At 68.5% G+C, this 110,117-nt stretch carries 105 protein-coding genes, 1 tRNA gene, 1 other RNA gene and 3 pseudogenes (2 of these 110 cut by a window edge); 42 read left to right on the forward strand and 68 right to left on the reverse strand.

What is annotated here, in order from left to right; translation table 11 throughout:
• Positions 1–214, reverse strand: the start of a protein-coding gene (greA, locus tag C1I89_RS15290; RefSeq protein WP_102773568.1) for a transcription elongation factor GreA. Its footprint begins 263 nt before the window's first position; only the first 214 of its 477 coding nucleotides appear in the window; the start codon lies at positions 212–214; its stop codon lies off the left edge, out of view.
• Between the two features lie 573 nt (positions 215–787).
• Between greA and C1I89_RS15295 the strand changes: the two genes are divergently transcribed.
• Positions 788–2,383: a methyl-accepting chemotaxis protein gene (locus tag C1I89_RS15295; protein WP_102773569.1), complete on the forward strand. Its 1,596-nt coding sequence runs from the start codon at positions 788–790 to the stop codon at positions 2,381–2,383.
• On the opposite strand, the gene C1I89_RS15300 is transcribed toward C1I89_RS15295, so the two are convergent.
• A complete protein-coding gene (locus C1I89_RS15300) occupies positions 2,380–3,690 on the reverse strand; it encodes a solute carrier family 23 protein (RefSeq protein WP_102773570.1) in 1,311 nt (436 codons plus the stop codon). The two genes, C1I89_RS15295 and C1I89_RS15300, sit on opposite strands and share 4 nt — an antisense overlap.
• A 153-nt stretch (positions 3,691–3,843) precedes the next feature.
• Between C1I89_RS15300 and C1I89_RS15305 the strand changes: the two genes are divergently transcribed.
• From C1I89_RS15305 to C1I89_RS15330, 6 genes are all read left to right on the forward strand, one after another.
• A complete protein-coding gene (locus tag C1I89_RS15305) occupies positions 3,844–4,254 on the forward strand; it encodes a FlxA-like family protein (protein WP_102773571.1) in 411 nt (136 codons plus the stop codon).
• 115 nt (positions 4,255–4,369) lie between these two features.
• A complete protein-coding gene (locus C1I89_RS15310; RefSeq protein ID WP_102773572.1) occupies positions 4,370–5,695 on the forward strand; it encodes an ABC transporter substrate-binding protein in 1,326 nt (441 codons plus the stop codon).
• Between the two features lie 111 nt (positions 5,696–5,806).
• A complete protein-coding gene (locus C1I89_RS15315) occupies positions 5,807–7,519 on the forward strand; it encodes an ABC transporter permease (RefSeq protein ID WP_102773573.1) in 1,713 nt (570 codons plus the stop codon).
• Entirely contained in the window at positions 7,516–8,601 is a 1,086-nt protein-coding gene (locus C1I89_RS15320) for an ABC transporter ATP-binding protein (protein WP_102773574.1), read from the forward strand. The genes C1I89_RS15315 and C1I89_RS15320 overlap by 4 nt, the downstream gene beginning before the upstream one ends.
• A 10-nt stretch (positions 8,602–8,611) precedes the next feature.
• Positions 8,612–9,553 carry a LysR family transcriptional regulator gene (locus C1I89_RS15325; RefSeq protein ID WP_102773575.1) on the forward strand — a complete coding sequence of 314 codons (942 nt, stop codon included), beginning with the start codon at positions 8,612–8,614 and terminating at the stop codon, positions 9,551–9,553.
• The gene (locus C1I89_RS15330) at positions 9,546–10,190 is read left to right on the forward strand and encodes a histidine phosphatase family protein (RefSeq protein WP_102773576.1); all 645 of its coding nucleotides are present in this window, start codon (positions 9,546–9,548) and stop codon (positions 10,188–10,190) included. Before C1I89_RS15325 ends, C1I89_RS15330 begins: the two co-directional genes overlap by 8 nt.
• Before the next feature lie 7 nt (positions 10,191–10,197).
• Here the strand turns inward: C1I89_RS15330 and C1I89_RS15335 are convergent, their stop codons facing one another.
• From C1I89_RS15335 to carA, 4 genes are read right to left on the reverse strand one after another with little or no spacing between them, the layout of a single operon-like run.
• Complete coding sequence (locus tag C1I89_RS15335) at positions 10,198–10,962, reverse strand: SDR family oxidoreductase (RefSeq protein ID WP_102773577.1); 765 nt, start codon at positions 10,960–10,962, stop codon at positions 10,198–10,200.
• 50 nt (positions 10,963–11,012) lie between these two features.
• A complete protein-coding gene (gene lpxO, locus C1I89_RS15340; protein ID WP_102773578.1) occupies positions 11,013–11,909 on the reverse strand; it encodes a lipid A hydroxylase LpxO in 897 nt (298 codons plus the stop codon).
• 59 nt (positions 11,910–11,968) lie between these two features.
• Positions 11,969–15,211, reverse strand: coding sequence for a carbamoyl-phosphate synthase large subunit (gene carB, locus C1I89_RS15345; RefSeq protein WP_102773579.1), 3,243 nt, complete (start codon positions 15,209–15,211; stop codon positions 11,969–11,971).
• Positions 15,212–15,221: 10 nt separating this feature from the next.
• Positions 15,222–16,376: a glutamine-hydrolyzing carbamoyl-phosphate synthase small subunit gene (gene carA / locus C1I89_RS15350; protein ID WP_168202160.1), complete on the reverse strand. Its 1,155-nt coding sequence runs from the start codon at positions 16,374–16,376 to the stop codon at positions 15,222–15,224.
• A 201-nt stretch (positions 16,377–16,577) separates the two neighbouring features.
• Between carA and tal the strand changes: the two genes are divergently transcribed.
• Positions 16,578–17,531: a transaldolase gene (gene tal, locus C1I89_RS15355; RefSeq protein ID WP_102773580.1), complete on the forward strand. Its 954-nt coding sequence runs from the start codon at positions 16,578–16,580 to the stop codon at positions 17,529–17,531.
• Positions 17,532–17,648: 117 nt separating this feature from the next.
• On the opposite strand, the gene C1I89_RS15360 is transcribed toward tal, so the two are convergent.
• The 18 genes from C1I89_RS15360 to C1I89_RS15440 all read right to left on the reverse strand — a co-directional run bounded on the left by C1I89_RS15360 (position 17,649) and on the right by C1I89_RS15440 (position 37,670).
• Positions 17,649–18,176: a carboxymuconolactone decarboxylase family protein gene (locus C1I89_RS15360; protein ID WP_102773581.1), complete on the reverse strand. Its 528-nt coding sequence runs from the start codon at positions 18,174–18,176 to the stop codon at positions 17,649–17,651.
• Positions 18,177–18,205: 29 nt separating this feature from the next.
• A complete protein-coding gene (locus C1I89_RS15365) occupies positions 18,206–19,003 on the reverse strand; it encodes an ABC transporter permease (RefSeq protein ID WP_102773582.1) in 798 nt (265 codons plus the stop codon).
• 3 nt (positions 19,004–19,006) lie between these two features.
• Positions 19,007–19,816, reverse strand: coding sequence for an ABC transporter ATP-binding protein (locus C1I89_RS15370; RefSeq protein ID WP_102773583.1), 810 nt, complete (start codon positions 19,814–19,816; stop codon positions 19,007–19,009).
• Positions 19,809–20,849, reverse strand: a complete 1,041-nt coding sequence (locus C1I89_RS15375; RefSeq protein ID WP_102773584.1) for an ABC transporter substrate-binding protein — start codon at positions 20,847–20,849, stop codon at positions 19,809–19,811. Before C1I89_RS15375 ends, C1I89_RS15370 begins: the two co-directional genes overlap by 8 nt.
• Positions 20,830–22,119, reverse strand: a complete 1,290-nt coding sequence (locus C1I89_RS15380) for a CaiB/BaiF CoA transferase family protein (RefSeq protein ID WP_102773585.1) — start codon at positions 22,117–22,119, stop codon at positions 20,830–20,832. Before C1I89_RS15380 ends, C1I89_RS15375 begins: the two co-directional genes overlap by 20 nt.
• 117 nt (positions 22,120–22,236) lie before the next feature.
• The gene (gene recR, locus C1I89_RS15385; RefSeq protein ID WP_102773586.1) at positions 22,237–22,845 is read right to left on the reverse strand and encodes a recombination mediator RecR; all 609 of its coding nucleotides are present in this window, start codon (positions 22,843–22,845) and stop codon (positions 22,237–22,239) included.
• Positions 22,846–22,882: 37 nt separating this feature from the next.
• Positions 22,883–23,209, reverse strand: coding sequence for a YbaB/EbfC family nucleoid-associated protein (locus C1I89_RS15390; RefSeq protein ID WP_102773587.1), 327 nt, complete (start codon positions 23,207–23,209; stop codon positions 22,883–22,885).
• 45 nt (positions 23,210–23,254) lie between these two features.
• On the reverse strand, positions 23,255–24,811 hold the full coding sequence (locus tag C1I89_RS15395; RefSeq protein WP_258231454.1) for a DNA polymerase III subunit gamma/tau: 1,557 nt from the start codon (positions 24,809–24,811) through the stop codon (positions 23,255–23,257).
• Entirely contained in the window at positions 24,808–26,145 is a 1,338-nt protein-coding gene (locus C1I89_RS15400; protein WP_258231455.1) for a hypothetical protein, read from the reverse strand. Before C1I89_RS15400 ends, C1I89_RS15395 begins: the two co-directional genes overlap by 4 nt.
• A 45-nt stretch (positions 26,146–26,190) precedes the next feature.
• Positions 26,191–28,236, reverse strand: coding sequence for a DNA polymerase III subunit gamma/tau (dnaX, locus tag C1I89_RS15405; protein WP_102773588.1), 2,046 nt, complete (start codon positions 28,234–28,236; stop codon positions 26,191–26,193).
• 217 nt (positions 28,237–28,453) lie between these two features.
• Positions 28,454–28,551: signal recognition particle sRNA small type (gene ffs, locus C1I89_RS15410), an RNA gene on the reverse strand.
• A 608-nt stretch (positions 28,552–29,159) separates the two neighbouring features.
• Positions 29,160–32,609, reverse strand: coding sequence for a UvrD-helicase domain-containing protein (locus C1I89_RS15415; protein ID WP_102773589.1), 3,450 nt, complete (start codon positions 32,607–32,609; stop codon positions 29,160–29,162).
• A gap of 3 nt (positions 32,610–32,612) precedes the next feature.
• Complete coding sequence (locus C1I89_RS15420) at positions 32,613–35,276, reverse strand: PD-(D/E)XK nuclease family protein (protein ID WP_102773590.1); 2,664 nt, start codon at positions 35,274–35,276, stop codon at positions 32,613–32,615.
• A 106-nt stretch (positions 35,277–35,382) separates the two neighbouring features.
• Positions 35,383–35,544, reverse strand: a complete 162-nt coding sequence (locus C1I89_RS34530; RefSeq protein WP_168202161.1) for a hypothetical protein — start codon at positions 35,542–35,544, stop codon at positions 35,383–35,385.
• A gap of 12 nt (positions 35,545–35,556) precedes the next feature.
• Entirely contained in the window at positions 35,557–36,756 is a 1,200-nt protein-coding gene (locus C1I89_RS15425; RefSeq protein ID WP_102773591.1) for an MFS transporter, read from the reverse strand.
• Positions 36,757–36,931: 175 nt separating this feature from the next.
• Positions 36,932–37,006: transfer RNA gene (locus tag C1I89_RS15430), tRNA-Arg, on the reverse strand.
• Positions 37,007–37,065: 59 nt separating this feature from the next.
• A complete protein-coding gene (locus C1I89_RS15435; protein ID WP_102773592.1) occupies positions 37,066–37,392 on the reverse strand; it encodes a type II toxin-antitoxin system RelE/ParE family toxin in 327 nt (108 codons plus the stop codon).
• Entirely contained in the window at positions 37,389–37,670 is a 282-nt protein-coding gene (locus C1I89_RS15440) for a type II toxin-antitoxin system Phd/YefM family antitoxin (RefSeq protein WP_102773593.1), read from the reverse strand. The genes C1I89_RS15435 and C1I89_RS15440 overlap by 4 nt, the downstream gene beginning before the upstream one ends.
• A gap of 336 nt (positions 37,671–38,006) precedes the next feature.
• On the opposite strand from C1I89_RS15440, the gene pbpG reads away from it, so the two are divergent.
• On the forward strand, positions 38,007–39,173 hold the full coding sequence (gene pbpG / locus C1I89_RS15450) for a D-alanyl-D-alanine endopeptidase (RefSeq protein ID WP_168202162.1): 1,167 nt from the start codon (positions 38,007–38,009) through the stop codon (positions 39,171–39,173).
• Positions 39,174–39,240: 67 nt separating this feature from the next.
• On the opposite strand, the gene C1I89_RS15455 is transcribed toward pbpG, so the two are convergent.
• Complete coding sequence (locus C1I89_RS15455; RefSeq protein WP_102773594.1) at positions 39,241–39,582, reverse strand: ribbon-helix-helix domain-containing protein; 342 nt, start codon at positions 39,580–39,582, stop codon at positions 39,241–39,243.
• Between the two features lie 155 nt (positions 39,583–39,737).
• Here C1I89_RS15455 and adhP point away from each other — a divergent pair, with 155 nt between their 5' ends.
• Positions 39,738–40,763, forward strand: coding sequence for an alcohol dehydrogenase AdhP (gene adhP, locus C1I89_RS15460; protein WP_102773595.1), 1,026 nt, complete (start codon positions 39,738–39,740; stop codon positions 40,761–40,763).
• 54 nt (positions 40,764–40,817) lie between these two features.
• Here the strand turns inward: adhP and C1I89_RS15465 are convergent, their stop codons facing one another.
• The 4 genes from C1I89_RS15465 to C1I89_RS15480 form a co-directional block, all read right to left on the reverse strand.
• Entirely contained in the window at positions 40,818–41,396 is a 579-nt protein-coding gene (locus C1I89_RS15465; protein ID WP_102773596.1) for a DJ-1/PfpI family protein, read from the reverse strand.
• 120 nt (positions 41,397–41,516) lie between these two features.
• A complete protein-coding gene (ybaK, locus tag C1I89_RS15470; RefSeq protein ID WP_102773597.1) occupies positions 41,517–42,008 on the reverse strand; it encodes a Cys-tRNA(Pro) deacylase in 492 nt (163 codons plus the stop codon).
• Positions 42,009–42,042: 34 nt separating this feature from the next.
• Positions 42,043–43,026: a site-specific tyrosine recombinase XerD gene (gene xerD, locus C1I89_RS15475; protein ID WP_102773598.1), complete on the reverse strand. Its 984-nt coding sequence runs from the start codon at positions 43,024–43,026 to the stop codon at positions 42,043–42,045.
• A gap of 19 nt (positions 43,027–43,045) precedes the next feature.
• Positions 43,046–43,945, reverse strand: a complete 900-nt coding sequence (locus C1I89_RS15480) for a LysR substrate-binding domain-containing protein (RefSeq protein WP_102773599.1) — start codon at positions 43,943–43,945, stop codon at positions 43,046–43,048.
• 143 nt (positions 43,946–44,088) lie between these two features.
• Between C1I89_RS15480 and C1I89_RS15485 the strand changes: the two genes are divergently transcribed.
• The 3 genes from C1I89_RS15485 to C1I89_RS15495 all read left to right on the forward strand — a co-directional run bounded on the left by C1I89_RS15485 (position 44,089) and on the right by C1I89_RS15495 (position 48,239).
• Positions 44,089–45,771, forward strand: coding sequence for a thiamine pyrophosphate-binding protein (locus C1I89_RS15485; protein ID WP_102773600.1), 1,683 nt, complete (start codon positions 44,089–44,091; stop codon positions 45,769–45,771).
• A 134-nt stretch (positions 45,772–45,905) separates the two neighbouring features.
• Positions 45,906–47,099, forward strand: coding sequence for an acyl-CoA dehydrogenase (locus C1I89_RS15490; protein WP_102773601.1), 1,194 nt, complete (start codon positions 45,906–45,908; stop codon positions 47,097–47,099).
• 150 nt (positions 47,100–47,249) lie between these two features.
• On the forward strand, positions 47,250–48,239 hold the full coding sequence (locus C1I89_RS15495; RefSeq protein WP_102773602.1) for a TRAP transporter substrate-binding protein: 990 nt from the start codon (positions 47,250–47,252) through the stop codon (positions 48,237–48,239).
• Here the strand turns inward: C1I89_RS15495 and C1I89_RS15500 are convergent.
• The 5 genes from C1I89_RS15500 to C1I89_RS15520 form a co-directional block, all read right to left on the reverse strand.
• The gene (locus C1I89_RS15500) at positions 48,236–48,679 is read right to left on the reverse strand and encodes a MaoC family dehydratase (protein WP_102773603.1); all 444 of its coding nucleotides are present in this window, start codon (positions 48,677–48,679) and stop codon (positions 48,236–48,238) included. The two genes, C1I89_RS15495 and C1I89_RS15500, sit on opposite strands and share 4 nt — an antisense overlap.
• A 99-nt stretch (positions 48,680–48,778) precedes the next feature.
• Positions 48,779–50,023, reverse strand: coding sequence for a benzoyl-CoA 2,3-epoxidase subunit BoxA (boxA, locus tag C1I89_RS15505; RefSeq protein ID WP_102773604.1), 1,245 nt, complete (start codon positions 50,021–50,023; stop codon positions 48,779–48,781).
• 54 nt (positions 50,024–50,077) lie between these two features.
• Positions 50,078–51,505 (reverse strand): benzoyl-CoA 2,3-epoxidase subunit BoxB, encoded by a 1,428-nt coding sequence (gene boxB, locus C1I89_RS15510; protein ID WP_102773605.1) that lies wholly within the window; start codon positions 51,503–51,505, stop codon positions 50,078–50,080.
• 54 nt (positions 51,506–51,559) lie between these two features.
• Complete coding sequence (gene boxC, locus C1I89_RS15515; protein ID WP_102773606.1) at positions 51,560–53,218, reverse strand: 2,3-epoxybenzoyl-CoA dihydrolase; 1,659 nt, start codon at positions 53,216–53,218, stop codon at positions 51,560–51,562.
• Positions 53,219–53,358: 140 nt separating this feature from the next.
• A complete protein-coding gene (locus tag C1I89_RS15520; RefSeq protein ID WP_102773607.1) occupies positions 53,359–54,267 on the reverse strand; it encodes a helix-turn-helix transcriptional regulator in 909 nt (302 codons plus the stop codon).
• 181 nt (positions 54,268–54,448) lie between these two features.
• Between C1I89_RS15520 and C1I89_RS15525 the strand changes: the two genes are divergently transcribed.
• The 8 genes from C1I89_RS15525 to C1I89_RS15560 all read left to right on the forward strand — a co-directional run bounded on the left by C1I89_RS15525 (position 54,449) and on the right by C1I89_RS15560 (position 61,998).
• Positions 54,449–54,919 (forward strand): 4-hydroxylaminobenzoate lyase, encoded by a 471-nt coding sequence (locus tag C1I89_RS15525; protein WP_102773608.1) that lies wholly within the window; start codon positions 54,449–54,451, stop codon positions 54,917–54,919.
• Between the two features lie 69 nt (positions 54,920–54,988).
• Positions 54,989–56,548, forward strand: coding sequence for a benzoate-CoA ligase family protein (locus tag C1I89_RS15530; RefSeq protein WP_102773609.1), 1,560 nt, complete (start codon positions 54,989–54,991; stop codon positions 56,546–56,548).
• A complete protein-coding gene (locus C1I89_RS15535) occupies positions 56,545–57,360 on the forward strand; it encodes an alpha/beta fold hydrolase (protein ID WP_102773610.1) in 816 nt (271 codons plus the stop codon). Before C1I89_RS15530 ends, C1I89_RS15535 begins: the two co-directional genes overlap by 4 nt.
• A gap of 37 nt (positions 57,361–57,397) precedes the next feature.
• Entirely contained in the window at positions 57,398–58,558 is a 1,161-nt protein-coding gene (locus tag C1I89_RS15540) for an ABC transporter substrate-binding protein (protein WP_102773611.1), read from the forward strand.
• Positions 58,559–58,591: 33 nt separating this feature from the next.
• On the forward strand, positions 58,592–59,473 hold the full coding sequence (locus C1I89_RS15545) for a branched-chain amino acid ABC transporter permease (RefSeq protein ID WP_102773612.1): 882 nt from the start codon (positions 58,592–58,594) through the stop codon (positions 59,471–59,473).
• A 2-nt stretch (positions 59,474–59,475) separates the two neighbouring features.
• Positions 59,476–60,531: a branched-chain amino acid ABC transporter permease gene (locus C1I89_RS15550; RefSeq protein WP_102773613.1), complete on the forward strand. Its 1,056-nt coding sequence runs from the start codon at positions 59,476–59,478 to the stop codon at positions 60,529–60,531.
• On the forward strand, positions 60,524–61,291 hold the full coding sequence (locus C1I89_RS15555; protein ID WP_102773614.1) for an ABC transporter ATP-binding protein: 768 nt from the start codon (positions 60,524–60,526) through the stop codon (positions 61,289–61,291). Before C1I89_RS15550 ends, C1I89_RS15555 begins: the two co-directional genes overlap by 8 nt.
• Positions 61,288–61,998 (forward strand): ABC transporter ATP-binding protein, encoded by a 711-nt coding sequence (locus tag C1I89_RS15560; protein ID WP_102773615.1) that lies wholly within the window; start codon positions 61,288–61,290, stop codon positions 61,996–61,998. Before C1I89_RS15555 ends, C1I89_RS15560 begins: the two co-directional genes overlap by 4 nt.
• Here C1I89_RS15560 and C1I89_RS15565 read toward each other — a convergent pair.
• The gene (locus C1I89_RS15565) at positions 61,995–63,551 is read right to left on the reverse strand and encodes an acetolactate synthase large subunit (protein WP_102773616.1); all 1,557 of its coding nucleotides are present in this window, start codon (positions 63,549–63,551) and stop codon (positions 61,995–61,997) included. The genes C1I89_RS15560 and C1I89_RS15565 overlap by 4 nt on opposite strands.
• A gap of 152 nt (positions 63,552–63,703) precedes the next feature.
• Positions 63,704–64,282: a TetR/AcrR family transcriptional regulator gene (locus tag C1I89_RS15570; protein WP_102773617.1), complete on the reverse strand. Its 579-nt coding sequence runs from the start codon at positions 64,280–64,282 to the stop codon at positions 63,704–63,706.
• Positions 64,283–64,403: 121 nt separating this feature from the next.
• On the opposite strand from C1I89_RS15570, the gene C1I89_RS15575 reads away from it, so the two are divergent.
• From C1I89_RS15575 to C1I89_RS15595, 5 genes are all read left to right on the forward strand, one after another.
• Entirely contained in the window at positions 64,404–65,369 is a 966-nt protein-coding gene (locus C1I89_RS15575) for an IS5 family transposase (protein WP_102770808.1), read from the forward strand.
• Positions 65,370–65,651: 282 nt separating this feature from the next.
• Positions 65,652–67,208: an AMP-binding protein gene (locus C1I89_RS15580; RefSeq protein WP_102773618.1), complete on the forward strand. Its 1,557-nt coding sequence runs from the start codon at positions 65,652–65,654 to the stop codon at positions 67,206–67,208.
• A gap of 53 nt (positions 67,209–67,261) precedes the next feature.
• Positions 67,262–68,242, forward strand: coding sequence for a Bug family tripartite tricarboxylate transporter substrate binding protein (locus C1I89_RS15585; protein WP_102773619.1), 981 nt, complete (start codon positions 67,262–67,264; stop codon positions 68,240–68,242).
• Positions 68,243–68,256: 14 nt separating this feature from the next.
• Positions 68,257–69,426, forward strand: coding sequence for a thiolase domain-containing protein (locus C1I89_RS15590; protein ID WP_102773620.1), 1,170 nt, complete (start codon positions 68,257–68,259; stop codon positions 69,424–69,426).
• 3 nt (positions 69,427–69,429) lie between these two features.
• Entirely contained in the window at positions 69,430–69,840 is a 411-nt protein-coding gene (locus tag C1I89_RS15595) for a Zn-ribbon domain-containing OB-fold protein (protein ID WP_102773621.1), read from the forward strand.
• A 37-nt stretch (positions 69,841–69,877) separates the two neighbouring features.
• On the opposite strand, the gene C1I89_RS15600 is transcribed toward C1I89_RS15595, so the two are convergent.
• Complete coding sequence (locus C1I89_RS15600; protein WP_102773622.1) at positions 69,878–70,900, reverse strand: amino acid ABC transporter substrate-binding protein; 1,023 nt, start codon at positions 70,898–70,900, stop codon at positions 69,878–69,880.
• A gap of 313 nt (positions 70,901–71,213) precedes the next feature.
• Here C1I89_RS15600 and C1I89_RS15605 point away from each other — a divergent pair, with 313 nt between their 5' ends.
• From C1I89_RS15605 to C1I89_RS15620, 4 genes are read left to right on the forward strand one after another with little or no spacing between them, the layout of a single operon-like run.
• Entirely contained in the window at positions 71,214–72,212 is a 999-nt protein-coding gene (locus C1I89_RS15605; RefSeq protein ID WP_102773623.1) for a Bug family tripartite tricarboxylate transporter substrate binding protein, read from the forward strand.
• Positions 72,213–72,258: 46 nt separating this feature from the next.
• Positions 72,259–72,939 carry a 3-oxoacid CoA-transferase subunit A gene (locus C1I89_RS15610; RefSeq protein ID WP_102773624.1) on the forward strand — a complete coding sequence of 227 codons (681 nt, stop codon included), beginning with the start codon at positions 72,259–72,261 and terminating at the stop codon, positions 72,937–72,939.
• A 10-nt stretch (positions 72,940–72,949) separates the two neighbouring features.
• A complete protein-coding gene (locus C1I89_RS15615) occupies positions 72,950–73,591 on the forward strand; it encodes a 3-oxoacid CoA-transferase subunit B (RefSeq protein ID WP_102773625.1) in 642 nt (213 codons plus the stop codon).
• Complete coding sequence (locus C1I89_RS15620; RefSeq protein WP_102773626.1) at positions 73,591–74,418, forward strand: IclR family transcriptional regulator domain-containing protein; 828 nt, start codon at positions 73,591–73,593, stop codon at positions 74,416–74,418. Before C1I89_RS15615 ends, C1I89_RS15620 begins: the two co-directional genes overlap by 1 nt.
• A gap of 182 nt (positions 74,419–74,600) precedes the next feature.
• On the opposite strand, the gene C1I89_RS15625 is transcribed toward C1I89_RS15620, so the two are convergent.
• The 16 genes from C1I89_RS15625 to C1I89_RS15695 form a co-directional block, all read right to left on the reverse strand.
• Positions 74,601–75,650 (reverse strand): L-threonylcarbamoyladenylate synthase, encoded by a 1,050-nt coding sequence (locus tag C1I89_RS15625; protein WP_102773627.1) that lies wholly within the window; start codon positions 75,648–75,650, stop codon positions 74,601–74,603.
• 8 nt (positions 75,651–75,658) lie between these two features.
• On the reverse strand, positions 75,659–76,849 hold the full coding sequence (locus tag C1I89_RS15630) for a 5-(carboxyamino)imidazole ribonucleotide synthase (RefSeq protein ID WP_102773628.1): 1,191 nt from the start codon (positions 76,847–76,849) through the stop codon (positions 75,659–75,661).
• Between the two features lie 5 nt (positions 76,850–76,854).
• A complete protein-coding gene (gene purE / locus C1I89_RS15635; protein ID WP_168202163.1) occupies positions 76,855–77,370 on the reverse strand; it encodes a 5-(carboxyamino)imidazole ribonucleotide mutase in 516 nt (171 codons plus the stop codon).
• 106 nt (positions 77,371–77,476) lie between these two features.
• Entirely contained in the window at positions 77,477–78,049 is a 573-nt protein-coding gene (locus tag C1I89_RS15640) for a disulfide bond formation protein B (protein ID WP_102773629.1), read from the reverse strand.
• 10 nt (positions 78,050–78,059) lie between these two features.
• Positions 78,060–78,218, reverse strand: a complete 159-nt coding sequence (locus C1I89_RS34535; RefSeq protein ID WP_219929589.1) for a DUF5993 family protein — start codon at positions 78,216–78,218, stop codon at positions 78,060–78,062.
• 67 nt (positions 78,219–78,285) lie between these two features.
• The gene (gene hpaR, locus C1I89_RS15645) at positions 78,286–78,774 is read right to left on the reverse strand and encodes a homoprotocatechuate degradation operon regulator HpaR (RefSeq protein WP_102773630.1); all 489 of its coding nucleotides are present in this window, start codon (positions 78,772–78,774) and stop codon (positions 78,286–78,288) included.
• An 80-nt stretch (positions 78,775–78,854) separates the two neighbouring features.
• Entirely contained in the window at positions 78,855–79,685 is an 831-nt protein-coding gene (locus C1I89_RS15650; RefSeq protein WP_102773631.1) for an aldolase/citrate lyase family protein, read from the reverse strand.
• Positions 79,686–79,687: 2 nt separating this feature from the next.
• Positions 79,688–80,524, reverse strand: coding sequence for a 2-oxo-hept-4-ene-1,7-dioate hydratase (gene hpaH / locus C1I89_RS15655; RefSeq protein ID WP_102773632.1), 837 nt, complete (start codon positions 80,522–80,524; stop codon positions 79,688–79,690).
• 3 nt (positions 80,525–80,527) lie between these two features.
• Positions 80,528–80,968: a 5-carboxymethyl-2-hydroxymuconate Delta-isomerase gene (locus C1I89_RS15660; RefSeq protein ID WP_102773633.1), complete on the reverse strand. Its 441-nt coding sequence runs from the start codon at positions 80,966–80,968 to the stop codon at positions 80,528–80,530.
• A gap of 4 nt (positions 80,969–80,972) precedes the next feature.
• The gene (hpaD, locus tag C1I89_RS15665; protein ID WP_102773634.1) at positions 80,973–81,890 is read right to left on the reverse strand and encodes a 3,4-dihydroxyphenylacetate 2,3-dioxygenase; all 918 of its coding nucleotides are present in this window, start codon (positions 81,888–81,890) and stop codon (positions 80,973–80,975) included.
• A gap of 27 nt (positions 81,891–81,917) precedes the next feature.
• Entirely contained in the window at positions 81,918–82,892 is a 975-nt protein-coding gene (locus C1I89_RS15670) for a tripartite tricarboxylate transporter substrate binding protein (RefSeq protein ID WP_102773635.1), read from the reverse strand.
• A 38-nt stretch (positions 82,893–82,930) separates the two neighbouring features.
• Complete coding sequence (gene hpaE / locus C1I89_RS15675) at positions 82,931–84,388, reverse strand: 5-carboxymethyl-2-hydroxymuconate semialdehyde dehydrogenase (protein ID WP_102773636.1); 1,458 nt, start codon at positions 84,386–84,388, stop codon at positions 82,931–82,933.
• A gap of 28 nt (positions 84,389–84,416) precedes the next feature.
• On the reverse strand, positions 84,417–85,394 hold the full coding sequence (locus C1I89_RS15680) for a Bug family tripartite tricarboxylate transporter substrate binding protein (RefSeq protein WP_102773637.1): 978 nt from the start codon (positions 85,392–85,394) through the stop codon (positions 84,417–84,419).
• 44 nt (positions 85,395–85,438) lie between these two features.
• The gene (locus tag C1I89_RS15685) at positions 85,439–86,194 is read right to left on the reverse strand and encodes a fumarylacetoacetate hydrolase family protein (protein ID WP_102773638.1); all 756 of its coding nucleotides are present in this window, start codon (positions 86,192–86,194) and stop codon (positions 85,439–85,441) included.
• A complete protein-coding gene (locus C1I89_RS15690) occupies positions 86,191–86,856 on the reverse strand; it encodes a fumarylacetoacetate hydrolase family protein (protein ID WP_102773639.1) in 666 nt (221 codons plus the stop codon). Before C1I89_RS15690 ends, C1I89_RS15685 begins: the two co-directional genes overlap by 4 nt.
• Positions 86,857–86,985: 129 nt before the next feature.
• Positions 86,986–87,867, reverse strand: a complete 882-nt coding sequence (locus C1I89_RS15695; RefSeq protein ID WP_102773640.1) for a phosphoribosylaminoimidazolesuccinocarboxamide synthase — start codon at positions 87,865–87,867, stop codon at positions 86,986–86,988.
• 232 nt (positions 87,868–88,099) lie between these two features.
• Here C1I89_RS15695 and C1I89_RS15700 point away from each other — a divergent pair, with 232 nt between their 5' ends.
• Entirely contained in the window at positions 88,100–88,555 is a 456-nt protein-coding gene (locus C1I89_RS15700) for a GFA family protein (protein WP_102773641.1), read from the forward strand.
• 60 nt (positions 88,556–88,615) lie between these two features.
• Here the strand turns inward: C1I89_RS15700 and fba are convergent, their stop codons facing one another.
• Positions 88,616–89,680: a class II fructose-bisphosphate aldolase gene (gene fba, locus C1I89_RS15705; protein ID WP_102773642.1), complete on the reverse strand. Its 1,065-nt coding sequence runs from the start codon at positions 89,678–89,680 to the stop codon at positions 88,616–88,618.
• 184 nt (positions 89,681–89,864) lie between these two features.
• Positions 89,865–90,764 (reverse strand): SMP-30/gluconolactonase/LRE family protein, encoded by a 900-nt coding sequence (locus C1I89_RS15710; protein ID WP_102773643.1) that lies wholly within the window; start codon positions 90,762–90,764, stop codon positions 89,865–89,867.
• Positions 90,765–91,049: 285 nt separating this feature from the next.
• On the opposite strand from C1I89_RS15710, the gene C1I89_RS15715 reads away from it, so the two are divergent.
• Complete coding sequence (locus tag C1I89_RS15715; protein WP_102774136.1) at positions 91,050–92,330, forward strand: dicarboxylate/amino acid:cation symporter; 1,281 nt, start codon at positions 91,050–91,052, stop codon at positions 92,328–92,330.
• A gap of 58 nt (positions 92,331–92,388) precedes the next feature.
• Positions 92,389–92,766 (forward strand): hypothetical protein, encoded by a 378-nt coding sequence (locus tag C1I89_RS15720; protein WP_102773644.1) that lies wholly within the window; start codon positions 92,389–92,391, stop codon positions 92,764–92,766.
• 11 nt (positions 92,767–92,777) lie between these two features.
• Here C1I89_RS15720 and C1I89_RS15725 read toward each other — a convergent pair whose 3' ends face one another.
• From C1I89_RS15725 to phnG, 9 genes are all read right to left on the reverse strand, one after another.
• A complete protein-coding gene (locus C1I89_RS15725) occupies positions 92,778–93,212 on the reverse strand; it encodes a hypothetical protein (protein ID WP_102773645.1) in 435 nt (144 codons plus the stop codon).
• A 105-nt stretch (positions 93,213–93,317) separates the two neighbouring features.
• Complete coding sequence (locus tag C1I89_RS15730; protein WP_102773646.1) at positions 93,318–93,860, reverse strand: MOSC domain-containing protein; 543 nt, start codon at positions 93,858–93,860, stop codon at positions 93,318–93,320.
• A gap of 18 nt (positions 93,861–93,878) precedes the next feature.
• Complete coding sequence (locus C1I89_RS15735; RefSeq protein ID WP_102773647.1) at positions 93,879–95,078, reverse strand: alpha-D-ribose 1-methylphosphonate 5-triphosphate diphosphatase; 1,200 nt, start codon at positions 95,076–95,078, stop codon at positions 93,879–93,881.
• A 2-nt stretch (positions 95,079–95,080) separates the two neighbouring features.
• Positions 95,081–95,800 (reverse strand): phosphonate C-P lyase system protein PhnL, encoded by a 720-nt coding sequence (phnL, locus tag C1I89_RS15740; RefSeq protein ID WP_102773648.1) that lies wholly within the window; start codon positions 95,798–95,800, stop codon positions 95,081–95,083.
• Between the two features lie 2 nt (positions 95,801–95,802).
• Entirely contained in the window at positions 95,803–96,585 is a 783-nt protein-coding gene (phnK, locus tag C1I89_RS15745) for a phosphonate C-P lyase system protein PhnK (protein ID WP_102773649.1), read from the reverse strand.
• A complete protein-coding gene (locus C1I89_RS15750; protein WP_102773650.1) occupies positions 96,582–97,478 on the reverse strand; it encodes an alpha-D-ribose 1-methylphosphonate 5-phosphate C-P-lyase PhnJ in 897 nt (298 codons plus the stop codon). Before C1I89_RS15750 ends, phnK begins: the two co-directional genes overlap by 4 nt.
• The gene (locus tag C1I89_RS15755) at positions 97,475–98,590 is read right to left on the reverse strand and encodes a carbon-phosphorus lyase complex subunit PhnI (RefSeq protein ID WP_102773651.1); all 1,116 of its coding nucleotides are present in this window, start codon (positions 98,588–98,590) and stop codon (positions 97,475–97,477) included. The genes C1I89_RS15750 and C1I89_RS15755 overlap by 4 nt, the downstream gene beginning before the upstream one ends.
• 1 nt (position 98,591) lies before the next feature.
• The gene (gene phnH, locus C1I89_RS15760) at positions 98,592–99,212 is read right to left on the reverse strand and encodes a phosphonate C-P lyase system protein PhnH (RefSeq protein ID WP_102773652.1); all 621 of its coding nucleotides are present in this window, start codon (positions 99,210–99,212) and stop codon (positions 98,592–98,594) included.
• Between the two features lies 1 nt (position 99,213).
• Positions 99,214–99,684 (reverse strand): phosphonate C-P lyase system protein PhnG, encoded by a 471-nt coding sequence (phnG, locus tag C1I89_RS15765; protein ID WP_102773653.1) that lies wholly within the window; start codon positions 99,682–99,684, stop codon positions 99,214–99,216.
• 171 nt (positions 99,685–99,855) lie between these two features.
• Between phnG and phnF the strand changes: the two genes are divergently transcribed.
• The 5 genes and pseudogenes from phnF to phnN all read left to right on the forward strand — a co-directional run bounded on the left by phnF (position 99,856) and on the right by phnN (position 103,311).
• Entirely contained in the window at positions 99,856–100,578 is a 723-nt protein-coding gene (phnF, locus tag C1I89_RS15770) for a phosphonate metabolism transcriptional regulator PhnF (RefSeq protein WP_102773654.1), read from the forward strand.
• Between the two features lie 88 nt (positions 100,579–100,666).
• On the forward strand, positions 100,667–101,866 hold the full coding sequence (locus tag C1I89_RS15775) for an alpha-D-ribose 1-methylphosphonate 5-triphosphate diphosphatase (protein ID WP_102773655.1): 1,200 nt from the start codon (positions 100,667–100,669) through the stop codon (positions 101,864–101,866).
• A gap of 2 nt (positions 101,867–101,868) precedes the next feature.
• A pseudogene (locus tag C1I89_RS35285) lies at positions 101,869–102,093 on the forward strand (DUF1045 domain-containing protein); the annotation flags it as partial.
• A 214-nt stretch (positions 102,094–102,307) separates the two neighbouring features.
• Positions 102,308–102,733: a DUF1045 domain-containing protein gene (locus C1I89_RS15785; protein ID WP_258231476.1), complete on the forward strand. Its 426-nt coding sequence runs from the start codon at positions 102,308–102,310 to the stop codon at positions 102,731–102,733.
• A complete protein-coding gene (gene phnN, locus C1I89_RS15790; protein ID WP_102774137.1) occupies positions 102,730–103,311 on the forward strand; it encodes a phosphonate metabolism protein/1,5-bisphosphokinase (PRPP-forming) PhnN in 582 nt (193 codons plus the stop codon). Before C1I89_RS15785 ends, phnN begins: the two co-directional genes overlap by 4 nt.
• Position 103,312: 1 nt before the next feature.
• Here phnN and C1I89_RS15795 read toward each other — a convergent pair whose 3' ends face one another.
• Positions 103,313–104,254: a LysR family transcriptional regulator gene (locus C1I89_RS15795; protein WP_102773656.1), complete on the reverse strand. Its 942-nt coding sequence runs from the start codon at positions 104,252–104,254 to the stop codon at positions 103,313–103,315.
• A 102-nt stretch (positions 104,255–104,356) separates the two neighbouring features.
• Here C1I89_RS15795 and C1I89_RS15800 point away from each other — a divergent pair, with 102 nt between their 5' ends.
• The 4 genes and pseudogenes from C1I89_RS15800 (at position 104,357) to C1I89_RS15810 (ending at position 107,848) form a co-directional block, all read left to right on the forward strand.
• On the forward strand, positions 104,357–106,192 hold the full coding sequence (locus C1I89_RS15800; protein ID WP_102773657.1) for a gamma-glutamyltransferase family protein: 1,836 nt from the start codon (positions 104,357–104,359) through the stop codon (positions 106,190–106,192).
• Positions 106,193–106,397: 205 nt separating this feature from the next.
• Positions 106,398–106,505: pseudogene (locus tag C1I89_RS35885) on the forward strand (tripartite tricarboxylate transporter substrate-binding protein); the annotation flags it as partial.
• 6 nt (positions 106,506–106,511) lie between these two features.
• Positions 106,512–107,357: pseudogene (locus C1I89_RS15805) on the forward strand (Bug family tripartite tricarboxylate transporter substrate binding protein); the annotation flags it as partial.
• Entirely contained in the window at positions 107,354–107,848 is a 495-nt protein-coding gene (locus C1I89_RS15810; RefSeq protein ID WP_102773658.1) for a GAF domain-containing protein, read from the forward strand. The pseudogene C1I89_RS15805 and the gene C1I89_RS15810, both read left to right, overlap by 4 nt.
• A gap of 25 nt (positions 107,849–107,873) precedes the next feature.
• Here the strand turns inward: C1I89_RS15810 and phnE are convergent, their stop codons facing one another.
• The 3 genes from phnE to phnC all read right to left on the reverse strand — a co-directional run.
• Positions 107,874–108,668, reverse strand: coding sequence for a phosphonate ABC transporter, permease protein PhnE (phnE, locus tag C1I89_RS15815; protein WP_102773659.1), 795 nt, complete (start codon positions 108,666–108,668; stop codon positions 107,874–107,876).
• A gap of 84 nt (positions 108,669–108,752) precedes the next feature.
• Positions 108,753–109,733: a phosphonate ABC transporter substrate-binding protein gene (gene phnD, locus C1I89_RS15820; protein WP_102773660.1), complete on the reverse strand. Its 981-nt coding sequence runs from the start codon at positions 109,731–109,733 to the stop codon at positions 108,753–108,755.
• Positions 109,734–109,786: 53 nt separating this feature from the next.
• Positions 109,787–110,117 carry the final stretch of a phosphonate ABC transporter ATP-binding protein gene (phnC, locus tag C1I89_RS15825; RefSeq protein ID WP_102773661.1) on the reverse strand. Its footprint extends 491 nt past the window's final position, so only the last 331 of its 822 coding nucleotides appear in the window; its start codon lies off the right edge, out of view; it ends in the stop codon at positions 109,787–109,789.

Raw genomic sequence — 110,117 nt, forward strand, 5'->3', positions numbered from 1 at the left:
CATTGGAAAGCGTGCCTTCAAGCTCAGCAATCCGGCCCTCGATAAAGCCTTGGCGCTCGCGAGCTGCGTCGTACTCGGCGTTTTCCGACAGATCGCCCTGGGCACGCGCCTCGGCGATAGCGTTAATCACGGCGGGACGTTCCACGGTTTTCAGCCGCTGGAGCTCTTCTTGCAAGCGCTCGGCCCCGCGCACGGTCAAAGGAATGGCAGACATGTCGTTTCCCAAACAAAAGAAGAAAACGCCCCGAAGGAGCGTTCTCGGTGAAGGCCGCAAAACGCGCGCCCGTGCCGTCGGGACTTCTTGACGGCGGCGCGGCAAACGACCAAAACAAAACCCCGGCTCGGGTCGGAACCGGGGCAATCAAGGTCATATTGTGGGCAAAGTCCACCGGAATTGCAAGCCACCGGAGAAACCGTCGTTTTCGGCGGATTTCGATGCCGTAACCGTCCGAAAACGTGATTTTTTTCCAATGTCCTTGCGCAAACGCAAACCGGCCGCGCATGCCGGCCCAAAACATGGCGGATGCGGCGGCCGACGGGAAAAACGACTGGAAAAAGACAGCTGAATCGGTTTAAAAATACAAATTGTCGAATTATTAACAAATCCATACATATGGGTCCGGATCGGTTCTTTTTCTGTGCGCCCGCCTCGGCCGGCCGCAGCCATCCCTGTCACTTCCGATGTAGGTAGCGGCGGGCGCCATGCGCGGCCCGCCCGCCCCGCCGTCGCGGACGGCCCGGCCCGCTGCCGGGTGCCGCGCAATGCACTGAGGAAGGAGAAACACCCATGCTTGAAAATTTGACGGTCCGCACCGGAATGCTGCTGGTGCTGGGCAGCTTCGTGATCGTCCTGACCCTGGCCAATGGCCTGGGCTGGACCAACGCCCAGCGCAGCGTCGCCGAGATCCGGGACTTGAACCATGTCGCGGTCGACCAGGTCGACCCGTTGTATCAGGCCGAAGCCGCCCTGCTGCGCACGCGGCTGGCGCTGAGCAGCGCCATGACAGCCCAACGGGTAGGCGCCGAGGACCAGGCCGGGCAGGCCGAGCAGCAGGCCATGGAGCACCTGGCGCTGGCGCGCGAGCGCTTCGCCCGCTATATCGACGTGCCCAGGAGCGGGCGCGACCAGGCCCTGGCGCAGGCGGTGCAGGGCAGCTTCTCGGAGTACGGCGCGGCGCTCGACGCGCTGAGGGCGGACGTGCGCGAACGCCTGCCCGCCAAGTACCAGGAAGACAAGGCATGGGCGCAGCGGGCCGACACCGGCTTCGCCCAGGACATGCAGGCGTTCCTGGCATGGACCGCCGAACGCAGCGGCGGCGTGCTGGCCAGTTCCCAGCGCACCTACTCCACCGCGCAGATATCGGCCACCGCGCTGGTCGCCATCGGGGTGCTGCTGACGGTGCTGTGCTGGCTCTTCATCCGCTTTTCGGTGCTGCGGCCGCTGCGGCAGGCCAGCGGCTATTTCGACCGCATCGCGGCCGGCGACCTGACGACGCGCGTGCATAGCCGTTCCGACAACGAGATCGGTTGCCTCTACGCCGCGCTCAGGCGCATGCAGGAAGGCCTGACCCGCACGGTGACCGCGGTGCGCAAGGGAGTCGAGGAAATCAACGCGCGCGCCGCCGAGATCGCGGCCGGCAATGCCCACCTGTCGGTGCGCACCGAGCAGCAGGCGTCGGCGCTGCAGGAAACCGCCACCACCATGGAAGAGCTGGCGGCGACCGTCAAGCAGAACGCGCAGAGCGCCGCCCAGGCCAACCAGCTGGTGATGGACAGCATGGACGTGGCCGAACGCGGCGGCCAGAGCGTGGACCGAGTGGTATCCACCATGCAGGACATCTCGGCCAGCTCGCGCAAGATCTCCGACATCGTCTCGGTGATAGACGGCATCGCGTTCCAGACCAACATCCTGGCGCTGAACGCGGCGGTGGAGGCGGCCCGCGCCGGCGAGCAGGGCAAGGGTTTCGCGGTGGTCGCCGGCGAGGTCCGCACGCTGGCCCAGCGCGCCGCGCTGGCGGCCAAGGAGATCAAGGCCCTGATCGAGGCCTCGGTGGCCACGGTGACCGCCGGCTCGGCCCAGGTCGAGGCCGCCGGACGGACCATGCAGGAAATCGTGGGTTCGGTGCAGCGGGTGGCCTGCCTCATGGGCGAGATCTCCGCCGCCTCGGCCCAGCAGGCCAGCGGCATCGACCAGGTCGGCCTGGCGATCGCGCAGATGGACGAGGTCACCCACCAGAACGCGGCGCTGGTGCAGGAAGCCTCCGCCGCCGCCGCGGCGATGGAGGACCAGGCGCGGCGCCTGGCCGAGGCCACCGCGGTGTTCAAGACATTGTCGGGCCAGGCGATCGACGTGACGCCGACCGCCCGGCTGGTGCCCGTCTAGTTCCGGCGGCGCAGCAGCGCGTACAGGATGATGGCGCCGAAGGTGGCGGTGCCGATGCCGCCCAGGGTGAAGGTGCCCAGCTTGACGGTGAAGTCGCCCGCCCCCAGCACCAGCGTGACCGCGGCCACGATGAGGTTGCGGTTGTCGCTGAAGTCCACCTGGTTGACCACCCAGATGCGGGCGCCGGCGATCGCGATCAGGCCGAACACCACCACCGACATGCCGCCCAGCACCGGCGCGGGGATGGTCTGGATCAGCGCGCCGAACTTGGGCGAGAAGCCCAGCACGATGGCGATCAGGGCGGCCACCACGAAGACCAGGGTGGAATAGATGCGGGTCACGGCCATGACGCCGATGTTCTCGGCGTAGGTGGTGACGCCGGTGCCGCCCACCGCGCCCGACACCATGGTGGCGACCCCGTCGCCCACGAAGGCGCGGCCTAGGTAGCGGTCCAGGTCCTGTCCGGTCATGGCGCTGACCGCCTTCACGTGGCCGAGGTTTTCCGCCACCAGGATGATGGCGACCGGCACGATCAGGCCCATGGCCTCGGCCTTGAACACGGGCGCGGCGAACTGCGGCAGGCCGAACCAGGCGGCCGCGGACACCGCCGAAAAGTCTATCGGCTTGCCCAGGCCCAGGCCGTTGGCGAAGACACCGTACACCACGCAGGCCAGGATCATGCCCACCAGGATGAGCAGGCGCTGCACCATGCCCTTGGTATAGACCGCGATGCCGCCGACGCAGAGGACGGTGACCAGCGCCATCGCGGTGTCGAAGCCCGAGGCCCCCATCGCGCCCTTGGCGGCGATGGGCGCCAGGTTCAGGCCGATCACGGCGACCACCGCGCCCGTGACCACCGGCGGCATCAGCGTGTCGATCCAGTTCGCGCCCGCGCCCGCGCGCGAGTTGGCGATCCAGACCAGCAGGCCGATCAGCGTATAGGCCAGGCCGCAGGCGATGATGGCGCCCAGCGCCACGCCGATATTGGCGTTGGGGCCGGCCCCGGCGTAGCCGGTGACCGCGATCACGCCGCCGATGAAGGCGAAGCTGGAACCCAGGTAGCTCGGCACCCGGCCGCCGACGAACAGGAAGAAGATCAGCGTTCCGATGCCCGACATCAGGATGGCGACGTTGGGATCGAAGCCCATCAGCAGCGGCGCCAGCACGGTGGACCCGAACATGGCGACGACGTGCTGGGCGCCCATGGCCACGTTCTTGGGCCAGGACAGCCTTTCGTCGGGCGCGATGATGACGCCGGGCTCGGCGTCGTCGGCCAGGCGCCAGCGCGGAAAGTAGGAATTGGACATGGATGCCCCGGGAAAGTGGTTCGAAGGGAGGATGGAGACTGCGAGCGGGCGCCAGTGTAAATGGGGCCGCGAACCACCCGCAACGTTTAAGTTCCGCGCGGCGATGCCGTACTGGTGGAAACCCCCAAATCCCGACTGGCGACAGGAGCAATCATGGCGATCGATTCCATCCAAGGCACCTCCCGGCTCAAGAGCCTGACCGACCTGTGGGCCGAGCGCATCCAGGCCAGCCGGGCCCGCCAGGACGCGCCGGCCGCGGTGTCGGCGCAGGACGGCAAGATCCGCGTCAGCCAGCCGGGCGCGATGGCGGTGGGCGGCGCGCAGGCCTCCGAGGAAACCGACAACGAGGACGAATACACCCGTCAGATCAAGGAATTGCAGAAACAGCTGCAGCGCGTCATGGAGCAGATCGCCCGGGTCAAGGCCAGCGCCATGTCGGCCGAAATGAAGGCAAGCCAGGTGCAGGCGCTCAACGCGCAGGCGCTGCAGATCCAGGCGCAGATCTCGCAGGTGATGACGCAGCAGGCCCGCGCGATGCAGGGCGGCGTGTCGGCCACCGCATAATCCGCAAGCGGGCGCGGCCGCCCGCGCTGATGGGCCGCATCAAAATTTCTGATTGGACTCGCCGCAGGGCTGACATTACTGTCTCCGGACAAATCTAAAACCACGGAGACAAACCATGCACGCAATGCGCACAGCCCTCGCAGGGGCGCTGCTGGCCGCCTGTGCCGCGCCGGCCCTGGCCGGCACGGTGACGGTGATCACTTCGTTCCCCAAGGACCTGACCCAGGCCTACAAGGCGGCGTTCGAGAAGGCCAACCCCGGCATCACGCTGGAAATCCTGAACAAGAACACGGTATCGGGCATCGCCTACGTGCGCGAAACGCCCGCGGGCCAGCGCCCCGAAGTGTTCTGGGCCAGCGCGCCCGACGCGTTCGAAGTGCTGGGGCGCGACAAGCTGCTGGCCAAGTCGTCCGACGTGGCGAACAAGGATGTGCCGGACAAGATCGGCAGCTACCCCATCAACGATCCCGCCGGCATGTACCTGGGCCAGGCGCTGGCCGGCTACGGCATCATCTACAACACGCGCTACATCGCCGCGCACAAGCTGCCCGCGCCGGTCGAATGGAAGGACCTGCTCGCGCCGCAGTGGTTCGGCCACGTCGGCATCACCTCGCCGTCGCGCTCGGGCACCATGCACCTGACGGTCGAGACCATTCTGCAGGGCGAAGGCTGGGACGAAGGCTGGCGCACGCTGCTGCGCATGTCGGGCAACAGCAGCGCCATCACCGAGCGCTCGTTCGGCGTGCCCGACGGCGTGAACAACGGGCAGTTCGGCGCCGGCCCGGTGATCGACTTCTTCGGACTGTCCAGCAAGTACTCCAAGTTCCCGGTCGACTTCGTCTACCCGTCGGAGACCGCCATCGTGCCGGCCAACATCGCCTTGATCGAGGGCGCCAAGAACACCGAGGAAGGCAAGAAGTTCATCGCCTTCACGCTCAGCCAGGCGGGCCAGGAGCTGCTGCTGCAGCCCAAGATCTCGCGCCTGCCGGTGCTGCCCTACTCCGCGCTGGCCGGCAAGATCCCGCCAGGCTATCCCGATCCGGCCGAAATCGCCAAGCGCAGCAAGGTGCAGTTCAACGCCGACCTGTCGCAGACGCGCTACTACGTGGTGCAGTCGCTGTACGACCAGACCGTCACCTTCCGCCTGAAGGAACTGCAGGCGGCCACCAAGGCCATTTACGACGCGGAGGCCAAGCTGGGCGACAAGGCCAGGAGCGGCAAGGCCGCCGAGCTGCTGGAGCAGGCCCGCAAGCTGACCTGGGCGCCGCTGGTCGACGGCAAGAAGGCATCGGACCCGGCCTTCCTGGCCATCTTCGCCGGCAACAAGAAAGACGCCGCCGTCAACCAGCAGATCACGCAGCTCGAAGGCGAGTGGAACGGGCAGGCCCGCGCCAACTACGAAGAAGCCGTGAAGCTGGCCCGGCAGGCCGCCGCGCTGTAGCGGCGTAGCGGTATCCGCGGCCGGCGGCGGGCGGCAGCGCCCGGCCCGCCGGCCGATTTCCGGCGCCCCGTCCGCGCGGACGGGGCATTAGCAACGATTGCGGGATTCTCGATGGATTATTCGGGCCATTCGCGCCTGCACGCCGGCCCTGTGCTGACGGCGCTCCTGGTGTTCGGCTTTTTGCTGCTGTTTTTGGCCATTCCGGTCGGCACGGTGTTCTACAGCGCCTTCGTGAACGCCGACGGCAGCTTCACGATGGGCCATTTCGGCGCCTTCTTCAATCAGCCCCTGATGCAGGAGGCGTTCTTCAACAGCCTGTACGTGGCGGGCTGGTCGGCCCTGCTGGCCTCGCTCATCGCGGTGCCGCTGGCCTACCTGACGGTGCGCTTCGAATTCCGCGGCGCGCTGCTGATCCAGACGCTGGGCGTGCTGCCGCTGATCATGCCGCCCTTCGTCGGCGCGGTCGCCATGCAGCTGATCTTCGGCCGCTCGGGCAGCGTCAACCTGCTGCTGCAGGACTGGTTCGGCTTCACGCTGCCCTTCATGGAAGGGCTGAACGGCGTGATCTTCGTGGAGGCGCTGCACTACTTCCCGTTCATCCTGATGAACCTGGTGGTGGCGCTGCGCAACATCGACGGCGCGATGGAAGAAGCCGCGCTCAACCTGGGATCTCGCGGCTTCCGGCTGTTCCGGCGCGTGATCTTCCCGCTGGCGCTGCCCGGCTACGTGGCCGGCGCCTCGCTGGTGTTCGTGAAAGTCTTCGACGACCTGGGCACGCCGCTGGTGCTGGGCACCACCAACATGCTGGCGCCGCAGGCCTATCTGCGCATCACCCAGGTGAGCCTGGAAGATCCGCTGGGCTACGTCATCAGCGTCATCATGGTCGGCTTGTCGATCCTGGCGCTGTGGCTGTCGGCGCGGGTGCTCAAGGGCAAGGACTACTCCACTCTGCAAAAGGGCGGCAACTCGCTGCACAAGCGCAAGCTGCGCCCCGCGGAAAGCGTGCTGGCCTATGGCTGGATACTGCTGGTGCTGCTGCTGGTGCTGTCGCCGCACATGGGCGTGCTGCTGCTGTCGCTGGCCAGCGTCTGGAGCTTCGCGCCGCTGCCCGACGGATATACGCTGGCGCACTATTCGGCGGTGTTCTCCGAATCCCAGGGCATGATCGCCAACACCCTGCTCTATTGCGGCCTGGCCGCCGGCGTGGACGTGATCCTGGGCACCGCCATCGCCTACCTGATGCTGCGCACCCGGCTGCCGGCGCGCCAGTGGCTGGACTTCCTGGCCTCGGCGGCGCTGGCGATTCCCGGCATCGTGCTGGCCATCGGCTTTCTGCGCACCTTCCGCGGCATCGAGCTGCCGGGCACCGGCACCTTGCTGACCTCGTCGTGGATCATCATCATGATCGCGTACTCGGTGCGCCGGCTGCCCTACGCGCTGCGTTCCTGCGTGGCCTCGCTGCAGCAGATCAACATCTCGCTGGAAGAAGCCGCGCAGTCGCTGGGCGCCACGCGCATGAGCACGATACGCCGCGTAGTGGTGCCGCTGATGGCCGGCGGCATGCTGGCGGGCTTCGTCACCAGCTTCGTGACGGCGGCCGTCGAACTGTCGGCCACCATCATGCTGGTGACCAAAGACAGCCAGGCGCCCATGAGCTACGGTATCTATCTTTACATGCAGAGCGCCGCGGGCCGCGGCCCGGGCGCCGCGCTCGGCGTCCTGGCGGTCGCCGCGGTCGCCATCGGCACCTATATCTCGCACCTGCTGGTCGAGCGCGCGCAGACGCGCCAGCGGCCGGCGCGCCACGAAGGGGAAACGGAATGAAGAAGGTCAGCGTCGAATGCCGCAATATCCGGCTGTCCTATGGCAAGACCGAAGTGCTCAAGGACGTCAACATCAGCATCGAGCCGGGCGAGTTCTTCGCCCTGCTGGGCCCGTCGGGCTCGGGCAAGTCCACGCTGCTGCGCCTGATCGCCGGCTTCAACCGCCATAACGCGGGGCAGCTGCTGGTCGACGGCAAGGACATCAGCGCCACGCCGCCGTGGAACCGCAACATCGGCATGGTGTTCCAGAACTACGCGCTGTGGCCGCACATGACGGTGTGGGACAACGTGGCCTTCGGCCTGGTCGAGCGCAAGCTGCCGCGCGCCGAGATCCAGGCCAAGGTGGAGGCGGCCCTGGACCTGGTGGGCCTGTCGCAGTACGCCAAGCGCCGCCCCAACCAGCTCTCCGGCGGGCAGCAGCAGCGCGTGGCGCTGGCCCGCACCATCGTCATCGAACCGCAGGTGCTGCTGCTGGACGAGCCGCTGTCCAACCTGGACAAGAAGCTGCGGGTGCAGATGCGCCAGGACCTGCTCAGCCTGCAGCGGCGGCTGGGCATCACCACCATCTTCGTCACCCACGACCAGGAAGAGGCCATGACCACCGCCGACCGCATGGCGGTGCTGGACCACGGCGTGGTGCAGCAGATCGGCGCGCCCAGCACGCTGTTCGACTATCCGGTGAACCGCTTCGTGGCCAACTTCGTCGGCACCATGAACGTGCTCGAAGGCCAGGTGCGCGAGCGCACCAGCGCCAGTGTGGTGCTGGCCGTCGAAGGCGTGGGCGACCTGCATCTGCCGCTGTCCGGCGAAGCGCCGGCGGCCTCGCGGCTGGCGGCCAGCTTCCGGCCGCACACGGTGCAGATCGAAATGGCCGACGGCCTGGGCGACGCGCGCTACGTGTGGCTGCCCGGCATCGTGGAAAGCAGCGAATTCCTGGGCGAATTCACCCGCTACCAGGTGCAGATCGGCGAGCAGCGCCTGACCGCCGACCAGTCCCACCTGGCCGGACTGTCGCCGTTCCCGGTCGGCGCGCCCGTATCGATAGGGCTGGAACCCACCCAGGTACGCTTGCTGGCGGCGTGAGTCCGCCGCCATGGAAATCTATCAGATACGCGCTTTCGTCACGGTCGCGCGGCTGGGCAACCTGACCAAGGCGGCCGAGGCGCTGTCGCTGACCCAGCCCGCCGTCACCGCCCAGATCAAGGCGCTGGAACAAAGCCTGGGCGTGGCGCTGTTCGACCGCAGCGGCGGCCGGCTGGCGCTGGCCAAGGCCGGCGAAGTGCTACTGCCCACGGCGGAATCGCTGCTGGTGCTGGGCGCCCAGTTCAAGTCCGAGGCCCAGCAGCTGCAAGGCAGCCTGCACGGCGCGATCGAACTGGGCGTGCCCAGCGAGCGGCCCGACTTCCTGCGCCTGGGCGAACTGGCCTCGGCGGTCACCCAGCGCCTGCCGCTGGTCGAGCTCAAGACCCAGACCCTGCCCGCCGCCGCCCTGGCCGAGCAGGTCAGCACCGGCCGCCTGCCGGCCGCGCTGACCATCGCCGCCAACCCGCCGCGCGGCGTGCTGTGGCAGCCGCTGCGCAGCGTGCGCTACCGCATCGCCCTGCCCCAGGAACACGCCGCCGCCCTCAAGCGCGGCGGCTGGAAGGAAGTGGCGCAGCTGCCCTGGCTGGACGGCCCGGCCGGCAGCCACACCCACCTGCTGCTGCGCGACATGTTCGAACGCCACGGCCTGTCGCCGCGCGTCGTGATGCAGCACGACGACCAGGCCAACCTCGACACCCTGGTGCGCGCCGGCGCCGGCTGCGCGCTGCTGCGCGAGGAGAACGCCCTGGCCGGCGCGGCCTCCAGCGACTTCATCGTCTGGGGCCAGGCGCGGGTCGACGCGGTCCTGGCTTTCATCCTGCCGCACGAGCGCGCTAGCGAGCCCGCGCTGGTCGCGTTAAGCTCGATCATTCAAACCATCTGGAAACCGCGCACGCAGATCGCGCCGCCCCAGGTCCAGGCCTCATCCCCCGATCAATACCGTAATGACTGAAATCTGGTTCATCCGCCACGGCGAAACCGACTGGAACCGCCAGCGCCGCCTGCAAGGCTGGCAAGACATCCCCCTCAACGAATTCGGCCGCAACCAGGCCAGCCTGCTCGCCGCCCGCATGCGCGAGGAGGCCCGCCGCACCCCGATCCACGCCATCTACAGCAGCGACCTGCAGCGCGCCCACGCCACGGCGGCGCCCGTATCCGAACAGCTGGGCCTGCGCGTGCGCATCGAGCCCGGCATCCGCGAACGCGGCTTCGGCGTGCTCGAAGGCCTGGACCACGACCGCATCGACGTGCAGGCCCCCGAAGCGGCCGCCGCCTGGAAAAGCCGCGACCCGCTACGCCCGCTGGACGGCGGCGAAACCCTGGGCCAGTTCCAGTCCCGCGTCATCTCCACCGTCGACGACATCGCCAGCCGCCACGACGACGAACGCATCCTCATGTTCACCCACGGCGGCGTGCTCGACATCATCTGGCGCCACGCCAGCGGCGTGCCCCTGAACGCCCCGCGCGACGCCGCGCTGCTGAACGTCAGCATCAACCGCGTCGGCGTCGCCGGCCGCAAATGGCAGGTCCTGGACTGGGGCGACGTCGGTCACGTGACCGACGAGGTGGGCGACGACGTAGTGCCCTGAGGCGCCGTCAACGTGGCTGACGCGGCTTGCGCGGCGCATTGCGCGCCAGCCGGTCATATAGCGCATTGGGCAGCAGCCGCATCAGCTTGGCCACCACCCCCATTTGCCACGGAATCACGGTATAGGACGTGCCCCGGTCGATCGCCGCCCGCGCCCGCCGCGCAAACGCATCGGCCTCCATCAGAAACGGCATGGAATAGGGATTGTGGGCGGTCATGGCCGTCTTGATATAGCCGGGCGCGATCGTCACCACCCGGATGCCGTCGCCGGCCAGTTCCAGCCGCAGGCTCTCGCAGTAGGTCACCACCGCCGACTTCGACGCGCTATAGGCGCCGGCGCCCGGCAGTCCGCGCACGCCCGCCACGCTGGCGATACCCACCAGCCGGCCCGATCCGGCCTGGCGCATCGGCCCGATGAAGGGCTCGAAAGTCGCCACCGTGGCCAGCAGATTGGTGTCCACGATGGCCTTGAACACGTCGTAATCCTCGCCGTGCTCGGTCAGCGTGCCCGCGCTGATGCCCGCGCTGGCGATCATCACGTCCACCCGCCCCCGGCAGAACGCGATGAAATCCTGCGCCGCCGCGTGCAGCGCCTGGCGGTCGCGCACGTCCACCGCGTAACAGCGGTGCGCGCCCGGCAGGCTGGCGGCCAGCTCCTGCAACGCCGCTTCGCGCCGCCCGAGCAGCCCGAGCGTGGCGCCCGAGGCGGCATACTGTTGCGCCAGGGCGCGGCCCAGGCCGCTGCTTGCGCCCGTAATGAATACTGTGGTCATGGATAGGTTCGCCGCAGGATGGAAAAGCGGGGGCTGCCCGCCCCCGCATCCTACAGGAAGATCAGCGCCAGAATCGCCGCCACCAGCGCCCACTTGGACAGGTAGTACAGCGGCTTGCTGCGCTTTTTCAGCGCCTTGCCGAAGCGGCGCACCGCGTACACCGCGCCGAAGATCCGGTTGATCCCGCCGGTGGCGTCGCCCGCCTGGTTCGGCGCCGCGGCCGCGCGCAGCAGAAAGCCGCCCACCTTGCGGTTGATTGCCTGCGCCCAGCGGTAGCGCATCGGGCGCTCCACGTCGGCGAACAGGATGATGCGGTTCTGCTGGGTCTTGTTCTCGGCGTAGTGGATGAACGTCTCGTCGAACACCACCGCCTCGCCGTCGCGCCAGTAATACGGCTGGCCGTCGACGTTGATGTAGCAGTCGGGATCGTTCGGCGTGATCAGGCCCATGTGAAAGCGCAGCGAACCCGCGTAGGGATCGCGGTGGCGCGGCAACCGGCTGCCCGGCGGCAGCGACGCGAACATGGCGGCCTTGATGGAGGGGATGCCGGCCAGCAGTTGCGTGGTGACCGGGCACAGGGCCGAAGCCGAGGGATGGTCGGCGTCATACCACTTCAGGTAGAAACGCTTCCAGCCGCTTTTGAAGAAGGAATTGAAGCCGGCGTCGTTGTACTTGTCCGAGGCCTTGATATGGCCTTCGCCGAACAGTTCCAGCGCCTCGGCCCGGATGTCGTCGCAACGGTCCAGCAGGACCTTGAGTTCCGGAAACCGGTCCAGATCGATGTAGGGCTGGTTAGGTACGCTGGAGAACGCGTACATGAAACAGTTCAGCGGCGCGGTGAAGGTGGAGTGATCCAGCGCCTGCCGCGAGAACCTGTGTCTGACTCGGCCACGGTAATGCACTACCGTAGCGCAAACGATGAACACCGCCAGAATGAACCACTTCATCCTGCCTCCTACCGCTTCCGGACGCGGTTGCACGCGTCCGGAAGATCTTGCGTACTCGCTTACTTACCCGACAACGATGCGTGCAGCTCCTGCAACGGATAGACCTGCAGGCCCAGGCCCTGGCGCAGGTACTGCATGCCCTCGACCGCGGCGCGGGCGCCGGCGATCGTCGTGAAGAACGTAACACGCGCGGCCAGCGCCTGGGTACGGATGGTGCGCGAGTCGGCGATGGCGTTGCGGCGCTCTTCGACGGTGTTGATGACCAGCGAGATCTCGCCGTTCTTCACCATGTCGACGATGTGCGGACGGCCCTCGGTGACCTTGTTGACCACCTGCACCGGAATGCCGGCGGCCTCGATCTCGGTGGCGGTGCCGCGCGTGGCGACCAGCTTGAAGCCCAGCACGTGCAGGCCGCGCGCCACTTCCACGGCGGCCGGCTTGTCCTGGTTCTTCACGCTGATGAACACCGTGCCGGATTCCGGCAGGCGCACGCCCGCGGCCAGCTGCGACTTCACGAAGGCTTCGCCGAAGCTCGTGCCCACGCCCATCACTTCGCCAGTCGACTTCATTTCCGGGCCCAGGATGGTGTCCACGCCCGGGAACTTCACGAACGGGAACACGGCTTCCTTGACCGAGAAGTAAGGCGGCACGACTTCACGGGTGATGCCTTGCGCGGCCAGGGTCTGGCCGGCCATGGCGCGCGCGGCGATCTTGGCCAGCTGCAGGCCGGTGGCCTTGGACACGTAGGGCACCGTGCGCGAGGCGCGCGGGTTCACTTCCAGCACGTAGACGTCGCCGCCCTGGATCGCGAACTGCACGTTCATCAGGCCGCTGACGTTCAGCGCCTTGGCCATCATGCTGGTCTGGCGCTTGATCTCGGCGATCACGTCGGCCGACAGCGAGTACGGCGGCAGGCTGCAGGCGGAGTCGCCCGAGTGCACGCCGGCCTGTTCGATGTGCTCCATGACGCCGCCGATGAAAACGGTTTCGCCGTCGGCCAGGCAGTCCACGTCCACTTCGGTGGCGTTGTTCAGGAAGCGGTCCAGCAGCACCGGCGAGTCATTGCTGACCTTCACGGCCTCGCGCATGTAGCGTTCGAGGTCCTGCTGCTCGTGCACGATTTCCATGGCGCGCCCGCCCAGCACGTAGCTGGGACGCACGACCAGCGGATAGCCGATGTCGGCGGCGTGCGCCAGGGCCTCGGCTTCGGTGCGCGCGGTGCGGTTGGGCGGCTGGCGCAGGCCGAGCTTGTTCAGCAGCTTCTGGAAGCGCTCGCGGTCCTCGGCGATGTCGATGGATTCCGGGCTGGTGCCGATGATGGGCACGCCGTTGGCTTCCAGCGCGCGCGCCAGCTTCAGCGGGGTCTGGCCGCCGTACTGCACGATCATGCCGACCGGGTTTTCCTTGTGGACGATCTCCAGCACGTCCTCGAGCGTCAGCGGCTCGAAGTACAGGCGGTCGGAGGTGTCGTAGTCGGTGGACACGGTTTCCGGGTTGCAGTTGACCATGATGGTCTCGTACCCGTCGTCGCGCAGCGCCAGCGCGGCGTGCACGCAGCAGTAGTCGAACTCGATGCCCTGGCCGATGCGGTTCGGACCGCCGCCCAGCACCACGATCTTCTTGCGGTCGGTGGGCGCGGCTTCGCACTCTTCCTCGTACGTGGAGTACATGTAGGCGGTGCGGGTGGCGAACTCGGCGGCGCAGGTGTCGACGCGCTTGTAGACCGGGCGCACGTTCAGCTGGTGGCGCAGCTTGCGCACTTCGGATTCCACCGTGTCGAGCAGGAAGGCCAGGCGGCGGTCGGAGAAGCCGCGGCGCTTCAGTTCCCACAGCGTGGCGTAGTCCAGGTCGGACAGCGTCTTCTGTTCGAGCGCCAGCTCGATGTCGACGATTTCCTTGATCTGCGACAGGAACCACGGGTCGATGTGCGTGATGTTGTGCACTTCGTCCAGCGTGAAGCCCTGCGCGAAGGCGTCGCCCACGTACCAGATGCGTTCCGGACCGGGTTCGCCCAGCTCGACCTGCAGCTTTTCGCGGTCGGTGGTCTTCTGGTTCAGGCCGTCGACGCCCACTTCCAGGCCGCGCAGCGCCTTCTGGAACGATTCCTGGAAGGTGCGGCCGATGGCCATGACTTCGCCCACGGACTTCATCTGGGTGGTCAGGCGCGCGTCGGCGGTGGGGAATTTCTCGAACGCGAAACGCGGCACCTTGGTGACGACGTAGTCGATCGAGGGTTCGAACGAGGCCGGGGTGGCGCCGCCGGTGATTTCGTTCTTGAGCTCGTCCAGCGTGTAGCCCACGGCCAGGCGCGCGGCGACCTTGGCGATGGGGAAGCCCGTGGCCTTGGAGGCCAGCGCCGACGAACGCGACACGCGCGGGTTCATCTCGATGACGATCATGCGGCCGTTCTTGGGATTGACGGCGAACTGCACGTTCGAGCCGCCCGTATCCACGCCGATCTCGCGCAACACCGCGATCGATGCGTTACGCATGATCTGGTATTCCTTGTCGGTCAGCGTCTGGGCCGGGGCCACCGTGATCGAGTCGCCGGTGTGCACGCCCATGGGGTCCAGGTTCTCGATGGAGCAGACGATGATGCAGTTGTCCGCCTTGTCGCGGACCACTTCCATCTCGAATTCCTTCCAGCCCAGCAGCGACTCTTCGATCAGCAGCTCGCTGGTGGGCGAGGCTTCCAGGCCGCGGCGGCAGATGGTTTCGAATTCTTCGGCGTTGTAGGCGATGCCGCCGCCCGAGCCGCCCATCGTGAAGCTGGGGCGGATCACGGCCGGGAAGCCCGAGGTGCCGACTTCGGCCGCGATGCGGCGCTGCACTTCCCAGGCTTCTTCCATGCTGTGGGCCACGCCCGACTTGGCCGATTCCAGGCCGATGTCGGTCATGGCCTGCTTGAACTTCTGGCGGTCCTCGGCCTTCTCGATGGCGTGCTCGTTGGCGCCGATGAGTTCCACGTTGTGCTTGGCCAGCACGCCGTGGTGGGCCAGGTCCAGCGCGCAGTTCAGCGCGGTCTGGCCGCCCATGGTGGGCAGGAGCGCATCGGGCTTTTCACGCTCGATGATCTTCTCGACGGCCTGCCAGGTGATGGGCTCGATGTAGGTGACGTCGGCCGTTTCCGGGTCCGTCATGATCGTGGCCGGATTGCTGTTGACCAGGATGGTGCGGTAGCCCTCGGCCTTGAGCGCCTTGCACGCCTGCGCGCCGGAATAGTCGAATTCGCAGGCCTGCCCGATGATGATGGGGCCGGCGCCGATGATGAGTATGCTTTTTAGGTCTGTACGCTTGGGCATGATGCAATCTTTACTTTTGGCCGGACATCAGGCTGATGAACTTGTCGAACAGTTCGATGATGTCGTGCGGGCCGGGGCTGGCTTCGGGATGGCCCTGGAAGCAGAAGGCCGGACGGTCGGTGAGCTCGAAGCCCTGCAGCGTGCCGTCGAACAGCGAGACGTGCGTGGCTCGCGCGTTGGCCGGCAGGCTGGCGGCGTCGACCGCGAAGCCGTGGTTCTGGCTGGTGATGAACACGCGCTTGGAGGCCAGGTCCTGCACCGGATGGTTGGCGCCGTGGTGGCCGGTCTTCATCTTGAGCGTCTTGCCGCCCAGCGCCAGGCCCATGATCTGGTGGCCCAGGCAGATGCCGAACACCGGCAGCTTCTTGTCCAGGAAGGCGCGGGTGGCTTCGATGGCGTAGTCGCAGGGCTCGGGGTCGCCGGGGCCGTTGGACAGGAACACGCCGTCCGGATCGAGCTTGAAGACTTCCTCGGCGCTGGTCTGGGCCGGCACCAGCGTGATGCGGCAGCCGCGGTCGGCCAGCAGGCGCAGGATGTTGCTCTTGATGCCGAAGTCGTAGGCCACGACGTGGAACCTGGACTGGTCGGGCTTGGAGAAGCCCGCGCCCAGGCGCCAGGTGCCTTCGGTCCAGTCGGTGCTGTTCTTGATGGAGACGACGCGGGCCAGGTCCTGGCCGGTCATGCCGGCGAAGCCGCGGGCCAGTTCGACGGCGCGCTCGGCGTCGGTGCCGACGAAGATGCAGGCGCCCTGGGCGCCCTTGTCGCGCAGGATGCGGGTGAGCTTGCGGGTATCCACGCCGGAAATGGCGACGATGCCCTGCTCGGAGAGGTACTCAGGCAACGATTGCGTGGAACGGAAGTTCGACACGCGGGCGGGACAGTCGCGGACCACCAGGCCGGCGGCATAGACGCGGTTCGCTTCCACGTCCTCGGCGTTGACGCCGGTATTGCCGATGTGCGGATAGGTCAGCGTGACGATCTGGCCGCTGTAGCTGGGATCGGTGAGAATTTCCTGGTACCCGGTCATCGCGGTGTTGAACACCACTTCGGCAACGGTATGCCCAGGCGCACCGATCGACACGCCTCGAAAAATGGTACCGTCCGCCAGAGCCAGAATTGCAGGAGGGAAGCGGTTGATCCCCTCGGGAAAAAGTTGCGGCAGCACAGTAAACCCCGGTTTTAGAATCGATAATCAAACCTTCGAATTATACCTTGCGCGGCCGTTTTTCCTGGAGAACCGCGCCAAATAAGGCCGGGATAGGGATTTTGGGCCAGGCCATGGGACATACGGCCGGTTTTGCCCGCCCCGGCTCGGTGATACGCTTAGGACACCTTGAACCCTACCCAGCTGCGAGCCGTACCGCCCATGTCCAGTCAACTTGACGCCTTGCGCAACCACACCACCGTCGTCGCCGACACGGGGGACTTCGAAGCCATGAAGGCGCTGCGTCCCACCGACGCGACCACCAATCCGTCCCTTATTCTGAAGGCCGTCCAGCAGGACGCCTACCGCCCCCTGCTGGAGAAGACCGCGCGCGACCACCGCGGCGCCTCCACGGCCGAGCTCATGGACCGCCTGCTGGTGGCCTTCGGCCGCGCCATCCTGGACATCGTGCCGGGCCGCGTCTCGACCGAGGTCGACGCCCGCCTGTCCTTCGACACCCGCGCCACCATCGAACGCGCCCGCAGCCTGATCGCCCTGTACGAGGCCGCCGGCGTGCCGCGCGAGCGCGTGCTGATCAAGATCGCCTCGACCTGGGAAGGCATCCAGGCCGCCCGCGCGCTGCAATCCGAAGGGGTGCGCTGCAACCTGACGCTGCTGTTCTCGCTGCCCCAGGCCGTGGCCTGCGCCGACGCGCACGTGCAGCTCATTTCGCCCTTCGTCGGCCGCATCTACGACTGGCACAAGAAAGCCGCCGGCGCGGCCTGGGTGGAGGCGGACCATGCGGGCGGCAACGATCCCGGCGTGCAGTCGGTGACGCGCATCTACCACTACTACAAGCATTTCGGCATCGCCACCGAGATCATGGGCGCGAGCTTTCGCAACGTGGGCCAGATCCTGGCCCTGTCGGGCTGCGACCTGCTGACGATCAGCCCCGACCTGCTGACCAAGCTGGCCTCCACCGAGGGCGACGCCCCGCCCCAGCTGCGCGCCAGCGACGCCGCCGCCGGCATCGCCCGCATCGGCGCCGACGAGGTCACGTTCCGCACCCTGCTCAACGAGGACGCGATGGCCAGCGAAAAACTGTCCGAAGGCATCCGTTCGTTCGTGGCCGACGCGGTCAAGCTGGATGCGCTGATCGAGGGACAGCGGGGGTGATTGGCGGGTGATGGGTTTCGCGCGTTCGGCCGTCGTTTTCCTGGGACGATGGCGGCGCGCTACACCCATCCTACGGGTCGAGAGATCGCCGAACGCGCGCGCCCCATCGGACCGCCCCTACCGATGATCGTGCGAATGCACCTGCAGCGCTTCCAGGAAGCGCGACACCATGTTGTAGGCCGCCACCGTCGCGGTCAGTTCGACCATGAGCTTGTCGGTTCCCATCGCGGCGCGGGCGGCCTGGAATACCGGCTCGGGCACTTGCACGTTGCGCGTCATGGCGTCGGTATAGGCCAGCACCGCGCGTTCGCGCTCGCTGAACAGATCCGAGCCTTCCCAGGCGGGCAGCGCGTCCAGCTGGGCCTGCGACACGCCCTCTTTCAGGGCGATCGGGGCGTGCTGGTCGGCTTCGTAGGGCGCGCCGTTGATCGCCGCCACGCGCATGATGACCAGTTCGCGCAGATCGCCCGGCAAGGTGCTGAGCTGGCGGATGGAGGTCAGGTAATTGAGCCAGCCGCCGGCCACGGCGGGGCTGTGCAGCAGCATCTGGTACAGGTGCAGCACGCTGCCCCGTTCGGCGACGATGCGGTCGACCAGCGGCCGGGCTTCGGGATGGGTCAGGTCGGCATAAGGCAGGCGGGCCATGGCAACTCCGTATGGATGGGGACGGCGGATCAGATCTTCTCGGTTTCGCCGGAACGGGGCTGCCATTTCATCAGGCGCTTTTCGCCCGCGCCGACGATGCCGTCCAGGATCAGCGCGAAGGCCGTCAGCACGATGATGCCGGCGAACACGGTGTTCACGTCGAACGTGCCTTCGGCCTGCAGGATCAGGTAGCCCACGCCGCTGGCCGAGCCCAGGTATTCGCCCACCACGGCGCCCACGAAGGCCAGGCCCACGGAGGTGTGCAGGCTGGAGAACACCCAGCTGGTGGCCGAGGGCAGGTACACGTGGCGCAGCAGCTGGCGCTTGCGCGCGCCCAGCATGCGCGCGTTGTCCAGCAGCGTCGGGCTGACTTCGCGCACGCCCTGGTAGACGTTGAAGAAGACGATGAAGAACACCAGCGTCACCGCCAGCGCCACCTTGGACCAGATGCCCAGGCCGAACCACATGCCGAAGATGGGCGCCAGGATCACGCGCGGCATCGAGTTGGCGGCCGTGATGTACGGGTCCAGGATCGCGCTGGCCTGCGGCGACAGGCCCAGCCACAGGCCGAAGCCCAGGCCGGCGACCGTGCCGATGAAAAACGCCAGCACGGTTTCGGTGAGCGTCACGCCCAGGTGCGCGTAGATGTCCGCGTTGGTGACGAACCAGGCCCAGATGCGGCCCCACACCTTCAGCGGCTCGCCGAAGAAGAACGCCACCTTGGGATCGCGCGAGGCGAAATGCCACACCAGCAGGATCGCCACCAACAGCAGCAGCTGCCAGAAGCGCAGGCTGGCCGAACCGGGTTTGATCAAAGACTTCGACATGGCTCAGGCTCGCTTTTGTTGGGCATAGCCCTTGAGTACCTCTTCGCGCAGCACGCCCCAGATCGCGGCGTGCAGTTCCACGAAACGCGGATGGGTGCGCACTTCGGCCACGTCGCGCGGACGCGGCAGGTCGATGGCGAATTCGCCGATGGGATGGGTGCCCGGCCCGGCCGACAGCACCACCACGCGGTCGCTCATGGCGATGGCCTCGTCCAGGTCGTGCGTGATGAACAGCACGGCCTTGCGCTTGGCCATCCACAGGTCCAGCACCTCGTTTTCCATGAGCTGGCGGGTCTGGATGTCGAGCGCCGAGAACGGCTCGTCCATCAGGATGATGTCGGGGTCGCGGATCAGGGTCTGCGCCAGCATGGCGCGCTTGCGCATGCCGCCCGACATCTGGTGCGGATAGCGGCCCTCGAAGCCGCCCAGGCCGACCCGGCGCATCCATACGCGGCCCTGCTCCAGCGCCTCCTGGCGCGGCACGCCGGCGAATTCCAGCCCGGCCACCACGTTGTCCAGCGCGCTGCGCCAGGGCAGCAGCGCCTCGCCCTGGAACATGTAGCCGGCGCGTTCGTTGATGCCCTGCAGGGGCTGCCCGAACACCTTCACCTGCCCGGCCGACGGCGCCAGCAGGCCGGCGCCGACGTTGAGCAGGGTGGACTTGCCGCAGCCCGTGGGCCCCACCACGGATACGAACTCCCCGGGCGCGATCGCCAGGGAAGTGTCGGCCACGGCGGTGTAGCGCTGGCTGCGGTCGTCACGCGAGACAAAGGTGCAACTGATGTTGTCCAGCGACAGCGCGGCTTCAGCCATTGGGATACTTCTCGTTGGCGCGGCGCGCGAAGTCGTTGGTCCAGACCTTGGAGGCGTCGATCTTCGAGCCGTCGAAGTCCGGCTGGTAGGCGGCCAGCGCCTTGAGCGCGGTGGCCGCGCCGTCCTCGGGGATCATGCCGTCGGGCGACAGGCCTTCCATGCTCTTGCCGATGGCGGCCTTGTACACCGCCGGATCGCCCAGCAGATAGGTTTCGGGCACGACCTTGGCGATTTCTTCCGGGCCGGCCTTCTGGATCCACTTGTCGGCGCGCACCAGCGCGTTGGCCAGCGCCTGCGCGGTGTTGGGATTGGCGTCGAGGAAGGCCTGGGGCGCGTACAGGCAGCCCGCCGGCATGTTGCCGCCGAAGATGTCGCGCGTGTCCTTGAGGGTGCGCGTATCGACGATGACCTGGATGTCGCCGGGCATCTCCAGCATGGACACCACGGGGTCGGTGTTGGAGATGGCGTCGATCTGGCCGCTGCGCAGCGCGGTCACCGCGCCGGCGCCGGCGCCCACGCCGATGAAGGACACGTCGGAAGCCTTCAGGCCGTGCTTGGCCAGGAAGAAGCTGACCACCATGTTGGTCGAGGAGCCCGGCGCGGTCACGCCGATCTTCTTGCCCTTCAGGTCGGCCGCGCCCTTGTAGCCGGGCAGGTTCTTCTTGGACACGCCCACGCCTATCATCGGCGCGCGCCCTTGCAGCACGAAGGCGCGGTAGGCCTGGCCCTTGGACTGCATGGACAGCGTGTGCTCGAACGCGCCCGAGACGATGTCGGCGCTGCCGCCCACCACGGCCTGCAGGGCCTTGGAACCGCCCGCGAAGTCGGCGATGCTGACGTCCAGGCCTTCGTCCTTGAAATAGCCGCGGGCTTCCGCGATGGACAGCGGGAGGTAGTAGATCAGCGGTTTGCCGCCGACTGCGATCTGGACCTTGGTCTTTTCGAGCTTCTGCGCGCGCACGATGGCGGGCGCCATGCCCATGACGCCGGCGGCGCCGGCCATCTTGAGCAGATCACGGCGAGTGACTGACATTGCTTGTCTCCTGGTTGTCGGGTGTACCGATAGCGCCGGTCTGCGCCAGCTCGTCGATAGCCGCTGAATCATACCCCAGCGATTTCAGGACTTCCTCGGTATGTTCCCCTAATCTCGGCCCCACCCAGCGCGTGCCGCCCGGCGTTTCCGACAGCTTGGGCACCACCGCCGGCAGCTTGACCGGCGTGCCGTCGGCGAAGCGGTGCTGCTCTATCATGCCGCGCGCCAGGAACTGCGGATCGCCGAACATGTCGGCCACGCTGTAGATCTTGCCCACCGGCACGTCGGCGGCCTTCAGCACGCCCAGCGCCTCTTCGATGCCGCGGCCGTCGCACCATTGCTGGATGGCGCCGTCGATCTCCTCGACGCGCCTGGCGCGGCCGTCGTTGCGCACCAGGTCGGGGTCCGTGGCCAGGTCGTCGCGGCCGATGGCGCGCATCAGCCGATGGAAGATCGCGTCGCCGTTGCCGGCGATGACGATGTTCTGTCCGTCGCGCGTGGTGTAGGTGTTGGAGGGCACGATGCCGGGCAGCGCGCCGCCGGTGCGCTCGCGCACCACGCCGGCCACGTCGTACTCGGGCACCAGGCTCTCCATCATGTTGAACACGGCCTCGTACAGCGCCACGTCCACCATCTGCCCCTGCCCGGCCCGGCACTCGGCGCCCGTCTTGCCGTTCCAGCGCCCGCCGGTGGCGTCGCGGTGGCGCAGCGCCATCATCGCGCCGATCACGCCGTGCAGCGCGGCGATCGAATCGCCGATGGAAATGCCCACCCGCAGCGGCGGGCGGTCCGGGTGGCCCGACACGTAGCGCAGGCCGCCCATGGATTCGCCGATCGCGCCGAAGCCGGGCTGGTCCTTCATGGGGCCGGTCTGCCCGTAGCCGGACAGGCGCACCATGATGAGCGCCGGATTGGCCGCGCGCAGCTGTTCGTAGCCCAGCCCCCACTTCTCCAGCACGCCGGGCCGGTAGTTCTCGACCACCACGTCGGCCTCCAGCGCCAGGCGGCGGGCGATTTCCTGCGCGCGCGGGTCTTTCAGGTTGAGCGCGATCGAGCGCTTGTTGCGGGCCTGCACGGTCCACCACAGGGAATTGCCTTCGTGCAGGTGGCGCCAGCTGCGGATGGGATCGCCGCCGCCGCTGCCGTCGGGTCCGTGCGGCGTCTCGACCTTGATGACGTCGGCGCCGAATTCGCCGAAGATGCGCGCGGCGAACGGGCCGGCAATGAGCGTGCCGAGTTCCAGGACTTTCAGTCCGGTCAGCGCTGACATTGTTTGTCTCCTCGCGGAATTTTCCAGGCGGCCTTCGATGCGTTGCCGAAGGCTCGTGATTTGATGTTTGGTACGGCACCTTACCTCCCGCGATAGCGGGTAGGGAGTGGGTCCCACTCAGGTGGTCTTGCGTTCCATCAGGGCCCAGGCGATGGTGCCTGCATCTACATATTCCAGCTCGCTGCCCGCCGGCACGCCGCGCGCCAGCCTGGTCACGCGCAGGCCGCGTTCGCTCAGGGCCTCGCCCAGGAAGTGCGCGGTGGTCTCGCCCTCGGCGGTGAAGTTGGTGGCCAGGATGACCTCCTGCACCTCGCCGTCGGTGGCGCGCTGGATCACGCGGTCGAAATCCAGCTCGCGCGGGCCTATGCCTTCCAGCGGCGCCACCCGGCCCATCAGCACGTAGTACAGGCCGCGGTAGCCGTGGCTGGACTCGATCATGTTCTGGTCGGCCGGAGTTTCGACGATGCACAGCAGGCTGCGGTCGCGCTTGGGATTGCTGCAGGTGCCGCAGACCTCTTCTTCCGAAAAGCTGTTGCAGCGGGCGCAGTGCTTCAGGTCCCGCACCGCGCTGGCCAGCGCCCGGCCAAGCATATCCGCGCCTTGCGGATCATGCTGCAGCAGGTGATAGGCCATGCGCCTGGCGGAGCGCACGCCCACGCCGGGCAGGCGCCGCAGCGCCTCGATCAGCGACACCAGCGGTTCGGGTTCGGGCAGTAAAGGGTCCATCGGGGTCCATCGTGGTCCGTCGCGGCCGGGGCCGGAATCAGAACGGCAGCTTCATGCCCGGGGGCAGCGGCATGCCGGCGGTGACCGACGCCATTTTTTCCTGGGAAGTGGCCTCGGCCTTGCGCAGCGCGTCGTTGAACGCGGCGGCGACCAGGTCTTCCAGCATGTCCTTGTCGTCGCCCAGCAGCGACGGGTCGATGGCGACGCGCTTGACGTCGTGGCGGCAGGTCATGGTGACCTTGACCAGGCCGCCGCCGGAGGCGCCTTCGACCAGGATCTCGGCCAGCGCGTCCTGCGCCTTCTTCATGTTTTCCTGCATCTGCTGCGCCTGGCGCATCAGGCCGGCGAGTTGTCCTTTCATCATGATCGGTGCTTCCTTGAACTAGGGGAATGGGAGATTGCCGCCGCCTCAGGCGGCGGCCGGGGAATCGACGTGGCGGATGGAGCCGGCGACGACCTGTCCGCCGAAATCGGCCACCAGCGCCTGCACGAAGGGATCTGCCGCGACCGCGTCCTCGGCGGCCTGCTGGCGGGCGGCGCGTTCGGCCTGGGCCACGGCGTGCGCCGTGGCGTCGCCGGTCACGCCGACTTCCACGTCCAGTCGTATGCCCTGGCCGAAATGCTCGCACAGCACCGTCTGCAGGCGGATGCGGCTTTCGCTTTCGGCCAGCGTCTTGACGGCCACGCGCAGGACGATGGCGTCGCCCTGCACGCCGGCCCATTCGCTCTGGCGCGCCAGTTCGGCGGCCAGGCCGGTGACCGGCAGGCGCGCGGCCAGCTCGGGCCAGCCCGCCGCGGTCATGTCGGCGATGCGCGCGCGCGAGCCGCGCTTGCGGGCAGGCGCCGGGCCTTCGCGCCGCACGGGCGCGGCCGCGGCCGGCGCCGCGCCCGGCGGAGCCAGGGTTTCGAATTCGTCATCGTCCGGGTCCGCCGTGAAACCGTTGTCCGGGGCGAAACCGGCTTCGGCGTCGTACGGGATTTCCTCGTCGACCCAGGACGGCGGGCCGTCGACGGTCTCGGGCGCGGCCGGCGCGGCGGCGACCGCTGCGGCCGGCGTGACCGCCAGGGCGGCGGACGCGGGCGCGCGGTCGGACGCGTCGGGAGATACTGCTGCCGGCTCGGCCGGCAGCTCTTCCCAGGGCGGCACGCTCTGCACTTCGGCGGCGGGCTCCGGGCTTGCCGGCTCGGGTGCGGCGGCAGCGGCGGGTGCGGGCGTAGGCGCGGGAGTCGGCGCCGGTGCGGGCGCCGGCTGCGGCTGCGCTGCAGGCGCGGGCTGCGGCGCGGCGACGGGCGCGGGCGCGGGCGCGGCGACCGGGTCTGCCGTCTGGCGGGCCGGGACGGCGGGCGCCTCCACCGCGGTCTGCGGGCCGGCATCGCCGTTGAGCGCCAGCATGCGCAGGCAGGCCATGATGAAGCCCGCGTATTCGTCGGGCGCCAGCGTCAGCTCGCCGCGGCTGTGCACGGCGACGGAATAGAACAGCTGCACCGCGTCGGGATGCAGCGACAGCGCCAGGCGCGCGATGTCCGCCGCCAGCGGGTCCTCGGCCGGCGTCACGCCGCTGACGCGCTGCTCGATGGCCACGCGCGACAGCAGCACGGCCAGATCGGCCAGCGCGCCGGTATAGGACAGGCCGCGCACCGCCAGTTCGTCGGCCACCGCCAGCACGCCCTTGGCGTCGCCGGTGGACAGCGCGTCCAGCAGGCGCACCAGGTGGCGCTGGTCGATGGTGCCGAGCATGCCGCGCACGGCTTCTTCGGTGAGGTTGCCGGCGCTATAGGCGATGGCCTGGTCGGTCAGCGACAGCGCGTCGCGCATGGAGCCCGCGGCCGCCTGCCCGATCAGCCGCAGCGCCGGCACTTCGAAGCCCACCTCTTCCTGGCCGAGCACGGCCTGCAGGTGGCCGACGATGGAGTCGGCCGGCATCTGCTTGAGGTTGAACTGCAGGCAGCGCGACAGCACCGTCACCGGAATCTTCTGCGGGTCGGTGGTGGCCAGGATGAANCCGGCGGAGCCAGGGTTTCGAATTCGTCATCGTCCGGGTCCGCCGTGAAACCGTTGTCCGGGGCGAAACCGGCTTCGGCGTCGTACGGGATTTCCTCGTCGACCCAGGACGGCGGGCCGTCGACGGTCTCGGGCGCGGCCGGCGCGGCGGCGACCGCTGCGGCCGGCGTGACCGCCAGGGCGGCGGACGCGGGCGCGCGGTCGGACGCGTCGGGAGATACTGCTGCCGGCTCGGCCGGCAGCTCTTCCCAGGGCGGCACGCTCTGCACTTCGGCGGCGGGCTCCGGGCTTGCCGGCTCGGGTGCGGCGGCAGCGGCGGGTGCGGGCGTAGGCGCGGGAGTCGGCGCCGGTGCGGGCGCCGGCTGCGGCTGCGCTGCAGGCGCGGGCTGCGGCGCGGCGACGGGCGCGGGCGCGGGCGCGGCGACCGGGTCTGCCGTCTGGCGGGCCGGGACGGCGGGCGCCTCCACCGCGGTCTGCGGGCCGGCATCGCCGTTGAGCGCCAGCATGCGCAGGCAGGCCATGATGAAGCCCGCGTATTCGTCGGGCGCCAGCGTCAGCTCGCCGCGGCTGTGCACGGCGACGGAATAGAACAGCTGCACCGCGTCGGGATGCAGCGACAGCGCCAGGCGCGCGATGTCCGCCGCCAGCGGGTCCTCGGCCGGCGTCACGCCGCTGACGCGCTGCTCGATGGCCACGCGCGACAGCAGCACGGCCAGATCGGCCAGCGCGCCGGTATAGGACAGGCCGCGCACCGCCAGTTCGTCGGCCACCGCCAGCACGCCCTTGGCGTCGCCGGTGGACAGCGCGTCCAGCAGGCGCACCAGGTGGCGCTGGTCGATGGTGCCGAGCATGCCGCGCACGGCTTCTTCGGTGAGGTTGCCGGCGCTATAGGCGATGGCCTGGTCGGTCAGCGACAGCGCGTCGCGCATGGAGCCCGCGGCCGCCTGCCCGATCAGCCGCAGCGCCGGCACTTCGAAGCCCACCTCTTCCTGGCCGAGCACGGCCTGCAGGTGGCCGACGATGGAGTCGGCCGGCATCTGCTTGAGGTTGAACTGCAGGCAGCGCGACAGCACCGTCACCGGAATCTTCTGCGGGTCGGTGGTGGCCAGGATGAACTTGACGTGCGGCGGCGGCTCTTCGAGCGTCTTGAGCATGGCGTTGAACGCATGCCCGGTCAGCATGTGGACTTCGTCGATCATGTAGACCTTGAAGCGTCCCGCGCCGGGCGCGTACACGGCCTGCTCCAGCAGCTGCGTCATTTCCTCGACGCCGCGGTTNGCGAGTTGTCCTTTCATCATGATCGGTGCTTCCTTGAACTAGGGGAATGGGAGATTGCCGCCGCCTCAGGCGGCGGCCGGGGAATCGACGTGGCGGATGGAGCCGGCGACGACCTGTCCGCCGAAATCGGCCACCAGCGCCTGCACGAAGGGATCTGCCGCGACCGCGTCCTCGGCGGCCTGCTGGCGGGCGGCGCGTTCGGCCTGGGCCACGGCGTGCGCCGTGGCGTCGCCGGTCACGCCGACTTCCACGTCCAGTCGTATGCCCTGGCCGAAATGCTCGCACAGCACCGTCTGCAGGCGGATGCGGCTTTCGCTTTCGGCCAGCGTCTTGACGGCCACGCGCAGGACGATGGCGTCGCCCTGCACGCCGGCCCATTCGCTCTGGCGCGCCAGTTCGGCGGCCAGGCCGGTGACCGGCAGGCGCGCGGCCAGCTCGGGCCAGCCCGCCGCGGTCATGTCGGCGATGCGCGCGCGCGAGCCGCGCTTGCGGGCAGGCGCCGGGCCTTCGCGCCGCACGGGCGCGGCCGCGGCCGGCGCCGCGCCCGGCGGAGCCAGGGTTTCGAATTCGTCATCGTCCGGGTCCGCCGTGAAACCGTTGTCCGGGGCGAAACCGGCTTCGGCGTCGTACGGGATTTCCTCGTCGACCCAGGACGGCGGGCCGTCGACGGTCTCGGGCGCGGCCGGCGCGGCGGCGACCGCTGCGGCCGGCGTGACCGCCAGGGCGGCGGACGCGGGCGCGCGGTCGGACGCGTCGGGAGATACTGCTGCCGGCTCGGCCGGCAGCTCTTCCCAGGGCGGCACGCTCTGCACTTCGGCGGCGGGCTCCGGGCTTGCCGGCTCGGGTGCGGCGGCAGCGGCGGGTGCGGGCGTAGGCGCGGGAGTCGGCGCCGGTGCGGGCGCCGGCTGCGGCTGCGCTGCAGGCGCGGGCTGCGGCGCGGCGACGGGCGCGGGCGCGGGCGCGGCGACCGGGTCTGCCGTCTGGCGGGCCGGGACGGCGGGCGCCTCCACCGCGGTCTGCGGGCCGGCATCGCCGTTGAGCGCCAGCATGCGCAGGCAGGCCATGATGAAGCCCGCGTATTCGTCGGGCGCCAGCGTCAGCTCGCCGCGGCTGTGCACGGCGACGGAATAGAACAGCTGCACCGCGTCGGGATGCAGCGACAGCGCCAGGCGCGCGATGTCCGCCGCCAGCGGGTCCTCGGCCGGCGTCACGCCGCTGACGCGCTGCTCGATGGCCACGCGCGACAGCAGCACGGCCAGATCGGCCAGCGCGCCGGTATAGGACAGGCCGCGCACCGCCAGTTCGTCGGCCACCGCCAGCACGCCCTTGGCGTCGCCGGTGGACAGCGCGTCCAGCAGGCGCACCAGGTGGCGCTGGTCGATGGTGCCGAGCATGCCGCGCACGGCTTCTTCGGTGAGGTTGCCGGCGCTATAGGCGATGGCCTGGTCGGTCAGCGACAGCGCGTCGCGCATGGAGCCCGCGGCCGCCTGCCCGATCAGCCGCAGCGCCGGCACTTCGAAGCCCACCTCTTCCTGGCCGAGCACGGCCTGCAGGTGGCCGACGATGGAGTCGGCCGGCATCTGCTTGAGGTTGAACTGCAGGCAGCGCGACAGCACCGTCACCGGAATCTTCTGCGGGTCGGTGGTGGCCAGGATGAACTTGACGTGCGGCGGCGGCTCTTCGAGCGTCTTGAGCATGGCGTTGAACGCATGCCCGGTCAGCATGTGGACTTCGTCGATCATGTAGACCTTGAAGCGTCCCGCGCCGGGCGCGTACACGGCCTGCTCCAGCAGCTGCGTCATTTCCTCGACGCCGCGGTTCGAGGCCGCGTCCAGTTCGAGGTAGTCGACGAAGCGCCCTGCGTCGATTTCCGTGCAGGCCTGGCACACGCCGCAAGGCTTGGACGTGATGCCGGTCACGCAGTTGAGCGATTTGGCCAGGATGCGCGAAAGCGTGGTCTTGCCCACCCCGCGGGTCCCGGTGAACAGCCATGCGTGGTGCAGGCGTTGCGTGTCGAGCGCATGCGTCAATGCGCGCACCACGTGATCCTGTCCCACGAGGGTATCGAACGATCGCGGCCGCCACTTGCGGGCCAGTACCAGATAAGTCATGGGTGGATTGTAGAGCCTGTTTCGCGAGCTGGCTCGAAAAGGCGGGACCGGTTCCTGGAGCTCGGCCTGCAAGCCCCTGCGCCCCCGCCCTGCGCGGCCTGGAATGCAAAGGGGACGGGCTTATTCTCGTGGAGCGCGTCCATGGAAAATAATCCCGTCCCCCGAAGAAAACAAAGGGTCATGCGGTGATCATGACCCTCTTGCCTTGAAGAATCCGGATGGCGAGCCTTACTCCGGCACTGACCCTAAACGACTATGGCTGCTTCGTTCCCGACCTGACCAGGTTCACCGTCGAACCATGCGAAGGGGCCCGCCACTTGGAATTCTAGCAGAGCTGCGCTTCGCTTGCTCGCTCGAATTCCAAGTGGCGGGCCCCTGGGGGCAATATGTGGGCTCCCTCCCCGGCCCTCCCTCCAGGAGGGAGGGGGTGGGGACTTCGCTTCGCTTGTCCCTTTGGCTCGCTTCGCTTTGCCTTGTTTGTTGGCGGGCTCTGACTTTGGGTGGGGGCGCCTTCGCTTCGCTTGTCCCCTTCGGTTCGCTTCGCTTTGCCTTGTTTGNTAGCAGAGCTGCGCTTCGCTTGCTCGCTCGAATTCCAAGTGGCGGGCCCCTGGGGGCAATATGTGGGCTCCCTCCCCGGCCCTCCCTCCAGGAGGGAGGGGGTGGGGACTTCGCTTCGCTTGTCCCTTTGGCTCGCTTCGCTTTGCCTTGTTTGTTGGCGGGCTCTGACTTTGGGTGGGGGCGCCTTCGCTTCGCTTGTCCCCTTCGGTTCGCTTCGCTTTGCCTTGTTTGTTGGCGGGCTCCGGCTGGACGTAGGATGGGTGCAGCGCGCGATTTCTGGCGCAAGGACGCTACCTTCGAGCGCGCGGAACCCATCGGGCGGCGATAGCCGCCGGGATGGTCGCGGGATCACACTGCCCGCGGGTTCAATGCTGCAAATCTATCCACGCCTTCGCTCTTGGGAAATAGAGGGCGGCTCTGGCTTTGCGGCCGTCCAGGGCGGTTACCTGGGTGCAGTAGCGTTGCAGTTGTTCGCCGTGGCGTTGGCGCATGCGTTGGGCGAAGGCGGTGGCGGATTCGCCGGGATGGGGGCGGCCGGTTTTGTAGTCGACGATGAGCCAGCCGTCTTCGGTGCTCAGGGCCAGGTCGATGACCGAGACCTTGCCGGCGGCGTCGATGAGGGGCCATTCCCGGCGGGCGCCGGATTGCGAGAGCAGCCACAGGCCGCGTTCGTCGGCCAGGGTGGCTTGCAGGGTGTCCAGCACGGCTTCGGCGGCGGCGTCGGCCTGGCTGGCGGGGATGCCGGCGCGGGTGAGTTGGCGGCGCATGGCGGCCAGGCGGTCGGCCAGGGCCTGGGCGGGCCAGGCTTGGGCGCCGTCCTGGCCGATGCGGGCCAGCCAGGCGTGGGCCAGGGTGCCGATGGCGGCGTCGTAGCCGGCTTCGAGCTGCCAGGCGGGATGTTCGGCGCCCTCGCCCCAGGCGCCGCGCGCGGGAGCGGCGAAGCCGGGGCTGGCGACTTCGTCGGCCAGGCGCGCCAGTTGCGCCAGGCCCGCGCTGTCCACGCGCCGCAGCGGTTCGCCCTGCAGTTCGGGGCCGTCCTCGGCCTGCGGCGCGGTCTCGCCGTCCAGCGAGGGCGGCGTCGGCGCGGCCAGGCAGGGCCACAGGCGGCCCAGCAGGCTGGCCGGCGGCGGCGGCTTGACCTGGCCGCTGGCCTCGTCCACCGACAGGTGGCCCACCAGATGCAGGCGCTTGCGCGCGCGCGTGGCGGCCACGTACAGCAGGCGGTCGACTTCATACGACGCGCGGCGCGCTTCGCGCGCGCCGAGGTAGCGCGACACCGGGTCGGCTTCGGTTTCGGCGCGCGGCTTGACCGGGCCGAACAGCACGCGGCCGCCGCTATGCTCGAAACGCACCAGCGGCGCCTGGTCGCCGCGCGGGGCGCGGTGCAGGCCGTACAGGATGACCGTCTCGAATTGCAGGCCCTTGGACTTGTGCATGGTCATGATCTCGACCGCGCCCGCGTCCTCGTCGGCCGCGTCCGGCGCGGCGAACAGGCGCGCGATGCCGGCGTCCAGCGCCGCGGCGTCGATGGCGCCGTGCGGCGCCAGCCGCTCGACCAGCTGGAACAGGCTTTCCGCGTCGTTGGCCACCGACACGCCGGCGTACAAGGACGGGCCGCCCAGGCGGCGCCACAGCGATTCGACCCAGGCGGCGAACGGCATCGCGCCCGAGGCGTTGCGCGTGTCCAGCAGGATGCCCGCCACCTGCCGCAGGCGCGCGAACTCGTCGGCGCCGAGCACGGCTTGCGCGGACGGCGTTTCCGGCGCGACGGGCGCCGCGTCGAACAACGAACCTTGCGGCCCGGCGCTGGCGGCCGCGGGCGAAGTCTGCGGCGTGATGCGCAGCGCGCGCTCCAGCAGCACCGGCACCGGCGTGATGTGGTCGTCGCCGAACAGCCGCTGCAGCGAAGTCAGCGTCAGGCCGCAGTACGGCGCGCGCAGCACCGACAGCCAGGCCAGGCGGTCGCCGGGATGCGACAAGGCGCGCACCAGCTGCACCAGGTCGGCCACCACCGGCCGCAGCGCCAGCGGCACCAGGTCCACCGCGCGGCAGCGTATGCCTTCCTGCGCCAGCCTGCGGGTCAGGTTGCCCAGGTGGCTGCGCGCGCGCACCAGCACCGCGACGGGATGCCTGGCGCCCTTGTGCTCGATCAGCGCCTGGCGCACCAGGTCCACCGCGATGTCCTCGGCCTGTTCCTCGGCGGCGGCCATTCCCTCGCGCGACCACGCGGGATGGAAGCGCACCGCCGGCTCCGGCAATGCCTCGTGAAACGCGGTCGACGGGCTGTAGGCGATGGCGCCGGCGGCCGCGTCGCTGCGCCGCGGCAGCAGTTGCGCGAACGACTGGTTGACCCATTCGACGATGCCCGCCTGCGAGCGGAAGTTGTCGGTGAGGTTGAGGAAGTCGGGCTTCAGCTCGCCCACGCCGATGTCCGCCACTTCCAGGAACAGGCCCACTTCGGCCTTGCGGAAGCGGTAGATCGATTGCATCGGATCGCCCACCAGGAACAGGCTGCGGCCGTCGCCGGCCTGCCAGCCCGAGGTCAGCGTGCGCAGCAGGTCCAGCTGCGTCTGGCTGGTGTCCTGGAATTCGTCGATGAGCAGATGGCGGATCGAGGCGTCGAGCTTCAGCAGCAGTTCGCCGGGATCGTCGGCGCTGCCCAGCGCGGCCGCGGCGCGCTGCGCGATCTCGATGAAATCCACTTCGCCCGTGTCGGCAAAGCGCAGCCGCAGCTGCGCCACCGCCAGCGCCAGCGTCATCAGCTGCGCGCCCAGCACTTCCCATTGCTCGTCGCTGAAATGCGGCGCGGGCACGTCGCGGATCGCGTGCAGGCGGCGCACCCACGGCGCGTCCGGGTCGGCGGCGTCGAGCCAGGCCACGAACGGTTCCTTGTGCGCGCATTTGGGCGGAAAGCCCTGGTTCTTGGTGACCGTTTTACGCAGAGTGCCCTTGTCAGTCAGCAGCAAGTTCGCCACGGCCTGCCATTGGTCCAGCATGTCGGCGTCGGGCAGCAGTTCTTCGGTCCAGTCCAGAAGCGCCTGCAGCTTGTTCTCGGCTTCGCCGTCCTGCAGGCAGGCGGCGGCCAGCCGCGCCGGGCTGCAAAGCGCCTCGGCCCAGCCATAAGGCATGGCCGCGCAAAGCGAGTCCAGGTCCTCGCCGATGGCCTCGGCCAGCATGGTTTCCAGCGCCTCGCGGTCGGAGCCGTGGCGCAGCAGCGGCAGCCATTGGTCGCGCTGGCCCAGCATGTCGGCGATGGCTTCCTTGGCCGCCTGCACATCCACGTCCAGGTGCTTGAGCAGGATGCGCACGGCCTCGTAGTCGTCGGCCAGTTCCAGCGTGGCGCGGGCCGCGGCCTCGTAGTGCGCGCGCGCGTCGTCGGTGATCTCGGGCATGCCGCCCAGCTCCGACAGCCACGGCATGCTGCGCACCAGGCCGGCGCAGAACGAGTCGATGGTGCGGATGGCCAGCCGCGCCGGATGCTCCAGCAGGTGCCAGCCCAGCTCGTCGTTGCGCGCCAGGGCGGCGCGCGCCAGCTCCCAGCTGCGGCGTTCGTGCATGGCCTCGGGCGGGCCGTCCTGCCCGCGACGCAATTTGCTGAGCACGCGCGCGTGCATCTCGGAGGCGGCCTTGCGCGTGAAGGTGATGGCGACGATTTCTTCCGGACGGTTGACCGTGGCCAGCAGCGCCAGGATGCGGTCGGTCAGCAACTCGGTCTTGCCCGAGCCGGCAGGCGCCTGCACCAGGAAGGATCGCGTCGGGTCCAGCGCGGCGGCGCGCGCGGCGTGGTCGTGCGGCAGTCGTTCTTGTTCAGCCATGGCTCATGCGTCCTCGTCGTCCAGATGCAAACGCAGGAACGGCAATGCATCGCAGTATTTCAAGTCGTCGCGGCGGTAGGCCACGTTGGCCGCATGGCCCGCGACGTATTCATCGGCCAGCGCTTCGATGGCGGCGCGCCAGCGCTCGCGTATCTGCGGCCACGACAGGCCTTCGAAGAATTTGCTGTCGCTGGCCAGGGTCACGCCCTCCATGCCCAGGTCCTCGTCGGCCAGGCCGGCCACGGCGACCTGGCGCGCGTGGATCTGCGCCAGCACCAGGCCGGCCACGTCGCCGCCGGCGGCCTCGGCCAGCACCGAAGCGTAGAACGGCAGCTGCAGGTTCACGGGGCGGCTGCGCGACCAGTCCGGCTCGGGCCGGGCCGGGGCCGCGCCGGTCTTGTAGTCCACGATGACGTTGCGGCCGTCCTGCAGGCTGTCGATGCGGTCCAGCCGCAGCTTCAGCACCAGCGCGCCGCGCTGCCACTGATGGTTTTTTTCAACCTGGGCCACGGCGAACGGCAGGCGCTGCGCTTCCTTGTCGAGCCAGGCCGCCAGCACGGTCTGCGCGCGCTGGCACTCCAGCGTGCGCAAGGCCGGCGCGTAGTCTTTCAGTTCCTCGTCGGCGGCCTGCGCCACGGCCTGGGCCACCAGGTCCGGCAGGCGACGTTCAGCCATCAGCTCGTGCAGTTTTTCCTGGTCGGGCATCATGCCCCACAGCAGTTCCAGGGCCTTATGCAGGAACTGGCCGCGCACGTTCACCCCGGCCGCATCGGCGTAGGAGGCCAGTTCGCGCCCGCCCAGGCGATGGCGCACGAAGGCCCACAGCGGGTTGCGCGCCTGCGTGTCCAGCACGTCCAGGCCGCCGCCGCCGCGATTGCCCGCCGCCAGCGGCGGGCCTTGCGAGTCGTCCAGCGATTCCTGCGGCAAGGCCGCCGGCGCCGGTTGCGCCGCGGGCGTCCAGTCGGTCAGGGGCGCGGCGGCGATCAGCGGCGACGGACGCAATTCGCGCTCGCCGTCCATGTGCGCGTGGCTGACGATGATCTCCGGCGCGCAGCGGCACAGCGCGGCGTACATGCCTTCGGCCCATTCGCGCTCGCGCTCCGGCGTGGCGCGCGGCGCCTTGGCCTGGCGCAGCACCGCCAGCGGCAGCAGCGGATTGGGCTTGGGCGAAGCGGGCAGCACGTCGTCGGTCAGGCCCAGTATCCAGACGCCGTCCCAGTAGCCGCCCTCGGCTTCCAGCAGGCCCAGCACGTCCAGGCGCGCCAGCGGATCGCGCTGCGGCTGGAACGAGGCGGACCGCGCCACACTCTCCAGCAGGTTGACGGCGGCCAGCCCGCCCAGGCGGCCCGCCGCCGGCGCCAGCGCGGAAAAACTGCCCAGCGCATCGCCCAGCGCGCCCATCACCTGGTAGCCCACGCTGTCGAGCACGGCTTCGCCCGGAAAGCCCAGCGCCGTCAGCGCGGCCTTCATGCGCAGCATCCAGACGTCGCAGGTGGCCTGCTTGCCGCCGCGCGTCCAGACTTCCATGGCCTGGTCCCAGGCCTGCGCCAGCGACGGCAGATCGGCCAGCAGCTTGCGCCAGTCCTGCGGGCTGACGCGCAGCTGCGCCTGGCGCCGCCAGCGCGCGTCGATCGAGGCCAGCCGCGCGCGGTCGCGCACGTCGCTGGCGCAATGCCCGCCCAGCAGCGCAGCGCCCAGCACTTCGACGCCGCAGCCCTTGCCCGGCGCGCATTCGGCCAGGGCGCGCAGCCAGGCGAGCGCGGCGCGCGCCATCGGCCATTCGTTCAGCGGCCGGCCCACCGCCACGTTGAAGGCATATGCGGCCTGGCCGCCGCGTCCGGCCAGGGCCTGGCTCAATACCCGCCGCGCGAAAGGCGATTCCGCCTCGAGCTGCGGCGACACGATGGCGTAGCGGCCATGCGGATTCTGCTTCAGGCGTTCGGCCGCCCAGGCCGCGGCGGCGCGCCATTGCGCCCCCTGGTCCGCGGCCTCGTAGCGGCGCGCCGCGGTTTCCACGCGCTGCGCATCGCGCCACTGCGCGACGGCCGCGCCCTGCGCTTCGAAGGCGCGCAGCAGGCGCCGGAACCGCGGCGACAGGTCGGTGAAACCGGCCAGCACCAGCTGCCGCGGGATGGGCAGCCGTCCATCCTCCAGCGCGCGCAGCACGCGCGCATAACCCTGGTTCGCGTCCTCGGCGTCGATGCCGGCCAGCACCTGGCGATAACGCTCGCGCCATCTGGCGAAGCCGCGGTATTCGTCGGTGTCCGCGCCCGAGGGCACATGGAGGTCCCACTCATCCATGAGCAGGTCCGCGTCCATGGCCAGGCGCGCGGCCTGGCTGGCGTCGAGCAGTACGCGCTCGGCTTCTTCCGCCCGGATCGCTTCGGTCCACACCAGCTGCGTGGCGAAGCTGTCCAGCCGGTAGGCCGGCACGCCCTCATCGGCCTCGAATGCGAGCTCGTTGGCGGATTCGGCCAGCCAGGCCGACAGCGGCAGGATGCGCGGCAGTTCGCTGACCTGGCGCTCCTGGCGCAGCAGGCCGGCCAGCTCCAGCGTCAGACGGCGCGACAGGCGGTTGTTGACGGTCAGCACCAAGGTGCCGGCGGCCGGCATGGCGCCGATTTCCGGCAGAGACAGATCGGGATGGATAGGCGAGGAGTCCTGCATGGGCACCCGGGACGCGCGCCCGCGGCGCGCGCCGATGAAGGAGAAAAATATCGCCGTAGGATACCGCGAGCCGGCGGCGCGGAACGCGCCGCCCGGGCACTGGAAACTAGAAGCCGCAAAGCGCGGCCAGGTTTTCCCAGTGGATCTGCATCTCGGGCGTGCTGTAGCCCCAGAAGGCCAGGCCGAGCAAGGCCGCCAGCGCCAGCCCGCCGGCCACGCGCCAGCCGCGGCGGCGGGACGAGGACGGCTGGACGGGTCTGGACGTCATGGCGGCTCCGGGTCAGGCGGGAACGGGCTGGGCCACCGGCTGCTCGCGCACCGGCAGGCACAGCAGCGCGGCGATGACGGCCAGCGCCACGCCCAGCCACCACACCAGGTCGTAGCTGCCGGTCCTGGCGTAGGCGTATCCGCCCAGCCAGACGCCGATGAAGCTGCCGATCTGGTGGCCCAGGAACACGATGCCCGATAGCGTGGCCGCATAGCGCAGGCCGTAGATCTGCCCGATCAGGCCCTGCGTGAGCGGCACCGTTCCCAGCCAGAACAGGCCCATCCAGGCGGCGAAGGCATACAGCACCCAGGGCGACAGCGGCAGCCACAGCAACAGCAGGATGCCGAAGGCGCGCATGCCGTACACCGCGGCCAGCAGGCGCTTCTTGCTGTACTTGCCGCCCAGCTTGCCGGCATAGAACGAACCCAGCACGTTGAACAGCCCGATCAGCGCGATGGCGGTGGCGCCGTGCCCCGCCGTCAGGCCGCCATCGGTAACGTAGGCCGGCAGGTGCAGCGTGATGAACGCCGTGTGGAAGCCGCAGACGAAGTAGCTCCAGAACAGGAAATGGAACGACGGATGGCGCACGGCCTGCTTGACCGCGGCGGCCAGCGACTGCTGCGGACCCGAATGGGCCTGCGGCCGGCCGCGCAGGAAATAGGCCAGCGGCGCGCCGCAGGCGACGAACAGCGACAGCACCCACAGCGCGCCCGGCCAGTCCAGCCCGCTGATCAGCAGCTGGCCGGTGGGCACCACGGCGAACTGCCCCATCGAGCCGCCCGCGCTGGCGATGCCCATGGCGGTGCTGCGATAGGCCGGCGGCACCGAACGGGCCACCACCGGCAGGATCACCGGAAACGTCGTGCCCGCCTGCCCCAGCCCGACCAGCACGCCGGCGGTCAGGTACAGCGTGGTCTCGTCGGTGGCGAAGCGCGTGCCGATCATGCCCAGCATGTACAGCAGCGCCCCCAGGGCGATGGTGCGGCCCGAACCGTATCGGTCGGCCAGGATGCCCATGAAAATACAGGCCACGCCCCACACCAGGTTCTGCAGCGCGAACGCCATGGAAAACACTTCGCGGCCCCAGCCGTGGGCCAGCCCCATCGGTTGCATGAACAGGCCGAAGGTGGCGCGCACGCCCATGGCAAGCAGCACGACCAGCGTGCCCAGCGCAATGGTGCGCATGGAAATCGTATCGGATGGGTTGGACATGAAATCCGTGTCTCGTTGTTTTTGGTTTTCCGCCCCCTCCTCGGAGCGGTCCGGCGCAGCGGGCCGGATCAAACATCATATACAACTTCCGGCGCCGGCTTCTCGGCGCCGCGGCGGTTCGGATCGGGGATGGGGAAGGAGGCGGGGCTGAAGCGCCCGGGGCAATGATGGGAGGTGGCGTCTCCGACAGGAATCGAACCTGTATCTAGGACTTAGGAGGTCCTTGTTCTATCCATTGAACTACGGAGACACACCAAGCGCGGCATTGTATCGCTTTTATCGCAGGGCAATGGAAAAGCCCTGCGGACGCTACGGCCTGAGGGCGCGGACGGGCCGGCGCGCAAGCCTGGTCTTGAAATCCTGCCGCGTATCGCAGATCAGATGGATGTAGACGGTATCGCCCAGCACTTCATAGATCATGCGGTTCCTGGCGACGATGATTTCCAGGAAATGCATGGCCGGCAGTTCGGCCGGGGCATGGCCGGCGTGGGGAAACCGCTCAAGATTCAAAATGGCTTTTTTGATCCTGGCGTACGCATCCAGCCATACGGCCTGGGAGAAATGCTTTCTGATGTAGCGGCGGATTTCATGGAGATCATCGACGGCGGACTGGAGAAAGACCACCTTGCCACTCATTGCTCGTCGTCCTGATCCATGGCCTCGATTCGGGCGAAGACGTCCTCCGCGGCAACGATCTTTCCTTCCTCGATCTGCGCGCGGCCCTGGGCCAGGAGCTGCAGCAGCGCCATGGCCTGCTCCTGCTCTTCGTAGCTCTGGACGTCCATGACGACCAGCTTGGCTTCGCCATTTTGCGTGATGAGCATCGGCTCGCGGCTCTCGGAGATGTCCTTCACGATCTGGGCGGTATGGCTTTTCAGGTAACTGATTGGCTTGACCTGGGTGGAGTACTTCATGGGCTGCTCCGGCGGATTCGGCAAGACCAATCATAGTCTTAATTCAGTCTTTCCCGGCTGACGCGGCCCGCGTTCAGCCAAATGAGGGTTAATCCGGGCTACGCTCACGCGTCGTACGCCATTAGCGTCTCGTGACGCGTCTTGTGACGATTCCGGGCATGCGTCAATACGTCACTATTATTTTTTTCATCGATGATAGCGAATCGTCTTGCGCATCACTTGAAATTGCTGTTTAAATTCGACGCGTAAGCCACTAATTCATTTCGACTTTTCCTGAACCGACGGAACGCCGGCTTAAGAAATATTTGTTCACACACTGACAAGCCTGCTCAGACCATGGCATTTTCCTGGAAACGTGCGATTGCGAACGCGATAGCGCCGATGGCGCTGGCGATGTGCGCGCTCCTGCCCTCCGCGGCGCTGGCCGCCAAGAACACCGATCCCTGCAAGACCAACGCGAAGTCGTCGGCCTGCAAGGCGCAGCAGGCCAAGAAGGCGCCTGCCGCCAAGAAAACCCCTCCCAAGACCTCCTCGGCCAAGGCCGCGCCCAAGAGCTCGTCGGCCAAGAAGGCCGCCGCGTCCAAGAGCGGCAAGCAGGTCGCCTCCAAGAGTCCGCCCAAAAAACGCGGCGCGGCCAGCAAGGGTGGCAAGTCCAACAAGCCGTCGCGGGCGCAACGCGCGGCGGTGGCGGCCAGCTCGGCCGCCATGCCGCCGCCGGCCGCCTCCACGCGCGCCGAAGTGGCCGCCCTGCGTTCCAGCACCGCCTATGTGCAGGACCTGGAGACGTCCACGGTCATCTTCGCCAAGAACGAAAACGTGGTGCGTCCCATCGCTTCCATCTCCAAGCTGATGACCGCCGTGGTGGTGGTCGACGCCAACCTGCCGATGGACGAGATGCTGGAGATCACCGACGAAGACATCGACGGCCTCAAGCACACCACCTCGCGGCTGCGCGTGGGCACCAAGCTGTCGCGCGGCGACATGCTGCACCTGGCGCTGATGTCCTCGGAAAACCGCGCCGCCAACGCGCTGGGCCGCAACTACCCGGGCGGCCTGCCGGCCTTCGTGGCCGCCATGAACGCCAAGGCGCAGGCGCTGGGCATGACCAGCACGCGCTTCATCGAACCCACCGGCCTGTCCAGCGACAACGTGTCCTCGCCGCACGACCTGGCCCGGCTGCTGCGCGCCGCCGCCCAGCGTCCGCTGATCCACCGCTACTCCACCGACACCGAGTACGAGGTCGAGGTCAACAACCGCACGCAGACGTTCCGCAACACCAATCTGCTGGTGCGCAAGCCCGACTGGGACATCAAGGTGTCCAAGACCGGCTACATCAACGAAGCCGGCGAATGCCTGGTGATGCTGGCCCGCATCAACGGCCGCGATCTGGCCATCGTGCTGCTGGATTCGCAGGGCAAGCTCTCGCGCATCGGCGACGCCGTGCGCATCCGCCGCATCGTGCAGAACGAAGTGGCGCTGGCTTCGATACAGTCGGGCGGTTGAAGCCGGCCGATGGGTGGCGCGCGTTGGGCGCCTGAGCTCTTGTTCGGGCCATCGGGCGCGACACCCATCACACCGCCAGCCCCTCCAGCACCGCGCGGGCGTCGAGCGAGCCGATCGGCACCGCCCGGTCGCGCGGAATCCTGCCTTCGGCCTGCAAGAGCTGGTAGCGCAGGCAGCACACCCTCAGAAACGAAGTGAAGTTGGCTGCCTCGCCCCGGTAGGCGATGAGCTCGTCGTACAGGCGTTCGATCAGCTGCGTCACGCGCATGCCGTCGCGGCTCGCGATTTCTTCCAGCACGTCCCAGAACAGCTGTTCGAGCCGCAGGCTGGTGGCCACGCCGTGCAGGCGCAGCGAGCGGGACGCGGGAGTGTAGGACTGCTCGCTGGCGCGGATGAAGATTTCACACATGGAAGATCCTTGGCTCGGGGCGAGTCGTACGCCCGGGGCCACTGTAAGCGGTTTGCCGGCAGGCCGGCAAGACGCGGCCAAAGCTGATATAAATCATTGCAGGCAAAACGCACGCGTTCGAGGATAACGATACTGATCGGACTTCGGAGGTAGTGATGGACAAGACCATGAAAGCGGCGGTGGCCCGGGCGTTCGGCCAGCCCCTGGCGATCGAGGAAGTCGCGGTGCCGCGCCCCGGCCCGGGCGAGCTGCTGGTGAAGATCGAGGCCTGCGGCGTCTGCCACACCGACCTGCACGCCGTCGAGGGCGACTGGCCCGTCAAACCCAATCCCCCCTTCATTCCCGGCCACGAAGGCGTGGGCCACGTGGTGGCGGTGGGCGCCGGCGTCACCCACGTGAAGGAAGGCGACCGCGTCGGCATCCCCTGGCTGTATTCCGCCTGCGGGCATTGCGAACATTGCCTGGGCGGCTGGGAAACCCTGTGCGAACAGCAGCAGAACACGGGCTATTCGGTCAACGGCGGCTTCGCCGAATACGCGCTGGCGGCCGCCGACTACGTCGGGCTGCTGCCCGGCAACGTGGGCTTCGTCGAGATCGCGCCGGTGCTGTGCGCCGGCGTCACGGTGTACAAGGGACTGAAGATGACGGACACGCGGCCGGGCAACTGGGTCGTGATCTCCGGCATCGGCGGGCTGGGCCACATGGCGGTGCAATACGCCAAGGCCATGGGGCTGAACGTCGCGGCGGTGGACATCGACGACGCCAAGCTGGACTTCGCGCGCCGCCTGGGCGCCGAGGTCGCGGTCAACGCCAGCACCACCGATCCGGCCGCCTATCTCAAGCGCGAAATCGGCGGCGCGCACGGCGCGCTCATCACGGCGGTCTCGCCCAAGGCGTTCGAGCAGGCGCTGGGCATGGTGCGCCGCGGCGGAACCGTGTCGCTCAACGGGCTGCCCCCGGGCGACTTCCCGCTGTCGATCTTCGACATGGTGCTCAACGGCGTGACGGTGCGCGGCTCCATCGTGGGATCGCGCCTGGATCTGCAGGAATCGCTGCAGTTCGCCGCCGAAGGCAAGGTGCACGCCACGGTCGCCACCGAGCGGCTGGAGAACGTCAATGAGGTATTCGACCGCATGCGCCGCGGCCAGATCGAAGGCCGCATCGTGCTCGACTTCGCCTGAAGCCGTCCGCACCGCGGCCAAGGCGCCCCGAAGCGGGCGCCTTTTTCATGCGCGTCAGGGAACGATCTTGGTGCCCAGCAGCGCCAGGAACTGGGACAGCCAGGCCGGATGCGCGGGCCAGGCGGGCGCGGTCACCAGGTTGCCGTCGGTATAGGCCTGGTCGATCCCGATTTCGGCATAGGTGCCCCCGGCCAGGCGCACTTCCGGCGCGCAGGCCGGGTAGGCCGAGCAGGTGCGTCCCTTCAGGATGCCGGCGGCGGCCAGCAGCTGCGCGCCGTGGCACACGGCGGCGATGGGCTTGCCGGCCTGGTCGAAGACGCGCACGATCTCCAGCACTTTTTCGTTCAGCCGCAGGTATTCCGGCGCGCGCCCGCCCGGGATGACCAGGCCGTCGTACGACGCGGCCTCGACCCGGTCGAAATCGAAATTGAGCGTGAAATTGTGACCGCGCTTTTCGCTATAGGTCTGGTCGCCCTCGAAATCGTGGATGGCCGTGGCGACGGTGTCGCCGGCCTTCTTGTCCGGGCATACCGCATGCACCGTGTGCCCCACCGCCAGCAGGGTCTGGAACGGCACCATGGTTTCGTAGTCCTCGGCGTAGTCGCCGACCAGCATCAACAGTCGCTTGCTCATGAGGGTCTCCTGGGTTTGGGCGCCCGGTGGTCCGGGTTCCGGTTTGAAGCCCTATTGTGGCCCCGCGGCTGGCCCGGCTGGTGGTAAAGGAATACCACGGGCTGCCGCGCGCGACCCGCCCTACTGCTCCAGCGCGACCGACACCGCGCGGGCGCCCAGCAGGCTGACCAGCACCTTGGGATCGATGCCTATCAGGTAGCCGCGCCGTCCGCCGTTGATGTAGACCACCGGATACTCCAGCACCTGCGCCTCGACCCAGACCGGCATCTTCTTGCGCGTGCCGAACGGCGAGGTGCCGCCGACCTGGTAGCCGGAATGGCGCTGCGCGACCTCGGGCTTGCAGGGCTCGACTTTCTTCAGGCCCGCCTGCCGCGCCAGGTTCTTGGTGGAGACTTCGCGGTCGCCGTGCATGACGATGACCAGCGGCCTGGCGGACTCGTCTTCCATGATCAGGGTCTTGACCACCGCATGCGGGTCCAGGCCCAGCTGGCGCGCGGCCTCGCCGGCGCCGCCGTGGTCCACGTAATCGTAGGTGTGCTCGGTGTAGGCCACTTTGTGTTGCTTGAGGAGCTGGGTGGCGGGGGTTTCGGAAACGTGGCGGGCTTTGCTCATGGAGGGGCGCAACAGCGGTATCGGAAGGCGCGGACTAGCCGCGGGGATGGTGGGCCGCGTGCAGCGCCTTCAGGCGCTCGCGGGCGACGTGGGTATAGATCTGCGTGGTGGAGATGTCGGCATGGCCCAGCAGCATCTGCACCACGCGCAGGTCCGCGCCGTGGTTCAGCAGGTGCGTGGCGAAGGCGTGGCGCAGCACGTGCGGCGACAGCGGCGCGCGGATGTCGGCCAGCAGGGCGTACTTCTTGACCAGCTGCCAGAACGCCTGGCGCGACATCGGCTCGGCGCGGCCGGTGATGAAAAGCGCATCGTTCACGCGGCCGGCCGCCAGTTCCGGCCGCCCGCTCTTGAGGTAGCGGTCGATCCAGTGCGCGGCTTCGGCGCCCAGCGGCACCAGGCGGTCCTTGCCGCCCTTGCCCAGCACCACGCGCACCACGCCCTCGTTGAGGCTCACGTCCAGGGTGCGCACGCCCACCAGTTCGGACACGCGCAGGCCGGTGGCGTACAGGGTTTCCAGCATGGCGCGGTCGCGCAGGCCGCGGGCCTGTTGCAGGTCGGGCGCGCGCAGCAAGGCGTCCACCTGCTGCTCGGACAGCGTCTTGGGCATGCGCGGGGGCTGCTTGGCCGCCACCAGGGTCAGGCAGGGATCGCGCTGGCAGCGGTGTTCGCGCAGCGCCCAGGCATAGAAGCGGCGCAGCGCCGCCAGCCTGCGGTTGGCGGTGGTGGCCCGGGTTTCCTCGTGGCGGAAGGCGAACCAGGCCTCGATGTCGGCCTTGTCCGCGTCGCGCAGCGGCTTGGCCGGCCCCGCCGGCGGCGCCTGGATCTGCTCGGCCTGGCCGTGGCGGTCGGCCATTTCGCGGGCATAGGCCTCGGGGTCTTCGAGCCAGCGGGCGAAGCCCGTCAGGTCGCGCCGGTAGGCGGCCAGGGTGTTGGCCGACAGGCCGTCCTCGAGCCAGACGGCGTCGATGAAAGCGTCGATGTCGGCCTGCGAGGCCAGCGGCGGTCGGGTGTCGGGCATGATGGAAGGATTCTACGGCTCAGCGCTGGTCGGCGGCGGCGGACTTCAGCCAGTTTTCGAAGAGCCTGAGCGCCTCGGACCGCTCGCTGCGCTGCGGATAGCCGAAGTAATAGCCCTGGCTGACCGCCAGCGCCTGCGCCACCGGCATCGCCAGCGCGCCCCGGTCCAGCGCCGGCTGGGCCAGGAAGCGCGGCATCAGGCCCACGCCCAGGCCGGCCTGCACCGCCGCCATCACCATGGTGAACAGTTCGTAGCGGGGGCCGCCGGCGGCCTGCGGGCCATAGAGATAACCATTGGCGCCATACCACTGGCGCCACGCCTCCGGACGCGACGCCAGGTGCAGGTGGGTCATGCCGGCCAGCGCGCTGGCCCCGGCTTCGGCCGCGCGCGCGGCCAGTTCGGGCGCGCATACCGGAATCAGCTCGCGCTCGGGAAACAGCAGCACGCCCTGGGTGCCCGGCCACAGGCCGTCGCCGTGGTAGAGCGCGCCGTCGAAGGGCTGGTCCTTGAACTGGAAAGGCAGCGTGCGCACCGACAGGCTGACGGTGATGTCGCCATGCGCGCGCTGGAAATCGGCCAGCCGCGGAATCAGCCAGGTGGTCGCCAGGGTGGGCACCACGGCGATGTGGATGCTGCGGCCCATGCCGGTGCGGCTGACCAGGCCGAAGGTGTCTTTTTCGATCTGGTCCAGGTGGTGGCGGATGCGGCCCGCGTATTCCGCGCCGTGATCGGTCAGCACGATGCGCCGGCGCACCCGGGTAAAGAGCTGCACCCCCAGGCGCGCCTCCAGGCTGGCCACCTGCCGGTAGACGGCGCTGTGCGTCAGGGACAGTTCCTCGGCCGCGCGCGAAAAGCTGCCCAGGCGGGCCGAGGCTTCGAACGCCTGCAGGGCGCTCAGGTTGGGAATGCCGTTTCTCATGGGACCGGAAGCATGCCGCGGCGCAACATCGGGATGTCGTGCCCGTGAGTCAATAGATTGTGCAATTTTATCAATTGCATTGTGCGATCAAGGAACATTATGCTCGGATGTCCCAACCTAGGCTTTTCATGACCCCCACCCCTATGTCCCAGCAAAAATCCCGCCTCGGCGGACACATCCTGGTCGACCAGCTGGTTGCACAGGGCGTCAAGCACGTTTTCTGCGTCCCTGGCGAAAGCTATCTTGCGGTGCTCGATGGCCTGCACGACGCGGACATCTCGGTCACCGTGTGCCGCCAGGAAGGCGGCGCGGCCATGATGGCCGACGCGCACGGCAAGCTGACCGGCGAGCCCGGCATCTGCATGGTGACGCGCGGCCCCGGCGCCTCCAACGCGCTGGCCGGCGTGCACATCGCCAAGCAGGATTCCACGCCGCTGATCCTCTTCGTGGGCCAGATCGAGCGCGGCATGCGCGAGCGCGAAGCCTTCCAGGAAATGGACTACCGCGCCGTGTTCGGCACGCAGGCCAAGTGGGTCACCGAGATCGATCAGGTCGAACGCATCCCCGAGCTGGTTTCCCGCGCCTTCCACGTGGCGACCTCGGGCCGCCCGGGCCCGGTGGTGATCGCCCTGCCCGAAGACATGCTGGTCGAAGCCGCCACGGTCGCCGACGCGCCGCGCTACGAGATCATCGATTCCGCGCCCACCGCCGGCCAGCTGGCCGACCTGGAAAAGCTGCTGGCCGAGGCCAGGAACCCGGTCGCCATCCTGGGCGGCACGCGCTGGGACGCGCGCGCGGTGCAGCAGTTCGCCGATTTCGCGCAGCGCCACGCGCTGCCCACGGCCGTGTCGTTCCGCCGCCAGATGCTGTTCCCGGCCGATCACCCCTGCTTCATCGGCGACGTGGGCCTGGGCATCAACCCGGCGCTGCTCAAGCGCATGGCCGACGCCGACCTGGTGCTGCTGGTGGGCGGGCGCATGTCGGAAAACCCCAGCCAGGCCTATACGCTGCTGGACATCCCGGTGCCCCGCCAGAAGCTGGTGCACGTGCATCCCGATTCCGCCGAGCTGGCGCGCGTCTACCGCCCCACGCTGGCCATCAATACCTCGCCGGCCGCTTTCGCACAGGCGCTGGCCGGCCTGAAGGCGCCCGCCGCGCCGGCCTGGGCCGAAGGCACGCAGGCCATGCGCGAGTCGTACCTGAAATGGAGCGACCCGTCGGCCATCGCCACGCCCGGCGCGCTGCAGATGGGCCAGGTCATGGCCTACCTGGAAAAGACCCTGCCGGCCGACGCCATCATGACCAACGGCGCCGGCAACTACGCCACCTGGCTGCACCGCTTCCACCGCTTTACGCGCTACGGCACGCAGCTGGCGCCGACCTCGGGCTCGATGGGCTACGGCCTGCCGGCGGCCGTGGGCGCCAAGCGCATCTGGCCCGACAAGATGGTGGTGTGCTTCGCCGGCGACGGCTGCTTCCTGATGCACGGCCAGGAATTCGCCACCGCCGTGCAGTACGACCTGCCCATCGTGGTGGTGCTGGTGGACAACGGCATGTACGGCACCATCCGCATGCACCAGGAAAAGCACTACCCCGGCCGCATCTCGGCCACCGCGCTCAAAAACCCGGACTTCGCCGAATACGCGCGCGCCTTCGGCGGCCACGGCGAACGGGTCGAGACCACGGAGCAGTTCGGGCCCGCCTTCGAGCGCGCCCTGGCCAGCGGCAAGCCGGCCATCCTGCACTGCTTCATCGATCCGGAAACCATCACGCCGGGCACCACGCTGGAGAAGATCCGCGAGGCGGCCCTCAAGGCCCGGCACTGACACGGCGGCAAGGCCCGACTGGCGCCAGCGGCGCGCGTAAAGCGCGCCGCGCCACCGGCGGCTTGCCGTCCCAATTATTTTAGGTTTAAACTTTTTAGCATTCCGAACACGGAAATCCATAGCGGAGACCCAGCATGTCCTCGAATCCCTCGTTTCACTGGCAAGACCCCCTGTTGCTGGACCAGCAACTGACCGAAGAAGAACGCATGGTGCGCGACGCCGCCCAGGCCTATGCGCAGGACAAGCTCGCTCCGCGCGTGCTCAACGCATTCCGCAACGAACAGACCGACCCGGCCATCTTCTCCGAAATGGGCGAACTGGGCCTCCTGGGCGCCACCATCCCCACCGAATACGGCGGCGCCGGCCTGAACTACGTCAGCTACGGCCTGATCGCCCGCGAAGTCGAGCGCATCGACTCCGGCTACCGCTCCATGATGAGCGTGCAGTCGTCGCTGGTGATGGTGCCGATCAATGAATTCGGCAGCGAAGCGCAAAAGCAGAAGTACCTGCCCAAGCTGGCCCGCGGCGAATGGATCGGCTGCTTCGGCCTGACCGAGCCCAACCACGGCTCCGACCCCGGCGGCATGGAAACCCGCGCCGTCAAGACGGCCGACGGCTATAAGCTCACCGGCAACAAGATGTGGATCACCAACTCGCCCATCGCCGACGTCTTCGTGGTGTGGGCCAAGTGCGTGGGCGGCGACTTCGACGGCAAGATCCGCGGCTTCATCCTGGAAAAGGGCATGAAGGGCCTGTCGGCCCCGGCCATCCACGGCAAGGTCGGCCTGCGCGCCTCGATCACCGGCGAAATCGTCATGGACGAAGTGGAAGTTTCCGCCGACCAGATGATGCCCGGCGTGTCCGGCCTGAAGGGCCCGTTCACCTGCCTGAACTCGGCCCGCTACGGCATCGCCTGGGGCGCCGTGGGCGCCGCCGAAGCCTGCTGGCACACCGCCCGCCAGTACACCCTGGACCGCAAGCAGTTCGGCCGCCCGCTGGCCGCCAACCAGCTGATCCAGAAGAAGCTGGCCGACATGCAGACCGAAATCACGCTGGCGCTGCAAGGCTGCCTGCGCCTGGGCCGCATGAAGGACGAAGGCACCGCCGCGGTGGAAATCACCTCGATCATGAAGCGCAATTCCTGCGGCAAGGCCCTGGACATCGCCCGCCTGGCGCGCGACATGCTCGGCGGCAACGGCATCTCCGATGAATTCGGCGTGGCCCGCCACCTGGTGAACCTCGAAGTGGTCAACACCTACGAAGGCACCCACGACGTGCACGCCCTGATCCTGGGCCGCGCGCAGACCGGCATCCAGGCGTTCTATTGATCGCCGGCCGCGTCTCGCGGTGAGCAGAGGCCGTCCTTCGGGACGGCCTTTTCCTTTTTTTGGAGGAGAGGAAAGCCCGGATAGCCGCGCCCTTGCGCAAGCCTTACGCTTTGTGGGATCGGCCAGATCCCAACCGGCCAGGAGTCGTGCATGCAAGGCTATTCCTTTCTCCGCCTGACGGCGGGCTTCGCCATGGCTTTCATGGCCCATGGCGCCTACGCCGTCACCACCTTGACGATGACCACCGAATATCCGGCCACGTCCATGCCCGGCCAGGGCCTGGCGACCTTCGCCGACCTGGTGCGCGCCAAGAGCGCCGGCAAGGTGCTCATAGACGTCAGTTACGACGCGGCCAGGGAGATCAAATCGGCCGAAATGATCGAGGCGGTGCAGGCCCGCAGAGTCGACGCCGGCGATGCGTTCGCCGGCGCCCTGGCCACCAAATATCCCCTGTTCGGGGTCTCGTCCCTGCCCTTCCTGGCGGATTCGCTGTCCAAGGCCCGCAACCTGAACAAGGCGGCCCGTCCGGCCTATGAAAAGCTGCTGGCCGCGCATGGCCAGAAGCTGCTCTACACCACGCCGTGGCCGGCCTCGGGCATCTGGTCCAAGCAGAAGATAGACAGCGTCGCGACGCTGAAGAAGCTGAGCATCCGCACCTACGACGCGACGTCGCAGAACGTGATGCAGAAGGCCGGCGCCCAGGCGCAGAACATCTCGTTCTCCGACGCCATGCCGCGGATCGCCTCGGGCGAGATCAACGCGGTGCTGTCGTCCGGCGACGGCGGCGCGGGCCGCAAGCTGTGGCAATACCTGCCGCATTTCGCCGAGATCAACTACGCCATGCCGATCTCCATCGCGACGATGAACCTGCGGGCCTACCAGGAGCTGGACGCGCGCGGGCGCCGCGCCATCGACCAGGCGGCGGCGCAGACCGAGACCGAGCAATGGAAGCGGATGGAGGGCCGCCTGCAGCAGAACTACGCCAACATGCGCAAGAACGGCGTGACCATCAATACCGCGGTGCCGCTGCCGGTGCGCAAGGCCTTGAAGGACGCGGCGGCGGATTCGGTGAAGACGTGGCAGGCCGAGGCCGGGCCGGAGGGCGCGGCGATTTTGAAGCAGGGCGGGAAGAAGCGTTAATCCTCGCCCGACAGATCGAACAAGCTGGTCGCATCCAGCTCCAGCACGGCTTCGTCGTGCTGGTTGTAGACCGTCCAGGCCCAGGTGATGATGCCCAGGTCGGGGCGCGACGAGGAGGTGCGCGCGCCCTGCACCCGCGCTTCCAGGCGCAGCGTGTCGCCGGGGCGCACGGGGGTGCGCCAGCGCACTTCGCCCAGGCCCGGCGAACCGAACGATTCGGAGTCGTGCAGCGCCGCGTCCACGGCCATGCGCATGGTCAGCGCGCAGGTGTGCCAGCCGCTCGCGATCAGGCCGCCCCAGCGCCCTGCCGAGGCGCGCTGGGGATCGGTGTGGAACCATTGCGGATCGTATTTGCGCGCGAACTCCAGGATCTCCGCTTCCGTCACGGTGACCGGACCGGCCTTGATGAGCATGCCGTCTTTGAAATCGGCGAATTTCATGTTCTGTTTATCCCCCGAAAAAGCCAACGGCGCGCCAGCGCGCGCCGTTGCCTGTTTGCATGTCGACCCGCGGGCGGCCATGCACAGGGCCGCGGCCGTTCAATAGGTCTCGAAATGCAGCCGCCCCTCGCGGCGCAACGCATCATGCAGGATAGACCAATCCTGGCCCGCTTGCACTGTCACGTCGCGCAATGCGTCCAGCACGCCGACTTCCATGCCTTTCAGGCCGCAGACGTAGATGCAGGTGTTGCGGTCGGCCAGCAGCTCCAGCACCTTGTCGGCGCGCTCGCGGATCAGGTCCTGCACGTAGCGCTTGGGCTGGCCGGCCTCGCGCGACAGGGCCAGGTTGATGTCGATGAAGTCGGAGGGCAGTTTCATCAAGGGGCCGAAGTACGGCAGTTCGCGCTCGGTGCGCGCGCCGAAGAACAGCATGAGCCTGCCGTTCTCGCCGGAGTCGATGCGCCGGCGGCAGCGTTCGGTCATGGCGCGCATGGGGGCCGAACCGGTGCCGGTGCAGATCATGATGAGATTGGCGCGCGGGTGGTTGGGCATCAGGAAGGTGTTGCCGAACGGCCCTATCACCTGCACCTTGTCGTTCTTGACCAGGTCGCACAGGTAGTTGGAGCAGACGCCGTGGGCGGGCGCGCCGGCATGGTCCTCGGTGACGCGCTTGACCGTCAGCGAGAGGTTGTTGTAGCCGGCCCGCTCGCCGTCGCGCGGGCTGGCCAGCGAGTATTGGCGCGCGTGGTGCGGCCGGCCCTGGGCGTCCAGGCCCGGCGGCAGGATGCCGATGGACTGCCCTTCCAGCACCGGGAACGGCAGCTCGCCGAAATCCAGCACGATATGGTGGATGTCGCTGTCGGTGTCGGCGCCGGTGACCCGGTAATTGCCGACCACGGTGGCCGTCATCGGGGTCTTGTGCGTGTACAGGTTGACGTACGGATGGGCCGCGGACCACGGCGGCACCGCCGCGCCCGGCGTGACATAGGCCGGCTGCGGCGCGTCCGCGGCGGGTTCGGCCGCACCCGCCGCGTCGGCCTGGCCGGCGGCCGCCCCGGCCGCCTCCAGCGCCTGCTGCTGGGGCAGCTCTTCCCAGCCCAGCTGGTCGCGCACGGAATAGGCCTCGGCCCGCAGCACCAGGTGCCAGTTGTCGATGGCGCCGGTGGGGCACGGCGGCACGCAGGCCATGCAGCCGTTGCAGATGTCCGGGTCCACCACGTAGTTGTTGGCGTCGTGCGTGATCGCGTCGATCGGACAGGTTTCCTCGCAGGTATTGCAGCGGATGCAGATCTCGGGATCGATGAGATGCTGCTTCAGGACTTCTGCAGGTAAGGGCGCGTTCATCGTGGTCTTCCCCATGCTCCGGCAGGCGGCCGCCGGCGCGGCCGCCGCCCCGTCTTAGTTGAAACGGACGTACTCGAAATTCACCGGCTGGCGGTTGATGCCCATGACCGGCGGCGCGATCCAGTTGGCGAACTTGCCCGGCTCGGTGACGCGCCCCATCAGCGAGGCGACGAAGGCGCGGTCCTCGGCGCTGGGCAGCCACTTGTGGCTGTGGGCCTGCCACTGGGCCTCGGACATCAGTTCGCCTTCGGGCGACATGCGGATGCCGGCCAGCGTGCCGATCTGGCGGTTGAAGGCCTTGTGCGGCACCTGCAGACGGAACGGAATGCCGCTTTTCTCGATGACCTTGTTCCAGCGTCCGATGCCGGCCACGGAATCGCGGATGAAGTCGTCGCGCAGCACTTCGTTCAGCGCATTGAGCATGGGCACTTCGACTTCCTGCAGTTTGCCGTTGTCCACGGTCAGCACGCGGTAGGTGTCGTTCTTGAGCTGGTGGTCGTCGGTGCGCTTGCTTTCTTCGTAGCGGCCCTTCAGGCCGGAGCTGTAGAAGATGGCGGCGTTGGAGGACTGGTCCGCGCCGAACAGGTCGATGGTGACGCTGTAGTGGAAGTTCAGGTAGCGCTGGATGGTGGGCAGGTCGATCACGCCGGCCGCGCGCACGCTGGCGGGGTCGTCGGTCTTCAACTGGTTCATCACTTCGCAGGTGCGCTGGATGACGCGCGAGATGCCCGATTCGCCCACGAACATATGGTGGGCCTCTTCGGTCAGCATGAACTTGGTGGTGCGCGCCAGCGGGTCGAAGCCGGATTCGGCCAGCGCGCACAGCTGGAACTTGCCGTCGCGGTCGGTGAAGTAGGTGAACATGTAGAACGCCAGCCAGTCCGGCGTCTTTTCGTTGAACGCGCCCAGGATGCGCGGATTGTCGGCGTCGCCCGAGCTGCGCTGCAGCAGCGCGTCGGCCTCTTCGCGGCCGTCGCGGCCGAAGTAGCGATGCAGCAGGTAGACCATGGCCCACAGGTGGCGGCCTTCCTCGACGTTGATCTGGAACAGGTTGCGCAGGTCGTACTGCGACGGAGCGGTCAGCCCCAGGTGGCGCTGCTGCTCGATCGAGGCCGGTTCGGTGTCGCCCTGCGTGACGATGATGCGGCGCAGGTTGGCGCGGTGTTCGCCGGGCACGTCCTGCCAGGCGTCGCGCCCCATGTTCTCGCCGAAATGGATCTTGCGCTGGCCGTCCTGCGGCGTCAGGAAGATGCCCCAGCGGTAGTCCGGCATGCGCACGTGGTCGAAATGGGCCCAGCCGTCGGGCTGCACGCTGACCGCCGTGCGCAGGTAGACGTCGAAACCGTGCGAGCCGTCCGGGCCCATGTCCTGCCACCATTGCAGGTAATTGGGCTGCCAGTGTTCCAGCGCGCGCTGCAGCGTACGGTCGCCGGACAGATTGACGTTGTTGGGGATCTTATCGGTGTAGTTGATGCCGGACATGTCTCGCTCCTGTTCTTGAAGTGGGGGCCGCGCGGCGCGGCGTCGCCGGGCCGTTCAGACCCGGTTCCAGTCGAAGGCGGCCTGCTCGCCCTTGCCGTACAGCTTGAGCGCGCCTTTCTCGCCGGCTGCATTCGGACGGTTGAAGATCCAGTTCTGCCACGCCGTCAGGCGGCCGAAGATCCGGGTCTCCATGGTTTCCTTGGCGCCGAAGCGCAGGTTGGCTTCCAGGCCGGTCAGCGCGTCGGGCGACAGGGCGCGGCGCTCTTCCAGCATCATCCGCACTTCGTCGTCCCAGTCGATGCTGTCGGGCGCGTAGGTCACCAGGCCCAGTTCCAGCGCGTCGGCGGCCGCCAGCGGCTGGCCCGCGCGCTCGCGCACCGCCTCCAGCGGGGCGGCTTCCTCGTGGAAGCGCCGCTGCAGGCGGCTTTGCCCGCTGACCATGGGATAGGCGCCGAAATTGCCGGCGCCCACCACGATGCGCGCCGGCGCGGCCGCATCCTCGTCGTCCAGCATGTAGCTGCGGTCCGCGGCCAGTGCCAGCTCCAGCAGCGTGCCGGCAAAGCACGAGCCGGGCTCGATCAGCGCGAACAGGCTGCGCGAGGTCACGTCCAGGCGCGCCAGCGTGCGGCGCAGCATGCCGGCGGTTTCGCGCACGAACCAGTGGTCCGCATGGCGTTCGAGCGCGGCGTCGGCGGCCAGGACGCGGTCGGCGTCGCCCTCGGTCTTGAAGACCCAGGTGCCGATGTCCAGTTCGTTGGTGCGCATGGACAGGATGGCGTCGTCCAGTTCGCGCGCCATCTGCAGCGGCCACCAGGCCGCGCCGGCCGCCAGGATATCGGCGATTTCCACGGGTGCGTCGCCCTCGGGCGCGCGCACGGTCCAGACGGCCAGGCGCTTGTCGCGGTCGATGCGCACGTCGACGTAGCGGTAGGACAGGCCATCGGCGCTTTCCTCGCGGTGCAGCGGCGTCAGCGCGACGCCCTGCGCATCGGCCGGGCGGTCGCTGCCCTGCGCCAGGGCTTGCGCGCGTTCGCGCACGGCCTGCTCGAAACGGGCGGGCTTGACCACCTCGTCCACCAGCCGCCAGTCCTTGGCGCGCTGGCCGCGCACGCCTTCGACCAGGGTGCAGAAAATGTCGGCATGGTCGTGGCGCACCTTGCGCTTGTCGGTCACGCGGGTCAGTCCACCGGTGCCGGGCAGCACGCCCAGCAGCGGCACTTCGGGCAGCGCCACGGAAGAGGAGCGGTCGTCGACCAGCATGATTTCGTCGCAGGCCAGCGCCAGCTCGTAGCCGCCGCCGGCGCAGGCGCCGTTGAGCGCGGCGATGAACTTCAGGCCGCTGTGGCGGCTGGAGTCCTCGATGCCGTTGCGGGTTTCGTTGGTGAACTTGCAGAAGTTCACCTTCCAGGCATGCGAGGACAGGCCCAGCATGAAGATGTTGGCGCCCGAACAGAAGATGCGTTCCTTCATGCTGGTGACCACCACGCTGCGCACTTCGGGGTGCTCGAAGCGGATGCGCTGCAGCGCGTCGTGCAGCTCGATGTCGACGCCCAGGTCATAGGAATTCAGCTTGAGCTTGTAGCCGGGGCGCAGGCCGCCGTCTTCGGCCACGTCCATGGCCAGCGTGGCAACCGGGCCGTCGTAGCTCAGGCGCCAATGACGGTACTGGCCGGGATCGGTCCGGAAATCTACCCAGTTGAGAGTGCTGCTCATCGTGTGTCTCCTTGCACGCCTAGACAGGAAAAATACTGCACAACATGAATTATTATGCAGATTAAGGGCAAAAAAAATCCCCGTCAAGCGGGGACATGCAAAAAAATTCCGGTTCCGGGCGCGTCCACCCGCCCCCGGGCCTACAACGGCAGACCGCAGGCCTTGCGCACCTGCGTGCGCAGCCCCGCGAAGCTCTCCTTCACGTCCAGGTTGCTGGTGACCCAGGTGAGATCGGCCTTGGCGTAGAAGGCCTCGCGCCCGGCCAGGATGCGCTTGAGGTCGGCCATGGCCTCGTTGTTGCCGGACATGGGCCGGAAGTCGCCCTGCGCCATGACGCGGCCCATGTGTTCCTCGGGCGTGGCGCGCAGCCACACCGTATAACAGTGCGCCAGCAGCAGGTTCAGGGTGGCGGGCTCCGAGACCAGCCCGCCCGGCGTGGCCAGCACCATTTCGGGGTAGATCTGCACCGCCTCTTCCAGCGCGCGCCGTTCGTAGCGGCGGTAGGCGTTGGGGCCGTACAGGTTGTGGATCTCCAGGATGCTGCAGCCGGCCACGCGCTCGATCTCGCGGTTCAGCTCGACGAAGGGATAGCCCAGGTCGTCGGCCAGCATCTGGCCCAGCGTGGACTTGCCCGCGCCGCGCAGCCCGATCAGCGCCACGCGCTGGGTGCGATTGGGGCGCTGCGCGCCCGCGCCCACGCCGAACAGCTGCGTCAGCGCCTCGCGCGCGCGCTGCAGGTCGGATTCGGTGCGGCCGCTGAGCAGCTCCCGGATCAGCAGCCAGTCCGGCGATTCCGTGGTCACGTCGCCGACCAGCTCGGCCAGCGCGCAGTTGAAGGCCCGCGCGATCTGCAGCAGCACCAGGATGGAGGCGTTGCCCACCCCGTGCTCCAGATTGGCCAGGTGGCGCTCGGACACGCCCGTGACCTGCGACAGGCTCTTGCGGGTCATCCCGCGTATGGCCCGCAGTCGGCGCACCCGCTCTCCCAGCGCCACGAGAAAAGCCTCGCGCCGGGGTTCGGATGGCGCCGCGTCTAGCGCTTGATTCATGTTCTGGCTGGCTCCGCAAAAACCCTGATAGTCATTGTTTTGTGCACTATAGTGCTTGACCATTATCAATGGAAGCACTATTTTTCACTCAAGTGAATTCAACTGCCGGTCAGAGGCAAAAAAACAGCAGTGGAATTCATCCGCTTCGAAAAGCGCCGATAAGTGTAAAGGAGGAGCCCCGGTGACCACGCCAGATCGATTCCATGCCCTGATGCGCGACGTCGCGCGCCTGGCCGCCGGCCAGCAACTGGACGCCGGGCTGCAGGCCCGGCTGAACCGCGAGGCCGGCCCCCACAGCGCGCTGTACCAGGACATCTTCGCGGCCTGCCGGCAAGGCGTGGCCGACGGCTGGATGTGCTCGCGCGAGGGCGGCGGCATCCGCTACGGCCGCGTGATCAAGCCCGCCCCCGACCTGGCCGACTGCTCGGTCGACGTGGTGGACATGGACGACCTGGCCGGTCCCCACCATGCGCATCCCAACGGCGAGATCGACATGATCATGCCGCTGACCGAAGGCGCCCGCTTCGACGGCCACGGCGCCGGCTGGCTGGTCTACGGCCCCGGCAGCGCGCACAGCCCTACCGTGACGGGCGGGCGCGCCCTGGTGCTGTACCTGCTGCCGGGCGGCGCCATCGAGTTCTCGCGCGGCTAGCGCCGCCCTTCCCGACCAATAAACAGACAAGAGCGCGGCATCCGCCCACCAGGACACCAGGAGACAACCGTGAACACCTGTCCCGCCGAACTGAATTTCGCCAGCCACCTGGCGGCATTGAACGCTGCGCGCGCCGCCAAGCCCGCCTATATCGACGACCACCGCCAGCTCAGCTACGGCGAGCTGGCCGAGCGCGTGGCGCGCCTGGGCGGCGCCCTGCGCGGCCTGGGCCTGCGCCGCGAGGAACGCGTCCTGCTGCTGATGCAGGACACGGCGGACTGGCCCGTGGTGTTCCTGGGCGCGCTGCACGCCGGCGTGGTGCCGGTGGCGGTCAACACCCTGCTGACCGCGGACGACTACGCCTACATCATCGGCCACAGCCGGGTGCGCGCGGTGTTCGTCTCCGGCGCGCTGCTGCCCACCGTGCAGGCCGCGATCAAGCAGGCCGGCGCCGACGTGGAGCACGTGGTGGTGTCGCAGCCGGCCGGCCCCTTGCCCGCCGGCGCGCATGAATTCGAGGCGCTGCTGGCGGCCGCGCCGCTGGCGCCGGCCGTGCGCACGCTGTCCGACGAGATCGCGTTCTGGCTGTATTCGTCCGGCTCCACCGGCAAGCCCAAGGGCGTGGTCCACACCCACGGCAACCTGTGGCATACGGCCGAGCTCTACGCCAAGCCGGTGCTCGGCATCCGCGAAGACGACGTGGTGTTCTCGGCGGCCAAGCTGTTCTTCGCCTACGGCCTGGGCAATGGCCTGACCTTCCCGCTGTCGGTGGGCGCGACCGTCATCCTGATGAGCGAACGCCCCACGCCGCAGGCGGTGTTCCAGCGCCTGACGCGCCACCGCCCCACCGTGTTCTACGGCGTGCCCACGCTCTACGCCAGCATGCTGGCCGCGCCGGACCTGCCGGCGCGCGAACAGGTCGCGCTGCGCATCTGTACCTCGGCGGGCGAAGCGCTGCCGCGCGACATCGGCGAACGCTTCACGCGCCATTTCGGCTGCGACATCCTGGACGGCATCGGCTCGACGGAAATGCTGCACATCTTCATTTCCAACCAGGCCGGGCAGCTGCGCTACGGCACCACCGGCAAACCGGTGCCCGGCTATGAAGTACAGCTGCGCGACGACAGCGGCGCGCCGGTGCCTGCCGGCGCCATCGGCGACCTGTACATCAAGGGCCCCAGCGCGGCCCTGATGTACTGGAACAACCGCGACAAGACGCGCCAGTGCTTCCTGGGCGACTGGCTCAAGAGCGGCGACAAATACACCTGCGACGCCGACGGCTACTACACCTATGCCGGGCGCAGCGACGACATGATCAAGGTCAGCGGCCAGTACGTCTCGCCGGTGGAGGTGGAGAACATCCTGGTGCAGCACGAGGCCGTGCTGGAGGCCGCGGTGATCGGCGTGCCGGACCACGACGGGCTGGTCAAGACGCGCGCCTACGTGGTGCTGCGCCCCGGCTTCCAGCCCGACGCCAGCACCGGCGCCGCGCTGCAGACCTACGTCAAGCAGCACCTGGCGCCCTTCAAGTACCCGCGCCGCATCGACTTCACCGACGAGCTGCCCAAGACCGCCACCGGCAAGATCCAGCGCTTCCGCCTGCGGCAGCTGGCCGAGGCGTCGCTATGAATCCCGACGCAATCGCCTGCGCCGACATCCACGCGCTGGGCCGCGACCTGCGCCTGGAATACCAGTGGATCGCCGCCGCCCGCCCGGACGCGCCGCTGCTGGTCTTCCTGCACGAAGGCCTGGGGTCGGTCTCCATGTGGAAGGACTGGCCGCGCCAGCTGTGCGAAGCCTGCGGCTGCCGCGGGCTGGTGTATTCGCGTCCGGGCTATGGGCGCTCCACGCCGCGGCCCGCGCAGGAAAAATGGCCGGTGGAATTCATGCACGACCAGGCGCGCGAGGTGCTGCCCGCCCTGCTGCGCGCGCTGGACGTGGACGCGCGGCGCGACCGGCCGGTGCTTTACGGCCATAGCGACGGCGGCTCGATCGCGCTGCTGTACGCGGCCATGCACCCGGACGCCGTGGCCGGCGTGGTGGCGGCCGCCCCGCACATCTTCGTCGAGGACGTCTCGGTGGCCAGCATCGCGCAGGCGCGCCGCGCCTATCTGGAGACGGACCTGCCGGCCCGGCTGGGCCGCCATCACGCGCACGCCGATTCGGCGTTCTGGGGCTGGAACGACATCTGGCTCGATCCCGCCTTCCGCGCCTGGAACCTGGAACCCTACCTGTCGCGCATCGCCTGTCCGGTGCTGGCCATCCAGGGCCTGGGCGACGAGTACGGCACGCTCGCGCAGATCCGCGGCATCCGCCGCCTCGCGCCCCAGACCGAACTGCTGGAGATACCGGACTGCGGCCACTCGCCGCACAAGGACCAGCCCGCCCGCGTCACCCAGGCCGTCGCCGGTTTCGTCGGCGGACTGGAACAACCCCGCTGACCCCGCGTCGGCCCATAACAAAGCACGGAGACTCACCATGAACCACGCCCTGACCCGGACCGCGCTCGCCGCGGCCCTGATGCTCGCAGCCGGCGGCGCCCAGGCGGCCGACAAGATCAAGGTCGGCTTCATGCTGCCCTACAGCGGCACCTACGCCGCGCTTGGCAACGCCATCGAGAACGGCTTCAGGCTGTACGTCGGCGAACAAGGGGGCAAGCTGGGCGGACGCGAGATCGAGTATTTCAAGGTGGACGACGAGTCCAATCCGGCCAAGGCCGCCGAGAACGCCAACCGCCTGATCAAGCGCGACAAGGTCGACGTGCTGATCGGCACCGTGCACTCGGGCGTGGCGATGGCGCTGGCCAAGGCCGCCAAGGACAGCGACACCACGCTGATCGTCACCAACGCCGGGGCCAACGCCATCACCGGCCCGCTGTGCAGTCCGGGCATTTTCCGCACCTCGTTCACCAACTGGCAGCCGGCCTACGCGATGGGGCCGGTGGCCTACGCCAAGGGCCACAAGACGGCCGTCACCATCACCTGGAAATACGCGGCCGGCGACGAGGCCATCGGCGGCTTCAAGGAAGGCTTCGAGAAGGCCGGCGGCAAGGTGGTCAAGGAACTGAGCCTGCCGTTTCCCAACGTCGAGTTCCAGCCGCTCCTGACCGAGATCGCGGCGCTCAAGCCCGACATGGTGTTCACCTTCTTCGCCGGCGGCGGCGCGGTGAAGTTCGTGCAGGACTACCATGCCGCGGGCCTGGGCAAGACCATCCCGCTGTACGGTTCGGGCTTTCTCACCGACGGCACGCTGCAGGCCCAGGGCGAGTCGGCCCAGGGCCTGCTCACCACGCTGCACTATGCCGACGGCCTGAACACGCCGCGCGACAACGCCTTCCGCGCCGACTACGCCAAGGCCTACAAGATGCAGCCCGACGTCTATGCCGTACAGGGCTACGACGCGGCCCAGCTGATGCAGTCGGGCCTGGCCGCGGTGAACGGCGATTTCGGCAAGAAAGAAGCCTTCCGCAAGGCCATGCGCGGGGCCACCGTGGACAGCCCGCGCGGCGCCTTCACGCTGTCGGCGGCCGGCAACCCGGTGCAGGACATCTACCTGCGCCGCGTCGACGGGATGGAGAACAAGGTCGTGGAGGTCGCCGTGCCCAAGCTGGCCGACCCGGCCCGCGGCTGCAAGCTCTGATCCCGCAACGCGCACCGGCCACAGGGAGGCCCCATGGACATCGGCATCCTGCTCATCCAGAGCCTGAACGCGTTCCAGTACGGCTTGCTGCTGTTCCTGGTGGCCAGCGGCCTGACGCTGATCTTCGGCATCATGGGCATCATCAATCTGGCCCACGGCAGCTTCTACATGATCGGCGCCTACATGGCGTTCGCGCTCGGGCCGGCGGTCGACCGCTGGCTGGGCGGCGGCTTCCTGGCCACGCTGGCGGTCTGCGTCGTGGCCGCCGCCGTGCTGGGCTATCTGCTGGAAGCCGCCTTCTTCAGCTATCTGTACCGGCGCAACCACCTGCAGCAGGTGCTGATGACCTACGGCCTGATCCTGGTCTTCGAGGAGCTGCGCAGCATCCTGGTGGGCAACGACGTGCACGGCGTGCCGCTGCCCGCGTGGCTGCAGGGCAGCATCCCGCTGGGCGGCGTCATGACGTATCCGGTGTACCGGCTGTTCATCTCGGCGGTCGGCATCGCGGTGGCGCTGCTGCTGTACTGGGTGATCGCGCGCACCCGGCTGGGCATGATGCTGCGCGCCGGCTCCAGCAACCGCGAAATGACCGCCTCGCTGGGCATCGACGTCAACCGCCTGTACCGGCTGGTGTTCGCGGCCGGCGTGGCGCTGGCGGCGCTGGCCGGCAGCATCGCCGCGCCGGTCTCTTCCGTCTATCCCGGCATGGGCAACGGCGTGCTGATCGTGTGCTTCGTGGTCGTGGTGATCGGCGGCATCGGCTCGGTGCGCGGCGCCTTCCTGGCCGCGATGCTGGTCGGGGTGGTCGAGACCTTCGGGCAGGTGCTGTTCCCGTCCGCGGCCGGCGTGCTGGTGTACCTGCTGATGGCGTTCATTCTTCTATGCAAGCCCGAAGGGCTGTTCAAGCAGGGCTGAATATGTTGAACCGATTCCTACCCGCCCTGACCCTGCTGGCGCTGGCGGCCTTCGCCTGGAGCGGCAGCGACTACTACACCGGCCTGGCGGTCAAGCTCATGATCTACGCCATCTTCGCGCTCAGCTTGCAGCTGCTGGTGGGCGGCGCGGGACTGGTCAGCCTGGGGCATGCCGCCTTCTTCGGCATCGGCGCGTACACCGCGGCGCTGCTGTCGCCCGAGTCGGAGGCGGCCAGCCTGTGGTGGCTGCTGCCGGCCGCGGTGCTGGCGGCCGCAAGCTATGCCGCGGTCACCGGCGCGCTGGCGCTGCGCACGCGCGGCGTGTACTTCATCATGGTCACGCTGGCGTTCTCGCAGATGGCCTACTACGTGTTCCACGATACCGACGTGGGCGGCGGCAGCGACGGCATCTATCTGTACTTCCGGCCCGAACTGCCGGTGGCCGGCTGGATGCCCTTGGACCTGGGCGAGGCCCGCACGTTCTACTTCTTCGTGCTGGCCTGCCTGGCGCTGGTCTGGGGCTTTCTGGCCCTGCTGCGGCGCTCGGCCTTCGGCGCCGCGCTGGCCGGCATCCGCATCAACGAGCAACGCATGCGCGCGGCCGGCTATTCGACCTATCCGTACAAACTCACCGCCTATGTGGTGGGCGCGGCGCTGGCCAGCCTGGCCGGCTTTCTGTTCGCGCTCAAGGACGGCTTCGTCACGCCCGAGCTGCTGGCCTGGGAGCAGTCCGGCCTGGTGCTGCTGATGGTGATCCTGGGCGGCATGGCCAGCCTGGGCGGCGCGGTGCTGGGCACCGTGGCGCTGGTGCTGCTGCAGGAACTGTTCCAGTCCCAGGCGATCTTCGGCGACTACGCCAGCCACTGGCACCTGCCGCTGGGCCTGGCCATCATCGCGCTGGTGGCGCTGCTGCCCGACGGGCTGGCCGGCCTGCCGGCGCAATTGCGCCGACGCCGCCAGACGCGCGCCGCCGGCGCCGTTCCCAGACCGGAAGCCGCCACGCCCGGCCGTCCGGCGCCGCCGGCGCGCCTGCCCATACAGGGAGAGCCCCATGTCTGAAGTCCTGCTCGCCGCCAGCGCCGTCACGCGCCGCTTCGGCGGTCTCACCGCGGTCAACGGCGTCTCGCTGGGCCTGCGGCGCGGCCAGGTCCATGCCGTCATCGGCACCAACGGCGCCGGCAAGTCCACGCTGATCAACATCCTGTCGGGCGAACTGGCGCCCAGCAGCGGCCAGGTCATGCTGGACGGGCGCGACGTCACCGCCTGGCGCCAGCCCGAGCGGGCGCGCGCCGGCCTGGGCCGCAGTTACCAGCGCTCGACCATCTTCCCGGAGCTGAGCGTGCTGGAGAACTGCCGGCTCGCCGCGCAGGCGCGCCGCCAGCGGTTCTGGCGCTGGTGGCGGCCGGCCTCCGACTGCCGCCGCAGCGCCGAACTGGCGCGCCACGCGCTCGATTGCACCGGGCTGGCCGACGACGCGCCGCGCGCGGCCGGGCTGCTGCCGCACGGCCGCAAGCGCCAGCTCGAAATCGCCATGTGCCTGGCGGGCGAGCCCCAGGTGCTGCTGCTGGACGAGCCGCTGGCCGGCATGGGGCCGGAGGAAACCGACCGCATCCTGGCGCTGTTGCAGACGCTCAAGTCCGGCCACGCCATCCTGCTGGTCGAGCACGACATGGACGCGGTCTTCCGCGTGGCCGAGACCATTACCGTGATGGTCAACGGCAGCGCCATCGCCAGCGGCACGCCGCAGGAGATCCGCGCCAATCCCGAAGTGCGCACCGCCTACCTGGGCGAGGACGCCGACGCCGGAGCCGGACGATGAACACGCTGATCGAAGCCGGCGGCCTGCACGTCTACTACGGCGCCAGCCACGTGCTGCGCGGGGTCGACATGCATATCGCGCCCGGCGAGTCCGTCGGGCTGGTGGGCCGCAACGGCATGGGCAAGACCACTCTGATACGCAGCCTGGTCGGGCAGGTCAGATGCGCGCAGGGCAGCGTGCGCGTCGACGGCCGCGACTGCACCCGCGCCCAGCCGCACGCCATCGCCCGGCTGGGCGTGGCCTACGTGCCGGAAGGACGCGGCATCTTCCCCAACCTCAACGTGCGCGAAAACCTGCAGGTCGCGGCGCGCCCCGGCAGGCGCGGCCGCCAGGACTGGAACTACGCGCGCGTGCTGGACACTTTTCCGCGGCTGCAGGAGCGCCTCGGACACGGCGGGCAGCAGTTGTCGGGCGGCGAGCAGCAGATGCTGGCCATCGGCCGCGCGCTGATGACCAATCCCGAACTGCTGATCCTGGACGAAGCCACCGAGGGCCTGGCGCCGCTGATCGTGGCCGAGATCTGGAAGATCATCCGCCAGATCCGCGCCAGCGGCATGTCCACGCTGATCGTGGACCGCAACTACCGCGCGGTGCTGGCGCACACCGACCGCTGCCTGGTCATGGAAAAAGGCCTGATCGTGCGCGACGGCGACAGCGCCGCGCTGGCGCGCGAACCGGAGCAGCTCACCCGCCACCTGGGCGTCTAGATCACCGCTTCGATCAGGAACGGGCCGCGGCGCTTCAGGCCTTCCTGCAGCGCGCGCGCGAAGCCTTCCACGGTGTCCACGCTCACCGCCTCCACGCCCATGCCGCGCGCCAGGTGCGTCCAGTCCAGGTGGGGCTCCTGCAGGTCCAGCATGCGGCGGGCGTTGCGGCCGGGCTCCTCCACGCCGACCTTCTTCATTTCGCCATGCAGCGTGGCGTAGGAGCGGTTGGCCAGGATCACCGTCAGGCAATCGAGGTTCTCGCGCGCCTGGGTCCACAGGGCCTGCAGCGTGTACATGCCGCTGCCGTCGGCCTGCAGCGTGACGACCTTGCGATCCGGGCAGGCCACGGCCGCGCCGGTCGCCAGGGGCAGCCCGATGCCGATGGCCCCGCCGGTCAGCACGAGCCAGTCGTGCGGCGCGCTGCTGGCGCTGTAGATGGGGAATTCGCGGCCCTGCGTGATGGACTCGTCGCAGACGATGGCCTGTTCCGGCAAGGTATGCGCGATGAGGATGTTCACCGCCGCCCCGGTCAGGCGGCCGGACTGCGGCACCTCGTAGGCCGCGGCCGGCGGCGCCAGGCGCGGTGCGTCGGCGGCGATGCCGAGTTCGTCGGCCAGCCATTCCAGCGCGTGCGCCAGGTCCTGTTCGGCCGAAGCCAGCACCACCTGGTTGCAGTCGGCCGGCGCCAGCAGGCTGGGCTTGCCCGGATAGGCGAAAAAGCCCACCGGCGCCCGCGCGCCGACCAGCACCAGATGCCGCACGTCCTTGAGCTTGGACACCGCCAGGTCGATCACATAGGGCAGGCGCTCGACCGGCGTGCGCGAGCCGCCGCGCTCGACGCGGCGGTTCGAGGTTTCCGACATCAGGCGCACGCCGGTGGCGCGCGCGATACGGCCGGCGGCGTTCAACGCGCGTTCGCGCAGCGCGGCCCCGCCCAGCATCAGCGTCACGTTTTCGCCCGAGCGGATCGCGGCGGCGGCCGCGCGCACCGCCTGCGCCGACGTCTGCGCCGGCGCCGTGCGCGGCGCCAGCACCGGCGGCGTGTTTTCCGGCAGCTCGGTCCAGGCCGTATCGGCCGGCAGGATCAGCGTGGCCACGTTGCCCGGCGCCTGGCGCGCCACGCCCACGGCCTCGGCCGCGTCGGCCGACAGCGCGCCGGCCGTCAGCGTGCGCTTGACCCAGTGCGACATCGGCCGCGCCACGCCCTCGACGTCGCTAGTCAGCGGCGCGTCGTACTGGACGTGATAGGTGGCGTGGTCGCCCACGATGTTCACCATCGGCGTGCGCGCGCGCTTGGCGTTGTGCAGGTTGGCCAGGCCGTTGCCCAGCCCCGGTCCCAGGTGCAGCAGGGTCGCGGCCGGCTTGTCGGCCATGCGCGCGTAGCCATCGGCCGCGCCGGTCACCACGCCCTCGAACAGGCCCAGCACGCAGCGCATCCGGGGCTTGCGGTCCAGCGCCGCCACGAAGTGCATCTCCGAGGTGCCCGGGTTGGCGAAGCAAACGTCCACGTCGTTCGCAAGCAAGGTGTCGCAAAGGCTGTCAGCGCCGTTCATCGTGTCTCCTGATAATTTCTGGGCGGTGCGGGCGCGGCGGCGCGCCCGGATAGTTGGCATGATAGGAAGCCTGGCCCGAACGCGATAGGGCCATCTCGGCGCGAACGGATGGAACCATTCCCGGTTCGGCGGTCAATTTCCGCTGTCCGAAATCACGTGCCGGCCGGCGGCCTGGCCAGCAGGCCGTTGAGCACGACTTCGTAGAACTCGGCGAAGGCCGCGCCGATCGTCAGGCCGGTTTCCTCCAGAAACCGCTGGTTCCTCAGGCGGTGCGCCGCGCCCAGGATGGCTTCCGACAGCACGCGCGGATTGTGCGGCGCCAGCAGTCCCTGGCGCACGCCCTCTTCGATCATGGACTCCAGCCCGCGCACCCGCGCCAATTGATAGGCGTCGAACACCGCGCGGCCGCTCTCGGTCGCGTCCAGGTCGGTCAGGGCCGCCTTGCTCAGGCCGGATGCGTTCAGCGTCGCGTGCAGATAGGCCGCGATCGCCCTGGCGCCGTCGGCCTGCTCGCGCGCGGCGGCAAACCCTTTCTCCAGGTTGCCCTGCAGCACCTGCCGGCAAATATTGACGAACAGCTCTTCCTTGGTGGGCGCGATTTCGTAGAGACGCCGGCGCGAGCACTGCATGCGCTGCGCAATGTCGGCAATGGTCAGCGCGGACACGCCCTCGACGATCAGCAACGCGGTCAGTTCCTTGATGAAAACCTCGTCGGTACGTCGTTTCGCCATGTATCGCCGCTTGCCTGTGGATGAGAGGGGGCATTCTACGACGCCTAGGGAACCTCTGAACAAGTCCAACGAACCTGTCAGAATATAAGTTATTGAAAACAGTCCGATCCGAGTGAACCCGATGAGCCAGTTGAGTTTTTCCGAAGCCGAGTACGTTGGCAAACGCAAGAAAACGCGCCGTGAGAAGTTTCTGGCCAAGATGGAGCGTGCGGTGCCGTGGAAGCTCTTTGCCGATCTGGTCGATCCGCATTACCCCAAACCGGGCATCGGTCGTCCACCGTATCCGCTGGAAACGATGCTGCGCATCTACTTCATGCAACTGTGGTTTTCGCTGTCGGACCCGGCCATGGAAGAGACGCTGTACGACAGCTTTTCGATGCGCCAGTTTGCCAAACTGCCTGGAGGTCGTGTGCCGGACGAGACCACCATTTTGAACTTCCGTCATCTGCTCGAGCAGCACAACATTGCCGACCAAGCGCTTGAGGCGGTCAACCTGCTGTTGCAGGATCAAGGCATTCAGGTGCGCAAAGGCACCATTGTGGACGCCACAATTATCGATGCACCCAGCTCGACCAAGAACGCCAGCGGCACGCGGGACCCCGAGATGCATCAGACCAAAAAGGGAAACCAGTGGCACTTTGGGATGAAGGCCCACATTGGGGTTGATCTTCACAGCGGGCTGGTCCACACGGTGGTGGGCACCGCTGCCAATGAGCATGATGTTACTCAGGCGGCTGCGTTGCTGCATGGTGAAGAAACGTTGGCTTTTGGCGATGCCGGTTATCAAGGCGTAGACAAACGACCCGAGCACCAAGGGCGTGACGTAACCTGGCACATTGCCATGCGCCCCGGCAAACGGCGCGCCTTGGGTAACAGCGCAATTGATCGTTTGACGCAAAACATTGAGCGGGCCAAATCCAGTCTTCGAGCCAAGGTTGAGCATCCGTTTCGTGTCATCAAATGCCAATTCGGGTTTCGTAAAGTCAGATTCCGTGGACTGGCCAAGAACACTGCGCATTTGAAAATGTTGTTTACGCTGTCCAATATCTGGATGGCACGCCGCCCGTTGACGGCGGTGGCAGGGTAAGTGCGCCCAAAAAGCGCCAACAGGCCCGAAAACGGGCCTGATCGGGGTGCAAACAACCCGAAAGTGGCGATGATTTGAGCAGTTTTTAACCATTTTTGAATACTTTGGTCATGAGGTCGATTTTTGGATGTTTGAAATCGAGTTCTTCAGACCTTCCCTAGGTAAAACACCTAGTCCGGGAGCCCTCTGTTTTGGTACCAACAATATTGACACAGTACCGTTTGTCATTTCAAATCGGTACCGAAACATAGATTTCAGTACCAAAAGAACAACGGAGACCCGATGCGCCTTCCCCACGATTCCCTGCATGAAGGCGCCACGGTCGCCGCCCTGTACCGTACGTCGTTCAGGGCGTTTCCCGATGCCCCGGCCATCGTCTCCGACGAGGCCGCGCTTTCCTACGCCAAGCTGGAGGCGATGTGCCATCGCTACGCGCGGCTGCTGCGCGCCAAAGGCCTGCAACGGCAGGACGCCATTGCCTTTCTCGTCGGCAACCGCGCCGAGGCCATCGCCGCCATCATCGCGGCGCAGTTCATCGGCCTGAAGTCGGTCGCCCTGCACCCGATGGCCTCCGAGGAGGACCACGTCTTCGTGCTGCAGGACGCGCAGGTGCGGGCCCTGGTGGTCGACGACAGCAAGTACGCGCAACGCGCCCAGGCCATCGAGGCGCGCGGCGCGGTGCCCATGGTGCTGCCGCTGGACGGCGGCATGGTCCGGGAAGCGGCGGCGATGGACGGCGGCGAGCTGCCGCTGGACGCCCGGCCCGGAGACATCACCAAGCTGTCCTACACCGGCGGCACCACCGGCCGTTCCAAGGGCATTCTGCAGACTCATCGCACCGCCGTCACCATGACGCTGCAAATGCTGGGCGCGTACGAGTGGCCGCGGCATGTGCGGTATCTGGTGACCACGCCGATCTCGCACGCGGCGGGCGGCCTGATCCTGCCGACCTTTCTGCGCGGCGGCGCCGTCTACCTGAGCGACAAGTACACGCCGGCCGGCTTTCTGGAGCGGGTGCAGCGCCACCGCATCAATTTCACCTTCCTGGTTCCGACGCAGATCTACGGCCTGCTGGACCATCCGGCGCTGGCCGCCAGCGACTGCTCCAGCCTCGAACTGGTTCTTTATGGCGCGGCCCCCATGGCGCCGTCCAGGCTGCTGGACGCGCTGCGCAGGATCGGCCCGGTATTCGGCCAGGTGTACGGCCAGGCCGAAGCGCCGATGACCATCTGCTACCTGCGCCGCCAGGACCACGACCCCGGGCGTACCGAACTGCTGCGCTCCTGCGGCCAGGCCATCGCCGGCAACCAGGTGAAGCTGCTGGACGCGAACCTGCAGGAAGTGCCCACGGGCGAGATAGGCGAACTCTGCGTGCGCAGCCCGCTGGTGATGGAGGGCTATCTGAACCGGCCGGAAGAAAACGACAAGGTCTTCGCGGGCGACTGGCTGCACACCGGCGACATGGCGCGCATGGACGCCGCGGGCTATCTGTACATCGTCGACCGGGTGAAGGACATGATCATCTCCGGCGGCTTCAACGTCTATCCCAGCGAAGTCGAGAACTGCCTGGCGCAGCATCCCGACGTCGCGCTGTCCGCCGTCATCGGCGTGCCCGACGAGAAGTGGGGCGAGGCCGTCACGGCGATCGTGGTGCTCAAGGACGGCGCGCGCGCCGACGCCGCCGCGATCATCGAATACGTGACCCGGCACAAAGGCGTGGTGAATGCGCCGAAGACCGTGATGTTCGAAGACCGGCTGCCGCTCACGGCGCTGGGCAAGATCGACCGCAAAACCATCAGAAGCCGGTACTGGACCGGCCGCGACCGCCAGGTCGGCTGAGCGAAGCCACCCTGAATAAACAAGCCGGCCTACGGGCAACCAAGGAGACAACGATGCGCATCAGACACCGCATTTTCAAAGCATGCCTTTTGGCCCTGGGCATGGCGAGCGCCCCGCTTCACGCGCAGGAGCCCTACCCGGCCCGGCCCATCAAGCTGATCGTCCCCTTCGCGCCGGGCGGCGTCACCGACCTGACCGGCAGAACCTTCGCGAAATACATGTCGGATGCGCTCAAGCAGCCGATCGTCACCGAGAACAAGCCGGGCGCGGGCGCGCTCATCGGCGCGAACTACGTGGCGCGCTCCGCCTCCGACGGCTACACGCTGCTGCTGGGCACCAACGTCACCCACGCCATCAATCCGCAGTTGATGACGTCTACGCCCTATGACCCGCTCAAGGACTTCCGGCCGGTGGCGATGTTCGGCCTGAACGGAAACGTGCTGGTGGTCAACGCCTCATTTCCGGCGAACACCTTCGACGAATTCATCAAGTACATCAAGGCCAAGCCCGGCGACATCAATTACGCCTCGGGCAGCATCGGCAGCTCCGCCCACCTCGCCGCCGAATTGCTGAAGCAGGAGGTCAAGGGCCTGGAATACATGCACGTGCCCTACAGCGGCCCGTCCGAAGCCATGTCGGCGCTGATCGGCGGCCACGTGGACTTCATGTTCGCCAACATCGGCGCGGCCATCAGCCAGATCAAGTCCGGCAAGATCAAGGCGATTGCCGTCACCACGGCCAAGCGCGAAGCGCAATTGCCGGACGTGCCCACCATCGCCGAATCGGGCGTGCCGGGTTTCGAGGTGGTCGGCTGGATGGCGGCGTTCCTGCCCAAGGGCGCACCGGACGACGTGACGGCCCGCCTGAATCAGGCGGTCAACGACGCGCAGTCCGATCCCGACCTGCGCAAGACCCTGGATGCCGCAGCGCTGATTCCCGTGGTGGCGACGCCGGACCAGACCGCGAAATTCGTGCAGGACGAGTATGCGAAGTGGGGCCGCGTCATCCGCGACGGCAACATTCCAAAACAATGACCGGTGGAAAGCTCATGACACTCAAAGGCAAGGCCTACATCGCGGGCGCATACGAGCATCCCACGCGCTACGCGCCCGATAAATCGGTCACGCAGCTCCACGCCGAATGCGCGCTCGGCGCGCTGCGCGACGCCGGGCTGGACATCAAGGACGTGGACGGCTATTTCTGCGCCGGCGACGCGCCGGGCGGCAGCCCCCTGTCCATGGCGGAATACCTGAACCTGGACCTGAAGTGGGTGGACGGCACCGAGCTGGGCGGCTGTTCCTACATGGTGCACGTGCGCCATGCCGCGCTCGCCATCGCGCAAGGCAAATGCTCGGTGGCCCTGATCACCCTGGCCGGCAAGCCCAAGAGCAGCGGCATGGCCACGGGCACGGCGCCGCGCGAGCTGGGTCCGGAGCGCCCCGAAACGCCCTGGGACCGCCCGTACCGGTCCACCATCACGGGCATATACGGCATGCTGACGCAGCGCCACATGCACGAGTACGGCACCACCTCGGCGCAGCTGGCCGCCGTCAAGGTCGCGGCCGCGCACCATGCGCAATACAACGAGCACGCGGCGCTGCGCACGCCGGTGAGCGTCGAGGACGTGCTGGCCTCGCCCATCATCGCCAGCCCCCTGCATCGCATGGATTGCTGCGTCATCACGGACGGCGGCGGGGCGCTGGTGCTGACCAGCCCGGAAATCGCCAGGCGTCTCGCGCGTCCGCTCGTCAAGATCATCGGCGCGGGCGAAAGCATCAAGACTGCGCGTGGCGGCTACATCGACCCGGTCACTTCCGGCGCCGTCGCCAGCGGCAAGCTGGCTTTCGCCGAGGCGGGCATCGCGGTCGACGACGTGAAATACGCGTCGATCTACGACAACTTCACCATCATGGTGCTGATGCAGCTCGAAGACCTGGGGTTCTGCAAGAAGGGGCAGGCCGGCGCCTATGCGGCCGAAGGCAATCTCATCTCCGGACGCGGCAAGCTGCCTTTCAACACCGACGGCGGCGGACTGTGCAATAACCACCCGTCGAACCGCGGCGGCATGACGAAAGTGATCGAAGCGGTGCGCCAGCTGCGCGGCGAAGCGCATCCGGCCGTGCAGGTGCCCGGCTGCAACCTGGCGCTGGCATCGGGTCCGGGCCTGGTCATGGGCGTGGCCCATGCGCATTCCACCTTGATCTTCGAACGGGAGTAAGGCGTGAACCAGCCTAGCGACGCAACCGCCCATCAGAACGACCCTTACGCCCAGGCGTATCCCGAGACCGCGCCATTCTGGGCCGCCGCGCAGCAGGGGCAATTGCTGCTGAAGACCTGCAACCGATGCCGGCGCGCCCACTGGTATCCGCGCGTCGTGTGCCCGCTGTGCGGCGGCGACGATACCGGCTGGGAACCGGCGAGCGGCCAAGGCAGCCTGTACGCGTTCAGCATCATCGAGCGCGCCGATCCGCCCTATGCCCTGGCCTACGTCGAACTCGACGAAGGCCCGATCCTGCTGAGCAATATGGTCGATTGCGACCTGCGCGCGCTGCGGATCGGGCAGCGCGTATCCGCCGTGTTCCGACAGACGCCGGACGGGCGCTACGCGCCTTACTTCACCCTCGCACCGTAGGACGGCCGCGCGGGGCGGCCGTCCATGCACATTCCGGTCAGCGGATCGGCCAGGGATACATGGCGCCGCCCTTGCTCCACAGGGCGTTGGTGCCGCGCTCCAGGCCGAGCTTGCTGCCCTTGCCTACGTTGCGTTCGAAGATCTCGCCGTAGTTGCCCACCGCCTTGATGGCGTTGTAGGCCCATTTTTCATCCAGGCCCATGTTCTTGCCGGCGCCCGGCGTCACGCCCAGGATGCGCGAAACGTTGGGGTTCTTGCTCTTGAGCATTTCGTCCACGTTCTTCTGCGTGATGCCGTATTCCTCGGCTTCCATCAGGGCGAACAGGGTCCAGCGCACGATGCCGAGCCAGTTCTCGTCGCCCTGGCGCACCATCGGGCCCAGCGGCTCCTTGGAGAAGCGCTCCGGCAGGATTTCATAGTCGTCGGGGTTGGCGACCTGGGTGGCGCGCACGGCGGCCAGCTGCGAGGAGTCGTCGGTGAAGGCGTCGCAGCGTCCCGATTCGAAGGCCCGCACGACTTCGGTGACCTTGTCGATCACGACCGGCTTGAATTCGATGTTGTTGGCGCGGAACCAGTCGGCCAGATTGAGTTCGGTGGTGGTGCCGGGCTGCACGCAGACCGTGGCGCCGTTGAGTTCCTTGGCGCTCTTGACCCCGAGTTTCTTGTTCACCAGGATGCCCTGGCCGTCGTAGAAGCTGGCGGCCACGGCCGACAGGCCCAGCGAGGTATCGCGGGTCTGGGTCAGCGTGACGGTGCGCAGCAGCACGTCGACCTCGCCCGATTGCAGCGCGGTGAAGCGCTGCTGGGTCGACAGCGCCGTGCCCTTGAATTTGGTCGAATCACCGAACACGGCCGCGGCCACCGCGCGGCAGATGTCCACGTCCAGGCCTTCCCATTCGCCCTTGCTGTTGGTCGCCGAAAAGCCCGACACGCCGTCGGTCAGGCCGCACTGCACGAATCCTTTTTTCTTCACCGCATCCAGCGTGGGACCCGCCACCGCCGCCTGGGATGCGCAAGCCAGGGCGAGCGCGCCGGCAGCAAACAAGATGGACCGCTTCATTTTTGCCTCTCCTGAGATGGACGCCGTGCCGGCCTGCGGGCTCGGCCGCGGCGCAAACCGAGCCAGATTAAGCGATGTCCACGGTGCGAACAACGGAACGCATCCTAGTGGAAACCCGGGGTCCGCGCCCCGCGGGCCCGGCGTTTACAGGCTGTCCGGTGATCGAACTTTATCGGCCCGCCCGGCGTCTCGGCGGCCCGCGCTTGCATGCAATACTTTTTTCGCGCCGCGGCCGATCGCCGCGGCGCGCCACAAGAAAAGGCGCGCTACATGCGCCCCCCAGTCCGCCGACTCATGGAGGAGACAAAGTTCCATGGCCCTTGCAAGCAACGCGCGGCTACGCCGCCATACCCTCAAGACCCTGATGTGCGCCGCCCTGGCCGCCGCCGGCCTGGCGGCCGGCCCGGCGCAGGCGGCCGACGACTGGCCCAGCAAGCCCATCAAGATCATCGTGCCCTACACGCCGGGCGGCTCGACCGACATCGTGACCCGCATCGTGATGGAAAAGCTGGGCCCGCGCCTGAACCAGACCATCGTGGTCGAGAACCGGCCCGGGGCCAACAGCAGCCTGGGCTCGGCCATCGCCGCCAAGGCCGAGCCGGACGGCTATACCTTCCTGTCCATGCTGCCGGCCTACATCATCAATTTCCACCTGTACAAGCTGAACTACGGCCCGGCCGATCTGACGCCCGTGGTGCAGATGGCGGACCTGCCGCTGTTCCTGTTCGTGGCCCAGGACGTGCCGGCCAAGAGCGTGGCGGAGCTGGTGGAGTACGCCCGCAAGAATCCGGACAAGCTCACCTACGCCTCCAGCGGCAATGGCTCCAGCGCGCACCTGACCGGCGCCGATTTCGCGTTGCAGAGCAAGATCACCATGACCCACGTGGCCTACAAGGGCAGCGCCCCCATCCTGGCCGACCTGCTGGCCGGACGCGTGTCCATGGTGTTCGACCCCATCCTGGTGCCGATGCAGTACGTCAAGCAGAACCGCCTGAAGGCGCTGGCCTTCACGGGCAGGGAGCGCTGGCCGACCGAGCCCGGCGTCCCCACCATGGAAGAAGCCGGCCTGCCCGGTTTCGTGACCGGCTCCTGGGCCGGGCTGATGGCGCCCGCCAACACGCCCAAGCCCATCATCGAGCGCATGGCGCGCGAGATCAGCGAGATCGTCAAGGAGCCCGACGTCAGGCAGAAATTCCTGGACGCGGGCTTCCTGCCCGTGGGCGGCACCACCGAGCAGTTCGCGGCCCTGATGAAGAAGGACTCGGAGCGCTACGCCGAGATCATCAAGCAGGCGCACATCACCGTGAACTAAAGGCGGCGGGCGCGCCCGCCGCGCCCTGCCCCGACGGGAGTTCTCCATGATCGACAAGTTCTACGACAGCCCCGAGGCGGCGGTCTCGGACATCCATGACGGCGCCACGGTGCTGATCGGCGGCTTCGGCGGAGCCGGCATGCCGACCGAACTGATCCATGCGCTGATCGCGCAGGGCGCGCGCGAGCTGACCGTGGTCAGCAACAACGCCGGCAACCACGAAACCGGCCTGGCCGCGCTGATCAAGGCCGGCCGCGTGCGCAAGGTGATCTGTTCGTTTCCCAAGGCCTCGCATTCCTGGGTCTTCGACGATCTGTACCGCCAGGGCCGCATCGAACTGGAATGCGTGCCGCAGGGCACCATCGCCGAACGCCTGCGCGCGGCCGGCGCCGGCCTGGGCGGCTTCTACACGCCCACGGCCTACGGCACCGAACTGGCGCGCGGCAAGGAGACGCGCATCATCAACGGCCGCGGCCACGTGTTCGAGGAACCGCTGCACGGCGACTTCGCCCTGGTCAAGGCCGACCGCGCCGACCGCTGGGGCAACCTGACCTACAACAAGAGCGCGCGCAACTTCGGTCCGGTGATGTGCATGGCGGCGCGCACCGCCATCGTGCAGGTGCGCGCCAAGGCGGCGCTGGGCGAGCTGCCGCCGGAAGCCGTGGTCACGCCCGGCATCTTCGTCAAGCGCGTGACGCAGGTGGCCGACGCCGCCTTCTCGAGCTGAAGGAGTCCGCATGTTCCAACCCCTGAGCCGCGAGGCCATGGCGCGCCGCCTGGCCCGCGACATTCCCGAAGGCAGCTATGTGAACCTGGGCATCGGCATGCCGGTGCTGGTGGCCGCGCACCTGCCGCCCGGCCGCGAAATCGTGCTGCACAGCGAGAACGGCATCCTGGGCATGGGCCCGCCGCCGGCCGAGGGCGAGGCCGACCTGGACCTGATCAACGCCGGCAAGCAGCCGGTGACGCTGCTGGCCGGCGGCTCGTACTTCCATCACGCGGATTCGTTCGCGATGATGCGCGGCGGCCATCTGGACATCTGCGTCATGGGCGGCATGCAGGTGGCGGCCAACGGCGACCTGGCCAACTGGTCGCTCGGCCGCCCGGGCGAGCCGCCCGCGGTGGGCGGCGCGATGGACCTGGCGGTGGGCGCGCGCAGCGTCTACATCATGATGGAGCACACCACCAAGAGCGGCGAGCCCAAGATCGTCGAACGCTGCACCTATCCGCTGACCGGCGCGGGCGTGGTGGACCGCATCTACACCGACCTCGCAGTCATCGACGTCACGCCCGAGGGGCTGCGGGTCCGGGATATGATCGACGGCATGACCCTGAAAACGCTGCAGGAACGCACCGGCGCGCCGCTGCGCGCAGACTGATGCCGCCCAACCTGCCCCCTCCCGGTTACGCCGCGCCGCTGGCGGCGGAGGATCACCCCGACCTGCTGCGTGGCGATCCGGACTACATGCTGACGCTGGCGCGCGGCCTGCACGTGATCCGCGCCTTCGGCACGCGCCGCCAGCCGCAGACCGCGGCCGAACTGAGCCGCCGCGCCGGCCTGCCCCGCGCCGTGGTGCAGCGCTGCCTGCATACGCTGACCCTGCTGGGCATGGCCGAGCAGCACGGCCGGCTCTATGTGCTTACGCCGCGCATCCTCGGGCTGGGCTATGCCTATTTCTCATCCACGCCCTTCGTCTCGCTGGCCCAGCCGGTGCTGGAGGAACTGAGCGCCACGGTCAACGAAACCTGCGCGCTGGCCATCATGGAAGGCCACGAGATGCTGTACCTCGCGCGCTCCGAGGTCCATCGCCTGCTGGCCACGTCGATGGGGCTGGGCAGCCGGCTGCCGGCCTATTGCACCTCCATCGGCCGCGTGCTGCTGGCGCAATTGCCGCCGCCCGCGCTGGCCCGCTACTTCGCGGCGACCGAACTGCAGCCCTATACCGAATTCACCGTGGTGTCGGAGGACCGGCTGCGCGCCGAACTCGCGCGCATCCGCGAACAGGACTATGCCGTCGTCGACCAGGAACTGGAACTGAACGTGCGCGCCATCTCGGTGCCCGTGCGCTCGGCCAGCGGCAAGGCCTGCGGCGCGGTCAACGTCAGCGTCAAGGCCGCCAGGGTGCCGCTGCAACGGCTGACCGAGGAGTTCCTGCCGCCGCTGCGCCAGGCGGTGGAGCGGATCGGGGAGTTTCTGGCGGCGTGATGGGTTTCGCGCGTTCGATGTCCGGTTTTTCTTCAGGTTTTCTCGCGCTGCACCCATCCTACGTTCGACCGATTGCATCGAACCGTCGAACGTAGGATGGGTGCAGCGCGAGAGTCCTTGAGCAAGAACTCATATCTCCAACGCGCGAAACCCATCAGACGGCGCCAGCCGCCCCTGAACCATCACAAATCCGTCGTATCCAGCGTGAACGCCGCGGCCGCGCGCCCGATGCGGTCGTTGACGGCATGCCACGCTTCGGTGGCGGGCGGGGCCTGCACGATGATGCGGGCATAGCCCTGTTGGTCCAGGTCGCGCAGCAGGCCGTAGAGGGCCTGGGCGTAGCGCGCCGGGTCGGCGGGCACGGACTGCCATTGCACCCGGGGGTCCAGCGCGGCGGGCGGTTCGCCATAGGCGACGGCGACCACGCGCCCGGCCGGCAGGTCGCGGCCCTGGATCACGTCGCGCAGGCGGGCGTCGGACGCCAGTTCCAGCGCCGTGCGCGGCGCGTAGTGGGCCTTGAGCGTGCCCGAGGCGCGCGGCGCGGCCGCGTCCGGGGCGAACACCTGCACGCCCAGCACGGCTTCGATCTGGGCGGCGCTGATGTGGCCCGGGCGCAGCAGCACGGGGCCGGCGCCGCGGTCCAGGCGCGACAGGTCGAGTATGGTGGATTCGATGCCGACGTCCGAGGCGCCGCCTTCGAGCACCGGCATGCCGGCGGCGACTTCCCCGGGGAATTCGCTGCGCACGTGCTCGGCGCGCGTGGGCGAGACCTGGCCGAACTTGTTGGCCGAGGGCGCGGCCACGCCGCCCTGCCCGTTCGGCTTGCCGGCCGCGAAGGCCGCCAGCAGCGCCTGCGCCACCGGATGCGAGGGGCAGCGGATGCCGATGCTGTCCTGGCCGCCGCTGACGGTGTCGGCGATGTGCGCGGCGCGCTTGAGGATCAGGGTCAGGGGACCGGGCCAGAACGCGTCGATCAGCAGGCGCGCTTCCGGCGGCACTTCGGCCGCCCAATAAGACACGTCGCCTTGCGGCGCGATGTGCACGATGACCGGATGGTTGGACGGGCGGCCCTTGGCCGCGTAGATCCGCGCCACCGCCTGCGCGTTCTCGGCGTCCGCTCCCAGGCCGTAGACGGTCTCGGTGGGAAAGGCGACCAGGCCGCCTTCGAGCAGGCGGCGGGCGGCCAGGGCGATCTCCGCGTCGCCGGCGCAGGCAGTGGGCAAGGCGTTCATGGCGTCGCTTATTCCGGAGCCTGCATGCCCAGCGCCGCCGCCACGCGGGCGGCGTCGTCGCGGGCCTGCTGCAAGGTGGGCGCCACGATGTTGATGTGGCCCATCTTGCGGCCGCGGCGCGCTTCGCGCTTGCCGTACAGGTGCAGCTTGGCGGTGGGCACGGCCAGCGCGGCGGCCCAGTCGGGCTCGCGCTGCGTGGTGGCGGTGGCCGACGGATACCAGATGTCGCCCAGGATGTTCAGCATGACCGCGGGCGCCAGCAGGTCGGTGCCGCCCAGCGGCAGGCCGGCCATGGCGCGCGCCTGCTGCTCGAACTGGCTGGTGAGGCAGGCGTCCATGGTGTAGTGGCCGCTGTTGTGCGGGCGCGGCGCGATTTCGTTGACGATCAGGCTGCCGTCCTGGAGCACGAAGAATTCCACGCACAGCACGCCGTGGTAGCCCAGGCCCTGCGCGATGGCCTGCGCCGCCTCGGTGGCGCGGGCCTGGCGTTCGGCATGGGCCGCGTCCTGCTGGACCGGCGCGGCGGTGGAGACCGCCAGGATGCCGTCGCGGTGCACGTTGCGCGCCACCGGAAACACCATGCTGGCGCCGTCGAAGCCGCGCGCCAGGACCACCGAGATTTCGTAGTCCAGCGGCATCAGCGCTTCCAGCACGCAGGCCACGCCGCCGAATTCGGCGAAGGCGGCCAGCGCCTCGTCGCGCGTGGCGATGCGGGCCTGGCCCTTGCCGTCATAGCCCAGCCGGGCCACCTTGAGGATGCCCGGGAACAGGCTGTCCGGCGCGGCGCGCAGATCGGCTTCGCTGCGGATGGCGGCGTGCGGCGCCACGGCGATGCCCTGGGCGGCGATGAAGGTTTTTTCGGCGATGCGGTCCTGCACGATGGCCACGGCGTCGCCGGCCGGGCTGACGCGGCAGCGGGTGGCCAGCGTGCGCAGGCTGTCGGCCGGCACGTTCTCGAATTCGGTGGTCACGGCCTGACAGGTGGCGGCCAGGCGGGCCAGGCCGTCCTCGTCGTCGTAGGCGGCCTGGATGTGCAGGTCGGCCACCATGCCGGCCGGGCACTCGGCGGCGGGGTCCAGCACCGCGACCTTGTAGCCCAGGCTTTGCGCCGCGTGGCAGAACATGCGGCCCAGCTGGCCGCCTCCCAGCAGGCCCAGCCAGCCGCCGGGGGCAATCGTGTAAGCAGTGGAATGAGTCATTCTGATCAGGCCTCGGGCGGAACCTTCATAGCGCGCGCGGCCTCGGTCTGGCGGGCGCGGAACGCCACCAGCTTCTGGTGCAGGCCGGCGTCGGTGGCGGCCAGGGTGGCGATGACGTGCAGCGCGGCGTTGGCGGCGCCGGCTTCGCCGATGGCGAAGGTGGCCACCGGCACGCCCTTGGGCATCTGCACGATGGACAGCAGCGAGTCTTCGCCGCGCAGGTACTTGGACGGCACCGGCACGCCGAACACCGGCACTTCGGTCAGCGCCGCCATCATGCCCGGCAGGTGCGCCGCGCCGCCGGCGCCGGCGATGATGCCGCGCAGCCCGCGGGCGTGGGCGGCGGCGCCGTACTCGGCCATGTCCTGGGGCATGCGGTGCGCGGAAATCACGCGCGCCTCGCAGGGCACGCCGAAGTCCTCCAGCATGGCGACCGCGTGTTTCATGACCTCCCAATCGCTGGAAGAACCCATAATCACGCCCACCACGGGGGTGGCCTCTGCGGAAGTCTTGGCTGTCATAACCGGTGTCTGAAGTTGAGACCGCGGCGCCAGGGCCGCGGCAAGGTCGGAAGGACCGCGGAACCAGGCCGCGAAACCGGCTATTTTACCCGTCCGGGGCGGGACGCTAGCGGGGCGAGCCGGAATCCAGCAACAGATAGGTGGTGGGGTCGTCCGGGCAGGGTCCGAAGCCGCATTCCAGCGTGGTGGCCCCGACGTTGGCCAGCACCGCGATGAAGAACAGGGCCATGACCACGATGCCGATGGCCGGCAGCGGCTTTTTCAGCATGCTGTCGCCCCACTTGCGGTCCACCGACAGCATCACCGCGCAGAACACGATGATGGCCACGAAGGCGATGAAGGCCCAGGTGTAGAAATGCAGGCCCATGAAGGGCTCGCCGTAGCCCGGGTCGCCCGGCATGATGTGCAGCAGCACCTGGCGGCCCGAGGCCAGCATGCCGCCCAGCGCGCCGGCGATGCTCATCGCGTAGTGCATCGGCGACGGGCCCATGCGCAGGTTCAGCAGAAAACCCACGCCAGCCATGACCAGGGCCACGCGCTGCAACAGGCACAGCGGACACGGCAGCTCGCCATAGGCGAACTGCCAGAAAAAGGCCACGCCCAGCACGCCGGTGACGCCCAGCAGGGCCAGGCCGTTCAGGATGCGCGAGCCGCGCGCGGGATTGAGGGAGAAGATCATGCGCCCGCCCTCAGAACGACAGCGCCAGCGGGCTGGTCATGTGGTACTGGCACCAGGCGGCGTAGATCGCGAGGGTGAGCAGCCAGAAGGTCACGCAGGGGCGGCGCTTTCCTAGCATCCCGAACCACACTGCGACCAGGCCGGTCAGGAAAGGCAGCATCATTACCATACGTAGCGCTCCTGTCTGGGTCGCGGTGAAGTATAGCGTAACAATGCGCAATAAATGTTATCGGAATTCAGGCCGAATCCGGTCCGTCACTCGGCACGCCCAGGCGGCGCACCACGCGCTCCAGCACCTGGTACAGCAGCTCCACGTCTTCGGCGCCCACCAGGCTCTCGATTTCCGCGTAGGTGGATTCCGAATGCGGCGCGATCTCGGCCACGATCATGCAGCCCGCCTCCGTCAGGCCGAACTCCGCGCCGCGCAGGTCGTCGTTCAGGCGGCTCCTGTGTATCAGTTCCTTGGCCTCCAGCGTCTTCAACAGGCGCGACAGGCTGGGCATGCTGATGAAGGTCATCTGCGCCATTTCCATGGGCCGCAGGCTGCGTCCGGCCGCCGACATGGCGCGCAGCACCCGCCACTGCTGCTCCGTCAGTCCGTGCTCGCGCAGCATGGGGCGAAAGCGCACCATGACCGACTCGCGGGCCTGGAGCAAGGCCATCGGCAGGGAGCGGGAAAACGAGCGCAGGGGTCGGGATGCGGCGGGGGTCTGGGGTTCTGTCATGGCAATGGCGCAAGGGAGCGCCAAATTGTATACAAGCGGGCCATGACATGGGCCCGGGCGGCCGGGCGGCGCGATTCCGGTCAATACGCGCCCCCCTGCGGCGCCGGCTGCGCGCGCTTGTAGCGGCCGGCCAGGGCGCTGGTGGCCTGCACCAGCAGGCGGGTATCCAGGCCCACGGCCACGAAGCTGCAGCCCAGATCCAGGTAATGGCGGGCCTGCGCTTCGTCGGCGGTCAGGATGCCGGCGGCCTTGCCGGCCCGTTGGATGCGCGCGATCGCGTCGCCGATCGCGGCCTGCACCTCGGCATGGCCGGGATCGCCCACGTGGCCCATGGCCGCGGACAGGTCGGCCGGGCCGATGAACACGCCGTCCACGCCGTCGGTCGCGGCAATGGCGTCCAGGTTCCGCAGGCCTTCGAGCGTCTCCACCTGCACCAGCACGCAGACCTGGGCGTTGGCTTCGTGGTAGTAGGCCGCGCGGCGCCCCCAGGCCGACGCGCGCGCGCCGCCCATGCCGCGTATGCCGCCCTGGCCGTCGTTCTGCGGGTAGCGCGCCGCGCGCACGATGCGCGCGGCCTGCTGCGCCGTGTCGACCATGGGCACCAGCAGCGTCTGCGCGCCCACGTCCAGGTACTGCTTGATCAGCATTTCGCCGACCTCGCCGTGCCCCATGGGCACGCGGGCGATGGGATCGACGCCGGGATAGGCGGCGATGGCCTGCAGCTGCGACAGCAGGGTCAGCGTGTCGTTGGGGCCGTGCTCGCCGTCGATCAGCAGCCAGTCGAAACCGGCGCCGGCGCAGATCTCCGCCGAGTACGGGCTGCCCAGGCCCAGCCACAACCCGATCTGGGCCTGTTTCTGCGCGATGGCCGCCTTGAAGCGGTTGACGGGGGTTTGGGTTGGCGTGGTCATCGTCATGCTTTCATCCTGAAGCGCAGCGCGCCCAGCGGGCCGTAGTCGGCTTCGAACAGGTCGCCGGGCCGGGCGGCCACCGGCCGCGTGAACGATCCCGCCAGCACGAGCTGGCCGGGCTGCAGCGATTCGCCCCAGGGCGCCAGCTTGTTGGCCAGCCAGGCCACGCCGATCGCCGGATGGCCCTGCACGCCGGCGGCCAGGCCGGTTTCCTCCACCGCCCCGTTCTGGCGCAGCACGGCGCCGCACCAGGGCAGGTCCAGCGAGGCCGGCGCGGCGCGGCGCGCGCCGACCACGATGCCGGCATTGGCCGCGTTATCGCTGATGGTGTCGTACACCTTGCGCATCGCCTTGGTGTGGCGGTCGAACTGCTCGATGCGCGCATCGATGATCTCGATGGCCGGCGTCACGTATTCGGTGGCGGCCAGCACGTCGTCCAGCGTCACTTCCTTGCCGCCGGGCAGGCCGGGGCCGGCCAGCGGCGCCTTGAGCACGAAGGCCAGCTCCACTTCCACGCGCGGGGCGATGAAGTTGCCGAACGGAATGTCCAGCACCTGCCCTTCGGTGCAGGTGTAGAGCATGGAGTCCAGCAGCGTGCCGTAATCGGGCTCGTCGATCTGGCTGGCGATCTGCATGGCGCGCGAGGTCAGGCCGATCTTATGGCCGATGACCTTGCGGCCCGCGGCGGTCTGCATGCGCACCCATTCGCGCGACACGCGGTAGCCGTCCTCGACCGTCATGTCGGGAAAGCGCTTGGAGAAATGTTCGATCTGCTGGCGCGATTTCTGGCTCTGGTCGAGTTCCTGCGCGAGCCGGGTCAGGAGTTCTGCGGAAAACATGGATTATTTCTTCGTGAACAAGGGATGCAGGGTGCTGTGCTTGGCGTCGTAGACCTGGCCCGGCGCTTCGTCGACCTGCACCGTCAGGCCCAGGTGCTTGCGCGGATCGGAGAACAGCGGCGCCAGGTGCTTTCGGGCGCTGCCCGCGATCGCGTCGCCGGCGGCCCGCCTGACGGCGTCGGAGCGGCCCGCGCCCATGCGCAGGTTGACGTAGACGAAACCGTAGTCGCCGTCGCCGCCGGCGGCCCGGCCCGCGGCGCCGCCGTCGGCCACGGCGTAATGCGGCGCCGGATAGGCGTAGACGCGCGTGCCGCCGGTGGGAAAGACCTGGCTGCCGTCTTCGGCGCGCACGGTGAGCATGGCGTCGGCGACGGCCCGGCACAGGCCGCCCATGTCGGCCTGCGCTTCGAGGTTGCCGGTATAGAGGATGACGACGTGAGGCATGGCGTCAGAGCCTCCCCGCCGGCGCGGCGCCGGCCGTGGCCTGCGCCGCGGGAATGGCGGCGCCGTCCTGCGGCGTCACCGGAAAGACCGCGTTGACCTGCCCCGTGCCCGAGGCTGCGAAGTACGGCGTCACGAGGTCGGCCCGGCCGTCGTAGTCCGACCAGCCCAGCGCGCCCAGCAGCATGGCCGTGTCGTGCATGAAGCCTTCGCCGTGGCCCTTGGCCGCGTACTCGGGCAGCATGCCGCAGAAGGCCTTCCATTCGCCGGCCTGCCACATGCGCAGCACTTCGCGGTCCAGCTGTTCCAGGAACGGACTCCAGATCCTGAACGCGAAGTCGGGCGCCTGCCCGTTCTGCGCGAAGCGGTGCGACAGCGAGCCGCTGGCCAGGACGGCCACCGTGCCGTCGTACTTGTCCTCAATGGCGCGCCGGATCGCCCAGCCCAGGCGGGCGCTGTCGTTCAGGTAATGGACCGTGCACATGGCGGAGACCGAGACCACCTTGAACTGCCGGTCCGCGTTCATGTAGCGCATGGGCACCAGCGTTCCGTACTCGGGATCGAGCGTGGTGGCGTCGTGCGCCAACGTCTCCACGCCGAACGCGTTGGCCGTCTCGGCCAGCAGCTTGCCCAGCGCCGGGTTGCCGGGAAACTCGAAGCCCATGTTGCTGATGAAGTGCGGCAGCTCGTTGCTGGTGTACAGGCCCTTGAAGTTCGGCGCGCAGTTGATGTGGTAGCCGGCGTTGACCAGCCAGTGCGTGTCGAACACCACGATGGTGTCGACGCCGGCCTCGCGGCAGCGCCGGCCGATCTCCGTCAGGCCGTCGATGGCGTCCTGGCGCGTGCCCTTGCGCGGGCCGTCCTGTTCGCTCAGATAGATGGATGGAACATGCGTGACCTTGGCTGCGAGTGCTAGCTTACCCATGATGGTTCCCTTGAAAACGATGGCGCGTCAGCCCGTGGTGATGTTGGCGCGCCGTATGATCTCACCGTATTTGCCGATCTCGCTGTGGACGAACTGCTCGAACTGCGCCACCGAGCCGGCCCGCGAGACCACGCCGCTCTTGGCGAAAACCTCCACCACGCCGGGCGCGGCCAGCGCCTTGTTGACTTCGGCGTTGACGCGCTGGACCACGGCGTCGGGCGTGCCCGCCGGCGCCAGCAGGCCCTGCCAGGAGTTCGACTCCAGGTCCACGCCCTGCTCGGCCAGCGTCGGCACGTCGGGCGCGAAGCGCGAACGCTGGCGCGTGGCCATGCCCAGGGCGACCAGCTTGCCGCTTTCGACGTGGCTGCGGAATTCCGACCAGTTGCCGAACATCACGCTGACCTGCCCGCCCAGCAGGTCGGTGAGCGCCGGGCCCTGGCCCTTGTAGGGCACGTGCACCATGTCCACGCCCATCATCTGGCACAGCAGCGCGCCGGCCAGGTGCGCCGAGGTGCCGTTGCCGAACGAGGCGTAGGTCAGCGTGTCGGGCTTGGCCAGCGCCGCCTGCTTGAGGTCGGCCAGGGTCTTCAGGCCGCTGGACGGATGGGTGGCCAGCACGTGCTCGGACAGGCCCATCAGCGCCACGGGCTGCAGATCCTTGTCGGTGTCGTAGGGCAGTTTCTTGACCAGCGTCTTGTTGGCCGTGAAGCTGTTGGCCACGCAGACGAAGGTGTAGCCGTCGGCCGGCTGCTTGGCCACGTAGTCCACGCCGATCACCGTGCCCGCGCCGGGCTTGTTTTCCACGACGACGCTCTGGCCCAGCTGCTTGCCCAGCTCGGCGCCGATCAGGCGCGCCACCATGTCGGTGGTGCCGCCCGGCGGAAACGGCACGACGACGCGCAGGGGCCTGGCCGGCCAGTCGCCGGACTGGGCGCGGCCCGGCCCGGCGGTAGCGGCCAGCGCGGCGGCGGAACAAAGCTGCAGAAAGTGGCGGCGTTGCATGGTTGTCTCCTTTATCGTGCTATCGGGATTTCAGACGCTCACGCGCCCCAGTGCGGAATAGGGTGCGAGCCGGTGGCGACGGCCACGTTCTTCGGTTCACAGAACACTTCGTAGCTCCAGGTGCCGCCTTCGCGGCCGGTGCCCGAGGCCTTGGTGCCGCCGAAAGGCTGGCGCAGGTCGCGCACGTTCTGGCTGTTGACGAAGCACATGCCGGCCTCGATGGCCGCGGCCACGCGGTGCGCACGGCCGACGTTCTCGGTCCAGACATAGCTGGACAGGCCATAGGCGGTGTCGTTGGCGATGCGGATGGCGTCGGCCTCGTCCTTGAACGGAATCAGGCAGGCGACCGGCCCGAAGATCTCGTCCTGGGCGATCTTCATGCGGTTGTCCACGTCGGCGAAGACAGTGGGCGCGACGAAGTTGCCGTGCCTGACGCGGTCGGGCACCGCCGGGGCGTCCAGGCCGCCGCACAGCATGGAGGCGCCCTCTTTCTGCCCGAGTTCGATATAGCTGCGCACCTTGGCCAGGTGGCCGCGGGAAATCATGGGGCCGATGATGGTCTGCTCGTCCAGCGGATCGCCCACGCTCACGCGCCGGGCGCGGGCCACGAACTTCTCCACGAACCCGGCGTAGACGCCCTGCTGCACCAGGATGCGGCTGCCGGCGGTGCAGCGCTCGCCGTTGTTGGAGAAGATCATGAACACGGCGGCGTCCAGCGCGCGGTCCAGGTCGGCGTCGTCGAAGATCACGAAGGGGCTCTTGCCGCCCAGCTCCATGCTGTATTTCTTCAGGCCGGCGGCCTGCACGATGCGATTGCCCGTGGCGGTCGAGCCGGTGAACGAAATGGCGCGCACGCCCGGATGCACGCACAGCGGCTCGCCCGCTTCCTTGCCATAGCCGTGCACCACGTTGAGCACGCCGGCCGGGATGCCGGCTTCCAGCGCCAGCTCGCCCAGGCGCGCCGCGGTCAGCGGCGAAAGCTCGCTCATCTTGAGCACCGCGGTATTGCCGAAAGCCAGGCAGGGCGCGACCTTCCAGGTGGACGTCATGAACGGCACGTTCCACGGCGAGATCAGCGCGCACACGCCCACCGGATGGAACAGCGTGTAGTTAAGGTGCGTGGAAGTGGGATAGGTGTGGCCGTCCACCCGCGTGCACATCTCGGCGAAGTAATGGAAGTTGTCGGCCGCGCGGGGCACCAGCTGCTTGCCGGTCTGGCTGATCGTCTGGCCGGTGTCGTTGGTCTCGGTCTGCGAGATCTCCGGCACGTGCCGGGTGATCAGCTCGCCCAGCTTGTGCATGAGCCTGGCGCGCTCGGCCGCGGGCCTGGCCGCCCAGGCGGGAAAGGCTTCCTGCGCGGCCCGCACGGCGGCGTCGACTTCGGCCTCGCCGCCGGCGGCGACTTCCGCCAGCACGTCCTGGGTGGCGGGATTGACGGTTTCGAAATAATTCTTGCCGGCAACGATCTTGCCGTTGATCAGGTGATCGATTTTCATGGCTTCTCTTGCGTGATACGGGCGATATTCAATCCAGACTGATATTGCGGCTCTTGATGAGCGCGCGCCATTTCTGCCTTTCGTCCGCGACGTAGGCGTTCATGTCCGCGGCGTTGGTGGGACGCGCTTCCCAGCCGGCGTCGTAGAGTTTCTGGCGCACGTCGGCATCGCCCATGGCCTTCTGCAATTCGGCGCTCAGGCGTTCCTGCACGTCGCGCGGCGTGGCCGCGGGCACGGCCAGGCCCTGCCAGGTATAGGCTTCGACGCCGGCAAAGCCCAGCTCTTTCGCCGTGGGCACGTCGGGAAGCTGCGGGATGCGCTCGGCCGACATGGCCAGCAGCGGCACGACCTTGCCGGATTTCACCGCGCTGACGCCGCTGGGCAGGTCCAGCATCATCAGCGGCACCTGCCCGCCCATCAGGTCGCGCAGCGCCTGGGCGCCGCCCTTGTAGGGCACGTGCAGCACCGATACCTGGGCCTCGCGCTGGAACAGTTCCAGCGCCAGGTGGTGGGGACTGCCGACGCCGGCGGTGGCGATGCCGTACTTGCCCGGCGCGCCCTTGAGCGCGGCCAGCAGGCTCTTGGCGTCGGTAAAGCCGGAATTGGGCGCCGCGGTGATGACCAGCGGCGAGCGGCCCATCATGCCCAGCAGCGCGAAATCCCTTTGCGGCTCGTAGTTGAGCTGCTTGTAGAGCGCGCTGTTGTAGATCAGCACGCCGTTGTCGGCCGACAGCACGGTGTAGCCGTCGCCGGGCGCGCGCGCCACGAATTCCGAGGCGATGATGGCGCCCGCGCCGGGGCGGTTTTCCACCACTACGGGCTGGCCCAGCTGCCGCGACAGCTGCGCGCCGGTGGTGCGCGCCAGGAAGTCGGTGCCGCCGCCCGCGGGGTAGCCCACTACCCAGCGCAGGGGCTGATTGGGATAGTTCTGGGCTGACGCGCCGAAACCGGTCAGCGAGGCGGCCGCGGCCAGCATGGCGGCGGCAAGACGGATATTGCAGCGCATGGCGCTTTCTCCTGGATGTCGTTGCGCAACAAGAAACGATGGAATCAGGCCTCGGCCAAGGTGTTGGTCAGCGTGCCGATGCCGTCGATTTCGGTATCGACCACGTCGCCGGCCTGCACGTTGACCACGCCGTCGGGCGTGCCGGTGAGGATCACGTCGCCGGGCATGAGCGTCATGAACCCGCTCAGGTACTCGATCAGTTCGGGAATGCGGTGGATCATGTCGCCGGTGTTGCCGCTTTGCGTGACCTGGCCGTTGACGCGGGTGCGCAGGCCCAGCGCGTGCGGGTCCGGCACGTCGGCCGCGTCGACCAGCCAGGGACCGATCGCGGTCGAGGCGTCGCGGTTCTTGACCCGCAGATTGGGGCGGTAGTAGTTCTCCAGGTAGTCGCGCACGGCATAGTCGTTGCTCACCGTGTAGCCGGCCACGCAGGCCATCGCGTCGGCGGCGCGCACGCGTTTGGCCTGGCGGCCGATCACCACGGCCAGCTCGCATTCGTAGTGCATGAAGGCGGCGTCGCGCGGACGCGGCGTGCGGCCGCGATGGCCGACCAGCGAGTTCGGCCCCTTCAGGAATACCAGCGGCGCGTCCTTGGCCGTGACCGTGAGTTCGCGCGACAGTTCCTTGACGTGGTCGGCGTAGTTCAGGCCCAGCGCGATGATGGTGCCGAATTCGATCGGGGGCAGCCATTGCACGTCGGCCTGGGCCAGCAGGCGGCCGTCGGGCAGCCTGACCGCCCCGCCCTCGCCTTCGGTGACGTCCCAGGTCCGGTTCTCGTAAACAATGCGTCCGCGCTTCATGCCTGCTTCTCCTCTGCCAGGCTGTGGCTCAATTCGCCCAGACGGGGCACGGTGATCGTGACGCGGTCGCCGGCGCGCCCCACGGGCGAGCCTTCGCCGGGGCCGAGCAGCAGCACGTCGCCCTCGGCCAGGGTCATGAATTCGGTCACGTCGGCGATCAGCTGCGCGGCGGGACGCAGCAGCGTGGCGAAGCTGCGCTCGTAGGCCTGCTGGCCGTTGACGCGCACGCCCAGCGCGGCCTGGTCGAGATCGAAGCCGGGCTGGCCCTGGAGCACTTCGCTCATCGGGCAGAAGCCGTCGCGGTTGCGCTGCACGACGGCGGGACGGTAGTAGTTCTCGTGCGGCAGGGTCAGGTCGCTGACGATCACCAGGCCGGCCACGTGGCTCATGGCCTGGGCCGCCGGTACCTGCCTGGCGGGCCGCCCGATTACCAGGCCGATGGTCGCGTCGATGCGCACCACGCCCGGATCGGCGGGGATCTCCACCACGGCGCCGTCGGCGGCGTAAGTGTTGCGCGACTTGATGTAGAGCACCGGCGCCTTGGGCGCGGCCTTGTAGGGCGCGCCGTCGAACTGGGGCGCCAGGCGTTCGAGGGTGGCGCGGTCGTTGAGCAATGCCCCGTAGACGGTGCCGTCGCGCCGGATGGAGTGCGGAGTCTGCATGATCGGGATCTAATTAACGAGGTAACAATTACCATGTTAACTAAAACCCCGATAACGCAAACTCAGGATTACCCCTAGGCGAAAAAAAAGCCGCTCGTGGCGAGCGGCTTTTCGTGCGCCTGGGACCGGTCAGGCGATCAGACGGTCCAGGGCCTCGCGGTACTTGGCGGCGGTCTTTTCCAGCACGTCCTGCGGCAGGCGCGGCGCCGGCGGCGTCTTGTCCCAGGTCTGGGTTTCCAGCCAGTCGCGCACGAACTGCTTGTCGAAGGAAGGCGGGCTGATGCCGACGCGGTAGCCGTCGGCCGGCCAGAAGCGCGAGGAATCGGGCGTCAGCACTTCGTCCATCAGGTAGAGCGTGCCGTCGTCGTCCAGGCCGAATTCGAACTTAGTGTCGGCGATGATGATGCCCTTGGTGGCGGCGTAGCGCGCGGCCTCGGCGTACAGCTTGAGGGTCACGTCGCGGATGCGCTCGGCCATTTCCTGGCCGACTTCCTTGACCACGTGGGCGAAGTCGACGTTTTCGTCGTGCATGCCGAATTCGGCCTTGGCCGCCGGCGTGAAGATGGGTTCGGGCAGCTGGCTGGCCTGCTGCAGGCCGGCCGGCAGCGCGATGCCGCACACCGAGCCGGTGGCCTGGTAGTCCTTCCAGCCCGAGCCGATCAGGTAGCCGCGGGCGACGGCCTCGACCAGGATGGGCTTCAAGCGCTTGACCACCACGGCGCGTCCGCGCACCTGGTCCACCTCGTCCGGCGCGACCACGTCCTCGGGCTTGATGCCGGTGGAGTGGTTGGGCAGGATATGGGCCAGCTTCTGCAGCCAGAATTCGGTCAGCTCGGTCAGCACCTGCCCCTTGCCGGGGATGGGGTCGTCGAGGATCACGTCGAACGCGGAGATGCGATCCGACGCGACGATCAGCAACTTGTCGTCGCCTACCGCGTACATATCGCGCACCTTACCGCGGCCCAGCAGCGGCAAGGACTTGATGCTGGATTGATGCAAAGCAGAAGTCACGGGAAATGGCCTATGGCAATAATGAAGATTCCCGCCTCGGGCAGCGCCAGGGCGGGAAAGTCGAACCTGCAAGGCGCATAGGTTACTGCAAAACGGCCCGGCGCTGCCGACGGCGCCCGGCCGCCCTCCCCTCGACGCCGCCCGGCGCAGGCGTTAGGCTGTGGTCTCTTACCATGCGCGCCGACCGCCGCAGGCGTCACGGCGCACCCCTTCCACCCGGAGACCAAGCCGTATGCAGGATGCTTCCCTCAAACGCAGGCCCGCCGCCGACGCGCAAGTGCACCTGACCGGCGGCTGCCAGTGCGGCGCGGTCCGCTACGCCGTCACCGACGAGCCCCTGACCGCCGCCACCTGTCATTGCCGGGACTGCCAGTATTCCAGCGGCGGCGCCCCGGCCCACGCGCTGATCTTTCCGGCCGGCTCGGTCACGCTGCTGCGCGGCCAGGCCAAGGAGCACCGCTACAAGGGCGACTCCGGCCACACCGTCATGCGCAGCTTCTGCGCGGCCTGCGGCACGCCGCTGTTCGGCGGCTCCGAAGGCATGGACTACGAAATCGTGCGGGCCGGCTCGCTGGACGATCCCGAGGCCTTCCACGCCCGCGCCAGCCTGTGGACCGGTTCCGCGCCGTCCTGGCACCACGTGGACCGCAGCATCCCGCACTACGCCGGCAACGGGCCCGCCGCCTAGACCATAAAAAAAACGGGCCCGCATGAATACGGGCCCGTTCTTCCGCACTGCCGAGCGTGCTTACTGCACCACTTGCGCCAGCTTGCCCGAGGCGTACTGGGCGGCGATTTCGGTCAGCGGCAGGGCCTTGATCTTGCTGGCGTTGCCGGCGGTGCCGAACTGGGTGTAGCGGGCCACACAGATGGCCTTGGCGGCGGCGCGGGCCGGCTTCAGGTATTCGCGCGGGTCGAACTTCTCGGGGTTCTCGGCGAAGAAGCGGCGGATCGCGCCGGTCATGGCCAGACGGATATCGGTGTCGATATTGATCTTGCGCACGCCGTACTTGATGGCTTCCTGGATTTCCTCGACGGGCACGCCGTAGGTTTCCTTCATGTTGCCGCCGAATTCGCGGATCTCGGCCAGCAGTTCCTGCGGCACGCTGGAGCTGCCGTGCATCACCAGGTGGGTGTTGGGCAGGCGGGCGTGGATTTCCTTGATGCGGGAGATCGACAGGATGTCGCCGGTGGGCTTGCGCGTGAACTTGTAGGCGCCGTGGCTGGTGCCGATGGCGATGGCCAGGGCGTCGAGCTGGGTCTTGCGCACGAAGTCGGCGGCCTGTTCCGGGTCGGTCAGCAGCTGGTCCATGGTGAGCTTGCCGTCGGCGCCGTGGCCGTCTTCCTTGTCGCCCTGCATGGTTTCCAGCGAGCCCAGGCAGCCGAGTTCGCCTTCGACCGTCACACCCAGCTTGTGGGCCACGTCGACGACCTTCTTGGTCACTTCGACGTTGTAGTCGTAGTCGGCGATGGTCTTGCCGTCTTCCTTCAGCGAGCCGTCCATCATGACGCTGGAGAAGCCGAGGTCGATGGCGCCCTGGCAGACCTTGGGCGACTGGCCGTGGTCCTGGTGCATGACCACGGGAATGTGCGGATAGGATTCCACGGCGGCCTGGATCAGGTGCTTCAGGAAGCCTTCGCCCGCGTATTTGCGCGCGCCGGCCGAGGCCTGCATGATCACGGGGCTGTCGGTCTCCGCAGCGGCTTCCATGATGGCCTGGACCTGCTCCAGGTTGTTGACGTTGAAAGCGGGAATGCCGTAGCCGTGCTCGGCGGCGTGGTCGAGCAACTGGCGCATGGAGACTAGGGCCATGAGTGGTCCTCCTTAGGTACTGTCTATTGAAAGATGGTTGAAGTCTTGCTGAATGGGGTGATTTTACGGGGGATTCGCCGAAAGGTCTTGCAACCGGCGGTATCCAGGCCATTCGGGCTGCGCCGAACGGCGTAAGCCGTCCCGGCGCCCCCGCCGCAAGCACGAGGGCGCCGGTGCGCGGGCCCTACGGCCGGCCCGCGTGCGGCACGTCGACCCGCGTCACCAGGATGCGCCCCTCGGGCCTGGCGCGGCGGTTGGCCTCGATGAAATCGGGCGCCGCGGCCATGAACAGGCTGCGGCCGTCCGGCCCGCCCAGGGCGGCGGCGAAGATGCCGAACTCGCCGGTGTCGATCTGCTCCAGTATCCGGCCGCCGCGCGCCAGGCGGACGATGCGCTTGCCGATAGCGTCGGCCACCCACAGCGCCCCCTCGGCGTCCAGCGCGCCGCCGTCCGGCCCGATGGCCGAGGCGGCGATCAGCACGCCCAGGTCGTCGCTGGCGGGCAGCGGGCCGAAATCGGCCCAGTCGCGGCGCGGCCCCAGGCCGCCGTCGGGCAGGATGTCGAATTCGGAAATACGGTTGCCGAAGGTCTCGTTGACGATCATGACGGCGCCGTCCGGGGTGATGAAGGAGCCGTTGGGAAAGCACAGCCCGTCGGCCACCACCCGGCAGGAGCCGTCGGGGTCCGCGCGCACGATGGTGGTGTTGCGCACCGGCGCGCCGTTCATCAGGTCGAAGCCGAAATTGCCCACGTAGGCCCTGCCCTGCGCGTCGACCACCATGTCGTTGATGTGCCCGCCGGTCAGCGCCGACAGGTCGGCATGCTCGACCAGGCTGCCATCGGCCTCGCGGCGCAGCAGCTTGCGGTCTTTCATGGAAGCGATGAGCAGCCGGCCGTCCGGCAGCCAGCCCAGGCCGGACGGCTGCTGCGGCACCTCGCAGATGCGCTCGACCCGACCGTCCAGGTCCACCGCGATGACCTGGCCGGTGTAGAAGTCCGACGCCCACAGGCGGCCCTCGTGCCAGCGCAGGCCCTCCAGGTAGGTGTATCCGGACGCCAGCACCGACAGTTCTCGTTTCTGCATTTTCCAGTCTCCTTTTTTGTCGCGGGACGCCGCCTTGGCGGCCGGCCAGGCATTCTGGCATGGCGGCGCGGGGCGGTGGCGCTGTTCCAATTTGATACAAATCCGCTCCACTGGAGGCGACAACTGGCTGTCAGCTTGGGGGCGTTAACATCGCGGCCCAAGGGTAAACCCGCAAGCCTCGGGATCGCCCTGGCATGTCTGTCATCCGACCGCTCGCCCGCCCCATGCCGGCGGACCCGGCCCCCGCGGGGCCTGGCGCACGGTCGCCGTTTTTCCGTTTTGATCATGAACACTAAGAAGCTGACGCGTTACATCGGCATCGCCATGGTGCTGGGCATCGTGGTGGGCTACTTCTGCCACAGATACGCGCAAACTCCCGAGGAGGCCGCCCGCATCGCCGCCTACTTCAGCCTGGTCACCGACATCTTCCTGCGCATGATCAAGATGATCATCGCCCCGCTGGTGTTCGCCACGCTGGTGACGGGGCTGGCCAGCATGAGCGACGCCAGCGCCGTGGGCCGCATCGGCATGCGTGCGATGATCTGGTTCGTCGCCGCCTCGCTGGTTTCGCTGCTGCTGGGCCTGGCGCTGGTCAATCTGTTCGAACCGGGCGCGCACATGAACATGACGCTGCCCGACGCCGGCGCCAGCTCCGGCCTGAAGACGGGCGATTTCACGCTCAAGGCCTTCATCGCGCACGTCTTCCCCAGCAGCATCGCGCAGGCCATGTCCAACAACGAGATCCTGCAGATCCTGGTGTTCTCGCTGTTCTTCGGCACGGCGCTGTCCTTCGTGCGCAGCAAGGGCCACCACACCCTCTACAACATGATCGACGAGCTGGCCAAGATCATGTTCCGGGTGACCGACTACGTCATGCGCTTCGCGCCCCTGGGCGTGTTCGCCGCGATGGCCGCCGCCATCACCACCGAAGGTCTGGGCGTGCTGGTCAGCTACGGCAAGCTGATAGGCGAGTTCTACCTGGGCCTGGCGCTGCTGTGGGGCGTGCTGTTTTTAATCGGCTACCTGTTCCTGGGCAAGTCCGTGCGCCGGCTGGGCGGGCTGATCAAGGAACCCACGCTGCTGGCGTTCTCCACGGCCAGCAGCGAATCGGCCTACCCCAAGACGATCGAGGCGCTCTCGCGCTTCGGGGTGCCCAAGCGCATCTCGGGCTTCGTGCTGCCGCTGGGCTATTCCTTCAATCTGGACGGCTCGATGATGTACCAGTCCTTCGCGGTGCTGTTCATCGCGCAGGCCTACCGCATCCCGATGAGCTTCACCCAGCAGCTGACGCTGCTGCTGGTGCTGATGGTGACCAGCAAGGGCATGGCCGGCGTGGCGCGCGCCTCGCTGGTGGTGGTGGCCGCCACGCTGCCGATGTTCAACCTGCCCGAGGCAGGCCTACTGCTGATCATGGGCATCGACCAGTTCTTCGACATGGGCCGCACCGCCACCAACGTGGTCGGCAACAGCCTGGCCACCGCCGTCATCGCCAAGCTGGAAGGCCGCCAGCCCGCCGATGAGGAAGCGCCGGCCAAAGAGGCCGCGGGCGGGGCCGCGGCGTCTTGACCGTCGCCATCGCCGGGAGCAACATATAAGCCCCCGGCAAGCCCTGCCCGATCCAGCCATGATTTCCCTACGCCTGCGCTGCACCGTGGCGGCCGTCGCCCTGATGGCCGCAGCCCCCGCCTCGCACGCCTGGACGCGCATATCCTGCAACCTGGGCGGCACCGCCGCCAGCCCGCCCATGCAGATGCGCCAGTTCCGCATCGACGGCACCGAAATCAGCCAATTGATGTTCAGGCTCAGGGTCCGCAGCGCCGAGATCCCCGAAGGCGCGCGCGCCGACACCGACTGCACCGAATTCATGGGCCGGGAAATCGACGTGGTGCTCGACGGCGCCGGCGCCACGGCGGTGCGCAAGGGGCAATCTGTAAAGCTGCGCTACCGCTATGACGATTCGCTGGGCGAGGCGCGGGCCAGCCGGTTCGAGCTGGTCCGTTAGGTTTCGGTCATTCAGTCATTGACCGAGCAAGACACCGGCGCCCCGTCCTCGAATTCCACGTCGTAGGTGTGCACCGGGTCCCAGGGCAGCGTGAACCACAGTTCATAGCCGTCGCCGTCCTCGTCGAACAGCCACAGCGCGCGCAGCACGGCCTTCCCGGCCATGGCCTCGGCGGTTTCCTCGGGCAGCAGCTGGGCGTCTTCGATACCCAGTTTTTTGTAGTGTTCGTAGGAATAGTTGTCGAGCAGGAAATCGGCGGCGGCCAGGATCTGCTCGTCGAGGGTGTCCAGGATGTTCTTGACCGCCTTGGACGCGCCGCTGCCGGGTTCCTCGCCGTCGGTCTGGATCATGACGTGGATCGGCGGGCGATCCGCGCCCACGGCGACGTTTTCGGCCGCCCACAGATCGGGTTCTTCGGGATCCTGGGTGAAATTGAATCGTGCCATCGCGCGCTCCGGAAAAAAGGCGCGCCGCCGGCGGAAAATGCGGCAGCGCTCCAGTTCCCATTTAACCAGATGCGCGGGCCCGCGTCCGGGGCCGCGCAGGATATTTCAAACACGTTCCAGCGCCAGGTGCGGCAAGGCCGGCAGCGTCACGCGAATAGCATCGCCGGCCCGGACCTCGCCGCCTTCGAGCACGATGCCCATGACCCCGGCCCGGCGCATCAGGCTGCCGTCCGGATGGCGGCCCAGCACCGCGGCGGTCAGGCCCTGCTGGTAGTGGTCCAACTGCGCACAGGGATTGCGCAGGCCGGTGATCTCCACCACCGCGCCGGCGCCCAGGTGCAGCCAGGCGCCGCGCGGCAGCGCCAGCAGGTCGATGCCGCGAGTGGTGATGTTCTCGCCCATCGTGCCTTCGGCCACGTTGAAGCCGGCCAGCTGCAATTCGTCGTGCAATTCGGCGTGGATCAGGTGCACCTGGCGCAGATTGGGCTGGCTGGGGTCGGCCTTGACGCGCGAGCGGTGCCTGACGGTGACACCGAGGTGGGCGTCGCCCTCCACGCCCAGCCCTTTGAGCAACATGATTTCAGGCACCACGGGCTTGCTGAACGTGTGCGCGGCGCTGCGCGCCACGGCGGTCACGATGGGGTCCATCGGCTTGCTCCTGCCGTCTCAGGCCGCCAGGCCCTGGGCCTCGGGTTCGAGCGCCGCGCCGGCGCGCAAGGGCGGGTAGTGGGTGGAGAATACCAGCCGGCCCGCCGACCAGGTGCGGCTGATCAGCGGCTGGCCGCCCACCTGCGCCACCGCCACCAGGTCGGCGCGCATGCCGGGCGCGATGCGGCCGCGGTCCGACAGGCCGCAGGCCTGCGCGGGATTCAGCGTGACCAGCGCGGCCGCCTGCGCCAGCGTCAGCTCGGTCTGCGCCGCCACCGCGAAGACGGCGGCGATCAGCGTGGAAGGCTGGTAGTCCGAGCACAGGCAGCTCGCCACGCCGGCCCGCACCGCGTCGATGGCCCGCATCGAGCCGCTCTGGCTCTGGCCGCGCAGCACGTTGGGCGCGCCCAGGATGGTGGGCAGGCCGCAAGACACCGCGGCGCGCGCGGTATCCAGGTTGATGGGGAACTCGCTCATGGCCACGCCCAGGTTGCGCATGGTGGCGATGCGGTGGATGGAGTCGTCGTCGTGGCTGGCCGTGGGGATGCCCAGGCCCTGCGCATGCGCCAGCAAGGTCTCGACCCGCGCCACCGCGCCGTCGCGCGCGCGGCTCTTGGCCTGCGCCGCTTCCTCGGCCTGCTCGCGGCTCATGGCGTGGTTGCCCATCATGTATTGCAGATAGGACTCCAGCGTCTTGAACTGCCCCTGCCCCGGCGAATGGTCCATGACCGACAGCAGGTCCACCGCGCCCTCGTCCATCAGCGCGCGCAGCACGTCCACCGAGGTGGCGTCGGTGACCTCGTAGCGGCAGTGGATGCGGTTGTCGACCAGGCTGTGGCCACGGAACGCGCGCACCGTGCGCACCACTTCGGCGGCCGTCTGGTTGTTGCGCACGCCCCATTCGCTGTTGGCGAAGGACAGCGCGTGATAAGGCGTGGTGATGCCCGCCGCGGCGTTGCGGCGGTCCACCTGCGCCACCGCGAAGTCCAGCGGGAACAGCACGCGCGAGCGCGGCTCGGCCTCTTTTTCGATGGCGTCGCAATGCAGGTCGATCAGGCCCGGCAGCAGGACCTGGCCCTGCAGGTCGACTTCGCGGCCGGCGCGCGCGCCGGCCGGCTCGACGGCCACGATGCGGCCGTCATCGATCAGCACCGCGCTGTCTTCCAGCACGCGGTCGGCCAGCACGACGCGGGCATGGGTGAGATAAGTGCTGTGCATGATCAGGCCTCCATCGCGGTGGCGGTCACGGCCGGGCGCAATTCCAGCGTCTGGGTGGCGACGGCGTCGCGCACCTCGGCGTCGTGGAATATGCCCAGCAGGCAGCGGCCCTGGGCGCGGGCTTCGAGGATCAGGTCGATCACCACCTGGCGGTTGTCGGCGTCCAGCGAGGCGGTGGGCTCGTCCAGCAGCAGGATCGGATGGCGGGCGATGAAACCGCGCGCGATGTTCACGCGCTGCTGCTCGCCGCCGGAGAAAGTGGCCGGGGCCAGGCCCCACAGGCGTTCGGGCACGTTCAGGCGCCGCAGCAGCGCGGCGGCGCGGGCGCGCGCCTCGTCGGCCGGCACGCCGGCCGCGCGCAGCGGCTCGGCCACCACGTCCAGCGCGGCCACGCGCGGAATCACCCGCAGGAACTGGCTGACGTAGCCGATCACGTCGCGCCGCAGCGCCAGGATGCGCTGCTCCGGCGCGCCCACCAGCTCGACCCAGCCGTCTTCGGCGCGCACGCGGATGCTGCCCTCGGTGGCCAGATAGTTGCCGTAGAGGCAGCGCAGCAGCGTGCTCTTGCCGGTGCCGGACGGCCCGGCCAGCACCAGGCAGTCGCCGGCCGCGGCGTCGAAGTCGACCGCCTCCAGCACCGGCAGCCGCATGCCGCCCTGGTTGTGCAGGGTAAACATTTTTCTGAGGCCCCGCACCTCGATCATCGGAGTGGTTGCGCGCATGCTCAGCTCTGCAAAATGGAGGACACCAGCAATTGGGTATAGGGGTGCTGCGGATCGTCGAGGATCTGGTCGGTGAGCCCGCTTTCGACCACCTCGCCGCCGCGCATGACCAGGGTCCGGTGCGCCAGCAGGCGCGCCACGGCCAGGTCGTGCGTGACCACGATGGCCGCCAGGCCCAGGTCGGTCACCAGCTGGCGCAGCAGGTCCAGCAGGCGCGCCTGCACCGACACGTCGAGCGAGGCCGTGGGTTCGTCCATGAACACCAGGCGCGGATGGGTCACCAGGTTGCGGGCGATCTGCAGGCGCTGCTGCATGCCGCCCGAAAACGATACCGGCGCGTCGTCCAGGCGGCCGACGTCGATCTCCATCTTGTGCAGCCAGTTGCCGGCCACGCGGCGCAGCTCGCCGTAATGGCGCTCGCCCACGGCCATCAGGCGTTCGGCGATGTTGGCGCCGGCGCTGACCTGCATGCGCAGGCCGTCGCGCGCGTTCTGGCGCACGAAGCCCCAGTCGGTGCGCGCCAGCAGGCGCAGGCGCGCGGCCGGCAGCGCGGCCAGGTCGGTGAAACCCTGGTCGCGGGTGTCGTACCAGACGCTGCCGGCCTGCGGCCGGGTCTGGTGGGACACCGCCGACAGCAGCGTGCTCTTGCCCGAGCCGGACTCGCCGACCACGCACAGCACCTCGCCGGGATAAAGATCGAAGCTGACGTCGCGGCAGCCGTGCACGCCGTCCCAGGTGCGCGTCATGCCGCGCACGGACAGCAGGGGATTCGCTTGGGGATTCATGCCGCGGCCTCGTCCGGGTTGGCGTCCGGGCGCTGGCGCGCCTGGCGATCGTTGCAGTATTCGGTGTCCGAGCAGACGTAGCGGCGCGTGCCGGCGTCGTCCAGGATGATTTCGTCCAGGAAGCTCTCGCGCGAGCCGCACAGGTCGCAGTGCTCGCTCCAGCTTTGCACTTCGAAGGGGTGGTCCTCGAAGTCCAGGCTCTTGACCCGGGTGTATGGCGGCACGGCGTAGACGCGCTTTTCGCGGCCCGCGCCGAACAGCATCAGCGCCGGGCTGCCGTCCAGCTTGGGATTGTCGAACTTGGGGATGGGCGACGGCCGCATCATGTAGCGGTCGTTGACGATCACGGGGTAGTCGTAGGTGGTGGCGATGCGGCCGTGCTGCGCAATGTCCTCGTACAGCTTGACGTGCATGCCGCCGTATTCGGCCAGCGCATGCATGGTGCGGGTCTCGGTTTCGCTGGGTTCGAGCCAGCGCAGCGGCTCGGGAATGGGCACCTGGAACACCATGATCTGGCCGGCGGCCAGCGGCGTCTCGGGAATGCGGTGGCGCGTCTGCACGATGGTGGCCGCCGGCGTGGACTGCGTGGTGGCCACGCCCGTGACGCGGCCGAAGAAGCGCCGGATGTTGATCGCGTTGGTGGTGTCGTCCGAGCCCTGGTCTATCACCTTGAGCACGTCGCCGCGCCCGATGATGGCGGCCGTGACCTGAATGCCGCCCGTGCCCCAGCCGTAGGGCAGCGGCATCTCGCGGCTGCCGAACGGCACCTGGTAGCCGGGAATCGCCACCGCCTTGAGCAGCGCGCGGCGCAGCATGCGCTTGGTGGATTCGTCCAGGTAGCCGAAGTTGTAGTGGTCGTCGCGCGCGACCGCGGCCTGTTGTTGCGTCGTCATGGGGAAACCGCCTCGTCCATCAGTTGTTTGTCCGCGGCCTGCGGCGCGTCGCGCTCGGCGCGCATGCGGCGCAGCAGTTCCAGGTTGGCCTGGAAGTCCACGTAGTGCGGCAGCTTCAGGTGCTGCACGAAGCCCGAGGCCTCGACGTTGTCGCTGTGGTAGAGCACGAACTCGTGGTCGTTGGCCGGAGAATCGGCCAGCTCGCCCAGCTCGGCGGCCTTGAGCGCGCGGTCCACCAGCGCCATCGACATGGACTTGCGTTCGCCGTAGCCGAACGTCAGCCCGTAGCCGCGCGTGAACTTCGGCCCTTCCTCGGCGTTGCCCGCGAACTGGCTGACCATCTGGCATTCGGTCACTTCGATCTCGCCCACGGTGACGGCGTAGCCGAGTTCCTCGATGTGCATTTCCACTTCCAGCGCGCCGTAGCGGATCTCGGCCGCGAAGGGATGGGTGTTGCCGTAGCCGCGCTGCGTGGAATAGCCCATCGACAGCAGAAAGCCTTCGTCGGCGCGCGCCAGGTTCTGCAGCCGCGCGGCGCGCGAGGCCGGGAAATCCAGCGGCTGGCGGGTCAGGTCGAAGGGTTCGGGATCGCCGGGCGGAACCGGCTCGGCGTCGATCAGGTCATCCTGCGCCAGCAGGTCGGTCACGCGCGGCATGGCGCTGTCCAGGGCGGCTTCGCCGGCGGGCAGCGAGTCGGCCTCGCGTCCGGCCAGCAGCGAGAAGTCCAGCAGCCGCTGGGTGTAGTCATAGGTGGGGCCCAGGATCTGGCCGCCGGGCAGGTCCTTGAAGGTGGACGAGATGCGGCGCTGCAGGCGCATGCGGCCGGTGTCTATCGGCTGCGTGTAGCCGTAGCGCGACAGCGTCGTGCGATAGGCGCGCAGCAGGAACACGGCCTCGATCACGTCGCCGGCGGCCTGCTTGAGCGCCAGCGCGGCCAGCTGCGGATCGTAGAGCGAGCCTTCGGCCATCACGCGCGACACGGCCAGCGGCATCTGTTCGCGGATCTGCGCCAGGCTCAGTTCGGGCACCTCGCGGTCGCCGCGACGGTAGTCGTCCAGCATGCGGTAGGAATTGAGGATGGCGCGCTCGCCCCCTTTCACGGCTACGTACATGTCAGTTCTCCACGCGCGTGCTGCGCGGCAGGCCGCAGATCCGCCGGCCCTGCGTCAGCAGCACGTCGACGCCCAGCGGAAAGCGTTGGTGATTGAGGCGCCATTCGCGCCAGAAGCCTTCCGGCAGCCCGGCCGCGGCCAGGGCCTGGCGGCTCTGGATGCCCGGGCCGCTCAGCATGGCCTGCGGTCCGGCATCCAGCGACGCGACTTCGATCAGCAGCGTGGTGGACTGATCGGGATAGGCCGGGTCGCCCGGATGGCAGGCCGACAGCGCCGGGGCCTCGAAGCCGGCCGGCGCCGCGGCGAAGCGCGCCAGCGCGGGCGAGGGCACGATGGGGCAGCCGCAATGAAAGCGCAGGAAGGCCAGCGTATCGGCGCTCGCGCCTTGCGGCAGCCACAGCGGCGTGTCGACGTCGACCAGCGTCAGCAGCAGGGCCGTCATGGCGGGCGACAGGCCCGCCGGCACGCCGCTTTCGGCCGTGATTTCGTGGATGCGCCCGGGATGGGCCAGCGCGTCCAGCGCGGCGCGGAAGGTGGCCTGCGCGTCGTCCACCGGATCGGCGAAACCGGGCAACAGCGTGCGGCCCGGGGCCGCGGCGGCGGCCAGTATCGGTTGTTGCATGTCAGTCCTCGCCTCGCACCATCGTGAAGAATTCCACCTTGGTCTGCGCCGCCACGCGGGCCTGGCGCTCGACCTTGCCGGCATGCTGGCGCGCCAGCGGCGCGATGAGCTGCGCCTGCACGGTTTCATGCCATTCGGGCAGCTGAAGCAGGGCGTCGGCCACGGCGGCCTGTTCCGCATGGCGCAGCGAGCGGCCCTGCACGTAGGCCACGCCGACCACGCCCTCGCCCATCGTCACCGCGCAGCGTGTCACGGTCATTTCGCCCAGGTTGAAGCGGGCGCCGGTGCCGCCGCTGCGGGCGCGCACCATGGCCATGCCGGTCTGGGCCGGGCGCAGCGTGCGATGCTCGGGCAGCCGGCCCAGCGCGCTGAACGCGCCGTCCAGCGCGCCGGCGTCGGCCAGCGCCAGCACGCGCATCCAGGCCGCGCGCCGGGCGTCGGATGCCGGTTGTCCTGTCTGTGGGTGTTCCAAGATTCCTCCATACGTCTAGACGACTGGATGAAGTATGATCGGTTCGAAATCCAAGTTCAACAGCCGGGCGTGAATTTTTGATGACAGTTGCTGCGCCTTTGCGGCGGCCGCGGCATCGGGCACAATCGTGGCCATTCTTGAAGAGCGGATATGACAGTACGAGCGCACTCCATGGTTGAAAGAGGTTCCGGCATCGCCGTCTGGCGGCAAATCGGCGAATCGCTTGCGGACGACATCCGCAACAAGCTCTATGCGGCGGGCGAACAGCTGCCCTCCGAACCCGAGCTGGCCGCCAAGTTCTCGGTCAACCGCCACACGATACGGCGCGCCATGGGCGAGCTGGAGCAAAGCGGCCTGGTCCGGATCGAACAGGGCCGCGGCACCTTCGTGCAGGAACACGCCATCGATTACGCCATCGGCAAGCGCACGCGCTTTTCCGAGAACCTGCGCAGCCAGGGCATGCTGGGCCACCAGGAGGTGCTGGGCAGCCAGTCGCTGCGCGCCGCCGAGATCGCCAAGCACCTGGGGCTGGCCCGCAGCGCGGCGCTGCTGCGCGTGCAGATCGTGGGCAAGGCGGAAAACCGCCCCATCAGCGTCTCGGAACACTACTTCGACGAAAAGCGCTTCCCCGATTTCGCGCAGCGCCTCGCGTCTCAGCGTTCGATCTCCAAGGTCTATGCGCACTACGGCATCGGCGACTACACCCGCAAGTGGTCGCGCATCACCGCGGCGCTGCCCTCGCCCGAAATCGCCCGCCTGCTGGGCCAGCCCAAGACCCGCCCCATCCTCCAGGTCGAGGCGCTGAACGTGGACCAGCAGGGCGCGCCGCTGCAGTACAGCGTGGCCCGCTTCGTCGGCGACCTGGTGCAGCTGATGGTCACGGACGAAGGCTGAACCGGTACCGCGGCGCCCCCTGAATCCGGCGGGCCGGCCTCACTCATCTAGACATCTGGTTGTAATGCAAGCCCGCTAACTTGGCGCCATGAACTCACGCACCCCTGCCCCCTCGCCCCTGACCGGCATCACCGGACAGCGCATCCTGACGCCGCGCGGCGTCCAACAGGCCAGCCTGCGTTTCCACGGCGGGCTGATCGACGATTCGGCGGCTCCCGCCGCGCGCGGCGCCGCCTGGTTCGACGCCGGCGACCTGCTGGTGCTGCCCGGCATCGTGGACCTGCACGGCGACGCCTTCGAGCGCGCCATCATGCCGCGCCCCAGCGTGACCTTCCCCTACCAGGGCGCGCTGTTCGACGTGGACCGCCAGCTGCTGGCCAATGGCATCACCACCGAATTCCACGGCGTCACGCTGTCCTGGGAAGGCGGCCTGCGCGGCGAGAGCTACGCCGAGCGCATGTTCGACGCGCTCGAAGGCATGCGGGCCCTGATGGGCGCGCGGCACTACGTGCACCTGCGCTTCGAGACCCATCACGTGGGCGGGCTGGACATCGCCCAGCAATGGATACGCGACGGCCGCGTGCGCTTCCTGGCGCTCAACGACCACCTGCCCAGTATGGCGCGGCGGCTGGGCGACGAGCGCAAGCTGCTGCAGTACGCGCACCGCGCGGAATGCGACCTCGACGTGTTCCAGGACCGCATCCGCGCCGCCATGGCCGCCGCCGATTCCGTGGCCGACGCCATGCGCGAACTGACCGCCTGCGCACGCGAGGCCGGCCTGAAGGTGGCCTCGCACGACGATCCCGACGCCGCCACGCGCCGCTACTACCACCAGTTGGGCTGCAGCGTGGCGGAATTCCCATTGACCCGCGAGGCCGCCGGCGTGGCGCGCGACCTGGGCAACGCCGTGGTGTTCGGCGCGCCCAACGTGGTGCGCGGCGGCAGCCACACCGGCGCGCCCAGCGCCACGGAGATGGTGCGCGCCGGCCTGTGCGACGTGCTGACCTCCGACTACTACTATCCCGCGCCGCTGGCGGCCGCGCTGCGCCTGGCCGGCGACGGCGTGCTGCCGCTGGCCCAGGCCTGGAACCTGGTGTCGCTGAATCCCGCTCGCGCCGCCGGCCTGAAAGACCGCGGCGCGCTGGCGCCGGGCCTGATCGCCGACGCCATCGTGGTCGACGACCGCATGCCGGGCCTACCGCGCGTGTGCGCCGCCATCGTCGGCGGCGAACTGCGCTACGCCAGCCGCGCCTTCGGCGACGGCCAGCCCCAGCGTATGGCGGCCTGACCATGCCGCAGGCCCATCGCTACGCCCTGTACCTGGCTCCCACCGGCCCCTGGCGCGAATACGGCAGCCGCTGGCTGGGCCGCTGCGCCGACACCGGCCAGGCGCTGGCCGCGCTGCCCGGGCAGGCCGATTTTCCGCGCGCATGGACCGAGGCCCCGCGCCACTACGGCCTGCACGCCACGCTGAAGCCGCCCTTCCGCCTGCGCTCCGGCGCCAGCCCTCACGAGGTCGACGCCGCCGCCCGCCGGCTGGCCGACGGCCGCAGCCCGTTCTCGCTGCAGCTGGACTGCGAACCGCTGCGCGGTTTCCTGGCCTGGCGCATCACCGACGCCGACGCGCCGGGCCGGGCCCGCATCCAGGAACTGGCCGACGCGGCCGTNCCGCAGCCCGTTCTCGCTGCAGCTGGACTGCGAACCGCTGCGCGGTTTCCTGGCCTGGCGCATCACCGACGCCGACGCGCCGGGCCGGGCCCGCATCCAGGAACTGGCCGACGCGGCCGTGCGCGACCTGGACCCGCTGCGCGCCCCGCCCACGCCCGAGGAGACCGCCAGGCGCCAGCCGCAATCGCTCACGCCCGCGCAGCAGGCCATGCTGGCGCGCTGGGGCTACCCCTATGTGTTCGATACCTATACCTTCCACATCACGCTGACCGGCAAGCTCGACGGCGACGCGCTGGCGCGGGCGCGGGCCGGCATCGCGGCCTTCGCCGATCCGCTGCGCGGCCAGGCCATGCCGGTGCCGGGCGTCAGCGTCTATGTGCAGCCCGAGCCCGGCGCCGACTTCGTCGCGGCCAGGCACTACGGTTTCGACGGCAGCTGCGCCGACGCCGCCGGCGCGGCGTATCTGCAAGGCCCGGCCGCGCAATGAACGTCTCCTACGCCCCGGCCGACGGCACGCGCCTGATCTACCTGATGGGCGCCTCGGGCAGCGGCAAGGACACGCTGCTGCGCCTGCTGCGCACGCACCTGCGCGGCGACGAACCGGTGCTGGTGGCGCACCGCTACATCACCCGCGAAAGCGGCGACAGCGAAGACTCGCTCAGCCTCACCGAAGACGAATTCGGCCGCCGCGCGGCGTTGGGCTGCTTCGCGCTGCGCTGGAGCAGCCACGGCCTGCATTACGGCATCGGCGTGGAGATCGACGCCTGGCTGGCCTGCGGCGCGGCCGTCATCATCAATGGCTCGCGCGCGCACCTGCCGCAGGCCCATGCGCGCTATCCGGCGCTGACGGCGGTGGAGGTCACGGTGGACCCGGCGCTCCTGGCCCGCCGGCTGGCCGGCCGCGGCCGCGAAAACGCCCAGCAGATCGCGCAGCGGCTGGCGCGCGCCACCCAGCCATACACGGTGCCGCCGCGCTGCCGGCTGCTGCGGGTCAACAACGACGCCGCACCGGAATCGGCGGCCGCTGAATTGCTGGATATTGCGCGCGGCAAACTGGCTGCGTAGTTCAGCCGGCCATCTCGTCGCAAAGATCCAGCAGGATGTCGGAGAAATATGTTTCGGCCGCCAGCGGCTGCTGGCGCTTGCGCCGGATCAGGTTGATCGGCGGCAGCTCCCAGCCGAAGTCCCAGGGCACCATTCCCAGCTTGCCGCGCTGGCACAGCTCGCGCGCGATGTCCTCGGGCACGACCGAGACGAAGGTTTCGTTCATGGCCAGCAGGCCTTCGATCACGTCGGTCGAATAGGCTTCCAGCACCGGGCTGGGCGGGCTCAGCTCCGCGCGGATGAAGTGCTCCACGATGAGTTGCCGCGTCGGCGTATTGGCCGCCGGCAGCACCCAGTCCAGCGCCGCCACCGCCGCCCAGTCCGGCCGGCGCCGCGCCAGCCGCTGGGCCAGCCGGCCGTGCGCGATCAGGCGCGGACGCTGGCGGTAGAGCGCACGGTGTATCAGGTCGTCCTGCGCCACCGACGAGGTGGCGCGGCCGATGATGCAGTCGAGTTCGTGCTGGCGCAGCATCGGGACCAGATGATCGGTGGTCGCGCGGTGCAGGCTGAGCGTCACGCCGTGGCGCTGGTGCAGCAGGCCGATGGCCTGGGTCAGCAGCGCGCTCGATACGTAAGGCACGACGCCGACCTGCAGATGCGCCGAGCGGCCCGCGTGCAGGGCTTCCACTTCGCGCGCCCACAGGTCCAGGTCGCTGAGCATGTGGCGCGCGCGCACCAGGGCCAGGCTGCCCAGCGCGGTGGGCTGCAGGCCCCGCCCGGTGCGCATGAACAGCCGCGCGCCGAAGATGTCTTCGAGTTCAGCCAGCGCCTTGGTGACCGCCGGCTGGCTGACGCCCGCCGCCGCCGCGACCCGCGTCAGCGAGCCGTGCCTGGCGATGTCGAGCAGCAGCACCAGATGGCGGTGCTTGAGGCGGTTGGCCAGACGGGCCGCGTCCCAGTTCACGATTTTTCCTATAACCAGTTGGTTATTCAATTATGCCAACAAAGGTAAATCCAGTTATTTCATGATCCTATACTGCGGACATCTTCCCGCCAGGAACCGCCCATGAACGCCTCCTTCACGACCCGCCCCGAAATCCGCGGCACGTTCGGCGTGGTCTCGTCCACCCACTGGCTCGCCACGCAAGTCGCGATGGGCGTGCTGGAGCGCGGCGGCAACGCCTATGACGCGGCGGCGGCCGGCGGCTTCACCTTGCAGATCGTCGAACCGCACCTGAACGGGCCGGGCGGCGAGGTGCCCATCCTGCTCTGGAGCGAACGCGAGCGGCGCATGCGCGCGCTGTGCGGCCAGGGACCGGCGCCGGCCCTGGCCACGCCCGCCCATTTCCGCGGATTGGGCCTGGACCTGGTGCCCGGCATCGGGCTGCTGCCGGCCACGGTGCCCGGCGCGTTCGGCGCGTGGCTGACGCTGCTGCGCGACTACGGCACCTGGGAACTGGCCGAGGTGCTGCGCCCGGCCATCGACTACGCGCGCAACGGCTTTCCGCTGGTGCCGCGCATCTCCCAGGCCATCCTGGCGGTGCAGGCGCTGTTTCGCGACGAATGGACCAGCTCGCGCGAGGTCTGGCTGCCCGACGGCCGGGTGCCCGCGCCCGACACCCTGTTCCGCACGCCCGCGATCGCGGCCACCTATACCCGCATCCTGGACCATGCGCATGCCGCCGGCGCCGACCGGCGCGGGCGCATCGACGCGGCGCTGGACGCGTGGTATCGCGGCTTCGTCGCCGACGCGATCGACGCCTTCTACAGCGGCGAACCGGTGCGCGACACGACCGGCCAGCGCAATCGCGGCCTGCTGCGCAAGTCCGATCTGGCCGACTGGCGCGCCACTTACGACGAGCCGCTGACCGTGGACTACGGCCGCTACACCGTGGCCAAATGCGGCGTCTGGTCGCAAGGCCCGGTGCATCTGCAACAGCTGGCCATGCTGCGCCACCTGGGCATGGAAGGCCTGGACCCGCAGTCGCCGGAATTCGTGCATCGCGTGGCCGAGGCGGCCAAGCTGGCCTTCGCCGACCGCTGCGCCTGGTACGGCGATCCCGATTTCGCGCAGGTGCCGCTGGCCGATCTGCTGAGCGACGGCTACGCGCGGACCCGCGCCGCCGGCATCGGCGCGCAGGCCTCGCGCGCATTCCAGCCGGGCAGCCCCGGCGCACGCGCGCCGCGCCTGCCGGATCTGGAGGCGGCCGCGCGCACGCTGGCGGCCTCCGACACCCGCTTCGGCGTGGGCGAACCGACCTTCGCGGCGCTGCCGCCCGTGTCCGAGTGGGCCGCGCGCGAACTGTTCGTGGGCGATACCTGCCAGATCGACGTCATCGACCGCGACGGCAATATGGTGGCCGCCACGCCGTCGGGCGGCTGGCTGTCGTCCAGCCCGGTCGTGCCGGGCCTGGGCTTTCCGCTGACCACGCGCCTGCAGATGACCTGGCTGGACGATGGCGTGCCCGGCCAGCTGCAGCCCGGCAAGCGCCCCTGCACCACGCTGTCGCCGGGCCTGGCGCTGCGCGACGGCCAGCCCTATATGGCCTTCGGCACGCCCGGCGGCGACCAGCAGGACCAATGGACGGTGGCCTTCTTCCTGCGCCATGCCATGGGCATGAACCTGCAGGAGGCCATCGACGCGCCGTCCTGGCACATCGACCATTTCCCCGGCTCTTTCTGGCCGCGCACGCTGACGCTCAACCGGCTGACGGTGGAGTCGCGCATGCCCGCGGCCACGCTGGACGCGCTGCGCGCCGCCGGCCACGAGGTCAAGGTCGGCCCGGACTGGTCGGAAGGACGCATCAGCGCCTGCACCCGCGAACCCGCCCCCGGCGGCGGCCTGCTGCTGCGCGCCGGCGCCAATCCGCGCGGCATGCAGGGCTACGCCGCCGGACGCTGAACCTGTTTCTTTCCAGCCGGCGCACAGACCGGCCTTTGCACAAGGGGTATTAACCATGACACTGCGATTCAAGAAACTGTTGCGCGCCTGCGCGCTGGGCCTGGCGCTGGCCGCGCCGGCCGCCGCCCACGCCGCCTGGCCGGAAAAGCCCATCACGCTGATCGTGCCGTGGGCCGCCGGCGGCTCCACCGACATCCTGGCGCGCATGCTGTCCGAAGGGCTGACGCAATCGCTCGGCCAGTCCGTCATCGTCGAGAACCGCTCGGGCGCCTCGGGCAACATCGGCACGGCCTTCGTGGCCCGCGCCAAGCCCGACNGCTCCACCGACATCCTGGCGCGCATGCTGTCCGAAGGGCTGACGCAATCGCTCGGCCAGTCCGTCATCGTCGAGAACCGCTCGGGCGCCTCGGGCAACATCGGCACGGCCTTCGTGGCCCGCGCCAAGCCCGACGGCTACACGCTGCTGGTGGGCTCCATGAGCACGCACACCATGAACCAGGCGCTCTACGCCAACATGCCGTTCGACGGCGTCAAGGACTTCACGCCCATCGCCGAACTCGCGCTGGTCACCAACACCATGGTGGTGAATCCGTCGGTGCCAGCGACGAACGTGAAGGAATTCATCGCCTACCTGAAGGCGCATCCGGACACCGTGACCTACGCCTCGGCGGGCCAGGGCTCCACCAACCACCTGAGCGCGGTGCTGTTCGAGAAGGCCGCCGGCGTGAAGATGACCCACATCCCCTATCGCGGCGGCGCGCCCGCGGTGCTGGACACCGTGGCTGGGCGCACCCAGGTGCTGTTCAGCGCCGGCACGCAGACCCTGCCGCACGTGCAGAACGGCAAGCTCAAGCTGCTGGCGGTGACCGAGGAAACGCGCTCGCCGCTGCTGCCCGACGTGCCCACGGTGGCCGAAACGCTGCCCGGCTATGAACTGGCGGTCTGGTACGGGGCCTTCGGCCCGGCCGGCATGCCGCCGGAACTCACGGCCCGGCTCAACCGCGAGATCAACCTAATCCTCAAGCGCCCGGAAGTGGTCAAGAAGATGGCCGACATGGGCGTGCTGCTGACCGAGACCACGCCCGAGCAGTTCGGCCAGATCCTGGCGCGCGACGCCGACAAGTACGGCAAGCTCATCAAAGAGCTGGGAATCACCGCAGAATGAACGCCGCCCCGACCCTGGCCGCGGTGCAGGCCATCGAACTGGCCTATGCCGCCGCCGACGCCACGGCCGCCCTGCGCGCCATCGACGCCTATGCGCACGCCACGCTGGCGCACACCTTGTGCACGGTGAACCGATACGACGCCGACGCGATCCGCGTGGTGCGCCTGTACAGCTCGAATCCGCAGGCCTATCCGCCCGGCGGCAGCAAGGACAAGGCCGGCACCGCATGGGGCCGGCACGTGCTGCACGAGCGCCGCGTCTTCGTCGGCGAAGGCGAGGACGCCATCCGCGAGTTCTTCGACGACCACGGCGCCATCCGCGAACTGGGCCTGCAATCGGTCATCAACGTGCCGGTGGTGTATGGGCAGGCCTGCCTGGGCACGGTGAATTTCCTGATGCCGCGTCCGCGCGTGTCGGACGCCGACGTCCACGCCGCGCGGCTGGCCGGCCTGCTGGCCTTGCCGGCCCTGCAGGCGCCCGGCCGGCCTTGATGGCCGGCGCCGGCGCGCGCCGCGCTCAGATCAGCGCGGCGCGGATGCGCGCGGACACCATGTCGATCACCACCACGAAGCCGACGATGATGATCATGACCGCGCAGGTTTCCGCGTAGCGGAAGCTGCGGATGATTTCCCACAGCACGGTGCCGATGCCGCCGGCGCCCACGATGCCCACGACGGACGCCGAGCGCACGTTGGACTCGAAGCGGTACAGCGAATACGAGATCCACAGCGGCAGCACCTGCGGGATCACGCCGTAGACGACCTCCTCCAGCGCGTTGGCGCCGGTGGCGCGCACCCCTTCGACCGGGCGCGGATCGATCGCCTCGACGGCTTCGGAGAACAGCTTGGCCAGCACGCCCGTGGTGTGCACCCACAGCGCCAGCACGCCGGCGAACGGCCCCAGGCCCACGGCCACGATGAACAGCATGGCGAACACCATTTCGTTGATGGCGCGGCAGGCGTCCATCAGGCGGCGCATCGGCTGGTAGACCCAGGCCGGCACCATGTTCGACGAGCACAGCAGGCCCAGCGGCACCGCCACCACGATGGCGAGGAACGTGCCCCATACCGCGATCTGCACCGTCACGATCATCTCGTCGAGGTACATGCGCCAGTCGCGGAAATTGGGCGGGAAGAAGTCGGCCGCGAACTGGGCCATGTTGCCCGAATCGCGCAGCAGGTCCAGGGGCCGCATGTCCGCGCCCCGCCACGACATGACGAGCAGCGCCAGCACGATGGCCCAGACGAGAAGAACCGGCAGCGACGAGCGCGGTGCGGCGGGAAGGCGGGAGGTATGCGTGGCGAGATTCATGGGGATGAGCGGCTGGCAAAAGAAATGTTCGGCTGCGCGTACGCCGGCCGCGTCGGACGACGGGCCGGCGGCCGGCGGTTGCGCTTACTGCTGTGCGGCGGGCTGGCCCAGGCTGGCCAGCTTCTTGTCGAGCTCGGCCAGCTGCTTCTGCTTTTCGGCCTGGCCCAGCGTGGTGTCGCCTTCGACCCGGGCCTTCTGGCGCGCCAGTTCGATCTGGCGGATGGGCACCAGCTGCTGGTTGTCGGAGGCGCGGAAGCCCTTGTAGGTCAGCGCCTTCAGGTTGGCCATTTCGCGCTCGGCGTCCTTGCCCTTGCCGTAGTTGACGAAGAAATCGCGGATCTTGGTCTTCATGTCGGCCGGCAGGTCGCTGCGCATGACCAGCGGGTCGGCCGGGATCAGCGGCGACTTCCACAGCACGCGCACGCTTTCGCTGGCGTCCTTGCCGGTGTTCAGGCGATAGCGCTCCAGCGACTCGGTGTTGTTGACCGCCACGTCGACCTGCTTGTTGATGACCGACAGCAGATTGGTTTCGTGGTTGCTGGCGCGCACCGACTTGAAGAAGGTCTTGGGTTCGATCTTGTTGGCGGCCCACAGGTAGTAGCCCGGCACGGCGGTGCCCGAGGTGGAGTTGGGGTCGCCCGCGCCGTAGCTGAGCTTGGCCCCGCGCTTGAGCACGTCGTCCAGCGTCTTCAGGTCGCTGTCCTTGTTGACGATCAGCACCGACCAGTAGCCGGGGTTGCCGTCCTTGTCGATGACCGAGGCGAACACTTCGCCCTGGGCGCGGTCCACGGCCTCGATCGCGGACTTGTTGCCGTACCAGGCGATCTGCACCTTGTTGAAGCGCATGCCTTCGATGATGCCGGCGTAGTCGGAGGCGAAGAAAGGCTTGACCGGCACGCCGATGGCGCGGCTCAGGTCGTCGATGACGGGCTGCCACACGGACTTCAGGTTGGTCGACGACTCCGTCGAGATGATGCCGAAGTTCAGCGGCTTGGCCTCTTCGGCATGGACTTGCGTGGACAGTGCCGCGGCGGCGATCAGGGTGACGAAGGTTCTGCGTAGCATGGGGGGCTCCGGGGTCGAAAGGGGGAGTGGAAATCCGGGAATCGGGGTGGGAATCAGGCGGCGTGCGCCAGTTGCGTCAGGGCCGCGGGCGCGGGCGTCGCGCTTTCGGGCAGCAGTTCGCCCAGCTCGGCGCCGTAGAGTTCGCGCAGCATGGCGGGCGTGAGCGCCGCCGACGGGCCGTCGTACACCACCTTGCCGTGGCGCAGCGCGACCACGCGCGGGCAGTAGCGCAGCGCCACGTCGACCTGGTGCAGCGACACCACCACCGCCACTTTGCGGCTGCGGTTGATCTGCGCCAGCGTGTCCATCACGCGGCGCGACGATTCCGGGTCGAGCGAGGCGATGGGCTCGTCGGCCAGGATGACGCGGGCGTTCTGCACCAGC

Origin of the sequence: Achromobacter pulmonis, from assembly GCF_002885955.2 — a bacterium.
GTDB classification, from domain to species: Bacteria; Pseudomonadota; Gammaproteobacteria; order Burkholderiales; family Burkholderiaceae_B; genus Achromobacter; species Achromobacter pulmonis_A.

What these genes read in the sequence shown, in the direction of transcription:
- C1I89_RS15295 (WP_102773569.1), top strand. Translation starts at nt 788, where the DNA reads ATGCTTGAAAATTTGACGGTCCGCACCGGAATGCTGCTGGTGCTGGGC.
- C1I89_RS15300 (WP_102773570.1), bottom strand. Translation starts at nt 3,690, where the DNA reads ATGTCCAATTCCTACTTTCCGCGCTGGCGCCTGGCCGACGACGCCGAG.
- C1I89_RS15305 (WP_102773571.1), top strand. Translation starts at nt 3,844, where the DNA reads ATGGCGATCGATTCCATCCAAGGCACCTCCCGGCTCAAGAGCCTGACC.
- C1I89_RS15310 (WP_102773572.1), top strand. Translation starts at nt 4,370, where the DNA reads ATGCACGCAATGCGCACAGCCCTCGCAGGGGCGCTGCTGGCCGCCTGT.
- C1I89_RS15315 (WP_102773573.1), top strand. Translation starts at nt 5,807, where the DNA reads ATGGATTATTCGGGCCATTCGCGCCTGCACGCCGGCCCTGTGCTGACG.
- C1I89_RS15320 (WP_102773574.1), top strand. Translation starts at nt 7,516, where the DNA reads ATGAAGAAGGTCAGCGTCGAATGCCGCAATATCCGGCTGTCCTATGGC.
- C1I89_RS15325 (WP_102773575.1), top strand. Translation starts at nt 8,612, where the DNA reads ATGGAAATCTATCAGATACGCGCTTTCGTCACGGTCGCGCGGCTGGGC.
- C1I89_RS15330 (WP_102773576.1), top strand. Translation starts at nt 9,546, where the DNA reads ATGACTGAAATCTGGTTCATCCGCCACGGCGAAACCGACTGGAACCGC.
- C1I89_RS15335 (WP_102773577.1), bottom strand. Translation starts at nt 10,962, where the DNA reads ATGACCACAGTATTCATTACGGGCGCAAGCAGCGGCCTGGGCCGCGCC.
- lpxO (WP_102773578.1), bottom strand. Translation starts at nt 11,909, where the DNA reads ATGAAGTGGTTCATTCTGGCGGTGTTCATCGTTTGCGCTACGGTAGTG.
- carB (WP_102773579.1), bottom strand. Translation starts at nt 15,211, where the DNA reads ATGCCCAAGCGTACAGACCTAAAAAGCATACTCATCATCGGCGCCGGC.
- tal (WP_102773580.1), top strand. Translation starts at nt 16,578, where the DNA reads ATGTCCAGTCAACTTGACGCCTTGCGCAACCACACCACCGTCGTCGCC.
- C1I89_RS15360 (WP_102773581.1), bottom strand. Translation starts at nt 18,176, where the DNA reads ATGGCCCGCCTGCCTTATGCCGACCTGACCCATCCCGAAGCCCGGCCG.
- C1I89_RS15365 (WP_102773582.1), bottom strand. Translation starts at nt 19,003, where the DNA reads ATGTCGAAGTCTTTGATCAAACCCGGTTCGGCCAGCCTGCGCTTCTGG.
- C1I89_RS15370 (WP_102773583.1), bottom strand. Translation starts at nt 19,816, where the DNA reads ATGGCTGAAGCCGCGCTGTCGCTGGACAACATCAGTTGCACCTTTGTC.
- C1I89_RS15375 (WP_102773584.1), bottom strand. Translation starts at nt 20,849, where the DNA reads ATGTCAGTCACTCGCCGTGATCTGCTCAAGATGGCCGGCGCCGCCGGC.
- C1I89_RS15380 (WP_102773585.1), bottom strand. Translation starts at nt 22,119, where the DNA reads ATGTCAGCGCTGACCGGACTGAAAGTCCTGGAACTCGGCACGCTCATT.
- recR (WP_102773586.1), bottom strand. Translation starts at nt 22,845, where the DNA reads ATGGACCCTTTACTGCCCGAACCCGAACCGCTGGTGTCGCTGATCGAG.
- C1I89_RS15390 (WP_102773587.1), bottom strand. Translation starts at nt 23,209, where the DNA reads ATGATGAAAGGACAACTCGCCGGCCTGATGCGCCAGGCGCAGCAGATG.
- dnaX (WP_102773588.1), bottom strand. Translation starts at nt 28,236, where the DNA reads ATGACTTATCTGGTACTGGCCCGCAAGTGGCGGCCGCGATCGTTCGAT.
- C1I89_RS15415 (WP_102773589.1), bottom strand. Translation starts at nt 32,609, where the DNA reads ATGGCTGAACAAGAACGACTGCCGCACGACCACGCCGCGCGCGCCGCC.
- C1I89_RS15420 (WP_102773590.1), bottom strand. Translation starts at nt 35,276, where the DNA reads ATGCAGGACTCCTCGCCTATCCATCCCGATCTGTCTCTGCCGGAAATC.
- C1I89_RS34530 (WP_168202161.1), bottom strand. Translation starts at nt 35,544, where the DNA reads ATGACGTCCAGACCCGTCCAGCCGTCCTCGTCCCGCCGCCGCGGCTGG.
- C1I89_RS15425 (WP_102773591.1), bottom strand. Translation starts at nt 36,756, where the DNA reads ATGTCCAACCCATCCGATACGATTTCCATGCGCACCATTGCGCTGGGC.
- C1I89_RS15435 (WP_102773592.1), bottom strand. Translation starts at nt 37,392, where the DNA reads ATGAGTGGCAAGGTGGTCTTTCTCCAGTCCGCCGTCGATGATCTCCAT.
- C1I89_RS15440 (WP_102773593.1), bottom strand. Translation starts at nt 37,670, where the DNA reads ATGAAGTACTCCACCCAGGTCAAGCCAATCAGTTACCTGAAAAGCCAT.
- pbpG (WP_168202162.1), top strand. Translation starts at nt 38,007, where the DNA reads ATGGCATTTTCCTGGAAACGTGCGATTGCGAACGCGATAGCGCCGATG.
- C1I89_RS15455 (WP_102773594.1), bottom strand. Translation starts at nt 39,582, where the DNA reads ATGTGTGAAATCTTCATCCGCGCCAGCGAGCAGTCCTACACTCCCGCG.
- adhP (WP_102773595.1), top strand. Translation starts at nt 39,738, where the DNA reads ATGGACAAGACCATGAAAGCGGCGGTGGCCCGGGCGTTCGGCCAGCCC.
- C1I89_RS15465 (WP_102773596.1), bottom strand. Translation starts at nt 41,396, where the DNA reads ATGAGCAAGCGACTGTTGATGCTGGTCGGCGACTACGCCGAGGACTAC.
- ybaK (WP_102773597.1), bottom strand. Translation starts at nt 42,008, where the DNA reads ATGAGCAAAGCCCGCCACGTTTCCGAAACCCCCGCCACCCAGCTCCTC.
- xerD (WP_102773598.1), bottom strand. Translation starts at nt 43,026, where the DNA reads ATGCCCGACACCCGACCGCCGCTGGCCTCGCAGGCCGACATCGACGCT.
- C1I89_RS15480 (WP_102773599.1), bottom strand. Translation starts at nt 43,945, where the DNA reads ATGAGAAACGGCATTCCCAACCTGAGCGCCCTGCAGGCGTTCGAAGCC.
- C1I89_RS15485 (WP_102773600.1), top strand. Translation starts at nt 44,089, where the DNA reads ATGTCCCAGCAAAAATCCCGCCTCGGCGGACACATCCTGGTCGACCAG.
- C1I89_RS15490 (WP_102773601.1), top strand. Translation starts at nt 45,906, where the DNA reads ATGTCCTCGAATCCCTCGTTTCACTGGCAAGACCCCCTGTTGCTGGAC.
- C1I89_RS15495 (WP_102773602.1), top strand. Translation starts at nt 47,250, where the DNA reads ATGCAAGGCTATTCCTTTCTCCGCCTGACGGCGGGCTTCGCCATGGCT.
- C1I89_RS15500 (WP_102773603.1), bottom strand. Translation starts at nt 48,679, where the DNA reads ATGAAATTCGCCGATTTCAAAGACGGCATGCTCATCAAGGCCGGTCCG.
- boxA (WP_102773604.1), bottom strand. Translation starts at nt 50,023, where the DNA reads ATGAACGCGCCCTTACCTGCAGAAGTCCTGAAGCAGCATCTCATCGAT.
- boxB (WP_102773605.1), bottom strand. Translation starts at nt 51,505, where the DNA reads ATGTCCGGCATCAACTACACCGATAAGATCCCCAACAACGTCAATCTG.
- boxC (WP_102773606.1), bottom strand. Translation starts at nt 53,218, where the DNA reads ATGAGCAGCACTCTCAACTGGGTAGATTTCCGGACCGATCCCGGCCAG.
- C1I89_RS15520 (WP_102773607.1), bottom strand. Translation starts at nt 54,267, where the DNA reads ATGAATCAAGCGCTAGACGCGGCGCCATCCGAACCCCGGCGCGAGGCT.
- C1I89_RS15535 (WP_102773610.1), top strand. Translation starts at nt 56,545, where the DNA reads ATGAATCCCGACGCAATCGCCTGCGCCGACATCCACGCGCTGGGCCGC.
- C1I89_RS15540 (WP_102773611.1), top strand. Translation starts at nt 57,398, where the DNA reads ATGAACCACGCCCTGACCCGGACCGCGCTCGCCGCGGCCCTGATGCTC.
- C1I89_RS15545 (WP_102773612.1), top strand. Translation starts at nt 58,592, where the DNA reads ATGGACATCGGCATCCTGCTCATCCAGAGCCTGAACGCGTTCCAGTAC.
- C1I89_RS15550 (WP_102773613.1), top strand. Translation starts at nt 59,476, where the DNA reads ATGTTGAACCGATTCCTACCCGCCCTGACCCTGCTGGCGCTGGCGGCC.
- C1I89_RS15555 (WP_102773614.1), top strand. Translation starts at nt 60,524, where the DNA reads ATGTCTGAAGTCCTGCTCGCCGCCAGCGCCGTCACGCGCCGCTTCGGC.
- C1I89_RS15560 (WP_102773615.1), top strand. Translation starts at nt 61,288, where the DNA reads ATGAACACGCTGATCGAAGCCGGCGGCCTGCACGTCTACTACGGCGCC.
- C1I89_RS15565 (WP_102773616.1), bottom strand. Translation starts at nt 63,551, where the DNA reads ATGAACGGCGCTGACAGCCTTTGCGACACCTTGCTTGCGAACGACGTG.
- C1I89_RS15570 (WP_102773617.1), bottom strand. Translation starts at nt 64,282, where the DNA reads ATGGCGAAACGACGTACCGACGAGGTTTTCATCAAGGAACTGACCGCG.
- C1I89_RS15575 (WP_102770808.1), top strand. Translation starts at nt 64,404, where the DNA reads ATGAGCCAGTTGAGTTTTTCCGAAGCCGAGTACGTTGGCAAACGCAAG.
- C1I89_RS15580 (WP_102773618.1), top strand. Translation starts at nt 65,652, where the DNA reads ATGCGCCTTCCCCACGATTCCCTGCATGAAGGCGCCACGGTCGCCGCC.
- C1I89_RS15585 (WP_102773619.1), top strand. Translation starts at nt 67,262, where the DNA reads ATGCGCATCAGACACCGCATTTTCAAAGCATGCCTTTTGGCCCTGGGC.
- C1I89_RS15590 (WP_102773620.1), top strand. Translation starts at nt 68,257, where the DNA reads ATGACACTCAAAGGCAAGGCCTACATCGCGGGCGCATACGAGCATCCC.
- C1I89_RS15600 (WP_102773622.1), bottom strand. Translation starts at nt 70,900, where the DNA reads ATGAAGCGGTCCATCTTGTTTGCTGCCGGCGCGCTCGCCCTGGCTTGC.
- C1I89_RS15605 (WP_102773623.1), top strand. Translation starts at nt 71,214, where the DNA reads ATGGCCCTTGCAAGCAACGCGCGGCTACGCCGCCATACCCTCAAGACC.
- C1I89_RS15610 (WP_102773624.1), top strand. Translation starts at nt 72,259, where the DNA reads ATGATCGACAAGTTCTACGACAGCCCCGAGGCGGCGGTCTCGGACATC.
- C1I89_RS15615 (WP_102773625.1), top strand. Translation starts at nt 72,950, where the DNA reads ATGTTCCAACCCCTGAGCCGCGAGGCCATGGCGCGCCGCCTGGCCCGC.
- C1I89_RS15620 (WP_102773626.1), top strand. Translation starts at nt 73,591, where the DNA reads ATGCCGCCCAACCTGCCCCCTCCCGGTTACGCCGCGCCGCTGGCGGCG.
- C1I89_RS15625 (WP_102773627.1), bottom strand. Translation starts at nt 75,650, where the DNA reads ATGAACGCCTTGCCCACTGCCTGCGCCGGCGACGCGGAGATCGCCCTG.
- C1I89_RS15630 (WP_102773628.1), bottom strand. Translation starts at nt 76,849, where the DNA reads ATGACTCATTCCACTGCTTACACGATTGCCCCCGGCGGCTGGCTGGGC.
- purE (WP_168202163.1), bottom strand. Translation starts at nt 77,370, where the DNA reads ATGACAGCCAAGACTTCCGCAGAGGCCACCCCCGTGGTGGGCGTGATT.
- C1I89_RS15640 (WP_102773629.1), bottom strand. Translation starts at nt 78,049, where the DNA reads ATGATCTTCTCCCTCAATCCCGCGCGCGGCTCGCGCATCCTGAACGGC.
- C1I89_RS34535 (WP_219929589.1), bottom strand. Translation starts at nt 78,218, where the DNA reads ATGGTAATGATGCTGCCTTTCCTGACCGGCCTGGTCGCAGTGTGGTTC.
- hpaR (WP_102773630.1), bottom strand. Translation starts at nt 78,774, where the DNA reads ATGACAGAACCCCAGACCCCCGCCGCATCCCGACCCCTGCGCTCGTTT.
- C1I89_RS15650 (WP_102773631.1), bottom strand. Translation starts at nt 79,685, where the DNA reads ATGACCACGCCAACCCAAACCCCCGTCAACCGCTTCAAGGCGGCCATC.
- hpaH (WP_102773632.1), bottom strand. Translation starts at nt 80,524, where the DNA reads ATGTTTTCCGCAGAACTCCTGACCCGGCTCGCGCAGGAACTCGACCAG.
- C1I89_RS15660 (WP_102773633.1), bottom strand. Translation starts at nt 80,968, where the DNA reads ATGCCTCACGTCGTCATCCTCTATACCGGCAACCTCGAAGCGCAGGCC.
- hpaD (WP_102773634.1), bottom strand. Translation starts at nt 81,890, where the DNA reads ATGGGTAAGCTAGCACTCGCAGCCAAGGTCACGCATGTTCCATCCATC.
- C1I89_RS15670 (WP_102773635.1), bottom strand. Translation starts at nt 82,892, where the DNA reads ATGCAACGCCGCCACTTTCTGCAGCTTTGTTCCGCCGCCGCGCTGGCC.
- hpaE (WP_102773636.1), bottom strand. Translation starts at nt 84,388, where the DNA reads ATGAAAATCGATCACCTGATCAACGGCAAGATCGTTGCCGGCAAGAAT.
- C1I89_RS15680 (WP_102773637.1), bottom strand. Translation starts at nt 85,394, where the DNA reads ATGCGCTGCAATATCCGTCTTGCCGCCGCCATGCTGGCCGCGGCCGCC.
- C1I89_RS15685 (WP_102773638.1), bottom strand. Translation starts at nt 86,194, where the DNA reads ATGAAGCGCGGACGCATTGTTTACGAGAACCGGACCTGGGACGTCACC.
- C1I89_RS15690 (WP_102773639.1), bottom strand. Translation starts at nt 86,856, where the DNA reads ATGCAGACTCCGCACTCCATCCGGCGCGACGGCACCGTCTACGGGGCA.
- C1I89_RS15700 (WP_102773641.1), top strand. Translation starts at nt 88,100, where the DNA reads ATGCAGGATGCTTCCCTCAAACGCAGGCCCGCCGCCGACGCGCAAGTG.
- fba (WP_102773642.1), bottom strand. Translation starts at nt 89,680, where the DNA reads ATGGCCCTAGTCTCCATGCGCCAGTTGCTCGACCACGCCGCCGAGCAC.
- C1I89_RS15710 (WP_102773643.1), bottom strand. Translation starts at nt 90,764, where the DNA reads ATGCAGAAACGAGAACTGTCGGTGCTGGCGTCCGGATACACCTACCTG.
- C1I89_RS15715 (WP_102774136.1), top strand. Translation starts at nt 91,050, where the DNA reads ATGAACACTAAGAAGCTGACGCGTTACATCGGCATCGCCATGGTGCTG.
- C1I89_RS15720 (WP_102773644.1), top strand. Translation starts at nt 92,389, where the DNA reads ATGATTTCCCTACGCCTGCGCTGCACCGTGGCGGCCGTCGCCCTGATG.
- C1I89_RS15725 (WP_102773645.1), bottom strand. Translation starts at nt 93,212, where the DNA reads ATGGCACGATTCAATTTCACCCAGGATCCCGAAGAACCCGATCTGTGG.
- C1I89_RS15730 (WP_102773646.1), bottom strand. Translation starts at nt 93,860, where the DNA reads ATGGACCCCATCGTGACCGCCGTGGCGCGCAGCGCCGCGCACACGTTC.
- C1I89_RS15735 (WP_102773647.1), bottom strand. Translation starts at nt 95,078, where the DNA reads ATGCACAGCACTTATCTCACCCATGCCCGCGTCGTGCTGGCCGACCGC.
- phnL (WP_102773648.1), bottom strand. Translation starts at nt 95,800, where the DNA reads ATGCGCGCAACCACTCCGATGATCGAGGTGCGGGGCCTCAGAAAAATG.
- phnK (WP_102773649.1), bottom strand. Translation starts at nt 96,585, where the DNA reads ATGAATCCCCAAGCGAATCCCCTGCTGTCCGTGCGCGGCATGACGCGC.
- C1I89_RS15750 (WP_102773650.1), bottom strand. Translation starts at nt 97,478, where the DNA reads ATGACGACGCAACAACAGGCCGCGGTCGCGCGCGACGACCACTACAAC.
- C1I89_RS15755 (WP_102773651.1), bottom strand. Translation starts at nt 98,590, where the DNA reads ATGTACGTAGCCGTGAAAGGGGGCGAGCGCGCCATCCTCAATTCCTAC.
- phnH (WP_102773652.1), bottom strand. Translation starts at nt 99,212, where the DNA reads ATGCAACAACCGATACTGGCCGCCGCCGCGGCCCCGGGCCGCACGCTG.
- phnF (WP_102773654.1), top strand. Translation starts at nt 99,856, where the DNA reads ATGGTTGAAAGAGGTTCCGGCATCGCCGTCTGGCGGCAAATCGGCGAA.
- C1I89_RS15775 (WP_102773655.1), top strand. Translation starts at nt 100,667, where the DNA reads ATGAACTCACGCACCCCTGCCCCCTCGCCCCTGACCGGCATCACCGGA.
- phnN (WP_102774137.1), top strand. Translation starts at nt 102,730, where the DNA reads ATGAACGTCTCCTACGCCCCGGCCGACGGCACGCGCCTGATCTACCTG.
- C1I89_RS15800 (WP_102773657.1), top strand. Translation starts at nt 104,357, where the DNA reads ATGAACGCCTCCTTCACGACCCGCCCCGAAATCCGCGGCACGTTCGGC.
- C1I89_RS15810 (WP_102773658.1), top strand. Translation starts at nt 107,354, where the DNA reads ATGAACGCCGCCCCGACCCTGGCCGCGGTGCAGGCCATCGAACTGGCC.
- phnE (WP_102773659.1), bottom strand. Translation starts at nt 108,668, where the DNA reads ATGAATCTCGCCACGCATACCTCCCGCCTTCCCGCCGCACCGCGCTCG.
- phnD (WP_102773660.1), bottom strand. Translation starts at nt 109,733, where the DNA reads ATGCTACGCAGAACCTTCGTCACCCTGATCGCCGCCGCGGCACTGTCC.